Below are 112,940 nucleotides of genomic sequence, written 5' to 3'. Positions count from 1 at the left end.
CCATGCAGAAGGAATCGAGATTTTCTTTGATCCGGCGCGCATCAGCTATCGCCGGTTGCTCGAGTTCTTCTTTCAGATCCATGATCCGACCACGATGAACCGGCAGGGCAATGATATCGGGCTCAGCTATCGGTCTGCTATCTACTATTGCAATGATGCGCAAAAGGCCGAAGCGCTGCGCACGATTGCCGATGTCGAGGCCAGCGGCATTTGGCCCGGCAAAGTGGTGACAGAGGTGGAGCCAGTTGGAGAGTTCTGGGAGGCGGAGCCAGAGCATCAGGATTATCTCAAACGCTTCCCTCAGGGCTATACTTGTCACTTCCCACGCGCGGATTGGGTGCTGCCCCGAAAGGCCGCAGAAACCGACGCTTAACACCGGACAGAGGGTGTTGGAGCCAAGACCATGCGCCCTCTGACGGGAATATCGCTCAAACTCATTTCGGTGATGCTCTTCATCACCATGTCATCGCTGATCAAGGCCACGGCGGCGCATGTGCCGCCGGGCGAAGCCGTGTTTTTTCGCTCGTTCTTTGCCATCCCAGTGATTCTCGTGTGGTTGACGCTGAGAGGGGATCTGCGCACAGGGCTCAAGGCCACTTCGCCACTCAATCATTTTTGGCGGGGCTTTGTAGGCACAGCCGCAATGGGGCTTAGTTTCGCCGCCTTGGGCATGCTGCCGCTACCCGAGGTGACGGCGCTTGGGTATGCCGCGCCGCTTTTGGTTGTGGTTTTTGCAGCGATGTTTCTCAACGAGCAGGTCGGCGTTGTCCGGATTGGCGCGGTAGCGCTTGGTCTTGGGGGGGTGCTGATCGTTTTGGCACCACGCCTGACGGCACTGAGCGGGCCAACAGTAGAGACCGTGCAAGCGGTCGGCGCGATGCTGGCCCTGACGGGGGCAATCTGTGCGGCGCTTGCGCAGATTTATGTGCGCAAACTGGTCCAAACCGAAGAAACCAGCGCGATTGTGTTCTATTTCTCGGTCACGTCGACGGTGCTGTCCTTTCTGACTATTCCGTTCGGCTGGGTCATGCCGACCGGACCGGAGATCGGGCTGCTTGTTCTGGCGGGGTTGCTTGGCGGGTTGGGCCAGATCTTTCTGACCTCCTCGTATCGCTTTGCCGACGCCAGCGTAGTGGCTCCGTTCGACTATGCCTCGATCCTGTTTGCGCTTGGCATTGGCTATTTCATCTTTGACGAAGTGCCAACGCGCGCCATGCTGACAGGCGCATCACTGGTTATTCTGGCGGGAATTCTCATCATCTGGCGCGAGCGGCAATTGGGCATAAGGCGCAACAAAGCGCGCTCTGCCCGTACTCCAGAATAGATCAGCCTCCGGTGAGTGTCGCCAGCGCATAAGGTGGCCACAGCATCGCGCGGCGAAAACGGCCCAAGGGCCATTTGCCCGGCGGTTTGGCCATGATTTCGGGATAGAGGGTGCGGGGGGTGCGGTTCATCGCCAGATCGGCCAGGATCGCGCCAGCATAGCTTGCCATTGCCACACCATTGCCGTGATAGCTCAGGCCGGTGAAGGCACCCGGCATATCCGGAATCGGCCCGGCGTAGGGCGTTAAATCCGGGGCCAATGAGAGCAGCCCATTCCAGCTATATGGTGTCTCGACATGGCGCCACGCCGGAAACATCGCCTCGAAATGCCGCCGGATCGTGCGATGCATGCGGACATCAAATCCCGGCGAACTGAAAAGGCCCCCGCGCATACCAAAGAGCATGCGGTTGTCAGGCATCAGGCGAAAATAATGCAGAAAAAAACGGTCATCATAGCACATTTGCCGCGTGGTCCAGCCTTGGTCAGCCAACTCTGCCTCGGTCAGGGGGCGGGTGACGATGACGTTGGATTGTGTGGGGATATAGCGCCCACGCATCCAACCCGGCAGATCGTCCGATGAATACCCATTGGTAGCGACGATCAGACGGCGGGCGGTGATCTGTGCCTTTGGGGTTGTGAGAGTAAAGCTGTTGGTCTGTCGAATGCCCGTCACAGGTGAGTGGGCGTAAATCCGTGCGCCTGCCCGGCTTGCGGCACCGGCAAGACCGATTGTGTATTTAAACGGGTTGAGGGCCACGCCAAGAGGAGTCGTAAGCGCCGCGTAGAACGGGCCTTTCATCCCCATTTGGGTCAACTCAGAGCCGGGGATCAGCGTGGGTGTAACCCCATAATCGGCTTTGATCCGGGCGGCGCGGTCAGCAAAGCCTGTGGCGGCTTTGGCGGTGTGAGCAAGCACCGTTTCACCGTCGGAATGAACATCCGGCCTGATCCCGTGGGTGTCGATCAAGGAGCGGGTCAAGCGCACCGCTTCAACCTCGCTCTGGCGGTATTCGCGGCGCGCGGATTCGCCGTGCATCTTGCGGAGCATGGCATCCGACGCCGCAGAGCCACCAAGGCAGCAGAAGCCGCCATTTCGCCCAGAAGCACCCCATGCGGGCGTCTGCGCCTCGAACACACGCACATCTTGCCCCGCCTCAGCAAGATGCAAAGCAGCGGAAAGCCCAGTGAACCCTGCGCCAATCACTGCAACATCGCAGGTGATCGTTCCCTCTGCGGTAGGGTAATCAGGCCGGTCTGCCGTGGTTTGCCAATAGCCACGCTCTCTTGGCCCTTCACCATAGGTATGGGCCGGAAATACCCGACTCATGCGCGCACGGCGGCGCGTTCGTCAGCCTGCTGGCGCAGGGAGGCACGTTTGGTAATCAGCGAGGCAGAAATCACGCCGACAGCGACAATGCCAATCATGATGGTCGAGAGCGCATTGATCTCGGGCGACACCCCAAGGCGCACCGCCGACCAAATCTTGATCGGAAGGGTGGTTGCCGAAGGACCAGCAGTAAAGCTGGCGATCACGAGGTCATCAAGCGACAGGGTAAATGCCAAAAGCCAGCCCGAGATAACCGCAGGCGCGATGATCGGCAGCGTGACAAGGCGGAAGGCGTCAAAATGCGAGCAACCCAGATCAAGCGCCGCTTCTTCCAGAGAGCGATCAAAGGTCACAAGCCGCGACGAGACAACGACAGAAACGAAACACATCGAAAAGGTAGTATGCGCGAGGATGATGGTAAAAATTCCGCGATCAAGACCAATCCCGATGAATAGAAGCAGCAACGACAGGCCAGTGATCACCTCTGGCATGACCAAAGGCGCATAGATCATACCGGAAAACAGTGTGCGCCCATAAAAGCGCCCAGCGCGGACCAAAACGAGGGCCGCCATAGTGCCCAAGATCGTTGCGATGGTAGAAGAGGCCACCGCCACCTTGACCGTCACCCAAGCGGCATCAAGGAAAGACTGGTTGCTGAGCAATTCACCGTACCATTTGGTCGAGAACCCGGCCCAGACCGTGACCAACTTGGACTCGTTGAAGCTATAGGTGATCAGGATGATCATCGGCAGGTAGAGAAAGGCAAAACCAAGCGTCAGCGAGGTGGCGTTGAACCATGTGAGCCGTCTCATTCTTCGGCCTCCCGCTGTTTTTGCTCGTTACGTTGAAAGAGCACGATAGGGATGATCAGGATCAGCAAAAGAACAACTGCCACGGCACTGGCCACAGGCCAGTCACGGTTATTAAAGAACTCCTCCCACAGGACCTTGCCGATCATCAGGGTCTGCGATCCGCCCAAGAGGGAGGGAATAACGAACTCGCCAATGACTGGGATGAACACAAGAAAGCAACCCGCGATGATACCGGTCTTCGACAGCGGCACCGTGATCAGCCAAAATGCCTTCATTCTCGAACAGCCAAGATCCTCGGCCGCTTCAAGCAGGGAACCATCCATCCGCTCGAGCGCGGAATAAATCGGAAGGATCATGAACGGCAGGTAGGTGTAGACAATGCCGATGTAAACCGCCGTGGGCGTGTTGAGGATGATCAACGGCTCAGAGATAACGCCAAGTTTCAAGAGCACCTGATTGAGATAACCTTCTGTCGAAAGAATACCCATCCAAGAGTAAACCCGGATGAGAAAACTGGTCCAAAACGGCAGGATCACGAGCATCATCAAGGTCGGGCGCCAGTGATCAGGTGCGTTGGCCATGCCATAGGCTATGGGATACCCAACCAACAGCGTGAGAAGAGTAGCAAAAAAGGCGATCTGGAGTGAAGAAATATACGCCTTCCAATAAAGATCATCGGTCGTCAAAAAGAGGAAATTGTCAAAATCAAGCGCGCTGAAAAACGTCTTGATGCTCTCCCAACCCTGCGAGAACTCCAAGGTTGGGGTATAGGGCGGAATGGCTGTGGCGATATCGCTCAGGCTGATCTTGAATACGATAAGGAACGGCACCAGAAACAGCGCCAGAAGCCAGATATATGGCAGGAATATCAGGGCAAAGCGGCGCATCCCCCTACCCTTTCAAGAGCACGGCGGCGGTGTCGGTCCACGACAGCCAGACGGTGTCTTCCCAAGTAAAGCCACGCCGGGACAGGCGGCGCGTATTGGCGGTTTGCGCCTTGATCATCTGACCATTGGGCAGGGCCACGTGATAGGTCGAGAGATTGCCAAGATAGGCGATGTCGATGATCTTGCCCTGCACGGCATTGCGGCGGTCAGCCGGTTGTTCGGCGCTGATTGCCACTTTTTCAGGGCGAAGTGCGATGTGACAGGTCTCGCCATTGTCAAAGGCGGTCTCTGTTTCGGCATAAAGCGGCGTCATGCCTTCGGCATAGGCGATTTCATACCCTTCCCCAGATTTGCGGGCGGTGCCGGGGATGATCGTGACCTCGCCGATAAAATCGGCCACGTAAACGGAATTCGGCAGCTCATAGATGCGCGCGGGCGTGTCGGCCTGAATGATACGGCCATTGTCCATCACCGCCACGCGGCTAGCTACAGTCATCGCCTCTTCTTGATCGTGGGTCACGATAACGAATGTGGTGCCAGTTTTTTCTTGGATGTCCATCAGCTCGAACTGGGTCGCCTGACGCAGTTTCGCATCAAGGGCACCAAGCGGTTCATCGAGCAAAAGTAGTTTGGGTGCCTTGGCAAGGCTGCGCGCAAGGGCCACGCGCTGGCGCTGGCCGCCAGAAATCTGATGCGGCTTGCGCTTGGCGAATTGTTGCAGGCGCGTCAGCTTGAGCATTTCGTCAACACGGGCGGCGATTTCGTCCTTTGGCTTGCCATCGCGCTTGAGACCAAAGGCGATGTTTTCCCAGACCGACAAATGCGGAAACAGCGCATAGGACTGAAACATCATGTTCACAGAGCGCTTGTTTGGGGGGATCGGCGCAAGGTCTTGACCGGCTAGGATAATCTTGCCTTCGGTCGGCTTTTCAAATCCCGCTAATATGCGCATCATCGTCGTCTTGCCGCAGCCCGAAGGGCCAAGCAATGCAAAGAACTCGCGTTCGTAGATGTCGAATGTCTGGTTATCGATCGCGGTAAAATCACCAAACCGCTTGGTCACGCCCTTGAATTGGATAAGCGGCTTTGCCTTGGGATCATTCCAAGGCTCGAAAACAACTTGTGCCATACCTGCCCCCGACTGTTTGAGAGTGCCCGCGCAGGGCCTAGTCCTGCGCGGGCGATGATCCTGTTCGGGTCAGGTGCCAGACTTGATCTTGGTCCAGAGGCGGGTCACGGTCCGCTGCACGCCGGCGTCATAAGGCGTGGTTGTGAAGAGGTTGTTCAACGCCTCTTCCGACGGATAGATCGCCGGGTCGCCAATCACATCTTCGATCAGAAACTCTTGGCTCGCCTTGTTACCATTCGCGTAATAGACATAGTTCGACGCGGCGGCCATGTTCTGTGCGTCCATGATGAAATTCAGGAACACATGCGCGCCTTCGGGATTGGGGGCATCGACCGGGATCGCCATTTGGTCAAACCACATCTGCGCCCCTTCTTTGGGCGCGTTGTAGACGATCTCGACGCCATTGTCGGCCTCTGCCGCGCGGTCACGCGCCTGAAGAATATCGCCGGACCAACCAACAGCCACACAGATATCGCCATTGGCGAGCGCGTTGATATATTCTGAGCTGTTGAATTTCTGGATATGCGGACGCACAGCCATCAACACGTCCTCGACCTTGCCAATCACATCGGGATCATGGCTGTTGGGGTCTTCACCGATGTATTTCAGGGCCATCGGGATCATCTCGGCGGGCGCATCAAGGAAGTGCACGCCGCATTCTGCCAGCTTGGCCATGTTGTCGGGGTTCAGCACCAGTTCGAGGCTATCGAGCGGTGCATCCTCACCAAGCAATTCCTTGACCTTTCCGACATTCGCGCCGATGCCCGTGGTGCCCCACATGTAGTTGATGGAATAGGCGTTATCAGGGTCGTATTGAGCCGTGCGGCTGCTCACCACGTCCCACATGTTGGCATGGTTCGGAAGCTTGGAGAGGTCCAGTTTCTGGAACGCACCAGCCTGAATCTGACGCTGCAGGAAGGTGCCAGATGGCACAACAACGTCATAGCCCGAACCACCTGCGAGCATTTTGGTTTCCAAAACCTCGTTGCTGTCGAAGACGTCATAGATCAACTTGAGGCCCGTATCTGCCTCGAACTTTGTCAGCAACTCTTCGTCGATGTAATCAGACCAGTTATACACCCTTACTTCTTGGGCCTGCGCGGCAAAAGCGCCAAGCGCGACAGCGGCTGTTGTGGTCAGTATCAGATTTCTCATCATGTTCTCCCGTTGGTCGGCATGTGTCTGCCTTAGTGCGGATTTGATCAAAAATTTCCGCTCATGGCAATATGGTAATGTTTTCATGCACAGGCTAAACTCGCAAGGCCGGACATTGAGATGCCTGATTGGATTGCCTTGCCGATGACCACCGCCGCACAGAAATTCAGCACGATCGACGGGGATTTAACGCGCCTTCCGGCGCATGAGTTGATCTATCGGCAATTGCGCGATCTGGTCTTGTTTGGTGATTTGGCACCGGGAGAGGCCGTAACTATCCAAGGACTCTCGGAACGTTTGGGCGCAGGGATGACCCCCGTGCGCGAGGCCATACGCCGCCTGATTGCGGAGGGCGCGCTAGAATTTCAGGGCAATCGCCGGGTCTCTGTGCCGCTGTTGACGGCCGATAACATCAGCGAATTGATTTATGCGCGACAATGGCTTGATCCCTATCTGACGCTGCGCGCGACCGAGCGGGCAAGCCTAGAGGATCTGGATTGGCTTGCGGGTCTGGACGACGAGCTGGATCGCGCGATTCTACGCGGTGATTTGCGCGCTTACCTTGAACTGAACTATCGCTTCCACAAACGGCTGTATGAAATCGCACAGGCACCTATTTTGGCTGATGTGGCCGATGGGCTCTGGCTTCGATTTGGGCCATCGCTCCGCGTGGTTTGCGGGCGCATGGGCACGCAGAACCTGCCAGACAAGCACAAGGATATGCTCGCCGCGATGCATGCCCGCGATGCAGAGGCCGCCGCCCGCGCCATTCGCGAGGACGTGATCCAAGGAATGGAACAAGTGCGCCATTCCCTGGAGCGATCGGGCGCGCTCTACTGATTCGATTGACACTGGATAATTTGATCATATTTTTGAAGTGAGGGTCGCGCATGCGTGGCCGAACCGATTCGGGAAAGGGAATGCCATGACGATGATCACCAACCATATGCCGACCGCTGAGTTGCAGGCGCTGGACGCCGCACACCACATGCACCCCTTTACCCATGGCAATCAACTGAGCGCCAAAGGCGCGCGGATCATCACCCGAGCCAAAGGCGTGACCCTGACCGACAGCGAGGGGCATGAGATCCTCGACGGTATGGGCGGGCTTTGGTGCGTGAATATCGGCTATGGGCGCAAAGAGCTGGCAGATGTCGCAGCGCGCCAGATGATGGAATTGCCGTTCTACAACACGTTTTTCCAGACGAGCCATGTGCCTGCCATTGCGCTCTCGGCCAAGCTGGCAGAGCTGGCACCGGAGGGGTTCAACCATGTGTTCTATGCTGGGTCCGGATCTGAGGCGAATGATACCAACCTGCGCATGGTCCGTACCTATTGGGCGCAGTTGGGCGAGCCCGAGCGCAACGTGGTCATCAGCCGCAAGAATGCCTATCACGGCTCTAGCGTGGGCAGCGGCAGTCTTGGGGGCATGTCCGGCATTCACGCACAGGGCGGCCTACCTATTCCCAACATTTACCATATCGACCAGCCGCACTGGTATGCCGAGGGCGGCGATAGCGACCCCGAAGCATTCGGCCTGGAACGCGCCCGACAGTTGGAGGCCAAGATCGAGGAATTGGGCGCGCACCGCGTCGCCGCATTCATCGCAGAGCCAGTGCAGGGCGCGGGTGGCGTGATCATTCCGCCCGACAGCTATTGGCCCGAGATTCAGCGGATTTGCGATAAATACGGCATCCTCCTGATTGCCGACGAAGTGATCTGTGGGTTTGGCCGCACCGGCAACTGGTTCGGTAGCCAGACCTATGACATCCGTCCCGATATCATGACCATCGCCAAGGGTCTGAGTTCTGGGTATGCGCCGATTGGCGGCTCTCTTGTGTCGGATCGGGTGGCCAAGGTGATCAACGCCTGCGAATTCAACCACGGCTACACCTATTCGGGGCACCCGGTGTCCTGTGCCGTTGCATTAGAGAACCTGCGCATTCTCGAAGAGGAAAAGATCATCGAGCGCGTGGCGCATGACACCGGGCCGTATCTCCAAGAAAAGTGGAACTCTCTGGCAGAGCACCCGATGGTTGGTGAAACCCGGATTATCGGCATGATGGGGTCGCTGGCGCTGACCCCGCACAAAGCGAGCCGCGCCAAGTTTGCGTCCGAGCCGGGCACCGCAGGCTATATCTGTCGCGAGCGGTGTTTTGCCAATAATCTGGTGATGCGCCATGTAGGCGACCGTATGATCATATCGCCGCCACTTGTGATCTCGAAGTCCGAAATCGACACGCTGATCGAACGGGCGTGGATATCGCTCGATCAAGCGGAAAAGCAAATCCGCGATGAAGGCTTGATGAAGGCCGCCGCCTGAGGCGAAATTACGATGTGGCCGGGCGCAACACGCGCCCGGTCAGCATGAGATGCGTGGCCATTGCACCGATCCACATGCAGGTCACGGCCACCCATGCAGTCAGAGCGAATATCGCCCCACCCGACATGCCCGCACCCACCGCACAGCCGCCCGCAAGCATGCTGCCAAAACCCATCAGCGCAGCCCCGATCAGATAACGCTCCATCGGGGTGTCGGGACCAAACCGCTCGATCTTCCATTCGCGGGTTAGGATGGCCATGGTGGCGGCACCGGTAAACACCCCCGGCACAAGGCCCACACCAAAACCAAGCGGCAGGCTGGTGCTGTTGACCAATCCCATCAGCGTATCTGTGGACGGGCCCGTAAAGGTAACAGAAGAGATTTCGACCACCTCGAACGAGGTCTGGGCAATGGCATAGGTCAGCAGCCAGCCAAGACCCACCGCACAGCCAACCAGAGCGGCGGCAAGGGCGTGGCTGAAACGCACGTCGCGCTGAAACGCTAGAAAACACCCCGCCGCCAGAACCAGTGCCGCGATCAGTGCCGCCATGCCCGGGCTCATACCGAGGAGTGACAGGATATTGCGCGCCTCACCCCCAGGCATCAGCCAAAGGCTTGCCAATGCCTCACGCGAGGGGGCCAGAATACCCCGCAGCGCCGATTGCGCCACGAGCGTCAGAACAAGGCCGGTTATAATGGCGCGCAAGTTGCCGGTGGCAGAGAGAACAAGCAAACGGCTGGCACAGCCGCGCGCAAGGATCATGCCCGCCCCGAACATCAGGCCACCGATAATGGCTCCCGACATACTGCCCGTGGCTGCCAGTGGCCGCGCCTCTGAAACGTCAAGCAGGCCGAGCGCAATTGCCCCTTGCACCGAGGCGACACCAGCCGAAAACGCGATAAGCCAGATCGAGAGGCGTGGCCCGAACCTGCGTTCTGCCACCTCGATTGAGGCGGCACGCAGACAAAACCGGGAATGTTGGGCGGCGGCACCAAAGAGCACGCCGACCAGAGCGCCCGCCATGGCCAGAACCGCCCCGTCGCCAAATCTGTCTATCAAGGATTCAAGCATCTGCCGCCCTGCGATGAAAGATGTGATCAGATATCAAGTCAGGGGTCTACACGCCTTGATATGCGTCAATCGGACCGCCGAAGCAGCCCGATTGCACTCGCTTATTGCAGCGCCTCTTGAACAATATCGTCCAGCATCGCCTGCACCTTTTGCATCTCGCCCTCTGGGTAGTTGCGATAGCCGATCAAGACCTCGCCGCCCTGATCGGCGACAAAGATACCATAGGGGCAGTGGGCGATGTTCATGGGGTCTGCCTCCATCACCTCGCGCGAGAGAGTGGCGGAACAGAACAGAAAGATATCCGCTGCGTCGAAGATTTTGACATCGCTGCCCACATCTGCGCCGGTGCGGTTCAACATGTCACCCACGTGGCTTTGCAGGTCAATGACCAGCCCGCGACCGACAATGGCGCTTTCGACGGCAAAGGTTGCATCGTCAAAGCTGCCGTCAAAGGGATAGGTGGTGGCCTGCTCTGCTGCCGCGACGGGCAGCGAAATCAGGGCCAGAGCACCAGCCAGAACTATGCGTTTCAATGGAAATCTCCTCTTTCAGAGTGGCGATCGCGCGTATTCAGTTGAACATGTCCGTGGTGATCCCGGCATACCAGCCGACAGATTCCTCATAGGTTGCCTTGCGGGTCACAGCATCCTCGCCAGTCTGCGAAACGAAACCGTCGACCTTGGCGATCTTTTCCGGTGTTGCCTCGTATGTAGCGCCAACCTTGACGCCATCATCAGGGGCGATGAGCGACCAGCAGGTGTTGGTGAACTTGGCTGGAAAGACCTTGGAGCCGGTCAGCGCACCGCGCACCGCCATGGCGCAGACCTTGGCCTGAGAATTGGCGGCAAAGCCTGATTTTGGCATATCGCCCTGTTGGGCCGCATCGCCCAGAACATGCACGTCCGGGTCCGCCTTGGAGGACATATCCGCGGCATTGACAGGCGCCCAATTGCCATCGGTGACGCCCGCCATATCGGCAATACGTCCGGCCTTTTGCGCCGGGATGACATTGCAAACGTCCACCTTTTCGACCGATCCGTCGATGTCCACGGTCATCGCCTCGGGATCGACGGTCACGTTTGTTGCGCCGAAATCCGGGCCGACCCGCTCGATCATGCCGCTGTAGTGGCGTTCCCAGCCTTCCTCGAACAGCGCCTGTTTCGAAAATGTCTCTTTTGGATCGACCAGCAGAATCTTGGCGGTTGGGTTGGTTTGCTTGAGCACATGCGCCACCATGGAAATCCGCTCATAGGGCCCCGGAGGGCAGCGGAACGGGTCGGGCGGGGCCACCATGGCAAAGCGTCCGCCCTGCGGCATCGCCATGATCTGCGCCTTGAGAAGTTCGCTCTGCGATCCGGCCTTGTAGGCGTGAGGCATCTTGTTCTGCGCGGCAACGGACCAACCGGGCACGGCGCCCTCGACGAAATCAATGCCGGGGCTGAGGATCAGTTTGTCATAGGACAGAACCGCGCCCCCCGCGAGGCTGACGGTTTTGGCATCCCGGTCCACATCAACGGCCCAGTCATGCACGACGTTGATCCCGTATTTGGCTGCAAGTGTGCCATAGGTGTGGGAAATCTCGTCTAGCTCGGTGAAACCGGCGATATAAAGGTTGGAAAAGTAGCAGGTGAAATAACTGCGCGAGGGCTCGACCAGGGTCACATCAATCGCGCCCTTGCTGTCCTTGGCGATATAGCGCGCGGCGGTGGCCCCGCCTGATCCGCCACCTATCACCACGACACGGGGCTTGCCGTGGGTATCGGCAAGGACATGCGGTGCCGAAAGGGTCGCAGCTGTTGCCGCGCCAACGGCAATAAACTTGCGTCGGTTAAAGGTCATTTTCAGTCCTCCCTGAATGGACCTCGGTTCAGTCGAGGTCCTTGAAATAGGCCGCCAATGCCGCGATCTCCTCGTTCGACAGGCGTCCGGCCATCATCTGCATCACCGGGTGGGGACGCAGTTTGTCTTTGTATGCGTGCATGGCGACCACGAAATCCTCTTCGGGCCAGCGGGTAATGGATGGGATCCCGTCGCTCGAGCCATCGGCCTGATGACAGCTTACGCATTCGCTAGACAGGTATTCGCCATATTCGGGGTCGCCCTGAATCGCCAGAATTGCGGGATCAACGGTATGATCCGTGCCCCGCGCGGTTGGAGCGGCCTCGGGGATATTTGCGGGGCTTGCAGAAAAGCGGCGCAGATAGGCCATAAGATCCGCACGATCCTGCGCGTCCTTCATGCCGCGATAGCTCATGCGGGTTTTAGACACGAGCGCGCGGGGATTTTCGATATAGGCGTCGAGCGTGTCAAAGCCCCATATCAGCCCATCAACCCCAGCGCGCTGCATTGAGGCGGAATAAGCAAAGCCTTCGTGCGACGCGACACGCCGCCCGAAGAGGCCATTGAGATGGGGGCCGATCCGGTCCTCGGCCCCCTTCCCGATTTCATGACAGCCTTTGCACTGTCCATAGAGCGTCTCACCAGCCTCTGCGTCACCCACCAATTCGGCCTGCGCTGCGCCTGCCGCGAAAACAGCGGTCAGGGCAATGAGCAAGAGGCGGCGCGCTATCATGGCCTCAGTCTACTTACTGAAACTTGAAAGATAAGCTGAAATTGCCGTGAGGTCCTCATCCTTCTTGAGGCCTGCAAAGCTCATTTTGGTGCCTTTCATAAAGCCGCGTGGATTGGCGAGAAACGCAGTCAGCGTTTCATCTGTCCAGATCAGGCCATCCGCCGCCATGGTTTGCAGCACGTCAGAGTATTTGAACCCTTCCACCGACCCCGCCGCACGCCCCATAACCCCGTTTAGCATCGGGCCAACGCGGTTGCTGGCACCTTCGCCAACCTGATGACAAGCGCTACATTTCTTGAAGACCTTTTCGCCGGCAGCGATAAGGGCCGGATCAATTTCATCCACCTCGGCAGCGGCCGGGGTCGCCTCCTGCTCCGTGGTGGCCTCGGCCACGTCGACAGGCTCTGCTGCGCTCGCCTCGTCTGGGACGGACTGTTCGTCTGGCGTCACATCCAGAACGGTGGCGTGCATCGTGATTTCTACGCTTTCCTTGCAGTTCTCCATGCAAGGATCGCCGTGCCAGATCGCATATTCAGTCTCGGCGCGGTCATCGACGATGAAGCCGCCCGCGTTGGGCAATTCCACATCCAAGAAATTCTCGTGGCTCAGCTCAAAGTCATCCTCCACGAGGTTGTTGGAGTAGAGGATATAGGCAACGATGGCATAGACCTCATCCGGTGTCAGGCTCTGCGCGTTGCCAAAGGGCATGGAGCGGTTGACATAGTCAAACACGGTCGAGAGATAGGGCCAGTAGGAGCCCACCGTCTTGAGCGGGTCGTCACGGTCAAGCGTATCGGCACCACCAGCCAGTTTGGGCCAGTTGCCAATACCTTCAGCGAAATCGCCATGGCAGACCGCGCAATGCTCGCCAAAAACCTCGTCGCCGGTCCAGACGTCGCCCGATCCTTCGGGAAGACCGCGCCCGTCTGGCATGACCTTAACATCCCACGCCGCGATCTCTTCGGGTAGGGCGGGCCGCCCTAGGCCGTATTCACCCGCCCAGAGGGCAGTTGCCGTGGCGCTGAGAGCAAACCCTGTGACCAACGTAAACTTAAGAAACTTCGACATTTTCTGCCTCCCCATTGGGCCGCACCCACCATGTCTGAATACAGTTGTTGTGATAGACCGAGTTAAGGCCGCGCACCTCGCGCAGTTGCGCCTTGGTCGGCTGGATATATCCGGTCTCGTCCATCGCACGGCTCTGGAGCAGCATTTCTTCGCCGTCCCATGTTGTGTCGAGGTAGAAACGGGTCAGCGCCTTGGCCTCGCCCGGTTTGGCGAGACGGGCGGTTTCCCAGGTCTTGCCACCATCCTTGGACACGTCCACGCGCGTGATCGCACCATGACCGGACCAAGCAAGACCAGTGATCACGAGCGGGCCTTTGCCATGTTTGATCGGCGATTGCGGACTGGGCGAGGTGATGACCGATTTGGCATCCATCACCCAAGTCCACTTGCGGCTTGTGCCATCCTCGAGCGTGTCGGTGTATTTGCTGGTTTCTTCGCGGCTTTCGACAGCGGCGTCGGTCACTTCGATGCGACGCAACCACTTGACCCACATATTGCCTTCCCAACCGGGTACGACAAGGCGAACGGGGTATCCATGTTCTTTGCGCAGCGCCTCGCCATTGGCCTTGAACGCAACAAGGCAGTCGCCAAGCGCTTTGGCCATGGGGATCGAACGGCCATTGGAAGACGCATCCGCGCCCTCGACATAAACCCATTTATCCTTGAGATCACCTGCCGCGTCCAATCCGGCCTCTTCCAGCAAGGTGCGCAGGGAGACGCCGGTGTATTCCATGTTGTGGATCATGCCATGGGTGAACTGAGCGCCGTTCAGTTGGGCGCCCGCCCATTCCATGCCGGTGTTGGCCGCACATTCGCAGAAGTAAACGTGGTTCTCGCGTGGGAACCGCTCAAGATCCTCGTAGGTAAAGACCAGCGGCGTATCAACAAGGCCGTTGATCATCAGGCGATAGTCCTCTTTCTTGAGGTCGATTGCGCCGGAATGGTGCCGCTCGAACGCGCAGCCCTGCGGTGTGATCGTTCCGTCGAGCGCGTGAATGGGGGTAAAATTGATCGAGCTGATCGGATCGGCGGTGAGCCACGGCACATTGCGCCGCACCACGTCCGCCTCATATTCAATGGGCAGGCCATAGGGCGTGGCATCAACCCCATCGCCAAGGCTGATGGCCCAATCCTGCACTTCGGTAATCAGTGGATCTGGGGTGGCGGCCTGTGCCGCACCCGCCGCGACGGCCCCAGCCGCCGCTGCCACGCCACCGCGCAAAAAGGCGCGCCGGGAGGTGGGTTTGCCTTTGAATGTCCCTGACATCTCAAATGCCTCCTTTCAGCAAGTCGTTACGCGCCAATCACTTGGACGCTGTTATTGGGGGCGACACTGACCGTGCCGAGTTTGCGAATGTGATTTTCGACCACGTCCCAGATTTCCGGGCCTTCGGTATTTTCATTGACCGAGGCCCAACCGGCGACGACATAGGATTTCGCTGGATCAATCGCCTCGCCGGTCTTGAGCAAGGTCATATCGCTGATCCGGCTGCCCTGCGGCTGATTGATGTCGATCCGGTATCCCATGCCACCGATGCGCACCATATCGCCGCCCTGCTGGTAATAGGGGTCGGGGTTAAAGATGTTGTCGGCCACGTCTTCGAGAATGACCTTGATGAATTCGCCGGTCATTTCAGAGCGATAGGCTTTGCCATAGGTCATGGAGGTGACGTTGAAGATATCCTCGCGGGTGATGTCCTGACCGGGGATCAGGCTTGGCCCCCAGCGAACACCGGGGGACATGGCGATATCGGCCTCACGCTCGGACAAAAGCGCGTCACAGATCAGATCATCCCACGTGCCGTTGAAATTGCCGCGCCGGTAGAGCAGGCTGTCGGTCTTGCCGATCACCTCGGTCAATTGATCGAGATAGGGCGCGCGTTGTTCCTCGATGAGGGTGGCCACCTCTTTGTCAGGCTCGATCACATCCGAGAAGATCGGGATCAGCTTGTGGCGAAAGCCCATCATCCGGCCATCGCGCACATCAAGATCAACGCGGCTCACGAATTTGCCGTTAGAACCAGAGGCGACGATGATCGTCTCACCAACCAGAACGGGCTCTGGCAGGGCGTCATGGGTATGGCCTGACAGGATCACGTCGATGCCGGTCACACGGCTTGCCATCTTCTTGTCCACGTCAAAACCATTGTGGCTAAGGCAAACAACGAGTTCAGCACCTTGGCCACGCACCTCGTCCACCATGGCCTGCATATTCTCATCGCGGATACCAAAGCTGTATTCCGGGAACATCCAGCCGGGGTTGGCAATGGGCATATAGGGAAAGGCCTGACCGATGACGGCGATCTTGACGCCGCCCCGCTCAAAGAACTTGTAGGGTGGGAAGATCTCGACCGGCTCGTCCCATTCCGCGTCAAAGATGTTCTGTCCAAGCGCAGCAAAAGGCAGGCTTTCGACGATTTCCTGAACGCGGGCGGACCCAAGGGTGAATTCCCAATGAAAGGTCATAGCGTCAGGCTTGAGCGCGTTCATGACATTGACCATGTCTTGGCCTGCTGTGTGGTAGCAGGTGTATGACCCGTGCCATGTGTCGCCACCATCGAGTAGAATGGCATCAGGGCGGTCGGCACGAATGGCATTGATCACGGTCGCCATCCGGTCCAGCCCGCCAACCTTGCCATAGGCCTGCGCAAGCGCGCTGAAATCGCCAGCGGACAGGGCATAATGCGAGGCGCTGCCATCGTCGATGCCATAGAGCTTGCGGAAATCGGCCCCGGTGACATGCGGCACGGCCCCCTTGTTTCCACCCACGCCTATGTTGATCGACGGCTCTCGGAAATAGATCGGTTTGAGTTGGGCGTGAATGTCAGTGATGTGGATCAGGCTGACATTGCCAAAGGTGTCGAATTGCAACAGTTGGTCCTGAGTGAGCGCCTGTTGAGCCGCCAGTTTCGCCCAATTGCCAAAGGAAGACGCCCCAAGAATGGCTGACGCCGCCATGCTTGTCTGAAGAAAATCACGCCGCGAGATCATGGTGGACCTTTCCAACTCCCGCACCTATCACATGCGGATTCTTGAATGTTTTTGGATATAGAAAACCCCGCCGACTGAAAGTCAGGCGGGGTATTCCGGTTAGTTTCGGATCGACGGGCCTTCGACCGACAGACCGTTGCCGCGCGACGCGACATAAAGCTCAAGCGCGATGAACTCGGGGCTGCCAACAGCAAAGGTTTCGCCGCGCGTGTCGCGGATACAGCCACGGAAGCGGTTTTGAACGCCGACCAACGCAGCATCCTTGAGGCGGTAGGCGGGGAAGGCGTTGATCTGACCCTGACTCAGGTGATCGGCCCGGATCATGTTGCCATAATTCTGCTCGTGACAATTTGCGCAAGACAGTTCGAGCTGACCGTAACGGGTATAGTACATTTCCTTGCCCAGCTCCCAAGTCGCCTGAGCCGGCCCATCAATTGCAACGTTAACCGGCAATCCGCGCGAGACAGAGGCAAGCAGCGCGGTCATGTTGATCATCTCGGTCCCGCTGTATTTCCACTCTTCTGCGCCCATACGCTCGGTCCGGCAGCCGTTGACCTGCATTTCAAGCGTGCGCACTTCGCCAGCGGTCTCGTTCCACTTGGGATAGACGGCGCGTACGCCCTTCATGCTCTCGGCGGCATCACCATGACAGCTTGCGCAAGATTTGCCTTCGGTGCCTTCGGCGGTTTCCCACGCGGTCATCGCATTCTCAACAAAGATCATGCCGGGATTGTCGAAATCATCGGCTTGCATGGCGCGGGTTTCCGCTTCGCGGAAATGCCACCCTGACAAGACTTCATCAACGCTGTCTGCAAGATGCGCAGGGGCTGCGGTGCGGGTGATAATCTCGATTTCTTCGTTCACGATCAGCGTGTCATCCACAGCTTCGGCAAAGGCCGCCCCTGCCAAGAGCGCCGTTGCGCCGATCAGACCGGTAATCCGTCCTGTTCTTTTCATTCTCGTCCCTCCCTTGACGATTGACCCTTACTTCAACTCGATTGGCTTGATGTCCTCGTAAACCGAGCCGTCGTCGTCGTACCAAGTGAACTTGAATTCACCGGCTTCGGGCACGATGGCCGCGAATTCGATGTAAGGGTTGGTCGAGATTGCGGGTTCCATCGTCACGTCGACGATGCTCTGTCCGTTGAACTCGCAGGTGAACCGATTGATGATAGAGCGCGGAATGATATTGCCTTCTTTATCCTTGCGCTGACCGGATTCCATCGGGTGGCTGATCAAGGTCTTGATCGCAATCGCTTCGCCAGCGGCTGCGGATTTCGGAACCTTGACGCGGGGTGTGACGTCTTGTGCCATTCTGGTTTCTCCTACCTATGCCTCAGCCGCCGCAGCCGCCGATTGTAACCTTGACGTTGCTCGATGCCTTGGCAAAAGAGCCGTCGCTCATCTTGGCAATCGCCACCACGTCCTGCGTGCCTGCAAGACGAATGCGCGTGGATGCGGTTTGCGATGCGGCCAAGGGGCCGAATTTGAAGGTCGCAACACCGGGGGTCGGGTTGCCCATAGCCAGCACAAGGATTTCAACGGCACCTGGGGCCGCAACCTCGATCGGCACGGTATTGCCATTCTCGGCGATTTCGGGGGCGGTCAAGGTGATCCCGCTATCGGCAATAGCGGCGCCTCCGGTGAATTCGGCGATGCGATCCTCGCCTGCTGCGGTGGCGCGCATGGGCAAGCCAAAGGCGACAAAGGCGCCTGCCCCCATGATCATCACGTTGCGTCGTGTCAGTGTCATGTTTTCAAACTCCTGATCTTGGTCACGCTGTCTGGCGCGATTACTCTTTGAGGGTCACCAGATAAGCGACCACATCTTCAACTTGCTGTGCGGTGAGGAGGGGGCCGAATGTGCTGTCCGCCGCTTCGCCGGTAAAGGCGTTGCCCGGTCGCGTATACCCGTCCGTCCGATAGAAAGACGGCATCAGCGAGTCAGGGAACATCATCTTGGCATTGGCCACGATGCCACGCAGTTCGGCTTCGCTCCACCGGGAACCCGTACCATCCAGCATGGGCCCGATTTCACCATGAAACGGAACGTCACTCATCTCGGTGATCTGATGACAGGCAACGCAATTGCCCAACGCTCGGTTGGCCAACACCTCACGGCCTGCCACCGGGTCACCGACCGTGCCGCTTAATGAGTCTGTTATGGCCCCATCGGTAAACTTGACATCCGTCGGCGCAACTTCGGCCGCTGACGCGCTCATTGTCGCGCATATCAGCGACACCGTGAGAATTGATCGTTTCATGCGTCCTCCCTAACACATTCAGATTTTTGTATATCATAGAACACAATCGCGCGCTCACACAACAATAAATTCGTATTCTTGAATTTAATGTGTTCCCGCGCGTGTTCTCACTGCGATTTCTCAGCCTCCCGTTCGGCGATGCGGCGTGCATGATAGCGTTGGAAATCTTCCTCAGTATCAAGCGCATAGCGCTTTTCTTGCACCCAAGTGAGCAGATCCAACGTGGTGCCCGGACCAAAGGCGCCGGGCATCATTGCCACCGCCGCCTGTGCCGCTGTCTGATCCTCTGCCACCTCTTCTGGCAGGAACAGAATCGACGGCGTAAAGAGCAGGCCCCATTTACGCGCCGCCTGTTTCTCGCTCAGCGACTCGCCATCGAAATCGATCACTTCCAGATCACCATGCAGATTGAGCTGCACGACAAAGAAGTTCTCGCGAAGGAAATCGGCAATCTCGGGGCGGGGAAACACCTCTTCGTGCATCTTGGTGCAGTAAATGCAGCCGCGCTGCTCGATCATCACCATCAGCCTTTTGCCCTCGGCGTTGGCATCCTCCAAATCCTCGCGCAGGTCCTTGAAGGTGTCACGCATCCAGTCGGTCTTGTGCAGGCCATCATCGCCCAATTCCGCCGCAGCGACCGGCAGAGAAAACAGGACGGCGGCCAGCAGGGTCAGAACTCGTTTCATCTTGGTCCTCCTCGATTAGATGTTTTGGAAGGCTGGGAATGTCTCCAGCATCCATTGGGCGATGTAATTGACGCTGTCGGTGGCAATGAGCGCGGCGAAGATGATCAGTAGCAGCCCCATCGCCTTTTCGACCTTGGGCAGGTGGCGGCGGAATTTCGAAGCAAAGCGCAGAAACGGCCCGATAAAAAGCGAGGCCACCATGAAGGGCGTGGTCATGGCCAGACCAAACACCAAGAGCAGCACCAGCCCTTTCATCGCCGTGGCCTCGGTGCTTGCAGTGAAAACCACGGCTGTCAGCACACCGCCCACACATGGCGTCCAACCTGCGGCAAAGGCAAAGCCAACCACATAGGCGCCAAGCACCGACATGTTCCGGGTATCGCCCGCATCCATCTGAAACACCCGGTTGAGAAAGCTGATGCGCAGCACGCCCAAAAAATGCAGCCCGAGGATCAGCACGACGAGCGCAGCAAAGAGGCGAAACTCGGTCTGAAAGCCGCGGAACGCCTGGCTGAGGCCAAAGGCGGCTGCCCCTAGCAAAACAAAGACAGTGATGATTCCCGCCGAGAACATGACCGATGCGGCAAAGGCACGGCGGCGCACGCCCGGGGCAAGACGGCCCTCGGCGCTGATCTCTGACATCGACGCTCCGGCCATGTAGCTGAGGTAAAATGGGACGATGGGCAGCACACAGGGCGAGAAAAAGACGATCAATCCCCCGACAAAGGCGCTGAGCAGAGAGACATCGAACATGGGGAATCCTTAGACGGGTTGATCCGCAAACATATTCAAACTATCATATGTTTTAGTCTGTCCGTCAATCGGAACACCGATGCGTATGCTTGCTACCTTTCTCGTCAGCCTTTTTCTGACATTCGGCCTGATGGGTCCGCTCTTGGCGGCAGAACTGGTCATGGTCGAGCGGCATGGCTGCCATTGGTGCGAGCGGTGGAATGCCGAGATTGGCCCGGCCTATCCCAAAACCATCGAGGGCGCACGCGCGCCCTTGCGTCGGGTACAGATCAACGCGCTGCCCGAAGATATTGCCTTTTCCAGTCGCCCCATTTTTACCCCAACTTTTGTTCTGGTCGAGGACGGTCAGGAACTGGGCCGGATCGAGGGCTATGCGGGCGATGAATTCTTTTGGTTTCTGCTGACGCAGCTTTTGGATGCGCATCCCGACGCAACCAAAGCGCCGTGATTCCGATGCTACGCCGCGCTCCTCCTCCACAACTGGATGTGTCGAACGAAAGCGTCGATGCGATGCTCGATCTGGCGCATACGGCGGCAGAGTTTCTCAAGGCAATCAGCCATGAGGGGCGGTTGATGATCCTCTGTCATCTCGCAACCGGTGAAAAGACAGTAACCGAACTTGAAGATCTGCTCTCGGCGCGACAGGCGGCCGTGTCACAACAGCTCTCACGCTTGCGCTTGGAAGGGTTGGTTACACCACGACGTGAAGGCAAAGCCATCTATTACCGTTTGACAGACCGGCGCGCGATACAGATGCTCGAAACTGTATACGATCTGTTTTGCAAGCAGCCGTGATTCACGCGCCGCGGCCTTGCCAGCGTCAAACGGAGGAGCATCATGCCCGGTGGCATTTCTGAACCCCTGATGATCCTGATATTCGGCTTTGCGGGCGGCATGATACTTGGGCTTGCGGCGCGCATCGGACGATTCTGCACCTTGGGCGCGATTGAGGATCTGCTCTATCAGCAGAGCGATACGCGTCTGCGCATGTGGGGGCTGGCGATTGGGGTGGCGGGGATCACGGCCTTTGGGCTGGCTGGTCTGGGCCTCTTTGATATTTCAGCCAATGCCTATTGGATCACGCCTTGGTCGCCGCTGGCCAGTGTTTTGGGTGGGCTGCTCTTTGGCTATGGTATGTCGCTGGCTGGGAACTGCGGCTTTGGTGCGCTTGCGCGATTTGGCGGGGGTGATCTGCGGGCCTTTGTGATCGTGCTCGTGATGGGCATTTCAGCCTATGTGATGATGTCAGGCCCCTTTGCCCGGCTACGGATCATGGCGACAGAGGCGACAAGCCCTGCGTTTGAAAACCAGTCCTATGCGCAGATTCTGGGCGGGCTCACTGGGCTCCCGATGATCTGGGTCGGATTGGCGATTTCAGCGCTGATATGCCTAGCGGCGCTTGCCTCGCGCGACTTTTTACAGAACCGTCGGGCGCTCTTTTGGGGGGCGATGGTTGGGATTGCGGTCACATCGGGCTGGTTTGGCACCTCTTGGGTGGCCACGCATGGATTCATGCCGCAGCCGGTGCAAACGCATACATTCTCTGCGCCCCTCGGCGAGACTATCATCTTTCTGATGACCGCCAGCGGTGGTGGCCTCAGCTTTGGCGTGGCGTCGGTCTTTGGCGTGCTGGCCGGCGCGTTTTGCGGCAGCCTGATCAAAGGCCATTTCCGGTGGGAAGCCTGTGAGGACCCGAGGGAATTGCGGCGGCAGATGCTGGGCGCGGTCTGCATGGGCTTTGGCGCAGTGCTGGCCTTTGGTTGCACGGTCGGGCAGGGGATTTCCGCCTTTTCGGTGCTGTCCTTTAGCGCGCCGATCACCTTTGCCGCGATATTTGTGGGTGCGGCGATTGGCTTGCGCCAGCTCATCACCGGCTTTGCCTAATCACTCGCCACGGAATAGGGCACACGAGAGTGAAAGGCGCGGCTGGTGCCAAATACCCCACAGGGACGGATCGAGGCATACAGCCTCGCAAGATGCGCCTAGGCCAGAGATTGTGGGATAAGCATGATCCGAGCATAGCGCCCCCTGCCCTGCCTTGGCGTTGGCTTAGAGACGGTTAACAGGGAGCTTCAACATCGGGTTGCCCGCGCTATCACGGGGCAATTCGCCCGCGCGCATGTTGACCTGCAAGGACGGCAATATCAGCCGGGGCATGGCAAGCTGTGCGTCGCGCTCTGTGCGGAACTTCACGAAGTCTTCACGGGTCTTGCCGCCGCCTACATGGATGTTATGCGCCCTTTCCGCCCCGACGGTGGTTTCCCACTGAATATCGCGGCCGTTTGGGCCGTAGTCGTGGCACATGAAAAGACGCATGTCGTCGGGCAGGCGTAGAACCCTTTGGATGCTGTCATAGAGCTCACCCGCATCACCGCCGGGGAAATCCGCCCGCGCAGACCCACCATCAGGCATGAAGAGCGTGTCGCCAACAAAGGCGGCATCGCCCATCACATGCACCATGCAGGCGGGCGTGTGGCCGGGCGTGTGGATCGCAAGGCAGTTCATTTGGCCTACTTTATAGGTATCACCATCTTTGAACAAAGCATCGAACTGGCTGCCATCACGCTGAAACTCGGTGCCTTCGTTGAATATTTTGCCAAAAGTGTCCTGAACCACCAGAATCTTTTCACCAATTCCAATCTTGCCGCCCAGCTTCTGCTGAATATACGGCGCTGCCGAGAGATGATCGGCGTGGACATGGGTCTCGATGATCCATTCAAGCGTCAGGCCGTGATCCATAACATGGGCAATCATTGCATCGGCATGTGCATAGGTGATCCGCCCTGCTGCCATGTCGATATCCATCACGCTATCAATCACGGCACAGGCGCGCGATTCGGGGTCCTTAACCACATAGCTGATCGTATTCGTGGCCTCGTCAAAGAATGCTTTGACCTCTGGCTTGACGCCCATGTTCACGGGATAGTCGGTCATGCCGTTATCCTTTTGTCAGACTGTTTCGTTTGAATCATATTCGCCACCCAGATCCCGGACAAGAGCGCGGCTACAAAGGCCAGCACCTCGTATTTGCCAGAGCCAAGCGCCGGAATAGCCGCGCCGGGGCAAAACCCGGCGATGCCCCAACCAAGGCCAAAGACCGCTGACCCCCCAATCAGACGGGTATCAATGACCGTCTTGGTGGGCAGCTTGAACTTTGGCTCGAGGATCGGCTTGGGGCGTCCGAGCACCACGCGGTAACCGACAAAGGTGGTAAGCAGCGCACCACCCATCACAAAGATCAAGCTTGGGTCCCATGTCCCGGCGATGTCAAAGAAGTTGAGCACCTTAGCCGGATTGATCATGCCAGAGATGGCAATTCCCACGCCAAAAACAAGACCGACAAACAAGGCTGACAGAATGCCCATGGCTCAGGCTCCAATCACGTGACGCAGGACATAGACAGTCGCAAAGGCCACGACCATAAAGGTCAGCGTGGCTACGAATGACCGGGGCGAAAGCCGCGCAAGGCCGCAAACCCCATGACCCGAGGTGCAGCCAGACCCAAAGGTCACGCCGATGCCCACGATGAAGCCCCCAATCAAGATCATCGGCAGGCTAATCGGCACCTCGACTGCGGGCATCTGCCCGGTCAGCCCCAGCACCAAAAGCGGTCCGGCGATCATGCCTACAACCATCGCCGCGCGCCAGATTTTATCGCCCGGCACCCCGCCGGTAATCAATCCCGACAGAATGCCAGTGGCCCCCATGATCCGACCTTGAAAAAACATCAGCAACACGGCTGACAAGCCGATCAACACACCGCCCGCGAATGACATTAGCGGGGTAAATTCAGTTTCGGTGCCTGTCATCTCTTTTCCTCTCTGGTCACGGCAAAACACCCGCCAGGGTGCCTGTGACGATTATATAAGATTTTTTGAATATAATAAAGGAAGTCACGGTTTCGCAGTCCCCAAAGGAGCTGGTCACGAAAATTTCACCTTACTCCGCGCTCAGCCTTTGTCTCGTGCCTTGTCAAGCGTGCCGCGTGCAATCGCCACGACCGCGATCAGGGTCAAAGTCCAGAAGAACCAGGTAATCGGCCCACGCAACAACACATCTGGCGAACCGCCTGACATCAGCATCGCTTTGCGGAAATTATCCTCGAGAAGCGGGCCAAGAATGAAGGCGATCAAGAACGGAGCGGCGGGTATGTGATACCGGGACAAGACAAAGCCAACCCAACCCATCACAAACATAACGCCGACATCGAAGATGTTGTTGTTAACCGCAAAGACCCCGTAGATGCAAAGCACAAGGACGATGGGCATCAGGATACGCTTGGGGATGTCGGCCACGGGTTTGAACCCACGAATTGCCAAACCTCCGACGATCAAAAGCAAGCCTGAGGAAAAGATGAGGCCGATGAAAAGGCCATAGATGATATCCACGTTCATCACGAACATCATGGGCCCCGGCTGCAAGCCATGCACCATAAAGGCACCGATGATGATGGCGGTGATGACATCGCCGGGCACACCCAAGGCCAGAAGCGGAATCAGCGTGGCACCCGCGACACCATTGTTGCCCGCCTCAGAGGCGGCGACACCCTCTATTTCGCCTTTTCCAAAATTGGCCTTGTTGGGGGATTTGCGGCGCGCCTCTGAATAGCTGAGAAAGGCCGCAGGGGCCGCGCCGATACCGGGGATCGCGCCGAGAAACACACCGATAAAACTGCCCCGCACGATAGAGCGGAAACACCGCCGATACTCGGCGAATGTAACCCATTTGCTGCCCAGTGTCTGCACCTTGCCCATATGCCCGGTGGGGTGCCAAACCATGTTGATGACTTCTGGAATGGCGAAGAGACCGATCAGCACGGCGATAAAGTTCAGACCGCCCATGAGGTTGGGATCGCCGAAGGTAAAGCGATTGGTGCCATAAACGAGGTCAAGCCCAATGGTGGCCAAAAGCAGGCCCAAGAGCGCAGAGAGCGCGCCACGCAACAGGCTCTCGCCCGACACGCCCGCGATAATTGTAAGCGAGAAGAGGATGAGTGCAAAGAACTCTGGCGGACCAAAGCTGAGCGCAAAAGACGCAAGCCAACCCGCAAAAAGGATCAAGGCCAGGTTCGAGATCACGTCTGCCGTGCAGGAGGCCCAAAGCGCCATGCCCAGCGCGCGCCCCGCTTCGCCACGTGCCGCCATCGGATGCCCGTCGAGCACCGTGGCCGAAGATGCAGGCGTACCGGGTGTCTTGATCAGGATGGCCGGGATTGAACCGCCAAAGATACCGCCCTTGTAAACACCCAAGAGCAAAAGGATGCCATTGATAGGCTGCATCGGAAAGGTAAAGGGCAAGGTGAGCGCCACCGCCATCGTCGCAGAAATCCCCGGAATTGCCCCACCGATGACCCCGATAACGATCCCGATCGCCAAGGACACAAGCGCGTCTACATTTCCGACCAATGCGAGGCCGGCCATTAAATTGTCGATCACGCTCATGGCAGCCTCACAAATTCACCCTGCGGGATCGCGACACCGGCGACATGGGCGAAGAACCCATAGAGCAGAAGTGGCACCGCCACAGCGCAAATCAACGCCGTTTTCGGATGACGTGTCTTCACCAAAAAGGCGAGCGATGCAAAGGCCAGCATCGACGCCCAGACCATACCGATGCGCGGCAAAAGCCAGAAGGTGACAGCCATCAAAACTGCCATGCCCGCCAACCGCATCAGCCCAGCGCGCGGGTCTTCGATCGGGTCATTGGCCGGCGTGCCGTCAACATCTTCCTTGCGGCCAGCAAAGAGCATGCCCAGCCCAACCAGTCCTGTCAGACCGGCGATGGCGTAGGGCCAAAACCGGGGCGACAGCACGATGTTGCGAATATTGCTCGGGGCAGAGATCCAATAGGGAATTGCATAGAGGATCAGAAAAACACAGGCCACACAGGCACCGATGCCCAGTTGCACCTGAATTGCGCGTTTGTTCACCCTGATCCTCCCCGATCAGTTTGCTAGCACTGAAAGGCCGGGCATCTCTGTGCCCGACCTATGCGTGCGCTATGCTTTAGCCCTCAATCCGCATGCCGAGCTTGTCGACCAGCGCACGAAAGGTTTCATACTGCGCCTGAATGAAAGCGTTGGCTTCTTCGGGACTCATAACATTGATGACCGAACCCATCGCGCTCATCTGGTCCACGAATTTCGCGTCTCCGGCTGCTGCGGCCATCCATTCACCCCATTTTGCGGCAACCTCGTCTGGCAAGTCATCCGGCCCAGCGATACCGGTCCACCCCACAAGCTGTGTCAGATCAGGCTTGCCCAGATCGACAGCCGTCGGCGCATCAAACCCCTCGACAGGTTCGGCCGTGGTCACGAGGATCGGCTTCAGTTGCCCATTGGCCACAAAATTGGCAAGCGCCGATGTGTTGGTGCAGATAAAGGTCACAGTGCCGTTGAGAACAGCCGTGGCCGCCTCACCACCGCCGCCTTGGGGAATGTGAATCGCCTTATCCAGCGGGTTCTCGACACCGAATTCATCCAGCACCATCACCGCCGCGAGATGCAGCATCGAACCGACGCCAGAAGAGCTATAGCTGGTGCCCTCGGATTCCGTCAGAGCAATGAGATCCTCGATGGTTTCGATGCCGGAATCAGGGCGCACGGCACAGGCGACGGGGTTGATTTCATACACCGTCACAAAGCGGAAATCATCGAGCGTGTAGGGCAGCGTGGCCTTCATCGCCGGATTGACCGTGTGCGAGCCGACGCGGGCAAAGAGCATGGTATAGCCGTCCGCCTTGGCGTTTTGCACCGCAACCGATCCGGTGGCACCCCCTGCCCCCGTAATATTCGACATGACCAGCGGCTTGCCGACCACGGTGCCCAAGGGCTCTGCGATGGTGCGGGCCGAAATATCGGTCGCGCCGCCTGCGCCATAGGGAATGACCATGTTGATGGGGCGTTCGGGATATTCGGCCAACGCGGCAGTCGCCGTCAGCCCAAGCCCCATAGCGCACACCGCGCCCAACTGTCTCAGCATCATGTTTTCCTCCTCCTCCTCTGTGGTGTCGGCGGCAGGCTTGTTCGCTGATTGCAACGCCGTCGTCTTTAGGTGTAACTTTAAGACACGCTTAATATAAGCAATATTCCGTTACAGGATGCGTTAACTAAACTTACGAAAGAGGCGGGACATGTCAATCCGGCGCTTGCGCACCCTGATTGCGGTGGATGACCACAAGACCTTTAGCGCTGCTGCCGAAGCGGTTTTTGTGACCCACGCCGCCGTCAGCCAACAAATGCGCAGCCTCGAGGAAGAATGGGGGGTTGTGCTTTTTGACCGCTCACGCCGGTCGCCGGAACTGACCCCGACGGGGCGTGCATTGGTGGCGCGGGCGCGCGATATCGTGCGTGCCTACGATGCCATCGTGCCGTCGGTCTTGGGCGACGAAGGGTTTCGTGGCGAAATCTCGTTGGGGGCCGTTCCTATGACCCTGACGGGCCTGACCCCGCTGTCAGTGCGCTTGCTCAAGGAAAGCTATCCAGACCTGCATGTGCGTATCGTACCCGGGATGACCACCTCGCTCATCGCAGAGGTTGAACGCGGCGCGCTTGATGCGGCGGTGCTGTCACGGCAGGGCCCGTTACCCCCGGAAATCGACCATGCCGACATTGCGCAAGAGCCAATGGAACTGCTTGCCCCACAAGAGGCCAAGGGCGACGATGTGCGAGATCTTTTGCTCCGGTATCCGTTTATTCGGTTTAGCCGCGACGCTGTTGTCGGTGGGCTGATCGACGGTTGGCTGCGCGAGCACGGGATTCCCGTGTCGGTCACGATGGAATTGCAGGGACTCGAAGCGATTTCGAGCATGGTGCTTGCGGGTCTTGGCGTTTCTATCGTTCCTGCGCGATGTGTGCGGGGGGTGCAACCGCTACCGCTGCGCCGCGTGCCACTGCCCGAGGGCGCGCCCGTACGCCAACTGACACTGGCCTATCGGCGCGACAATCCACGTATCCGCATCATTCAGGAAATCCACAAAGCCCTGTTGGGTGCGGTCGAGATCGGCATTTTCACTCCCTCCACAGGCGGACCCACGGGATGAACGCCGACGCCCTGCCCTATGTCATTGCGGGCGCAATGGCAGGCGGCTTCATCAACGGTCTTGCCGGGTTTGGCACAGCCCTGTTTGCGCTTGGCTTCTTTCTCGCCGTTCTGCCGCCCGTTCAAGCGGTGGCCATGTTGGTCGTGTTATCCGTGGTCACGGGCCTGCAAGGGCTTTGGGTCGTGCGCGCGGCCATCGGACAGAACAAGCGGCGGCTGGCGCGTTTTCTCATACCAGGATTGGCGGGCATCCCGATTGGTGTGACGATCCTCAGCGTGATTGACGCCAGCACGCTCAAGACCGTCGTGGCGGCGATGCTGCTGCTTTACGGTGGGTATTTCACTCTGCGTGCAAACCTTCCAACGTTCGAACGGGCCACGCCATTCTGGGATATGCTCGTGGGGTTTTTGGGCGGCATTCTAGGCGGTGCGGCCTCGCTCTCGGGGGCGCTGCCGATGATGTGGTGTACGCTGCGTCCTTGGCCACGGCATGAGACACGCGCCGTTCTTCAACCGTTCAACGTGGGTGTTCTCGCGGTAGCGACAGGGACGCTGGCACTCAAAGGTGCCTACACGCACGAGACCTTGATCTATCTTGCGATTGCAATCCCGGCGGCGCTTTTGGCGGCGCAGATTGGGATAAGCGTGTTCAAACGACTAAGCGATACGGCCTTTCGGCGATTGCTGATCGTCATGACCTTTGTTTCGGGCGTGGTTTTGCTTTTGCGCGAGCTGATCTAGCCAATCACCTCGTCAGAGCGATCATCCGTCTCGCCATAGCGCTTGAGCGTCGCGGGGCGCGTGCCTTCGTAGACCCGTTCGAGGTTTTTGGCGATCTTGGCGTTCTCGCGTTCAAAAAGGCAGTTTCCGTCCAAGTCAGACGCCACGATGAACGGCCCCATCTTGTTGCAGCGAATGACCCACATCGCCTGCGCCAATCCCAATTCATCCTGCCAGTGCACGGCCTCGACCTTTTCGATGCCACGACCTAACAGCGCCCCGGTGCCATAGCCCACGGTTGAAAGGTAAATCGCACCATTGGGTACGAAATAGGATTTGTAATCCTTCGACGACATGCCGCCTTTGCCGATGATCAGCTTGGCCCCTGTCTTGGCCATCCATTCCGGCAACCATTTGGCAAAGCGGAAAGAGGCGGTGGCTGTCACCGCCCCCATGTTGAAAGATCCATCGGGGCGAATGGCGGCGGCAGGAGAGCAGTGGAAATTCGCTGCACTCTGGCTGGGCAGTTCCAGCGGAATATTCGCCTTTTGCTCCAATGCGCGCATGTAGACGCCTTCACGGGCCGTATAGAGCAACCCATCAAGATAAACGATATCGCCGAGGCGCAGTTCGGCCAGCGCCTCGGGCGTTGGGGTGGTGCTCAGGCGGATTTCGCGGGGCTTGGTCATTCTGCCGCCTCCTGTGCACTGCCCGGCCAATCCACGGTTTCGCGGCGCTGATAGGGGGTAAACCATTCGGGATCTGTGCGGTAGTGGACCCGCCCATCAGGATAGAGACGCGCGACGGCCCTGCGGGACGAGAGGCAAAAGGCATGCACCGACATCTGCATGCCACCGGTATGGCAATAGCCCACCTCGATGTTGCAATTGATCACCATGTTCTTGCCGACAAACCCCATCGCGCCCATGCCGATGGAGTTGCCCAAATCCTTGAACTCGCGCTCTAACGCGGCGATCTTCGGGTCCGGGTTCTCACTGCCCACGACGCGCAGGCAGGCGGCGCGCTTGCCCAACACCATGCAGGTATCCTTGGACCCACCCAGCCCGATGCCGATGATCGCAGGCTGACAGGCCAGCCCCCGTTTGCCAAAGGCAACAAGACTGTCGAGATAAAACCGCTTGATCCCTTCGATCCCGTCAGACGGAAAGAGCATGCGGTAATCCGTGCCAAAGAGACCGCCTTTGTGCACCGTTATAAGATCAATCCAGTCGCCATCCGGCTCGTACGCATACTCGATCTCAGGCGCGCCGATGCCAACATTATTGTTGTGATCCGTGCGCCAGAGGGGATGCACGCGATTGGGGCGCAGGGGCACGTCATAGGTGGCCTTGGCTGTCGCGCGGCGCAGCGCGGATTCGAGCGCGACCGGCCCCCCCTCAATCCGAGCCTCGTTGCCCATCTTCACATACCAACGCGGACACCCCGTATCGCCGCACATCGCGCGGCGGTCCTCTTTGGCGGCTTTGTAATTCTCAAGCATCGCTTGAAGGACGAAAGACGACAGATCACCATCCTCGGTCTCGGCTGCTGCTTGAAGGCCGGTCAAGTAATCGTCTGGAATTTCGATCGCAGCCTTGTCCATCAGGCGCTCGGCGGTGTTCTGGATAAGCTCGATTGGGATCATTGCGCGGCCACCAATGTTTCGGGTTCGGTCTCGGGCAGGATTGTTTCGCCGGGGCGAATGATCGTGAATTGCACCGCATCACGGCGGACCGTCAGATCGCTGCCCTTTTGGGTGATCACGGTGAAATAGGACGCATCAAGATCACCCTCGTCCGGGAAATCCTCTCGGTAATGCGCGCCGCGCGAGTTTTCGCGCGCAAGGCCCGCCAGCGTAATCGCCTCGGACACGTCACAGAGTGAGCGCAGGTTTAGCCAATCGTGCCATGTAAGATTGAAGGCAAGATTATCGCCTGCGACGCCCACAGTCATCAGCGCATCGGAAATCTCGGCAACGCGGGTCAAACCACGCTCCATGCCCGCCGCTGTGCGCATCACGCCAACGTCTTCCCACATCGCCTCTTGCAGCGCGTGACGCAGGGGATGAACCGGCGCGGGCTGACGGCTGAGGGGATGCAAGGCGCGGTCAACCTCGGCCTGCAGCGCGTTGGGGCATGGATCGCGTAGCGCGCCCATGGTGCGAATATCCGCGCCCATCACATCACCCGCGACACCGCCATAAACGGTGGAATTGGCCACGCCATTGCCCCCCAAACGGTTCGAGCCATGCGCGCCGCCGGCATCCTCGCCCGCCACATAGAGCCCTTCCATCGCGGTGCGGGTATCGGGATCGACCACCACGCCGCCCATGAAGTAATGCGCGGTTGGCACGACCTCGACCAAACCACCTGCCAGATCAAAGCCGCTGTCAGCGCAGCGTTTGACCATACCGGGGAATTTGGCGCGCACGTTGTCGGGGCCAAGATGCGTCATAGAGATAAAGACGCCACCATTCGCAGACGTATTGTTCTTGCGCATTTCGGCATAGATGGCGCGGCTGACGACATCGCGGGTCGCGCGCTCGCCCTTGGGGTCATAGTCGAACATAAAGCGGTTTTCGGCACCGTTCAGAAGCTGACCGCCCGCGCCGCGCAACCCCTCTTCCAGCACGGTGCCGGTCATCCGCGTGTGATCCCCCGCCAAGAGGCCGGTGGGATGAAACTGCACCATTTCCATATCGCGCAGTTCCAATCCTGCACGCAGCGCCATGGCGAGACCATCCATCGTCTTGTCGCCAGAAGGGGTATTGTACTTGTACATCGTCGGCCCGCCACCCGTGGCCATAAGGACCGTCTTGGCGCGCACCAGACGAAAGCCGCCCGTGCGCATGTCGATAAAGAGCACACCCGCCAAGGCGCTACCGTCGCGCGTAGGGATAAGACCAATGGCGCGGTGTTCCTGCAGCTTTTCCACGGGGCGCGCCAGAACCTGCTCCATCAACCGGCTGATGATCTCGATGCCGGTCAGGTCGCCCTTGTGGACCGTGCGGTCGGCGGTCTGTCCAGCAAAGGCTTTTTGGTGCAGGCTACCATCGGGGTTGCGGTCAAAGAAGCAGCCGATTTCATTTTCCAGCTCGTGGATGCGCACCACCGCCTGTTCGCAAAGTTTCCAGGCCATATCCTGATTGGGCAGCCATTTGCCGCCCTTTACGGTGTCCATGAAATGCCGCTCGACGCTGTCGCCGCCACCCAGCGCCACGTTATAGCCACCCTGCACCATGCGCGTGCAGCCACATTTGCCAATGAGGCCCTTGACGGCAATGGTGATCCGCGTGCCTGCAGGCGCCGATTGCTGCGCATGCAGCGCCGCAAAAAGCCCCGCACCGCCGGTGCCGATGATCAGAATATCGGTATCATGTCGGTCGATATGGGTCATCAGATCGCCCTCAGGAAAAACGTGCCAGACAGAAAGAGTGCCGCGCCAACCGCCCCCGCGGCCAGCGTTTTCTGGCGGTCGGACCATGGCAGGAATTCGAGCGCCATCAGGCGCAAGCCGCCGAACATATGGACGGCAAGCAGAAAGACGAGACCGAATTCGGCGATCTTGACCAAGGGATTTTCGGCAAAGGCGAGAAAGCCATCAAGTCGCGCAGGGGCGGTAATCGCCTGTGACAATAGCCAGAAATGCGCAGGCAGAAAGAGCGCAAGCGCCAGACCAGAGATGCGGTGCAGCACAAAGGCAAACCAGAGCGGGTGCGAGCGGGGCGGTTGCTTCATGGCAGCGTCACCGCAAATACCGCGCTCAGGCCAAGGGCAACAAGGGCCGCACAGATGCTCCATGTCAGCATCCCAAGCGCGATGCCGCGCAAGCGCAGCCATTCGTGCGCAATGACACGCATACCAATGGCGGCATGGACGGAGACCGCAATGACAAAGGTGCCGTAAAACAGGAACCACAGGAGGCTGCCTTGGGTACGGCCCAGAATTTCGGCCGCGCTGAGGCCGCCCTGAATGGCATAGATCATCACGGCGATATGGCCCAGAACCAAGGGGGCCATCACCAAAGCGCTCAGGCGTTGCGCCATGTAGAGCCGCAGATCAAGCATCGCGCTTGCCCCGCAAGGCCGCTTTGACCGTTTCCCGCTTTAACCCCGCAATCGCGCGCATCGGGTTCAGCCCGTTGGGGCAATACTGCGCGCAACTGCCCATCGAGTGGCAGTTATGACAGCCGCCCTTGCCCGAGACCGCCGCCAGAATACCCGGCCGGTCTGCATCACGGCTGTCGTTGAGAAGGGTCCAAGCGCGTTGCAATGCGGCGGGTCCTAGATAATCGGGGTTGCCTGCCACGGTGTCACAGGCGGCATAGCAGATGCCGCAATTGATGCATTCAATGCCAAGATTGGCCTCGGCTCGTTCGGGGGCGTCAGGCTTGATCGGGTCAAACTCTTCCAGTCGTCCGCGTGTCGGGTGATGCCGCGCCTCTGCGGCCACCCATTTGTCAAAGAACGGGTCCATGTCTGTCGCCAAATCCTTGATCACCGGAAGATTGCGCAACGGCGCAATATCCAGCTGCCCGCCGCTGGCAACGCGGCTGACATGGGTGCGGCAGGTCCAACGCGGCACTCCGTTGACCATCATGGCACAAGATCCGCACATTCCAACACGGCAAGCAAAACGATAGCTGAGCGTTGGGTCAGCCTCTTGCTGAATCCAGCTCACCACATCAAGCACAGTCTGATTCTCCCGCGCCGGGACATCAAAGTGCTCTGTTCTGGTGTCGTTTGCCGTGCCGCGCTGAACGGTGACGTGCAACATCTCGGGCGTTCGGGTCACGGTAACCTCTGGCTGATCTTTGGGGCTATGGGTTCTTTTATAATTATGAGTTTTGCTAACAAAAAGGAATAAAATCTAATGTTTGTCGTAACAAAGGCTTACACAGATGATCTCAGGTAATCCTCTGGGCGCGGCGACAACTCTTTGCCAAAGCTTAAAATTTGTGCATGATTGAGGGATAAGCGGGCATGAAACCGCATTGGGACCCGTCTGTCGCAACAATTTCGATTGCACAGGCCCCCAGACAGGGAAAGCATGATCCTATGGATATGTTCGATGAAATGCAGGGGCAGAATGGGCAGATTCGTGGCCCCTATGCCAAGTTTGATGCCTGGCTGAGCGAGGAAGATGCCGCTCGCCTGCGTGCCAAAAGTCGTGAGGCGGAGGATCTTTTTCGCCTTACGGGGATCACGTTCAACGTCTATGGGCGGTCAGAGGCCGAAGAGCGTCTGATCCCCTTCGACATCATTCCACGCATCATTTCGGGGCGGGAATGGCAGCGGCTGGAGCGCGGCATCGAGCAGCGGGTGCGCGCGATCAACGCCTTTTTGCATGACATCTACCACCGACAGGAAATCCTCCGGGCCGGGCGTTTGCCGCAAGAGATGATCTCGAACAACGTGGCGTTTCTTCCCCAAATGATCGGGATGATGCCGCCGGGGGGTGTCTATACCCATATCACCGGCATCGACCTTGTGCGCACCGGACCGGATGAGTTCTTTGTGCTTGAGGACAATGCGCGCACGCCGTCGGGTGTGAGCTATATGCTGGAAAACCGCGAAACCATGTTGCGGATGTTTCCAGAGCTGTTCTCTCGCAATCAGGTGCGCCCGGTATCGGATTATCCGCGCAACCTGCGGCGCTCGCTTGCGGCATCTGCTCCGGCGGCCTGTGAAGGCACACCGACGGTGGCGGTTCTGACCCCCGGCATTTTCAACTCGGCCTATTACGAACATGCCTTTCTGGCCGACAAAATGGGCGTCGAACTGGTCGAGGGGCATGACTTGCGGATCGTCGACGGGCGCGTCGCCATGCGCACAACACGCGGATATCAACCGATTGATGTGCTTTACCGCCGGGTGGATGACGACTTCCTCGACCCTCTCAACTTCAATCCCGAGAGCGCGCTTGGCGTGCCGGGGATCATGGATGTCTACCGCGCGGGCGGGATCACCATCGCAAATGCCCCCGGCACCGGCATTTCCGACGATAAAGCGATCTATAGCTACATGCCCGAGATCGTCGAATTCTATACAGGCGAGCGCCCCATCTTGCAGAACGTGCCAACATGGCGCTGCAACGAAAAAGAGAGCCTTGATTACGTTCTGGCGCATTTGTCAGAACTGGTGGTCAAAGAGGTGCATGGATCGGGCGGCTATGGCATGCTGATCGGCCCCGCAGCGAGCAAGAAGGAATTAAAAGAGTTTGAGCGCAAGCTGCGGGCGAGACCTGGCAATTACATCGCGCAACCTACGCTCAGCCTCTCGACCGTGCCGGTCTTTACCAAATCCGGGTTGGCCCCGAGGCATGTGGATTTACGGCCCTTTGTGCTGATGTCGCCCGAGGGGATAAACGTGACTCCCGGTGGTCTGACGCGGGTTGCGATGAAAAAGGGCTCGCTGGTTGTGAATTCGTCCCAAGGTGGCGGCACCAAGGACACTTGGGTGTTGGAGGACTGAGCCATGTTGGGGAAAACAGCCGGAGGGCTCTTTTGGATGGCGCGTCTGCTGGAGCGCGCCGAAAACACATCACGGATGATCGAGACCGGCCAACGCATCGCGCTGACGCGCGCGGGCAGCGGGGCTGACGATTGGCTGTCAGTTTTGCAAGCTGCGGCAGTGGCCTATGGCTATCAACAGAAACACACCGAAGTGTTGCCGGAATTGGCAATCGACTGGATGTTGCGCGACCCCGATAATCCATCCTCTGTGATGGCGGTCGTCACGCAGGCGCGGCACAATGCACGGCTGGTACGTACGGCGCTGACATATGAAGCATGGGAGGCGGTCAATTCCTTTTGGATGCTGCTCAAAGAGGCGCTTGCCCGCAAAGTTGCAACCCGCGATCTGCCCAAAGTGCTCTCGCTGATCCGCGAACGCAACGCGCTGGTGCGTGGGGCAATCCTTGGGACCATGCTGCGCAATGAAATCTACGATTTCATTCGGATCGGCACCTTCATTGAACGCGCTGACAATACCGCGCGCATTCTCGACGTGAAATACTATGTGCTGCTGCCCTCAGCGGCGGCGGTCGGTTCGCGGCTCGACAATGTGCAATGGGACACGATCCTGCGCTCGGTCAGTGGTGAAGGTGGCTATCGCCTGACCATCGGCCCCGATGTGACGCCAATGGGCATCGCGCAGTTTCTGATTCTTGACAAACGTATGCCACGCAGCCTGAATTTCTGTTGTGGCAAGCTGCGCGATAACCTCAACTATCTGGCAACGGATTACGACCTGCGCCTGTCATGCCACCACCAGGCCGATACACTCTGCCGACGGTTCATGAGCCATGATGTCGCCGCGATCTTTGATTACGGCTTGCATGAATATGTACAGGAGGTGCTTGGCCATCTGGGCAGGCTGAGCAAACAAATCGAAATCGACTACAGGTTTTACGGATAGCCCATGCACCTCGCCATCAAACACCTCACCCACTATTCATATTCCGCGCCAGTCCCATATGGCGTGCAACAGGTGCGGCTCTATCCCAAACCAACGCGCGGACAGCGGCTGGTGAATTGGTCCGTTACCGTAGAGGGCGCCACGCAGCAGGCGGAATTCATTGATCACCACCGCAATCACGTGGTGATGTTCACTTTTGAGTCCGATGTGACCGAGTTGACCATCCGCTCCGAGGGCGTGGTAGAGATGACTGACACCGCGGGAATTGTCGGCCCGCATGAGGGCATGGCACCTCTGTGGCTATTCCAGCGCCCCACTGAACACACCCGCGCCGGCAAAGGTTGTCGGGAAATTCTGCGTCATATCGAGGGTGAGGGAGACTTGGCGCGACTGCATGATCTGTCCACACGGGTGCATTCGGCGATAGCCTATGAAACCGGTAAATCCGAGATTGCCTGGACGGCAGAGGATGCGCTTGCCGCAGGGCACGGCGTCTGTCAGGACCACGCGCATGTGTTCATCGCCTGCGCGCGTGCAATGGGTCTTCCGGCGCGGTATGTTTCAGGGTATCTGCGGATGGACGGTCAAGACGAACAGAGCGCGACCCATGCCTGGGCAGAGGCCCATGTAGAGGGTCTTGGATGGGTCGGGTTTGACGTATCCAACGCCATCTCGCCCGATACACGCTATGTGCGGGTGGCGACTGGGCTAGACTATACCGAGGCCGCGCCGATATCCGGGCATCGTTACGGGGCGGCGACCGAGAATATGGATGTGACGCTGCAGGTGACGCAGCAACAGTGACAGAGGGTTTAAGACGTGACCTATTGCGTGGGCCTATGCCTTGATCGTGGCATCGTCTTTATGTCCGACACGCGCACCAATGCGGGGCTTGATAATATTTCGACCTTCCGCAAGTTGCACACGTGGCAATTGCCAGGTGAACGCGCGATGGTGCTGTTGACAGCTGGCAATCTGGCCACCACCCAAGCGGTTGTCAGCCTGCTGGAAGAACGCACCAAGGCGCATGACGAGCGTGATCCAACCATCCTGTCAGTCCCGTCGATGTTTCAGGCCGCGCGTCTTGTTGCGGGCACGCTGCGCGATGTGATCGAAACCCACGCCAGCACCGGACAGCGCGCTGACAGTACCTTTAACGCGACGATGATCCTTGGCGGTCAGATCAAGGGCGGGCCGCCACGCCTGTTTTTGATATACCCCGAGGGCAATTTTATCGAAGCCAGCCGCGAGACGCCGTTCTTCCAGATCGGTGAAACCAAATATGGCCGCCCAATTCTGGTGCGCGCCTATGAGCCAAGCATGCGCTTTGCCGATGCAATGAAGCTGTTGCTCGTGAGCTTTGACTCGACCATCAAGGCCAATCTATCCGTTGGCTTGCCGCTCGACATGTGCATTTACGAGGCCGATAGCATGCGGCTGCCGTCGATCCATCGGATCGAGGCAGACGATCCTTATTTTCGCACGATCTCTGATGGCTGGGGCGACGCCCTCAAACTCGCGTTCGAGAGCCTGCCAAACCCCGAGATTTGAAGGGCGGCCGGGGTCAAGCCCGGCCAAACCCCCCCGCAGTCGGTGTGATGACGGTCACGGCTTCGCCTGCCTGAAGCACCGTCTGGTCACAGGCGTTCAGCACCTCGATCTTGCCCGATAGACGGCGGACTTCGGTCCGACCGGCCTCGCCCGCGCCGCCGCCCGAGCCGCCTTGCGGTGCGCGGTTACGGTGCGACGACAGGATCGCGCAATCCATCCGGGTGAGAAACCGCAATGTACGGCTTGTGCCATCCCCGGCATTGACAGCCCCTTTGCCGCCAGACCCCGGACGCAGGGCGAAACTCTCTAGCAACACGGGGAAGCGCAATTCGAGAATTTCCGGATCGGTCAGGCGCGAATTGGTCATATGCACATGCACGCCCGAAGTGCCGGGAAACTGCCGCCCGTCGTTGAACTGCCCGGCAGGAGAGCCGGAACAGATGGTTTCATAATACTGGAATTCGTCATTGCCGAAGGTCAGATTATTCATCGTGCCCTGACTATTGGCCATCGCCCCCATCGCGCCAAAGAGCGCGTTGGTCACATGCTGCGATGTTTCGACATTGCCCGCAACCACCGCCGCCGGATAGCGTGGTGAAAGCATAGAGCCTTCGGGTACGATGATCCGAATGGGGCGCAGGCAGCCTGCATTCATGGGAATTGGGGCCTCGACCATGACCCGGAACACATAAAGGACGGCGGCGCGCGTCACCGGCTCTGGCGCGTTGAAGTTGTTTTTGCGGACCTCGGAGGTGCCGGTGAAATCAACCGTCGCTTCGCGTGCGGCGCGGTCTACCGTGATCTTGACCCGGATCACCTGACCGGTGTCGGTCTCGTATTCATACGCGCCATCCGACAATTTCTCCAGCACCCGCGCCACCGCCTCGGCGGCGTTGTCCTGAACGTGGCCCATATAGGCCTGCACCACATCGAGACCAAAATTGCTCACCATCTTGCGCAGCTCGTTGATGCCGCGCGCATTGGCGGCGATCTGCGCCTTGAGGTCGGCCAGATTCATGTCGATGTTGCGGCAGGGGTAGGGGTGGTCACTGAGGATTGAGCGCAAAGCATCCTCGCGGAATTGTCCCCGGTCTACCAGTCGAAGATTGTCGATCAACACACCCTCTTCATCCACGGTGGTCGCAAGCGGTGTCATCGAACCGGGAGCGGTGCCGCCGACATCGGCATGATGACCGCGCGACGCGACCCAGAAGAGGATGCCTTGCCCAGCCTCATCAAAAACCGGCGTGACAACGGTAATGTCGGGCAAATGCGTGCCACCGTTATAGGGCGCGTTGAGCGCGAAGACATCGCCGGGGTGAATGTCGCCTTCATTGAGGCGAATAATCGTCTCGACGCTGCGATCCATAGAACCAAGGTGCACCGGCATATGCGGGGCATTGGCGACCAAGGCACCCGTGGCGTCAAAGACCGCGCAGGAAAAATCCAATCGCTCTTTGATGTTGACCGATTGCGCGGTGTTTTGCAGGGTCACGCCCATCTGTTCCGCGATCGACATGAACAGGTTGTTAAACACCTCGAGAAGAATCGGATCGGCCTCGGTCGTGCCAATCGCCATGTCACGGGCCATCCGCTCGTGGCGGGATAAGAGCACATGGTCATGTGCCGTAATCTCTGCGCGCCAGCCGGGCTCGACCACGATGGTCTGGTTCTCTTCGATGATCAGGGCAGGCCCGGTGATGGTATTGCCGGGTGTCAGGCCCGCGCGGCGGAACACGCTCGCAGGGGTCCAGTCACCATTACAAAACAGCCGTGTGCGCGTGTCGGTCTGCGCCTCAGCCACGTTGCGGGCGGCCTCGCTCTCGGGGGTGTCAGGAAGGACGGTATCTGTGGCCTCAACCTCGGCGCTGTCGATGATCACGCGCTTGTCGGGCGTGGTGAAGCCGAATTGCGCCAGATGCGCCGTCTCGAATTCCGCACGCGCCTGTGCGGGGGTATCATAGGCCACCGGCAGAGCAGTATCGGTGCCGTCATAGCGCAGATAGAGGCGGGGTCGAGTGTCTGCCCCGGTCACGCCCTGCGCCTGCATTTCCTGCATGACCTGCGCAGTCAGATCGTTCAGCACGCATGTGATGACGTTGTCGCTGCCGTCCTCCAGCGGCTCCACCACCATCTGTTGCCGCGACGCGCTAACGCGGGCAAGCCCGATGCCATAGGCTGACAGAAGGCCAGAAAGCGGGTGGATCAGAACCTTTTCCATGCCCAAGGCATCGGCCACAAGGCAGGCATGTTGCCCACCTGCGCCACCAAAGGAATTAAGCAGGTAGCGGGTCACGTCATAGCCGCGCTGTACCGAGATTTTCTTGACCGCGTTGGCCATATTTTCCACCGCGATACGCACAAATCCTTCGGCCACCTCTTCGGGTGATTTGCCGTCGCCTGCCTCTGTGGCGATCTGTGCAAAGCGGGCTGAAACCATATCACGATCGAGCGGTTGATCCTGACCGGGGCCAAAGATGGGCGGAAAGAAATCTGGGTTGAGTTTACCCAGCATGACATTGGCATCAGTCACCGTGAGCGGCCCGCCGTTGCGATAGCAGGCAGGGCCGGGATAGGCGCCGGCGCTGTCGGGGCCAACACGAAACCGCCCCGGTTCGGCATGCAAGATAGAACCGCCACCTGCCGCCACCGTATGCACCCGCATCATGGGCGCACGAATGCGCACGCCCGCCACCTCGGTATCAAAGGCGCGCTCGTATTCGCCCGCAAAATGCGCGACATCGGTCGAGGTGCCGCCCATATCAAAGCCGATCACCTTGTCAAAGCCAGCAATCGCAGCCGTCTGTGCCATGCCAACGACACCACCTGCTGGCCCTGAAAGGATTGCGTCCTTGCCCTGAAACCGCTCTGCGGCGGTCAAGCCCCCCGAGGACATCATGAATTGTAGCGTGGGGCCGGGTTCGCCCGGCGGGGTCGCACCAAGCGCGGAGGCCACCCGCGCCACATAGCGGCGCAGAATGGGCGAAAGATAAGCATCAACCACGGTCGTATCGCCGCGCCCCACCAGCTTGATCAACGGCGACACTTCGTGACTGACCGAGACCTGTGTAAATCCTGCATCGCGCACTGCTTCGGCAAGGGCCAGTTCGTGCGCGGGGTTTTTCCAGGAATGCATAAGGACAATGGCGGCGGCATCTATCCCTGCGGCGCGCGCCTCGGCCAGATCCTTGGCAATGACCGTCAGATCAAGGGGGGCTTCTACTGTTCCATCGGCGCGCAAGCGCTCAGGTACTTCGATCACGCGGGAGTAGAGCTGTTCGGGGAGCAGAATTTCCTTGGCAAAAATATCTGGTCGCGCCTGATAGGCGATGCGCAAAGCGTCGCGAAACCCGCTTGTGATCAAGAGAACCGTGGCATCCCCTTTGCGTTCCAAAAGCGCGTTGGTTGCGACGGTCGTCCCCATACGCACGGTGCCGATGCGGTCTGCATCAATGGCACCGCCCAAAAGACGCCGGATGCCTTCAATGGCGGCATCCTCATAAGCCTCGGGATTTTCGGACAAAAGCTTGAGCGGTTCAATGCTGCCCTCGGGGTTGCGTCCGATCACATCGGTAAAGGTGCCACCACGATCAATCCAGAAATCCCATACTTTGGTCATCTTGTTCATCCCCGCTATGCTTCATTTACATTTTGTTGACAAATTATAAATGATCCGTCAAGCTTTCCTTGAACCGGGGATACAACCGGTCACTTCGCTCAATCAGGGAGACGACCATGAAACACTTCACCACCCTCGCCCTCTCAGGAGCCTTTGCCCTCAGCTTCGGTACTGCACAGGCGCAAACGGCTTGGGATATGCCCACGCCTTATGGAGACTCTGTCTTTCACACACAGAATATCGTGCAGTTTGCCGAGGATGTCGCGGCGGCGACGAATGGCGAGCTCACCATCACCGTGCATTCAGCAGGTTCGCTCTATGCGCATCCTGAAATTCGCGATTCCGTGCGCCGCGGGCTGGCCCCCATTGGGGAAATCCTCATGTCGCAGCTGGCAAATGAGGATGCGGTCTTTGGTGTCGATTCAGTCCCCTTCCTTGCGGCAAGCTATGACGATGCCAAGAAACTTTGGGATGCCTCACGCGATGAGGTTACCGCACGTTTGGCAGAGCAGGGGCTGACCCTGCTCTTTGCTGTGCCATGGCCGGGTCAGAGCCTCTATCTGACAGAGGAAGTGACCGCGCTTGACCAGATGAAAGGCGTCAGTTTCCGCGCCTACAACACTGCAACCGAACGTCTGGCGCAATTGATGGGCGCTGTTCCAACGACGGTCGAGGCCGGGGATATTCCGACCGCTTTCTCGACATCGCGCGTCGCGGCGATGATTACCTCTCCCTCGACGGGTGTCTCGTCGCAGGCGTGGGATTTTGTGAGCCACTATATCGACACGCAGGCTTGGCTGCCCAAGAACATGGTGTTTGTGAATACAAGCGCCTTCGAGGCCCTGAGCGAAGCGCAGCAACAGGCGCTGTTCGAGGCCTCTGTCACGGCAGAGGCGCGCGGCTGGCAAATGTCGATGGCAGAAACCGATGAAAAGATCGCGATCCTCAAAGAGAATGGCATGCAGGTTTCTACCCCTTCTGAGGATTTGGCCAACGGCCTGCGCGAGATTGGCGAGACGATGGCCAACGAATGGAAAGCCAGCGCCGGTGACGTGGGCGTGGCGATCCTGTCCGCCTATACGGCACGCTGACCCCTTTGGCGCGGGGGCAAACCCGCGCCACATTTCTCTGACATAAGGGAGACTGCGGATGCTGCGCGGGCTGCTTGATCGTCTTTATGCAGCGGGGTTTGTTTTGGCCGCCCTCGCGCTTGTTACAATTGCCGGGCTGGTTCTGGTGCAAGTGCTGGGGCGGGTAATCGACAAAACCTTGCTCGCCATTGGCCAAGAACCGGTGGGTATCGCCATCACATCCTTATCGGAATTGGGCGGGTTCCTGTTCGTTGGTGCAGTTTTTCTGGCACTTGCGGGTACGCTTCGGTCGGGTGGCCATGTGCGAGTGACGCTGCTGATCCATTCAGTGCCGCCGTCGGCTGCGCGGATGCTCTCTGGCGTCGCTCTTTTGCTGGCGCTTGGCCTATGCAGCTTTGCGCTCTACAGCGCGGGGGTGCAGGCATGGGATTCATGGGCGTTCAACGCAGTCTCTTTCGGTATGGCGAAGTTTCCCCTCTGGGTGCCGCAAACAGTGATGGTGGTGGGGCTGTGCCTATTCTGGGTGGCCTTGCTCGACGAGTTTGTCACGCTCTTGCGCGGGTCCGTTCCATCATTTCAGCAAGCCGAGGATGGCAAAGGGGTTCAGGATGGGCATTGAAATCCTCTCTCTTCTCTTGATTGTCGTCCTTTTTGGGGTGTTGGCGCTTGGCCTGTGGGTTGGGTTTGGCCTGATCGCAGTCGGGCTGGTGGCAATGATGCTGGCCAGCACCGCACCGGCCGAGCTTGTGTTTGGCACCAAAGTTTGGGGCGCGCTGAACATCTGGGATCTTACGGCGCTGCCGATGTTCATTTGGATGGGTGAGATCCTGTTCCGCTCGCGCCTGTCGTCTGACATGTTTTCGGGCCTTGCCCCCCTGACCGGACGACTGCCGGGGCGCCTGCTCCATGCCAATATATTTGGCTGTGCGCTCTTTGCCGCTGTCTCTGGGTCGTCCGCTGCGACGACGGCAACCGTTGGGCGGATGTCTGTGCCAGAACTCACGAAGCGCGGTTATGACGACCGGATGATCATCGGCACACTGGCCGGATCGGGCACATTTGGGTTTCTCATTCCGCCTTCTATCATCCTGATCGTCTATGGCGCTGCAACAGAACAAAGCATCGCGCGGCTGTTTCTGGCGGGGATCGGGCCGGGGATTCTGCTTGCTGTGCTTTTTTCCGGTTACACGATGATCTGGGCGCTGATGAACCGAGAGCGCATGCCCGAACGGGAACCGGCAACATCATGGGGTGAAAAACTCCGGGCTCTCACGCTCTTGGGGCCGACGATCCTGTTGATCGTCGCGGTAATCGGGTCGATCTATGCTGGATTGGCATCGCCGACAGAGGCCGCTGTTGTGGGCGTGTTAGGTGCGCTGATCCTGTCGGCCATTGGTGGTTCGCTGGATTGGCAGAGCACGTGGGAGGCACTGCGCGGTGCGACGATCACCACCTGCATGATTGCCTTTATTCTGGCAGGCGCGGCCTTTTTGACTGTTGCCATGGGTTATACCGGCATTCCGCGCGCCCTGGCGGCGTGGATCGGAGAGCAGGGGTATTCGCCCAATCTGCTGCTCGCGGCACTTGTGGTGTTTTTTGTCATTCTCGGCATGTTCCTGGACGGAATATCCATCGTTGTGCTGACCACCTCAGTGATCCTGCCCATGGTGCTTGCCGCCGGCATTGATCCGATCTGGTTCGGGATCTTCCTTGTCCTTGTTGTAGAGATGAGCCAGATCACACCCCCTGTGGGGTTCAATCTGTTTGTTCTGCAATCCATCACCGGGCGCAGTATTTTCGAGATTGCGCGCTATGCCTTTCCGTTTTTCCTGCTCTTGGTGCTGGCCACCGCCATTCTGACGCTATTTCCGGAGATTGCCCTATGGATACCCCAAACAATGCTGGCGCGTTAGGGCCTGTCGTCTCGTCGGCGCATCTGGCGAATTCAGGATTGCCAGAGCTGTCGGAGATGGAATTTGCCCTGACAATGGCGAACCACGCGTTTCAACGCTGGATGGTGCGCTGCATGACGGCGGCAGGGATGCCGGGACTGACCCCGCTAGAGGTTTTGATCGTGCATCTGGTGCATCACCGGGAGCGCGCCAAAAGCCTTGCCGATATCTGCCTCGTGCTGAACATCGAGGATACGCATCTGGTCAATTACGCTGTGAAAAAGCTGGAAAAGCAGGGGCTTGTGCGCTCTGGCCGCAGCGGCAAGGAAAAGACGATCACCATCACCGAGGCAGGGCAAGACTATTGCGCGCAATATGGACGGGTGCGCGAGGCGCTACTTGTTCGTTCCGTGCAACAGATGGGGGTTGACCCGGCAGAGGTGTCGCGGCTTGCAGCGCTGCTTAGGGCGCTGTCGGGTGGGTATGACCAAGCGGCACGTGGGGCGGCAGCGATTTGATTGCGCTTCTGCATGGTTTGGCGCGTCACGGGCGCTTGATGCTTGTTCTAGGGTTGGTCGTGGGCATCTTGGCACCCAGGTTAGCCAAGGAATTGGCGCCCTTCATCTTTCCGATGATTGTTTTCCTTTTGTTTCTCAGCACCCTTCGGGTTGACGTTCTGCGCGCCTTTCCTGCTTGGGCCGATGTTCCCGGCTATCTGGGAATTACGCTGATGATGCAGGTCGCTTTGCCGATGGGTGCCATCGGGCTATTGGCGGTGATGGGCGCGCTGACTTCTATCCTTGGGATCGGGATGGTGTTGGTGCTGGCCGCCGCCCCGCTGACGGGCAGCCCTGGCCTTACCCTGATGGTGGGGGGCGATCCGGCACCGGCCTTGCGACAGTTGATCATTGGCACGATGCTTTTGCCGCTCACCGTCTTGCCGGTGTTTTGGGTGATGCCGGTGTTCGGTAGCCCTGCAGTGGTGGCCATTGCAGCGGCAAAGCTGCTTGGTGTGATTGCTGTTGCGGGCGGGCTTGGCCTGATTTTGCGCCGGTGCTTTAGTTTTTTCCAATCATTCCAAGGGGAAAGAGCGGTTGAAGGCCTGATAACCGTGGTAATGGCCGTGGTTGTCGTTGGGTTGATGTCCGCAGTAGGCCCAGCATTGCTGACAGCAAGCCCTGAGCTTTGGCGCACATTGGCAGTTGTTTTTGGTCTGAATTTCGGGGCGCAGATCACCATTTTCTTGGGGGTGACCCGGTTTGGCCGCGCAGAGGCCGCACCAGCACTTGCCGTTATTGGAGGGAACCGCAATTTAGCGCTCTTTCTGGGCGCGCTGCCTGCGAATACGGCCTCTGACTTGTTGCTTTTCATCGGCTGCTATCAGGTGCCGATGTACGTTACCCCATTGGTTATGGCTCCATTGATGCGGCTTTTGAAAAGGCGCATGTCGGATATGCCCTCTTAGATGTCTGATTTAATACAACTCTAGCGTGATTAGACCTTTGGGCTCTTTCAATTGCGCCTTTAACTTGGGCCTATGGTCTGGTATCTTTCAACGGTCGACCAAAGTGCCGGTTTGTTGGTAAATCTACCATTCCCTTGATGAAAACAGATTTCGGGCCGTAAGACGGTCCTGAAAAAAGGACGCTGCATGCCGGTATCGTTTCATCATATGGTTGTGTTCTTCTTTATCTGAGTGAACCCACCGACTGAGAGTACATTGATAAAAACGGATATCAAACCGCGTTTCGACGCGACGCCAGACTTCGGAGCTGCGAAGGGCAATGATCCTTTGCGGACCAATACGCGTGCCAAACCGGGGTTTGCGATCACAACGATCTTGCTGAGTCTCGGGGTTGCGACTGTGGTGTTTGCAACGACGGTTTTTATCCTCCCGTCGCTTTGGTGGGCCGTTCTAGCGGCGTATGCAACGCAGGTCAGTTTTATTCTGGTGATGTTTGGCGCGTATTACATGCGCAACGCCGCGCAAGAACCGCAGAGCCCCTATGATGCAGAGCGGTGGGACGGGATCAACGACAGGCTCATTGATACAGAACCGCCCGTTTGGCTGTCATATCAGCCGAAAATGGAGGGTTTGAACCGTGTGCGGCGGGTCGCGGTAAGCGCGGCAAGCGATCGAAATAGCCGCAAATGTTGTGAATGGCTGGCAGAGTATGATTGCGAGGTGCATTTGTGTTCCGACCATGACACATTGATTGGAGACTTGATTGCAAGGCCGGAGCGGTGGTCCTTGCTTGTGCTCGATGTCGACCACATTGGCGGGTCAGACGCTGTTCCAAGAGAGTTGGAGTATATCCGCAGCGGTCTTGCACAGGTGCCGGTGATCCTGATGAGCAGCCGGGCCGCGAAGGCAAGGTTGGATGTGTTGGTGCCTCGCAAGCAAAATATGGTGTTGGCTAAGCCTTTCTTTCGCAAGTGTTTGTTTTCGGCTGTTGAAAGGCTGAACCCATCCACGGCACAGGATGGGCATTGAGGCAAGGCCCGCGTCCTGCTAAGGGAATGAGAAGATTATCCCTTCAGGAGGTTTTCATGGCCGAACATGAAAATGGCACCGCACAAGCCGGGCCACAAATGAAAATGAACATCCTATCGCAATTCATCCGCGATATGTCCTTTGAGAATGTGCTTGCACAGCGGGGCACTGGGGGTGAGGTGCAGCCGGATGTGCAGGTGTCGGTCAATCTCGATGCCAAGAAGCGCAGCGTGGAGCATCAATATGAAGTGGTGGTCAAACTGACCATCAACTCGCGCAACAAGGCCGCAAATGAAGTTTTGTTCGTTCTGGAGCTGGAATATGTGGGCGTTTTCCACATCGAAGGCGTGCCGGAAGAGCAGCTGCATCCGTTCCTGTTGATCGAATGTCCGCGGATGGTTTTCCCGTTCATCCGGCGTATCGTCAGCGACATTACGCATGATGGTGGCTTCCCGCCGTTGAACCTTGAAAACATTGATTTCGTTCAGCTTTATCGCAACGAAATTGCGCGCCGTCAGGCGCAAGTGTCTGCGCCCAAGGCTGACGCCTAAGAAAATTTCCGCCAGAGTGCGGCGTCGCCCATCTTGGCCACAAAGGCCTGATGGGCGTCATTCTCTGTGGCTGTCAGACGAGAGGCGAGCGGCGTCGGTCTGGGCTGTGGCCGCCAGTGAGCTGTGTCGGTCGAGCCACCAGATTTTGCGGTTGGCCCCGTGGCCAACACGAAATCGGGTTGGCGACCACCGATCAATTCCAGATAAACCTCTGCCAAAATCTCGGAGTCAAGCAGGGCACCATGCAGGGTGCGGGCGGAATTATCTATTTGAAATCTGCGACATAGCGCATCAAGAGAGGCCGGAGAGCCGGGAAATTTCTTGCGTGCGATAGCGAGGGTATCAACCGCCTGATCCCATGGCAGTTGTGGCAGTTTGAGCCAGCCGAGTTCGGCGTTGAGGAATTTCATATCAAACGCCGCGTTGTGGATGACAAGCCGCGCATCCTGCACGAAATCAAGAAATTCCTGAGCAATTTCAGCGAATAAGGGCTTGTCGCGCAGGAAATCATCGCCAAGGCCATGAACCGCAAAGGCGGCCTCGGGCATGGCGCGCTGCGGGTTGATGTATTTGTGAAAGGTTCGGCCTGTGGGCATGTGGTTGTAGAGCTCTACAGCGCCAATCTCGACGATGCGGTCGCCGGATTCTGGTTCAAAACCAGTGGTTTCCGTGTCGAGAACGATTTCACGCATGGCCTGCCCTTTGTCTTATGTCGCGAAGGATAGATTGGACCTGTTGGCGGGCGGATTCAAGGGTTTCGGTCTCGATCACATAATCGGCGCGGGCGCGTTTTTCGGCATCAGGTATCTGTTTTTCAAGAATATTCTCAAACTGCTCTGGGGTCATGGTGCCACGCTCCAGGACGCGGGCGCGCTGCACTTCGGGGGGGGCGCTGACCACGACGGTGTAATCCATGCCACGATCTGCGCCGGTTTCAAAAAGCAGGGGAATATCGAGGACGAGGACGGGCGCGGGATCTGTAAGATCTGTAAGGTTCTTACGGTGATTATGTACAAAATCCGCACGGTCGCGCGCGACCAGCGGATGCACGATGGATTCGATCTGAGCGAGGGCTGAGGGATCGCGGGACATGATCGCCTTGAGCCGCGCGCGGGAGATGGCCCCGTCCTCGATCGCCTCGGGGAAAGTGGCCGCCATGGGTGCCACGGCGGCACCACCGGGGGCATAGAGACGATGCACAGCGGCGTCGGCATCCCAGACAGGACACCCCTCTTCGTTAAAGAGGCGGGCGGTGGTTGATTTGCCCATTCCGATGGAACCGGTCAGGCCAATCAGAATGGTCATCGCAAGACTGCGGCGCGGGTGGCGCTATCCACATTGGGGCGGACGCCAAACCAACGCTCGAATGCGGGAACCGCCTGATGCAGAAGCATGCCCAAACCATCAACGGTGACGCAGCCCATTTTTTCGGCCTCGATCAGGAACTGGGTCTTGAGGGGTGCGTAGACGAGATCTGTGACCAACGCGCCGCGCCGCAAGCCATCAAGCGGCACGCGCAGGGGCGGCTTGCCCAACATACCAAGGGACGTGGTGTTGACGACGGTCGTCGCCTCTTCCAGCATATTGCCGGCCTGCACCCAATCGACCACGATCAGACGCTTGCCAAATTCGGATTGCAACGCTTCGGCGCGGATGCGGGTGCGGTTGGAAATGAAGATTTCCGGCACGCCAACATCGAGAAGTGACGCCACCACCGCACGTGCAGCACCGCCGGCACCGAGGACAGCAGCGGGGCCCAACTCTGGCTGCCACGTGGGGGCGTTTTGGCGGAGGTTTTGAATGAACCCATAGCCATCGGTGTTATCGGCATGCAGTTTGCCATCCTTGCGGAAAATGAGCGTATTGGCTGCGCCAATCAGAGTGGCGCGATCTGTTACAAGATCGGCCAAGGCCAATGCGCGTTCCTTGTGCGGGACGGTGATATTGACGCCAACGAAGCCCATTTTTGGCAAGGTTTGTAAAACTTCAGCCAGATTATCAGCGCTGACATCCATAGGAATATAATGGCCTGCAATACCGTTGGTCTTGAGCCAGTGCCCATGCAATTGCGGCGATTTCGAATGCGCGATAGGCGATCCAATGACGCCCGCCAGTGGGATTCTGGCGAGGGGCTGTTTGTCATCGCTCATTGTTGCAGGTCTCCTCGGAGGGTGAGAAAGGACAAAAGATCGAGCAGCGGCAAGCCGAGCACCGTAAAATAATCACCATCCACGCGAGAGAACAAGCGCACGCCTTCCGCTTCGAGCTTGTAAGCCCCGACGCTCACGGAAATGTCAGGCCAGTTTCGGGCAAGATACCCCTCGAGCCAGTCGTCAGAAAAGGGGCGGACCGTCATGCGCGCCATACCGATATGACGCCAGAGCGGGCGACCCCCCTGACAGATCACCGCCGCTGAGAGAAGATCATGGCGTTTGCCACGCATGGCAAAGAGCTGAGCGCGGGCCTGATCCATGGTTTCCGGCTTGGATAAAAGCTCTCCTTCAAGATCGAGCACTTGATCGCAGCCAATGACAAGCGCTGCGGGATGGCGGGCGCTGATCTTGGTGGCCTTGAGCTCTGCCAAGGCATCGGCGATGTCGCGCGGCTTGGTGCCCTCGGCCAGAAGGGCGGCGCGCACGCTTTCTTCGTCGACGCGGGGTGTGACCGCCTCAAAGGTAAGACCGGCGTTTCGCAAGAGGCTCTGGCGGATAGAAGAGCCGGAGGCGAGAATGATGGGGGCGTTCATGTGGATAACCTGCGGAACAACATGCAGGACTGTTTAGGAATAATCCCGGGAGAAATCCATCCCATGCAGCAGAGCGGGGACAACTCTGAATTTCAGGATTGATCTGAGGTGAGTCATCCTCTGTGGGAAAGAACAACTTTGGTGTGAGGACAATGTTTGATTGGCCGAGTTATCCCAAGGACACAGCGATACCACAACTTGGGGGAGTTTAATGTAACCTATTGTGGTTATGATATATTTTGACGGTCACATCGTGAAAACAACAGAGACTTGAAAAACCGTCAACAGTGTTGTCCCCATGTGGATGATCCTGTGGGTAGCGATTTAATCCACAGTTTCGGCGTGCCCTACTTCACACAACATCCTTTCTTATCTCTTTCTTAATATTTAAGAAGAACAGGGTTAGATCGGAGAAATGCATGAGTGACGTCTTGAGTGTGGCTTATCCTTGGATCAAGGCGCTGCATATTATGTCTGTGATCGCTTGGATGGCGGGGTTGTTCTATCTGCCACGGCTGTTTGTCTATCATACGGAACAGTCCGAGCCGGGGGATAGCCGGGACAGTGTTTTTCAAGTCATGGAATACAAGCTTTTGCGGTATATCATGCAGCCGTCGATGATCGCGACCTGGGGTTTTGGCCTGTTGCTGGTGATGACACCGGGTATTGTCGATTGGGGATCTGCTTGGCCCTATGCGAAATTGGCGGGCGTCGTCGTCATGACGTGGTTTCACATGTGGCTGAGCGCGCGGCGCAAGGAATTTGCCCGAGGGGCCAATACGCGCACCGGCAGACAGCATCGGATTATGAATGAGGTGCCGACACTGGCGATGGTGGTGATCGTGCTTGCTGTCGTGGTCAAGTTCTGAGCCGGATTGACGCGGCGGGCCCTCTTGCTTATGTAAGCGCTGGGCCGCTGTTCTGGTGGCTGTCAAATTCCCGTATCTGACCATAGGCCGCATCCGAAATCGGGTGTCACCAGAGGATGTCCCATGTCCGAAGACCGTTTGAACCTGTCCGACCTCAAAGCGCTGAGCGCCAAGGAGTTGTTGACGATCGCCGAAGAGCTGGAAATCGAGAATGCCTCGACCATGCGCAAGGGCGAGATGATGTTCTCGATCCTCAAGGAGCGGGCCGAGGAGGACTGGACGGTTTACGGCGATGGTGTGCTGGAGGTTCTGCAGGACGGGTTTGGATTCCTGCGGTCACCGGAGGCCAATTATCTGCCGGGCCCGGACGATATTTATGTCTCGCCTGACATGATCCGGCAGTATTCGTTGCGCACTGGCGATACGATCGAAGGGCAGATGAAGCAGCCTGATGAGACGGAGCGGTATTTTGCGCTAACCTCGGTTACACAGATCAACTTTGAGGACCCTGAGCGGGCGCGGCACAAGATTGCGTTTGATAACCTGACGCCGCTCTATCCTGATGAGCGGTTTAAGATGGAAATCGAAGATCCGACCATCAAGGATCGGTCGGCGCGGATCATCGACCTTGTTGCGCCCATCGGGAAGGGGCAGCGGTCTTTGATTGTGGCGCCGCCGCGCACGGGTAAAACGGTGCTGTTGCAGAATATCGCGCATAGTATCGAGAAAAATCATCCGGAATGCTATCTGATCGTCCTCTTAATCGATGAGCGGCCGGAAGAGGTGACGGATATGCAGCGCTCGGTCAAGGGCGAGGTTGTGAGTTCGACCTTTGACGAGCCTGCGACGCGGCATGTGGCGGTGTCGGAGATGGTGATCGAGAAGGCGAAACGGCTGGTGGAGCATAAGCGGGATGTTGTGATCCTGCTTGATTCGATCACGCGGTTGGGGCGGGCCTATAACACGGTGGTGCCGTCCTCGGGGAAGGTGCTGACCGGGGGTGTGGATGCCAATGCGTTGCAGCGGCCCAAGCGGTTCTTTGGGGCGGCGCGGAATATCGAAGAGGGTGGATCGCTGACGATTATCGCGACGGCCTTGATTGATACGGGCAGCCGGATGGACGAGGTGATCTTTGAAGAATTCAAGGGCACCGGCAACTCTGAGATCGTGTTGGATCGCAAGGTTGCGGATAAGCGGGTGTTCCCGGCGATTGATATTCTCAAGTCTGGGACGCGGAAAGAGGATCTGCTGATCGACAAGGGCGATTTGCAGAAGACATTTGTTCTGCGGCGGATCCTGAATCCGATGGGCACGACCGATGCGGTCGAGTTTCTGTTGTCGAAGCTCAAGCAGACCAAGACGAATTCCGAGTTCTTTGACTCGATGAACACCTGAGGCGGAGCGAAAGCGGAGGTGTCCGGATGGACACGGTTTATGCCTTGGCGACAGCACAGGGGAAGGCGGGTGTTGCGGTTGTCCGGGTTAGCGGGCCGCGCGCGTTTGACGCCTGTCTGCACATCTGTGGTGACGTGCCGGAGCCGCGCAACTCTGTCTTGAGGGTGTTGCGGGATGGGCAGGGCGCGCAGTTGGATCAAGCGCTGGTGCTGACGTTTGCTGAAAAGCAGAGTTTTACCGGCGAAGAGACAGTGGAATTTCATCTTCATGGCAGCGTGGCCGTTGTAGCGGCAGTGCTGGACGTGCTTGGGGGAATTGACGGTCTTCGGTTGGCGGAACCGGGCGAGTTTACCCGCCGGGCCTTGGAAAATGGCCGACTTGATCTGGCGCGGGTTGAGGGGCTGGCTGATCTTATCGATGCGGAGACTGAAGCACAGCGCAAGCAGGCGCTGCGGGTGTTTTCTGGAGCATTGGGCGGGAAATGCGAGGCGTGGCGGGGTCTTTTGCTGCGGGCGGTGGCGCTTTTGGAGGCCACGATTGATTTTGCCGATGAGGAAGTGCCGGTAGACGTTTCGTTTGAGGTGACGGCGCTGGTGAGAGAGGTAGCCGAGGCTCTCGAGCGGGAGATCGCTGGCAGCTGGGTTGGGGAGCGGATTCGTAGTGGATTCGAAGTTGCGATCATCGGGGCACCGAACGTGGGAAAATCCACTCTTCTCAACAGTTTGGCAGGTCGGGAGGCGGCGATTACCTCGGAATATGCCGGGACGACGCGGGATGTGATTGAGGTTCGCATGGATCTGGCCGGGTTGCCGGTGACATTGCTCGATACGGCGGGACTGCGTGAGACGGTAGATGCCGTGGAGTCCATTGGGATCGCGCGGGCGCGGGCGCGGGCGGATGCCGCTGACTTGCGGGTGTTTCTTGTTGAGGCCGGGGAGAAGCCGGAGATGGACCCCCGTGAGGATGATATCATCCTTTGGGCTAAGGCAGATTTGTTGGGACGTGTTGAGAACGCCATTTCTGGCAAAACGGGTGCTGGTGTGTCGGAGTTGGTAGCGCGGATTGGGCAGGTGTTAAGTAAACGTGTCGCTGGTGCGGGGATTGCAACGCGGGCTCGGCATCGGCAAGCTATGGAGCGCGGATTGGGTGCGCTACAAGCTGCTTTGGAGCTTCTTCCGTATGGGGAGGCATCGGCGGAGGTTGCGGCGGAGGAGCTACGTGTGGCTATCCGAGCGCTTGATTCTCTGGTAGGACGTATTGATGTTGAGATGGTGCTCGATGAAATTTTCGCCAGCTTCTGCTTGGGTAAATGAGAGGTGTTTCACGTGAAACATTTTGACGTCATTGTTATTGGTGGTGGGCATGCTGGCGCGGAGGCCGCGCATGCGGCCGCGCGCATGGGTGTGAGAACCGCACTGGTGACGTTGAACCGGGCTGGTATCGGGGTGATGTCTTGCAATCCAGCGATTGGGGGGCTTGGCAAGGGCCACCTCGTGCGTGAGATTGATGCGCTGGATGGGGTCATGGGCCGAGTTGCGGACCGTGCGGGCATTCAGTTTCGGTTGTTGAACCGGCGCAAAGGGCCCGCAGTGCAGGGGCCGCGGGCACAGGCCGATCGCAAGATTTATCGCGAAGAGATGCTGCGAGAACTTGAGTCCTGCCCAACCTTGGAAATTGTTGAGGGTGAGGCGGCCGATTTTGTGATGCAAGGCGAGCGCGTCGCTGGTGTGCGTTTGGCGGATGGAGGCGAAATTTCAGCATCCGCAGTGGTGCTAACAACCGGGACCTTTTTGCGTGGTGTGATTCACATTGGGGATGAGTCCTATCCGGGGGGCCGTATGGGAGACCGCCCCGCAGTGATGTTGGCAGAGCGTATGGATGGGTTTGGGCTGCCGATGGGCCGGCTAAAGACTGGCACGCCGCCCCGGTTAGATGGGAAGACGATTGACTGGTCGCGACTGGAGGAGCAGCCAGGGGATAATGACCCGGTGCTGTTTTCGTTTCTGTCCAAGCGCCCAACGGCCCGTCAGGTGTGCTGTGGGATCACGCATACGAACGCACAGACCCATGATATAATTAGGGAAAACCTGGATCGCTCGGCGATGTATGGCGGCCATATAGATGGGATTGGGCCCCGCTATTGCCCGTCGATCGAGGATAAGATCGTACGGTTTTCTGACAAAACCTCGCATCAGGTGTTCTTGGAGCCAGAAAGCTTGTCGGATCACGTGATCTATCCCAACGGGATTTCGACATCGCTACCGGCGGTCGTTCAAGAGGCCTATGTGCGGTCCATTGTTGGGCTGGAGCATGTCGAGATACTTCAGCCTGGTTATGCGATTGAATATGACTATGTCGACCCTCGCGCGCTTGACAGTCGTCTTGCTGTCAAGGCTGTTCCAGGCCTGTTTTTGGCCGGACAAATCAATGGCACAACTGGATATGAGGAGGCCGCTGCGCAAGGCCTGGTTGCAGGGCTGAATGCGGCGTTGGAGGCGAAAGGACGTGAGCCGGTTCAGTTTAGCCGCACTGACAGTTATATCGGCGTGATGATCGATGATCTGACCACACGGGGTGTGAGTGAGCCCTATCGCATGTTCACCTCGCGCGCGGAGTTCCGTCTTTCGTTGCGTGCGGATAATGCGGATCAGCGCCTAACGCCTTTGGGTCTGGACCTTGGCTGTGTTGGAGATGACCGCCGGGCGGTCTTTGGCGACAAGATGGAGCGTTTGGTGCAAGGAAGACAGCGCTTGGAGGCGACAACTTTTACGCCGCGCAAATTGTCTGAGAGCGGTTTCAAAGTGAACCAGGATGGTGCACGGCGCAGCGCATTTCAGATCCTATCCTTTCCCGATGTTGAGTTCTCGGATCTTCTGCGGCTGGATCAGGGCTATTCGGAGATTGATCCGGAGTGTCAGCAGCAGCTTGCGCGTGACGCTCTTTACGCCAGCTATATTGAACGGCAGGCGCGTGATGTGGCGATGATGAAGCGTGATGAAGCGCATGTTATTCCAGAGAATTTTGCTTATGATCGCATTGAGGGCCTATCGAATGAGCTCAAGGGTAAGCTGGCGCAGGTGCAGCCAGAGAATCTTGCTCAGGCGGCACGGATCGAGGGGATGACACCCGCGGCGCTAAGCCTGATTCTTGCAAAACTGCGCCAAGCGGCGCGGGAGAAGATCGCGTGACCGGCTTGCCGGATGTTTCACGTGAAACACAGGCTCGGCTTGAAATTTATGCAGATTTGTTGGTCAAGTGGAACCCGCGCATCAACCTGGTCTCAAGAAAAAGCCTTGATGAGATGTGGACACGGCATTTCGCCGATTCTGCGCAAATACATGCACTTGCTCCGCCGTCGGTGGATCATTGGGTTGATCTGGGATCAGGGGGCGGCTTTCCAGGCTTGGTGGTTGCGATTTTGGCTCAGGATGGCGGTTCGCCCCGACGGGTGACGTTGATTGAATCGGATGCCCGTAAGGCGGCGTTTCTGCGGGTTGTGATTCGAGAGACAGGGCTTAACGCGATGGTTCTCAATGACCGGATTGAAAAGGTCAGACCCCAAGAAGCGGATGTGCTCTCCGCGCGCGCGCTGACGGATTTAAGTGGGCTTTTGGAATTTTCCGAGCGCCATTTAGCACAGGATGGTATTGCACTTTTCCTCAAGGGCGCCCGCTGGGAGAATGAAATGGCGGCAGCCGAAAGGACGTGGTCATTCACCCACCGGCTTGTTAAAAGTGCAACAGAAGATGGATCTGTCATTTTTGCCATCACAGGAGTGTCCCGTGCCTGATCCGACGCGCCCCGAAGGACCAAAAATCATTGCGATTGCCAACCAAAAAGGTGGGGTGGGCAAGACCACGACAACCATTAATCTGGCGGCCGCGCTGGCAGAAACCGGCGTGCGGGTGCTGATCGTTGATCTTGATCCGCAGGGCAACGCCTCGACTGGTCTTGGGCTGGATGTGGCGGCGCGGAAATTTACAGTCTATGACCTTTTGTTGGATGAGGCGCCGCTGGGGGATGTTATTCAGCCGACTGCGCAAGATGGGCTTTCGATCATTCCATCGACGGTCGATCTTTCCTCTGCTGATATCGAGCTGATTGCAAACGAGAAACGCAGTTTTCTGCTGCATGACGCCCTGCGACAGCCTGCGATGGATGCGTATGGGTTTGAGTATGTGTTGATTGATTGCCCGCCGTCGCTCAATCTTTTGACGGTGAATGCAATGGTCGCGGCGCATTCGGTTCTTGTGCCCCTGCAGAGCGAGTTTTTTGCGCTTGAGGGCCTGTCGCAGCTTATGTTGACCATTAGAGAGATTCGTCAGACCGCGAATCCGGCGCTGCGGATCGAGGGAGTTGTGCTGACAATGTTTGATTCGCGCAACAACCTCTCTACCCAGGTTGAGCAGGACGCACGTGACAATCTTGGGGAGCTGGTCTTTCGTACGCGGATTCCCCGAAATGTTCGCGTAAGCGAGGCGCCGTCTTATGCCATGTCCGTGCTAAGCTATGATCCGCTGTCCAAGGGAGCGCAAGCGTATCGCGAGTTGGCGCAGGAACTGATTGAAAACACGGCGCGAATCGCCGCCTGATCAAAGGGGATCGGCAATGACCAGCAAGAAATCTCAACCACGTGGTCTTGGCCGTGGGCTGTCAGCATTGATGGCGGATGTCACGACAGAGAGCCCGGAACGCCCCACTGATGCGCCGCGGCGTCCGGATCTGATGGTGCCGGTGGAAAAGGTCCGGCCTAATCCGAACCAGCCGCGTCGGGATTTTGATGGTGCGCTTCTCGAGGATCTGGCGCGGTCGATTTCTGAAAAGGGAATCTTGCAGCCCCTGATCGTGCGGCCCGCCCCGGACCGGGATGGGGAATATGAAATCGTGGCCGGCGAGCGCCGGTGGCGTGCGGCTCAGATGGCCAAGTTGCATCAGATTCCGGTTTTGGTGCGTGATTTCAACGATACCGAAGTGCTCGAAGTTGCCATCATCGAGAATATTCAACGCGCCGATCTCAATCCGGTGGAAGAGGCCTTTGGCTATCAGCAATTGATGCAAAAGTTTGGTCATACGCAAGAGCGGCTGGCTGACGCGCTGGGTAAAAGCCGGAGCCATATTGCGAATTCAGTGCGCCTTTTGTCTTTGCCCGATGAGGTTTTGACGTTTCTGCGTGAAGGCAAGCTGTCCTCGGGTCATGCGCGAGCGTTGATTACATTGGACGATCCTGCGGCTATCGCGCGTCAGGTTATCCAGAAATCGCTGTCGGTGCGTGAGACAGAGAAATTGGCTAAGGCTGGAATCGGTAACATCTTTAGCGACGCCGGCCGTTCAGCGAAGCCGCGCAAAGAGATCCTCAAGGATGCTGATACTCGGGCGCTGGAGGACGATCTTTCGGCCAGTTTAACCATGAAGGTCGAGATTGAGCATGTTCCCGGTCAGGAGAACGGGAGAATTACGATCCATTACGCCTCGCTTGATCAATTGGATCGCCTGATTGGCATGCTCAGCATTTAATCCGGCAAGAGATCGCGAATCACAGCATTGAGCACCGCCCGTCCTGAACGGGTGGCGCGAAGGCGGGTGTCGTGCGTTTCGATCATCCCGATGGACACCAAATGATCGACAGCGGCGGGGTCAAGAGGTTTGCCTGCGAGCCTTTCGAAACGCGCCGGATCAATTCCATCGGTGATGCGCAGGCCCATTAACAAGTATTCTACGGCCTGATCCGGACCAGACAGGCGCTCGCGTGTCTCAATCACACCGCTGTTTTCCACAGATTCCAGCCATTTGCCCGGTGCCCGATGGGCCTCGGTGGCGTATTTCTGGCCATTGTGCGTGATCCGCCCATGCGCGCCCGGCCCGATGCCGATATAGTCACCATAGCGCCAGTAGATCAGATTGTGCCGCGATTCCGCACCGGCGCGCGCATGGTTCGACACTTCATAGGCTGGCAGGCCAGCAGATGCGCAGATCTCTTGTGTCGTCTCATACATTTCTGCGGCGATATCATCCTCTGGCAACCCGCGCAGCTTGCCCGCTGCGTAGCGATCGCCAAAGGCTGTGCCGGATTCGATGGTAAGCTGGTAGAGCGACAGGTGATCCACCGCCATAGAGAGCGCGCTGCGCAGTTCCGTTTTCCAAGAGTCGAGAGTTTGATCTTGTCGGGCATAGATCAGATCAAAACTGACACGCTCAAAGTTTTCTCGCGCGATATCAAAGGCTTGCCTTGCCTCGGCCGCGCTGTGGATACGGCCCAACCGTTTGAGATCGGTGTCATTCAGGGCCTGAATACCCATAGAAATACGCGAGATGCCCGCCTGTGCGAAGGCGCGAAAGCGCCCGGCCTCGACCGAGCCAGGGTTCGCTTCGAGCGTGATTTCAGGGTCATTCGCCATAGGCCAATGGTGTTTGATCCGCTCAATAATCGCTGCCACCGTTTCCGGAGCCATCAGGCTGGGTGTGCCGCCACCAAAGAACACCGTATTGAGAACGCGTCCGGGTAGGAGTGCGGCGTAGCGATCAATCTCGGTGAGATAGGCCGCGCACCAGCGGCTCTGGTCAATGTGGCGCGCGACATGGCTGTTGAAATCGCAATAGGGGCATTTGGCCTCGCAAAAGGGCCAATGCAGATAGAGACCAAAGCCGCCCTGTTGCCAATCCTCAGCCAAAACAGCCTGCGACCAATTTACCAAACGCATCTGCGCGGTGGCTGATCCTGTTCTTCTTTGCGGGCGACATTTCGGCAAAGGTCAGATCGTGCCCAAGCGGCTGGAACATGGGATCGTAACCGTGCCCTTCTGCGCCACGTATGGGCCAGACCACCCAGCCCTCGACCGTACCTTCAAAGACCTCGTCGTGCCCATCGGGCCAGGCCAAGACCAATGTGCAACAGAATCGTGCTGTCCAGGGCTGTGGTTCTTTGCTGGCCAACAGCGCCTCATGTGCCCGAGACATCGCCTTGCCAAAGTCGCGGCCCGTCTCTGTTTCGGCCCAATCTGCCGTATAGACGCCCGGTGCGCCGTCAAGTGCGTCAATCGCTATCCCGGAGTCGTCCGAGAGTGCGGGCAGGCCTGTCGCCTGCGCCGCGGCATGGGCCTTGATCCGCGCATTGCCGACAAAACTTGTTTCTGTCTCTGCAGGCTCCTGCAACCCCATCGCGGCGGCACCAACCACATCAACGCCGTAGGGCGCCAAAAGCGCCCGAATTTCGTCAAGTTTTCCGGCGTTGTGGGTGGCAACGAGCAACCGGTCGTCGGTGAATTTACGCACCCGTCGCCTCGCGTTGTTTCGCCACCAGCTGGTCAACGCCGAGTTCGGCCAGATCAAGCAGCGCGTTCATCTGATCGCGGCTATAGGTTGCGCCTTCCGCGCTCATCTGCACTTCAATAAGGCGTTTTGTGCCGGTCATGATGAAGTTGCCATCCACTCCGGCCTCGCTGTCCTCGGGATAGTCGAGATCGAGCACGGGTTGACCGGCATAGATGCCACAGGAAACGGCTGCGACAGGGTCGATCAGCGGATCGCTGAGCACATCGCCCGCTTTCATCAGCTTTTGCACCGCCAGTTTCAGGGCAACCCAGCCGCCGGTGATCGAGGCGCAGCGGGTGCCGCCATCGGCCTGAATCACATCGCAATCCACCGTGATCTGGCGTTCGCCAAGAGCCACGCGGTCGACACCGGCGCGCAGGCTGCGGCCGATCAGGCGTTGGATTTCAACGGTGCGCCCGCCCTGTTTGCCTGCCGTCGCCTCGCGGCGCATGCGGCTGCCGGTAGAGCGCGGCAGCATGCCATATTCCGCCGTGACCCAGCCCAGCCCAGAACCTTTGACAAAAGGCGGCACGCGCTCTTCGATAGTGGCGGTGCACAAGACATGCGTATCGCCGATCTTGATCAGGCAAGAGCCCTCTGCATGTTTGAGCACCCCTGTTTCGATTGAAACGGAGCGCATTTCGCTTAGATTTCTACCTGACGGCCGCATGGCATGTCCTTTTCCTTGGTTGCCCCGAGATATATGGGCAAGCCCTCCTATGGCAACCCCGATTGACCTTTGGCCTCTGCGGTCCTTAATAGCCCAAGAGACAGGAAGCACAGCCGATGACAGACGCCGCCTCGATCCTCGAACAGCTCAACGATCGCTCGCGCGAAGTGTTTCGCCGCGTGGTCGAGAGCTATCTGGCCAATGGCGATCCGGTTGGGTCGCGCACCCTGACCCGTGATTTCAGCGAAAAGGTTAGTGCCGCCACGATCCGCAACGTGATGCAGGATCTGGAATATATGGGCCTGTTGGGCAGTCCGCATATCAGCGCGGGGCGCATTCCCACGCAAGAAGGCCTGCGGATGTTTGTCGATGGTCTGCTTGAGGTCAGCAATCTAGAGGCTACGGACCGGCAGGCGATTGATGCGACGGTCGGCAGCAATTCGCAGGATGTGGGCGGTGTGCTTGATCGCATCGGGGCTGCGCTCTCTGGTGTTACGCGGGGCGCATCGCTGGTTCTTGCGCCCAAGCATGAGGCGCCGATCAAACATATCGAATTCGTCAGTCTTGGCCATGACCGCGCTCTTGTGGTGCTGGTGTTTTCCGATGGGCATGTCGAGAACCGGATATTCACCCCGCCACCGGGCCAAACGCCAAGTTCCATGCGCGAGGCCGCGAATTTTCTTAATGCGCTGATCGAGGGCAAGACGCTCTCGGATTTGCAGACTGTGATCTCACGTCAGATTGCCGCGCGGCGGCAGGAGATTGATCAGCTTGCCCGCGACCTGATTGATAGCGGGCTTGCAGTGTGGGAAGGCGAGGGCGACAAATACGAGCGGCTGATTGTGCGAGGTCGCGCCAATCTGCTCAATGCGACCTCTGAGGAAAAGGATCTGGAACGGATTCGCATCCTGTTTGACGATCTCGAACGCAAGCGCGATATCGCCGAATTCCTTGAATTGGCCGATGAGGGGGCCGGAGTACGCATTTTTATTGGCTCCGAGAACAAACTTTTCTCACTTTCGGGTTCCTCTTTGGTGGTCTCTCCATATATGAACGCTGACCGTAAGATCATCGGTGCGGTAGGGGTTATCGGCCCCACGCGCCTCAATTACGGGCGGATTGTGCCGATTGTGGATTACACGGCGCAGCTCGTGGGTAAACTGATCTCCGACCGGAGCTAGAGGTGAAGAATGGCAGAGCCGAAAGAAGACAGCTTTCTCGATGATATCGAAGAGGCCGCCGCGCAAGAGCGCGAGCGTATGGATGACGATATGAGTGATGAAGCGGTGGAGCTTGACGCGCTGCGCGCCGAGCGGGACGCCCTGCGCGACAAGTTCATGCGCGCGCTGGCTGATGCCGAGAATGCGCGCAAGCGGTCCGAGAAGGATCGGCGCGAGGCCGAGAATTATGGCGGATCCAAGCTGGCGCGCGATATGCTGCCGGTGCATGACAATCTGAAGCGGGCGCTTGAAACCGTGAATGAAGAGCAACGTGCTGCGTCAGCGGCCCTGTTTGAGGGGATCGAGCTGACTTTGCGCGAATTGCTCAATGTCTTTACCAAGCATGGCATCACCGTGATTGATCCGCAGGTCGGAGACCGATTCGATCCGCAGCATCACGAGGCGATGTTCGAGGCGCCGTTGCCCGGCACCAAGGCAGGAGAGATCATTCAGGTCTCGACCCAAGGCTTCATGCTGCATGATCGCATTTTGCGCCCGGCGCAGGTGGGCGTATCCTCGAATCGTGGATGATGTGCGATGGGGCGGGGGTTACCCCGCCTTGTCGGCCTGTTCCTGACTAAGCGACTTCAACTCATAAATCAGTTCAAGCGCTTCGCGGGGCGTAAGCGCATCGGGCAGGATCGCGCTCAGGCGCTTTTCCACCACCGACTCGCGGGGTGGTTTGGGGGCTGGGGGCGGCGCGAGTGCCGCAAAGAGCGGTAGATCGTCGATCAGCGTTTTTTGTGCGCGGTGGCCTTCGCGGTCGCCTTTTTCCAGCGCATCGAGCACCACCCGTGCCCGCGCCACCACCGAGGCAGGGAGACCGGCCAATTTGGCGACCTGCACGCCATAGCTACGATCCGCAACGCCCCGCCGCACCTCGTGCAGGAAAATGACATCGCCGTCGTGCTCTTTGACGCTTACGGTGGCGTTCTCGACGCGGTCGAGTTTGTCACTAAGATGGGTCAGTTCATGGTAATGCGTGGCAAAGAGCGCGCGGCAGGCGTTGACATCGTGCAGATGTTCCAGCGTGGCCCATGCGATGCTGAGCCCGTCCCACGTGGCTGTGCCGCGCCCGATTTCATCAAGAATCACCAGCGCATGATCGTCTGCCTGATTCAGGATCGCAGCGGTTTCGACCATTTCGACCATAAAGGTCGAGCGCCCGCGCGCCAAATCGTCTGACGCGCCGACGCGGCTAAAGAGTTGGCTGACCAAGCCGATATGGGCGGATGTCGCAGGCACATAGCTGCCGATTTGGGCCAAAAGGGCAATGAGTGCGTTCTGGCGCAGAAAGGTGGATTTACCCGCCATATTCGGGCCGGTCAGCAGCCAAATATCGCTCTTGCCGCCCAGATCACAATCATTGGCAATGAAGGGTGCGCCGCCCTGGGAGCGCAAGGCGCGTTCCACAACCGGATGCCGCCCACCTATGATGTTGAGCGCGCGGCTCTGGTCTACGTTCGGGCGGCACCAGTTTTCAGCCCGCGCGAGATCGGCGAGAGCGGTGGTCAGGTCTAGTTCGGCCAGCGCGCGGGCGCAGTGTGCAATTTCGGCGGCGCGGTCAAGAATCTCGGTCTTCAGGGCATCATAGAGCCGCTTTTCGATCTCGAGCGCACGACCGCCTGCGTTCAGAATCCGGGTTTCCATCTCGCTCAGGGGCACGGTGGTGAACCGGAGCTGATTGGCCGTGGTTTGGCGGTGTTTGAAGGTTTCGTTCAACGGCACGCTCAGCATGCGGTCGGCATGGGTGCTGGTCACTTCGATGAAATAACCCAGCACGTTGTTATGTTTGATCTTGAGCGAGGGAATGCCGGTTTGGGTGATATAGTCGCCCTGCATTCGGGCGATCACACCGCGCCCTTCGTCGCGCAATTGGCGTGCTTCGTCGAGGTCTCTGTCATAGCCTGGCGCGATAAAGCCGCCATCGCGCGCCAGAAGCGGCGGTTCTGCGACCAGGGCCTGATCGAGGAGGTCAAGAAGGCTGTCATGACCGGTCAGACTCAGAGCTGCTTGGTGCAGAAGCGGGGGAAGGTCCGTATTGGCGAGGCGCTGGGCAATTTCCATGGCCTGTGCCAGCCCGTTGCGCACCGCCGCCAAATCGCGCGGACCGCCACGATCAAGGCCCAGGCGTGACAGAGCACGGTCAAGATCGGGCACCTTGCGCAGGGATTCGCGCAGGTCTGCGCAAATGCGGCTCTGTTCCACCGCGAAATGCACTGATTCAAGGCGGGATTGCACGGTGTCGAGTGCGCGGCTGGGGCTGGAGAGGCGACGTTCGAGGAGCCGTCCGCCGCCCGCTGTCACGGTTCTGTCGATCGTCGCAAGAAGCGAGCCGGCGCGGCCGCCATTTAGACTGTGGGTTAATTCCAGATTGCGCCGGGTGGCGGCGTCGATCTGCATGACGCGCGCCTCGTTTTCGCGGGTCGGGGGCTGTAACAGGGGCAATTTGCCCTTTTGTGTGATGTCGAGCCAGTCCACGATCGCGCCCATCGCGGCGATTTCGGGGCGCGTGAAAGACCCATAGGCGTCGAGCGTGTCAACGCCATAGAGCAGGCAAAGCCGTCGCTCGCCTGCTGTGCTGTCAAACGCGGCCTGCCCCAGCCCGGTGAGAGAAGCGCCAGATTCAGAGACTAATTCGCCGAGATTTGCAATATCCGCCTCGGTCAGCAGCACTTCGCGCGGGGCGAGGCGGGCCAATTCGGGGCCAAGCCGCGCCGGGGTCAAGGGCATGACATGAAAAGCGCCGGTGGAAATATCGACCCAAGCCAGCGCGCCCGCGCCACGCACGGTTGCAAAACTGACAAGGTAATTGTGGCGGCGTGCCTCAAGCAGGCTTTCCTCGGTCAGGGTGCCGGGGGTTACAAGGCGCACCACCTCGCGATGGACCACGGATTTCGCCCCGCGCTTCTTGGCTTCGGCGGGATCCTCCATCTGTTCGCAGACGGCGACGCGAAACCCTTTGCGAATGAGGGTTAAAAGATAGCCTTCGGCGGCATGGACCGGCACGCCGCACATGGGAATATCCTGCTCGAGGTGCTTGCCGCGCTTTGTCAGCGCGATATCGAGCGCCTCGGCGGCGGCGGCGGCATCGTCAAAGAACAGTTCGTAAAAATCGCCCATGCGATAGAAAAGCAGCGCCTCGGGATATTGCGCCTTGATCTCTAGGTATTGTGCCATCATCGGCGTGACGGTTGATCCCGTGGTATTCACCTGCGCCCCCTTGTTGCTTGAGCGACCTTACAAATCCATGCTGCGGGGTGAAAGACCAAAGCGCGATTGCGGGCGGGTGCCTGGCTGTTATCCTTGGAAAAGAAAGTTGAGTATTTGGGCCAAAAAGAAGCGGGTGGTATGATTTTCAATCTCGGGTCGATCAATGCCGATCATGTCTATCGCCTGGCGCAATTGCCGCATGCGGGTGAGACCGTCGCGGCGCAGGGCTATGCGCGGTTGCTGGGTGGGAAAGGGGCGAACCAATCGATTGCCGTGGCTCGGGCCGGGGGGCAAGTGGTGCATATCGGCGCTGTGGGCGCGGATGGCGATTGGATGGTGGAGCTTTTGTCTGCGGATGGCGTGGATGTGCGGCATGTGCGCCGGGACCAAGGGGCGTCGGGCCATGCGGTGGTTACAGTTGAGCAGAGCGGCGAGAATGCGATTTTGATCCATGCCGGGGCCAATCGGGCCTTGCGGATGCAGGATGTTGAGGCCGCGTTGGCGGAAGCGGGGCCGGGCGACTGGCTCATGCTACAGAATGAGACGAATGTGCAGGTTGAGGCGGCGCGCATGGCCCAAGACAGGGGGATGTGTGTCGCCTATTCTGCTGCGCCTTTTGATGAGGCGGCGCTGCGGGCGGTTCTGCCCCATGTCACCCTTTTGATGGTGAACGAGGGGGAGGCGGCGCAGATGACGCAGGCCATGGGTGCGGTTCAGGTGCCGATGCTCTGCGTTACGCGGGGGGCGCGCGGTGTTCTCTGGACAGAGGCAGGGTGCCGAGATGCAGTCACTATTCCGGCGCGAAAGGTTGTTCCGGTGGATACGACTGGCGCCGGAGATACCCTAGCCGGGTATTTGGTGGCTGGGTTGGCTGCGGGGCTGAACCCAGAGCGGGCGTTGCAAGGGGCGGTTGGCGCTGCCGCCCTTGCGGTTACGCGCCCCGGAGCATCAGGAGCGATCCCCCTGGCGGCCGAGGTGGCCGCGTTTCTTGGTCAGGAGTGACCGGCGAAGGGTGCATCCTTGCCCCAAAGCTCTTTGACGCGGGTATCTCTGCCGCAGGCGTCGCGATAGAGCTTGTAGGCGCTGGCTTTGGTTCGGGGGCCAAAGCGCGTGAGGATGATTTCGCTGCTTTTGTAATAATCCTGATGATAGGCTTCGGCGGCATAGAAGGGCTGAGCATTGAGAACGGGGGTCACTATTTTCTGGCCCAAGGCTGATTTTGCCTCAGCGATGGCACCCTCGGCGATCTGTTTTTCTGCGGGATCAGAGACGAAAATCGCGGTGCGATAGTTGTCACCCCGGTCGCAGAACTGACCGCCTGCGTCAGTTGGATCGACCGAGCGAAGGAACAGGTGAAGGAGTTGTGCGCGGGTGACTTGGGCGGGGTCGAAGGTAAGGCGCACGGCCTCGTAATGACCAGTGCCGCCGGATGTGACCTGTTTGTAGCTGGGGTTTTTGACCGTCCCGCCGGTAAAGCCCGACTCGGCCGCGATGACGCCCCGGACCTGTTCAAAATCTGATTCGACACACCAGAAACAGCCGCCTGCGACGATGAGCGTTTCTGTTTCTGCCGCATGGGCACGGCCACCGTGGACGCACAGGCCAACGATGATAAGCCCTGCGAGCAGCGCTGCCTTGAGTTTCCGAACATTGCTCAGCATGGTTTTAACCCTCCTGCTATTGTCAGCAACATGGCGCAATTGCAGGGAGAGGCCAAACAACGACGTCGTGAGGTCACGCGGTGTTGAGCAATGTTTCGCTTTTTATGGGGCCGTTCGGCAATAGATGGCCTAGCGCGGTGTGAGATGCAGCGCCATTTCGCGTGCGGGGCAGACGCCCTTGAGCCCGCCGGGCACGTCGAGATTGGCGAGCGTGGTGATCCGGTACTGAGTGGCGTAGTGGCGGCTCACCTCATCGAAGGTGACGCAAAACGGTGGGCCCGCCATGATCGCGGGGTTGTATTCGAAGGTTATGAGCAATTGTGGGGCTGTGGCCGTAAGGGCCACAATATGCGCGGTGTAGCGGGTGCGCATATCGGGCGGCAGCGCCACGAGCGCGGCGCGGTCATAGATTGCATCGACAGAGCCGAGCAGATCGTGGGTGAGCGCGAAAATGTCGCCCGCAAACACAGTGACGCCGGGGGCGGCATAGGCGCGAAGGGTGCCGTGATCGGTGATTTCCGGCACGGTGCCCAGCTCCTCGAAAAGCTGGCGCACGGCGATGTCACTGAGTTCCGCGCCTGCGACGCGGTAGCCTTGGGCCAAGAGCCAGGCGATATCGCGGGTCTTGCCACAGAGGGGCAGAAAAATCCGCGCGCCTGGCTTGAGACCAAGCGCGCCGATATGGGCCGCAAGCATGCGGTTTACGTCGCCTTCATGAAAGCCGATCTGCATGTTTTCCCAACGGGTATGCCAGAAATCAGCTTCCATGATCTTTAGCCTTTGAGCCTGCGGTCGCGCGCTGCAAGGAGTTTCAGGCGCAGCGCGTTGAGTTGGATGAAGCCGGCCGCGTCTTTTTGATCATAGGCGCCAGCGTCATCTTCAAAGGTGACGTGGGCCTCGGAATAGAGGCTGTGATCGGACCAGCGGCCAACACAGGACACCGAGCCTTTGTAGAGTTTGAGGCGGACGGTGCCTGTGACATGTTCCTGGCTTTTGTCGATGGCGGCCTGAAGCATATAGCGTTCGGGCGAGAACCAGAAGCCGTTGTAGATCAGTTCGGCATAGCGCGGCATGAGCGAATCCTTGAGATGGCCCGCGCCGCTATCAAGGGTGATCTGTTCGATGCCACGATGGGCCTCGAGCAGGATGGTGCCGCCGGGTGTTTCGTAGATGCCGCGCGACTTCATGCCGACAAAGCGGTTTTCGACGAAATCGAGCCGCCCGATGCCGTGTTTGCGGCCAAATTCATTGAGGTCGGTCAGGATGGTTGCAGGGCTGAGGGGGGTGCCGTTGATGGCCACGGCATCGCCGCGCTCGAAGCTGACTTCGATGAACTCGGGCGTATCGGGCGCGTCTTCGGGGCTGACGGTGCGCTGATACACGTAATCGGGGGCCATTTCGGCGGGGTCCTCAAGCACGCGGCCTTCGGAGGAGGTGTGCAGCAGGTTGGCATCCACCGAAAAGGGGGCCTCGCCACGCTTGTTTTTTGCGATCGGGATTTGGTTTTCTTCGGCGAAGGCGATCAGCTTGGTCCGGCTGGTCAGATCCCAGAGACGCCAAGGGGCGATCACCTTGATATCGGGATTGAGCGCGTAAGCGGCCAGCTCGAACCGGACCTGATCGTTGCCCTTGCCGGTGGCGCCATGGGCAACGGCATCAGCGCCGGTCATCGCGGCAATCTCGACCAGACGTTTGGAAATCAGTGGGCGGGCGATGGACGTGCCCAAGAGGTAGAGCCCTTCGTAGAGCGCATTGGCGCGGAACATCGGAAAGACGAAATCGCGCACGAATTCTTCGCGCACATCCTCGATATAGATATTCTCGGGTTTGATCCCCAGTATCTCGGCCTTTTGCCGCGCGGGATCGAGTTCCTCTCCCTGACCGAGATCAGCGGTGAAGGTCACAACCTCGCAGCCATATTCGGTCTGGAGCCATTTCAGGATGATCGAGGTATCGAGGCCCCCGGAATAGGCCAGAACAACTTTCTTGGGCGCGGACATGTCATTCCCCTTGCGTCAAATCTGGCTGGCGGAGTAGCGGCTTTTGCGGTGATGGGCAAGTGGACGCGGTTGACTGCGCCTTTGGTTGTGCTAGCGACAGCGGGCAATTGTCAAAAGGTGCGATTATGGCGGCGTGGCGTATTTTTATCCATTCAGTGCAGATGATTTTCAACAATCTGCCTCAGGTGGTCCGGATTGTGCTGGTGCCCATGGGGATCGGGATTGCAACGTTGGTCCTCTTTGCGGTTCTGGGTGTCTCGATGGACGGGACGGATACGGAGGGTGCGACGGGCGGACAGATCGCGGGGATGATCTTGTTGGCGCTTGTGCTGATCGGTCTGGCGCTCTGGGTCATTGTGGCGTGGCACCGTTTTATCCTCTTGGCGGAATACCCCCAAGGCTGGGTGCCGATGCTGCGCACGGATCGCATGCTGTCTTATATCGGACATTCGCTCTGGCTTGGCCTTGTGATGATGGGCCTGATGCTGCCCCTCTTTCTGGTGGTTGGGGTTGTCGGCGGCGTGGTGCCACTGATTGTCACGATTGTGAGTGTCGTGGTGATCGTCGCGGCCAATGTGGTGTTCTTTCGGCTTTCGACGATGCTGCCTGCGGCGGCGATTGGCAAGCCGCTTGCGTTGAAAGAGGCGTGGACCGCGACCGAAGGCAGCAGCGCCACGATCCTGATCCTTGTTCTTATTCTGGGGGTGGCGCAATTCGCGCTGCAGCTTTTGCTTGGGTTGCTGCTTTTGACGCCGGTGATCGGGGCCGTGTTGATGGTGCTGGGCACGGTGGTGTCGGGTCTGGTCAATATCAGCATTCTGACCACGCTTTACGGCTATTATATCGAAAAGCGCGCGCTCTGAGCCTTGTCAGAGGGGTGTGATTGGGGCACTGAGGCGGGCATGACCGAGTTTCAGGAAAATGCCCGCGCCGCAGAGGCCGCTATGCGCGCCGTGTTCGAGCCGACACCGCTCCAACGCAATGATCACCTGTCCGAGCGCTATGGCGCTGAAATCCTGCTCAAGCGTGAGGATCTGAGCCCGGTGCGGTCCTACAAGCTGCGCGGCGCGTTCAATGCGATGCGCAAGGTGCTGGCGGCGCGGCCAGATACGGCGACATTTGTCTGTGCAAGTGCGGGCAATCACGCGCAGGGCGTGGCCTATATATGCCGGCATTTTGGGGTCAAAGGCGTGATTTTCATGCCGGTGACGACGCCACAGCAAAAGATCGGCAAGACCGAGAAGTTTGGCGGTGACGCCGTGGCGATCCGGCTGACGGGCGATTATTTCGACGACACGCTGGCGGCGGCGCAGGCCTATTGCGCGCAGGTCGGTGGGCATTTCCTGTCGCCGTTTGACGACGAGGATGTGATCGAGGGGCAGGCATCCGTTGCGGTCGAGATCGAGGCGCAGTTGGGTGGCATGCCGGATCGTTTAATCCTGCCGGTGGGCGGTGGCGGGTTATCGGCGGGGGTGCGCAGCTATGTGGGCGCACGTGCCGCGCTGACGCTGGTGGAACCGGCGGGGGGTGCCTGTCTGGGTGCGGCGCTGGCGGCGGGGGAACCTGTGCGCTTGCGGCATGTGAACACCTTTGCCGATGGGGCGGCTGTGGCGCAGATCGGCGCACGCACATTCGCGCGGTTGGCGGATATGGACCCAAGTGCAGCGATGGTGATCGAAGAGGATCGGCTCTGCACCACGATGCTGGAAATGCTGAATATCGAGGGGATCGTGTTGGAACCGGCGGGGGCGCTGGCGGTTGATGCGCTCAAGGATATGGCGGATGTGATCCGGGGCAAGACGGTTGTTTGTGTGACCTCTGGCGGGAATTTCGATTTTGAACGGTTGCCGGAGGTGAAGGAGAGGGCGCAGCGGTTTTCGGGGGTGAAGAAGTATTTTATCCTGCGGATGCCGCAGCGGCCCGGCGCGCTGCGCGAGTTTCTGGAAATTCTGGGACCCGAGGATGATATTGCCCGGTTTGAATACCTCAAGAAATCGGCGCGCAACTTTGGGTCTGTGCTGATCGGGATCGAAACGACGCGGCCCGAGAATTTTGCGCCGATCCTGACGCGGCTGGATGCTGCCGGGTTTGAATATCGCGATATCACGCGCGATGAGGTGCTGGCCGAGTTCCTGATCTGAGCCTCAGGCGGCGATAACCCGATCAAGACCGGCCACGAATTCGGATTTCGAGTGCGCGTAACAATCGAGCACGGCGGTCAGATCAACGCTGGCACCCGCGCCCATGGCGGCGGCGCGTTCGCCGCTGTGACAGAGATCGGCAAAGGCGGTAAAGCCGAGGTTGAGTGCGCTGCCCTTGAGGAAATGCAACAGCGCCTCAAGGTTCTGGCCCGCGTTTGGCAGGCGCAGTTTCCCGATCTCGGTATCCACCTCGTCAAGGAAAAGCTCTACCACCTCGGCAAAGGCGTCTGCCCCGATTTCATCGCGCAGGTCCTGCACGCGACCCCAGTCGATCATCATCTACCCTCCGACACATGGGATCAGACTGGGCGCCAAGGGCTGATAAAGGGTTAAGCTGGGCTGGAAATTCGTGCGAATTTTAACATTCATATCCCGTTAAATCCTGTGAGCCTAGGAAGGGGGTGGACAGTGTAAAAGGTGGCCCCGGTGCGATCACGAGCGGAACAGGTGACAGGGACGGATGCGGGCGGCGGGGTGATCCAGCGCGTGCTGGTGGTGGATGACAGCCGATTGCAACGGCGTATCCTGACCGCCTCTTTGCAGCGCTGGGGATTCGAGGTGCAGGAGGCCGAGTCGGGCGAGGAGGCGCTGCGACTGTGCCGGGATCAACCGCCTGATCTGGTGATGAGCGACTGGATGATGCCGGGATTGAGTGGGCTTGAATTCTGTCGTAAATTCCGAGACTTGCAACAAGAGAGCTATGGGTATTTCATCCTTTTGACCTCTAAGAGTGACAAGGATGAGGTGGCGCTGGGCCTTGATGCGGGGGCGGATGATTTTCTGACCAAGCCGGTCAATGCCGCCGAACTGCGCGCGCGGATTTCGGCGGGGGCGCGTATCCTGCGGATGCAGCGCGAGTTGACCGAGAAGAACCGGCTGATCAAATCGACGCTGGACGAGTTGCAGACGCTTTATGATTCGCTCGATAGCGATTTGGTCGAGGCCAAGAAGCTGCAGCAATCGCTGGTGAGCGAACACTATCGCGATTTCGGCGCGGCCGAGGTGTCCTTGATGCTGCAATCGGCGGGACATGTGGGCGGCGATCTGGTGGGGATGTTCCCGATTGGGGCCACGCGCATCGGGCTATACGGGATCGATGTGTCGGGCCATGGGATCAGTTCGGCGCTCATGACGGCGCGGCTGGCGGGGTATCTGTCGGCCTCTGTGCCGGAGCAGAACCTGGCCCTGCGCAAGACCCGCGATGGAAGGTTCGTGGCACGGCCGCCCGCGCAGGCGATTGCGATGCTGAACCGGCTGATCATGTCAGAGATGGAAACCGAGCATTACTTCACCCTTGTTCTGGCGGATGTCGATCTGGAGAGCGGGCGGGTGATCCTGTCGCAGGCGGGGCACCCGCATCCGGCGTTGCAGCGCGCGGATGGCACAGTGGAATTTGTGGGCGCGGGCGGTTTGCCGGTGGGGTTGATCGACGGGGCCGAGTTTGAGCAATTCGAGGTGCAGATGGGGCCGGGTGATCGCCTTTTGATCCATTCCGATGGGGTGATTGAATGTGCGGGCCAAACCGGGGCGCTGCTGCAAGAAGAGGGGTTGGCGCATATCCTGCGGGATCTGCGGCAGACGCGGGGCATGGCGCTGCTCGAATCATTGATCTGGAAACTGTCGGATTTTGCCGGGGATGCTGATTTTGATGATGATATTTCCGGGGTACTGCTGGAATTCAAAGGCAGTGCGTTTCCCGGCTGACGAAATGCCGGTCGCCAGCGTTCCCGAGGTCACGTGCCGCTTGTTCCGGTGTGATCCAGACCGCGCGATGGCCCGGCTCGGTGGGTGGGCCCAAGCGTCGGACCGGATGGGCGCGGTAGATGATGCAGAGCTTTTCCGCCCAGAATCCGTATTCCGGCATATAGGTGAACCGGCGAAAGGCCCCGAGCCGTCGGGGCCGTGCGATCAGCCAGCCGGTTTCTTCGAACACCTCGCGATAGAGCGCCTGCACGGGTGATTCGCCGGGATCAATGCCGCCGCCGGGCAATTGCAATTCTGGCAGCGGTTCTGCCTGATGGGTCACAAGCAGCCGCCCGCGATGCGGTAGGATGGCATAGGCACCGGGGCGCAGGCGATAGGCCACATCGGGCCGGGGGCTGTCTCCGAATCGTCTGATCACGTGGCACCTCTTTTGGGGTTGGCTTGTCCTGACGGTACAGGCGCGATATGCCAAGTCGAGACCCAAAGGAAAGCCCATGACACTTGGACAGAAAATCGCTTGGGATGATACGATCCTGCCATTCCAACTTGACCGCGCGGATATTCGCGGGCGGGTGGTGCGCCTTGATGGGGTGCTGGATGGGATTCTGAAACAGCATGATTACCCGCCACAGGTTGAAGCGCTGATTGCGGAAATGGCGCTTTTGACGGCGTTGATCGGGCAGACGATCAAGCTGCGGTGGAAGCTGTCGTTGCAGGTGCAGACGCGCGGTGCGGTGCGGATGATTGCCACCGATTACTATGGGCCAAGCGAGCCGGACGAGCCTGCGCGGATGCGCGCCTATGCCAGTTTCGACGCAGAGCGGCTGAGCCATGCGCGCCCGTTCGATCAGTTGGGCGAGGGGTATTTCGCCGTGATGCTGGATCAGGGGCAGGGCACCACGCCCTATCAGGGGATTACGCCCATTGCCGGAGAGGCGCTGCGCCACTGTGCCGAGGCGTATTTTGCCCAGTCCGAGCAGTTGCCCACGCGTTTTGCGCTGAGTTTCGGGAAATCGACAGAGGCGGGCGGTGTGGAGCATTGGCGCGCGGGCGGTGTCATGTTGCAGCACATGCCCAAGGCGTCGCCCTTTGCCAATGACGGCGGATCGGGCGACGGCGGGCTGTTGCAGCCGCAGGATATTCTGGACGGCGACGATGCCGAAAACTGGAACCGCGCCAATGTCTTGCTGGATACGGTCGAGGATCTGGAGTTGATCGGCCCGTCGATTGCGCCAACGGATCTTTTGGTGCGGCTGTTTCACGAAGAGGGGCCGCGAGTTTTCGATATGCAGGCGGTGCGGTTTGGGTGCACCTGTTCGGAAGAGCGGGTGCGCAGCAGCCTGTCGATCTATTCTGCACGTGATATTGCGACCATGACCACCGAAGAGGGGATTGTGACCGCCGATTGCCAGTTTTGCGGGGCGCATTACCGGCTGGACCCGGCCACTGTCGGGTTTGAGGCCAAGGATGACGGGGCGGGGGGCAGTGACTGATCCGCTTGAGCGAGCGCTGCGCGCATTGCGGGCGGCGCGCGCGCCTTCGTCGGATTATGATCTAAATCCCGGTGTTGTTTTGCCCGAAGGGCGCAGATTGCGGGCGGCGGCGGTATTGGTGCCGGTGCGCGAGGGGCGCGTGATTCTGACCAAACGGTCCTCGAAGTTGCGGCATCATCCGGGGCAAATCGCCTTTCCGGGGGGCAAGCAGGATGCGGGCGATCCCGACATCACCACCACGGCGCTGCGGGAGGCGGAGGAAGAGATCGGGCTAGACCGGCGCAGCGTTGAGGTGCTGGGGTTTCTGCCCCGGCACGAGACCGTGACCGGCTTTGACGTGACGCCGGTTCTGGCGCGGGTGCATGGGGCGTTCGAGCCGCGGGCCGAGCAGGGCGAAGTCGATGAGGTGTTCGACGTGCCTTTGGCGCATTTGCTAGAGTTGGGCCGATATAGGGTCGAAAAGCGTCGCTGGCGGGGGGATTGGCGGCGCTATTATGCGGTGCCCTATGGCCCCTATTACATCTGGGGGGCGACGGCGCGCATTCTGCGTAACCTGGCGGATCTGGCGGAGCCGGAATGAAGGTTTCTGGCGCATGGATCGAGGATAAGGCGACGCAGGCGGTCTGTGCCATGCTGACCGAGGCGGGGTATCAGGCGCTGTTTGTCGGCGGCTGTGTGCGCAACGCGCTGTTGGAGATGCCGGTGGGGGATATTGATATCGCCACCGATGCCCGGCCCGAGATGGTGATGGAGCTGGCCCATGCGGCGGGGCTAAGGCCGGTGCCGACGGGCCTTGAACATGGCACGATTACGGTGGTTTCGGGTCACATTGGCCATGAGGTTACGACCTTTCGCGAGGATGTGCAGACCTTTGGTCGTCATGCGGTGGTGGCCTTTGCCAACGATCTGCGCACCGATGCGCGGCGGCGCGATTTTACGATGAATGCGCTTTATGCCCAGACTGACGGTGCCGTGGTCGATCCTTTGGGCGGGTTGGAGGATTTGCGCGCGCGGCGGGTGCGATTTATCGAGGATGCCGATCAACGGATTCGCGAGGACTATCTGCGTATTCTGCGGTTTTTCAGGTTTCATGCCTGGTATGGTGATCCCGAAGGCGGGCTTGACGCCGAGGGGTTGGCGGCCTGTGCTGGCAATGTCGAAGGGATTGTCGGGCTGTCGCGCGAGCGTGTGGGGGCGGAAATGCGCAAGCTGCTCGCCGCACCTGACCCGGCACCGTCTGTGGCCGCGATGCAGGCGACGGGAGTGTTGGCTGTGGTTCTGCCCGGAAGCGATGCGCGCGCCTTGCCGCTGTTGGTGCATCTGGAATCAGAGACAAACACAGCCCCAGACGCGATTCTACGGTTGGCCGCGCTGGGTGGAGAGGCGGTTGCGGAGCGGTTGCGCCTGTCGCGGGCAGAGGCGCGGCGGCTGGATAGTTTGAGGGGCGCGGCGGCAGACATGATGCACGCGGCAGAGTTGGGCTATCGCCACGGGATCGCGGAGGGGCGCGCGATCTTGCTGTTGCGCGCGGCGCTGCTGGAAAACACCTGGCAGGCGCGCGATGCCGAGGATTTGGCGAAAGGGGCCAAGGCAAGGTTTCCAGTGACAGCGGCAGACCTGATGCCAGAGTATACCGGCCCCGCGTTGGGTGAACGGTTGCACGCGTTGGAGCGGCGCTGGATCGAGTCGGGGTTTGCGCTGACACGCGACGATCTGCTGTGAGCGGGCTTTTATAGCGGCGCGGCGCGGGGTAAAGGCGCAGGCATGAGCGAGCATGACATCATACGGTTGGGGCATCAGGGCGACGGCATTGCCGAGGGGCCGGTGTACGCACCTCTGACCCTGCCCGGTGAGCGGATTTCGGGCACTTTGAACGGTCAAACCCTGACCGATGTGCGCATTCTTTTGCCATCCTCGGATCGGGTGAGTGCGCCCTGTCGGCATTTCCGATCCTGTGGCGGATGTCAGGTGCAACATGCGTCTGACGGGTTTGTTGCGTCGTGGAAGCAAGAGGTGGTGCGCGCGGCGCTGGCAGCGCATGGCATCGTGGCTGAATTTCAGCCGATCCATACTTCGCCACCGCGATCCCGTCGGCGGGCAACATTTGCTGCAAAACGCACGAAAAAGGGGGCGATGGCCGGGTTTCATGCCCGTGGCAGCGATGTGATCATTGAGGTCCCTGATTGCCATCTGCTGCATCCCGAGGTGATGCGCGGCCTTAGCGTGGCCTGTGATCTGGCCGAGACAGGCACGAGCCGCAAGGCGGCGCTGGCGGTCAGCGTCACGCGGTCTTTGGTTGGGTTGGATGTGGCGGTTACGGATGGCAAGCCGCTGGATGGACCATTGCGTGTTGCCTTGGCGGCTTTGGCTGAGCGGCATGATCTGGCGCGGCTGGCCTGGGAGGACGAGGTTGTGGTGACGCGGCGCGCGCCGGTGCAGGTGTTTGGCGGGGCACGGGTTGTGCCGCCGCCGGGTGCATTCCTGCAAGCCACGGCAGAGGGTGAAGCGGCGCTTTTGGCGCAAACAGAGACTATTTTGGCGGGGGCGCGGCGGATCGTTGATCTTTTTGCTGGCTGCGGCACCTTTGCCCTGCCTTTGGCGCAGCGGGCGCAAGTACATGCGGTTGAGGGGGAGGCCGAGATGCTGGCGGCGCTGGATGCCGGACGGCGTGGGGCTGCGGGGCTCTATCCGCTGAGCACAGAGGCGCGTGATCTTTTCCGTCGACCGCTCTTGGCGGATGAGTTGGCGCGCTATGACGGGGCGGTGATTGATCCGCCGCGTGCCGGGGCCGAGGCGCAGATTGCCGAGATTGCCCGCGCGCGCCTGCCCCGGCTGGTCTATGTGTCCTGCAATCCGCTGACATTTGCCAGAGATGCCAAGACCCTGATTGCGGCGGGCTATGTGATGGGTCCGGTGCGGGTGGTGGATCAATTCCGTTGGTCGACGCATGTGGAATTGGTGGCCGGATTCACACTGAATAAGGCGTGAACGGAGCAATTTTTCTACCAAGCCCCGCAATTTTTTTGGTATTAGAATCACGAGCAGTGAGCGGATAAAAACAATGAAATCTAACAGACGGTTCGTGTTGCTGGCGGGGCTGAGCGCCTTGGCAGCGTGTGGCAGGCAGGATTCTAAATTTCGCACCTATCGTGGCCCCGATGTGACGCGGGTGATTGTCAACAAGGGTGAGCGAGAGATGTTTCTCTTGCATCACAATCGCACGCTGGAGCGGTACAAGGTTGATCTTGGCTTTTCGCCTTCGGGGCATAAGCAATTCGAGGGGGATGGGCGCACGCCGGAGGGCGAGTACCACATCGACCGGCGCAATCCCAACAGCGCGTTTCATCTGTCGCTTGGGATTTCCTATCCCAATGAGGCGGATATTGCCTATGCCAAGGCCTTGGGCAAATCACCGGGTGGAGATATCTTCATCCATGGCGAGCCGAACGCACTGGCCTTTTTAAGCCCAGATTGGACGGCTGGCTGTATCTCGGTCAAGAATCGCGAGATGGAGGATGTCTATGCCATGGTCCGCGACGGGACGCCGATCACCATCAATGCGTGATCAGGTGCCGAGGATCATTGTCCACCAGATCTTGCCGCCATCCTCTTGAAGCCAGGAAAAGCCCATTTTGCGCGCCTCGGGAGAGAGGATCACGCGGCGCGTGCCCTCTTGTTCCATCCAAGCGGCGAGGGTTTGAAGCTCTGTCTCGTAGGTTTCCGAGATGGTTTCGCCGACGAGGGAGCCAGAATATCCAACGCGACGCACGCGGTCGAGCGGCGAGGAGCCATCTGAGCCAAAGTGCCAAGGGCGATTCTGCACCGACATATCGCGCGAATGGGTTGCGGCGGCGGCGGTGAGGGCAGAATCAAGTGTGAGCGGCGGCTGACCGGCGGCCTGACGCAGAGAATTGACCGAATCGAGCATGCGGAATTGCACCTCGGAGGTCTGGCCCGCTGCGATTCGGTAGACACGCGGCAGCGGTTTGCCATCCGAGCCCAATTGTGGTGGGGGCGGTGCGGCGCAGGCGGAAAGAGCCAAAAGAGCCGAGACCAACAGGATGTAGAGACGCGCCATGATGCAGAACCACCCGAAAATTGTTTAGACCTCTGCTTTAGCCCGGCTTGCGTTGCGATTCAAACCCACATGCGCAGAACATCGCGCGTTGTGACTTTCTTGATTTGCGGCGGAAATCTTGGCACCCTATACCTTACGGATCATCGGCTTGCCTGACTGGAGTTTCTCACATGACCCATGACTCTCGGATTTCGTGGAACCGGCGCACGTTTCTGACCGGAGCAGCGGCGTTGCTGGGTGCCCCGGCACTTGCGCAAGGTGTGGACGGTGCGGATACCGTCGAACTGGAGCGTGGCCTAGAAGAAGAAACGGTGCGGCGCAATATCTCCGGGTTCCGGATGCTGGATTGGCGGCCCTATTTTTCGAACCTGAACAACGGGGCTATTCTGGTCGATATCGACTCGCGCGCGGTGCATTTCTGGAGCGCGGATCAGTCGGTTTATAAACTTTACCCATCCTCGGTGCCGCTGACCGACGATTTGACGCGGCGTGGCCGCACATCGGTGGTACAAAAGGTGGAGGGGCCAAGCTGGCGCCCGACGCCCTCGATGCTCAAGCGCAATCCGGAATGGCCGGCCTTTGTGCCGCCGGGGCCGGATAATCCGCTGGGCACCCACGCGCTTTATCTGAGTTGGACCTATTACCGCATTCACGGCACCCATGACACGCGCAAAATTGGGCGGCGGTCGTCGAATGGCTGTGTCGGACTTTACAACGAGCACATCGCGGAATTGTTCTCTTTGACCAAGGTTGGCACGCAGGTGTTGCTAATTTGACGAAAAAGAGGCGATTTGTTGGGTGGCGGACCCAAGATAGAATTGCAATCGCTCTGGATTGCTGATTAGAAAATCTTACGAGGTTAAGTCTTGGGTGCTTGGCGTTGTATATTGCAACGTCATGCCAAAATCTGGAGGATAATCATGAAGAAACTCGTTCTCGCTGCTGCCCTGAGCGCCGCTGCTTCGACCGCTTTTGCAGGCAACCTGTCGGAGCCCGTTATCGAGGCACCGGTCGTTGTTGAAGAAACTGCTGCAAGCTCGTCCGCAGCTGGCGTTTGGGTTCCGCTGGTTCTGCTGGCAATCGTCGCGGCTGTTATCGCTGCTGACTAAGTCCGGCAACGGCACCAAAAGAAAAGGCAGTGGGAAACCACTGCCTTTTTTTGTGCCTGATTGGGATTGGTTCCAGACACGGGCAATTACTCTGTCCGTCTTTGCGCAGCGCGGTCAAACCACCTAAGTTGCTCAGCCACGCATGGGGTTAGCGGGTGATCTATCGAGGGCAGGTAAGAGCGCAGCGATGCCAGTGATGCGAGTTCGGCCTTGTCCAGCCCCGGTGTCACAAAGGAATGGCGTCGCATGAGCATCGCGGCGCGAAACGCCAACTCAGCCAAAAAAACCTCATCGCTGGTGGGTTTGAATGTCGACATCATCCGCCGCATCCGAACCTCAAGCGCGTGGCAATGTCTCTTCCAAGCGTTCAAACGGTCTTCTACCGTCCAGTCTATGGTGCGGGCCTTTGAGGCAGACATTCGTTCTTGTGGCTGAAAGACCCGTTTGCGATAGAGCGCTTTTGGAACATGAATTACTGGCCCGGCCTCTAGAAGACCGAGGGCGTATTCCGCCTCGACTGCAAATCCGCCCCATAAATCTGTTGGGAAACCTTGGGTCACTGCGATGGCGCTTTGGCGCGTCACGCCGCGCCACGGCATGGCATGGGCCCCCTGCACCATAAAGCGGATCAGATGTGTCATCCGATCCTCGCCCTGCGGCAAGGCCACCGATCTAAATCCGGTTATCCCATTGGCGTCAAACATCGTCATATCGCCATAAGCAACCGATGCCTTTGGGTGTTCAGAGACCAAAGGAAAGAACGTTGCGAGATAGTCGGGCGCCCAAATGTCGTCATGGGGGAGGGGGGCATAGAACGGGGTTTCTACCCGTTGCAGCAGCGCGTTGAAGTTTCCTGCCCATCCCAGACGTCGGGGATTGGTAGAGATATTCACGCGCGGATCTTCGCGAAACGGCTCTAGCGCCACCTCTGTGCTGTCTTTATCCCCTTCTGATGGGTCGATGGCGATCTCGACACGAAAATCATCGAAACTTTGCGCCAAGACGGAGGACACCGTTTCGCCGATGAAGGCACCGGCCTGATAGGCGGGAATACATACGGTGATCACGCATCAAGCCCCATCTCAGACAACACGCGCAAAGCTGCCTCTTCTCCGTATTTCGGTGCCATAACGTATTTGCCGGTGTTGATCGAGTGATACCTTGGCAGGCTTGTCACACCTATTTCTGCCCGGCTGTGCAATCCGCTGTTGGGATCGGTGATGCCAGAGGTGCCCCAGGCTGAAATGTATCCGCCCCGCACCTCGAAATCGTTTGTATACTCCGCAAGCGCGTTACCGTAGCCGGGCATATAGCGCGCGAGGGCCGCGATACTTTGTTCGGTGATGTGCCGAGCTGTGCTGGGCGTTATGCAGACCGGTGCCGGATCAGGTGCCAGCGCGACTTCGCTTTTCAACATACCTGCCGGATACCAGCTTGCGTAAACCCTGTCTCCGTATGCGACCGTGTCGCCGTATTCGCCAATCACAAAGGTCACGTTGGGTGTGCGCTCTGCAAGGTCTTTGCTCTGGAGATGCAAGCCGCATTTGAAGCGATGCAAGGCTTGGCGCGGTGGCGACAGGTTTAGACACCGGTCAAGCCGCAGCCGCTGTTCCCAGCTTGCGTTGATGACTGCGCCGAATTTCTCGCGCAGGCCATCGGCCCCCCATGTTATCACCAAGTGATCATCTTCGCGGGTGATCCCTGTGACTTCGGCCTTTGTCCGCGCTTCCACCAGAGGCTGCGCGCCAAGGGCAGATAACAAAAAGGGCCGTTTCGTCCTTGGAGAGCTTGCAAGCTCGTTGGTTTCCCATGCCGCTGAAATTTCGGTCGTGTCGAAGAGGGCGCCCAATTCGCTTGTGTTAAGAGGGCGCAAGCGCAGGTCGCGTTTGCATATCAGGTCTGCTCCGCAAGAATCGGCTTCCTCCTGAGTCTGCGCAAGATGGGCTGCGACCCCGTCCTTGGGCACCATGCTGTCACGGGGGCAGGCGTAGAGAAACGGTTTTTCTGACAGTCCGAGACCGGCCTCGGGTATCCAGCGTGTCAAGATTGGCCGAAAACGCACCGCCCCTGAGAGAAGCCGCCGCGTTGTCGTATGGCTGGAATCGAGCACATAGGTATATCCTAGGTGGATTTTGCCCTCGCATACGGCACTTGCGCCGGAAAAGAGCGTTTCATTGCGCTCGAACAGCACCACCCGGAGCCCGGCATCCGCAAGGCGCATCGCTGCTGTTATGCCTGCAAGCCCGCTTCCGATCACTGCAACCGGGCCGCCCGTAATCGTCGCGCTGCGATACGACATTTTTACCCTCGCCATAAAAGAGGCAGTTCAGGTGGGACCACCAAGATCACCGCATCCGGGCACTGCCAAGGCGCGGGCTAGCTTTAATCGAGCCAGCCTTTGAGGTTGGTTTCTACAATGGAGGAGAGCGCCTTGATATGGGCGTCATCGTCGTTGAGGCAGGGGATATAGGTGAATTCTTCACCGCCGGCCTCTTCGAAACTTTCGCGGATTTCCTCGTTGATCTCTTCCAATGTCTCGATGCAATCGGCGGAAAAGGCGGGGGCCATCACCGCGATGCGCTTTTTGCCATCTTCGCGGGCCAAGCGGGCCACTTCGTCTACGGTATAGGGCTTGAGCCATTCTTCGGGGCCAAAGACCGACTGAAACGTTGTGGTGATCTCGGTATTTTCCCAACCCAGCCGCTCTTTGAGCAGGCGGGTCGTTTTCTGGCATTGGCAATGATAGGGGTCGCCCTGCATCAGGTAGCGTTTCGGCATGCCGTGATAGGAGACCACAAGGATCTCTGGCCGCTTTTCAACCTCTGCGTAGGCGCGTTCGACTGATTGCGCGAGCGCCTCGATATAGAGCGGGTTCTGAAAATAGGGTTCGACCACGCGGGCGATGGGCTGCCATGTCTCATCCATCAGGGCGCGAAAGAACTGATCATTCGCGGTGGCCGAGGTGGCACCGGCGTAATGCGGATAGAGCGGAAAGAAGAGAATGCGGGTGCAACCCGCCTCGACCATCTGGCGCACTTTGGATTTGGTTGAGGGATTGCCGTAGCGCATACAGAAATCCACCATGACCTGATCGCCATAGCGCTCCTGCATCGCGGCGGCCATTTTGGTGGTCTGGTCGCGGGTGATGGTCATCAGGGGGCTTTCGCCCTTATCCTCGTTCCAGATGGATTTATAGGCATGCCCGCTGGTAAAGGGCCGCTTGGTCAGGATGATGAGCTGCAAGAGCGGCTGCCATTTCCACGGGCTGTAGTCGATCACCCGGCGGTCCGACAGGAACTCGTTGAGATAGCGGCGCATGGGCCAGTAGGTGTAATGATCCGGTGTCCCGAGATTGGCCAAGAGCACACCGGTTTTCGCGCGCGGCACCTTGGGGTGATCGGCGGCGGCGTGTTCTGGGCGGGCGGCATCATGGCTGGCATCAAGCATGGCTTGGTCATTCCTGTGAGTTCCGGGACAGGGGTGACATATAGGCTGTGCCTGAAAGGTCAATCTTTCAACGGGGTTTCCACCGCGCCAAGCGCATCGGCAAGGCGCGCGCTGGCTGATCCGGGGCGCAGCGGCTGGGGCTGGCTGGCGTCAGGGGCCCAGCCGGTGAGGAAGATCATCTCGAATGTGGCGGGGATGCGTCCGTCATCCATACCAAAGGCTTGTGAATATATGTCGCAGGCGCGGTAGAGCATGCGGCGCGGGGTTAGTGCGCGATGGCGCGCGCTCATGGCATTGGATTCGCCCATGGCGCGCAGGTCGTGCATCAGCGCCAGAGGATCGGCATAGCTGGTGCGAAGCGGCAAAGTATCGGCCACCGGCAGGGTAAGGCCCGCGCGTTGCATCAGCGCGCCCAGATCGCGGATTTCGGCCATGGGCAGGACGCGGGGCGAGAGGCCGCCGCTGACCTCTGCCTCGGCCTGAGCCAAGGCGCTGCGCAATTCGTGCAGCGTGCCACCGCCAAAGAGCGCGGCGAGCAGCAGGCCATCGGGGCGCAGCGCGCGGCGGGCCTGAATAAGCTGACCCACAGGATCGTTGGCCCAATGCAGGCAGAGGGCGAGGATGACCAGATCATGCGCGCCGGGTTCCAGCATCAGCACCTCATCATCCGCGACGATGCGCGCCTCTGGCAGCCGGGATTGCCAGAAATGCGGAAAACCCGTCACCACGGCGGGTGCGGTAAAGGATTTGTTAACCAAGGTCAGGCGATCCTCGACCTCATCCGCCGCTATCTCGTGCAGAAAGAGCGCCGGTGCGCGCTGGGCGCGCAGGCGGTTGCGAGTGAGGGCGGCGCGATCTGTCAGGAGCGTTTGGGTCATGGGGCAAGAATAGAGTGCTGAGAGCAGCTTTTCAAACGACGGTTCGCATGGTTTATCCCGCCCGCTGCACGCTTTGCGGCGCGGTGGTGGACAGCGATTTTGGTCTTTGTGGCCCGTGCTGGCGGGATACGCCGTTCATCTCGGGGCTGGTCTGCGAGACCTGCGGCGTGCCTCTGCCCGGTGAGGGGCATGCGGAGGCCGCGCATTGCGATGACTGCCTGCGCATGGCGCGGCCGTGGTCGCAGGGGCGCGCGGCGATTCGCTATCATGAGAATGGGCGCAAGCTCATCCTCATGCTCAAGCATGGCGACCGGCACGATGTGGTGCGCCCGGCCGCAAAGTGGATGGCGCGGGCGGCGCAGCCCCTGTTGCGGCCCGATACGCTGATTGCGCCCATTCCGCTTCATTGGGGGCGGATGCTGTCGCGGCGGTTCAACCAATCGGCGCTTTTGGCGCAGGGATTGGCGCGCGAGACCGGTTTGCCATGCTGCCCTGACCTGCTGACGCGGTTCAAACGCACGCAGAGCCTGAAGGGGCTGAGTGTCGAGGCGCGACACGCCATGCTGACGGATGCGATTCGAGTAACGGCGCGGCATAGGGGATTGATTGCCGGGCGTTCGGTGCTGATTGTTGACGATGTCATGACCTCGGGGGCGACGCTATCGGTGGCGACGCAGGCCTGTTTTTCAGCCGGTAGCGGGGAAGTGAGCGTTGTGACACTGGCGCGCGCCGTCAAGGATGCCTAAGTTCGCGCGACAGCGAACCGGGGATCCCAATCATGAAACCAGTCGAAATCTACACCTCACCGCTCTGCGGGTTTTGCCATTCGGCCAAACGCCTGTTGCAGAAGAAAGGTGTTAATTTTTCAGAAATCAACGTGCTGGCACAGCCCGCGCGAAAGTCTGAGATGATGAAGCGCGCCAATGGCCGCCATACAGTGCCGCAGATTTTCATAGGCACCACCCATGTGGGTGGCTGTGATGATCTTTATGCGCTGGAACAGGCGGGCAAGCTTGACGCGCTGTTGCGCGGGTGACGGCGATGCGCGCGGCGCTTTTGCAGCTGAGTAGCAGCGATGACCCCGAGGCCAATCTGGCGGTCACGCTGTCTATGATTGATGCGGCGATTGCGGATGGGGCCAAGTTTATCCTGACGCCTGAGGTTACCAATTGTGTTTCGGGCAGCCGCACGCATCAAAACGCCGTGCTGCACCCCGAAGAGAGCGACCCGACACTGGCGGGCCTGCGCGCGCGCGCGGCAGAGGCCGGTGTCTGGCTTTTGATCGGGTCGCTCGCGCTGAAAACCGATGATCCCGATGGGCGCTTTGCCAACCGGTCGTTTCTGATCGGCCCGGATGGCGAGATTGTCGCGCGCTATGACAAGATTCATATGTTCGATGTGGATGTCACCCCCGAAGAAACCTATCGCGAATCGGATGGGTTTCGCCCCGGTGATCGGGCGGTTCTGGCCGATATGCCACTGGGCAAGCTGGGGATGACGGTGTGTTACGACGTGCGTTTCCCGCATTTGCACCGGCGTCTGGCGCAGGCGGGGGCCACTGTGCTGACCGTTCCGGCGGCGTTTTCGCATGTGACCGGGGCCGCGCATTGGGAGGTGCTGTTGCGCGCCCGTGCCATTGAAACCGGCTGTTTTGTGCTGGCTCCGGCACAGACCGGCATCCATGCCGCGACAACTGGACGCACCCGTCAAACCCATGGGCACAGTATGGTTGTGGCACCATGGGGAGAGGTTCTTGCCGATGGTGGCGTTGAGCCGGGCATCGTGATGGTTGATCTTGACCCCGATGCGGTGGCACAAGCGCGCAGGCGCGTGCCTTCGCTGCGCCATGATAGAGCGTTTGACGGGCCCTGAATGACCGATACGACCAGCAATTCCCTTGCCGTGGCGCTGTTTAGCGAGATCCTTACGAATGAGCAGTTGATCCGCAGCCGTCTGACACGGGTGTTGCCAAAAGGTATGGAAATCTCGCATTTTTCGGTGCTGAACCATCTAGCGCGGATCGGGGATGAACGCAGCCCGGCCCAATTGGCCAAAAGCTTTCACGTCACACGCGGGGCGATGACCAATACCCTGTCCAAGCTGGAGTGGGCGGGATATGTGCATATCCGCCCCGATTGGGATGATGCGCGGCGCAAGATGGTGGCGATCAGCCCCTCGGGTCGTCAGGCGCGCGATGCCGCAATGGCGGCGATCACGCCGATGGTGTCGGACCTGATCCGTGATCTGGGCGAAGACCGCGTGCGCGCCAGCCTTCCGGTTCTGCGGGAATTACGGGCGCGGCTGGAGCCGGGGACGTGAGTTCGTCTGCTACCCGCGCGGAACAAGGCGCGTAGCGCCGCCGCGCGGATCGCTGGGCCGTCCCGCGGCCTAGCGATTTCGAGAGGGAGCGCTTCACCGTGAAGTCATACGGACTTGACTGGCATTAAGTGGCATCCATGGCCGTTGCTTCGCTAGTCCCCGGCCCAGCAACCCGCGCCTCAGCGCTTCACGCTTGCCGTCACGTAATTTACGCTCAGGTCCCGGTCTGACAGGCGCCAGCCCCATGTGATCGGGTTAAAGACAAAGCCTTTGCGATCCACAGGTTCGAGCGCGGCGTTGCGCAAGAGATCGTATAGCTCGTCTGGCGTGATGAATTTGGCCCAGTCATGCGTACCTTTGGGCAACCAGCGCATGACATATTCCGCGCCCACAATGGCCATCGCATAGCTTTTTGGGTTGCGGTTGATGGTCGAGCAGATGTGGAGCCCGCCCGGTTTCAAAAGCTGCTGGCAGGCCGTGAGATAGGTCAGCGGATCGGCCACATGCTCGACCACTTCCATGTTGAGTACGACGTCGAATTGTTCGCCTGCTGCGGCCAGATCCTCGGCGGTGGTGTGGCGATAGTCGATGTCGAGCCCGGATTGCGCGGCATGGACCTGGGCCACGGGAATGTTGCGGGGGGCGGCATCGGCCCCGACCACGGTTGCACCCAGACGCGCCATCGGTTCGCTTAAAAGACCGCCACCGCAGCCGATATCAAGCAGGCGCAGCCCGGCAAAGGGCGTCTGATCGCGCAAATCACGGTCGAACTCTGCCGCGATCTGGGTTGTGATGTAATCCAGCCGACAGGGGTTGAGCATGTGCAGGGGCTTGAATTTTCCGTTCGGGTCCCACCATTCAGCGGCCATCGCCTCGAACTTGGCGACCTCGGTGGGATCAATCGTGCTCTGAGCGGCTTGCATTCTGCTCTCCATATGCTCTTTTGGTCTCGCGGCTTATATAGGACATTCATGGACAAATTCTCAGGCCAAAAGAGCGCAGTGCAATATCTCCATCCCCCGGTCGAGCCCTTTGACCGGCGTATGCTGGATGTGGGCGATGGGCACAGCGTTTATATGGAGCAATCGGGCCACCCCGATGGCCTGCCGGTGATTGTGCTGCATGGCGGACCGGGGGGTGGATGCAGCCCGGCGATGCGGCGCTATTTTGATCCGGCGGTTTACCGGATCATTCTGTTTGATCAGCGCGGCTGTGGCCGGTCGCGCCCGCATGCCAGTGTCGAGGCGAATACGACATGGCATCTGGTGGCGGATATCGAGTTGATTCGCCAGACCTTGGGCATCGACCGCTGGATCGTGTTCGGCGGCAGTTGGGGGGCGACGCTGGCGCTGATCTATGCGCAGGCGCACCCTGCGCCGGTGCAGCATCTGGTGCTGCGTGGGGTTTTCACCATGACCGAGGCGGAATTGCATTGGTTCTATGGGGGCGGTGCCGGGGCGTTTTGGCCGGAAACATGGGCGCGATTCGTGGAATTGATCCCCGAAGATGAGCGCGACGATCTGATTGCCGCCTATCACCGCCGTCTTTTCTCGGGCAATCTGAGCGAGGAAGTGGCCCATGCCAAGGCATGGTCAGCCTGGGAAAATGCACTGGCCACAGTGCATTCCACCGGTGTGGGTGGTGATAGCCCCGCCGATTACGCCCGCGCCTTTGCCCGGCTTGAGAATCACTATTTCACCCATCGTGGATTTCTGGATCATGATGGCCAGATTCTGGATGACATGCCGCGCATCGCGCATATTCCGGGCACGATCGTGCAGGGGCGCTATGATATGATCTGCCCGCCGGTGACGGCGCATCGGCTGGCCGAGCGGTGGCCGGGTGCCGATCTGCGGATGATCCCCGTGGCGGGGCATGCCCTGTCAGAGCCGGGGATCAGCGCCGAATTGGTGGGCGTCATGCAGAAGCTGGCCCGCGGCGCGCGCTAGGCCGATGGAAACCCTGCCTGATCTTTATGCCCGCCTTGTGGCCGATGGCAAATTGACCCGCGATCCGGCGCAAGAGGCGCTTTTGCCCGAGTTCGAGCGGATTCGTGCAGGCCTGGACGAGGCCCCGCGCAAGGGCTGGTTTCGCCGCGCGCCAGAGCCGCCCAAGGGCCTCTATATCTGGGGCGGGGTCGGGCGCGGCAAATCCATGCTGATGGACCTGTTTGTAAGCACGTTGGCCGTGCCCAGCCGACGGGTGCATTTCCATGCTTTCATGCAGGAAATCCATGCCGGTCTGCATGCCGCACGAGCGCGCAACGAGGCGGATGCGCTGGCACCGGTGGCGGCGGAGGTGGCCAAATCGGTGCGGCTGTTGGCCTTTGATGAGATGCAGATCACCGATATCACGGACGCAATGATCGTGGGGCGGCTATTCGAGGCGCTGTTTGCGGCGGGGGTGGTTGTGGTCACAACCTCGAACCGGGTGCCGGATGACCTGTATAAGAATGGGTTAAACCGGCAGCTGTTTCTGCCCTTCATCGAGCTTTTGAAAGAGCGGATGGTCCTGCATGAAATGGTCAGCCCGACCGATTACCGGCAGGATCGTCTGACGGGCAGCCCGAGCTATTTCACCCCGATCAATGCCGAGAGTCGGGCCGAGATAGAGACGATTTGGCAGAGTTTGACCGAGGGTCGCGGCGGGCCGCATACGATTATCGTGAACAAGCGGGCGGTGGAAATACCGGCGTTTCACAATGGCGTGGCGCGGGCCACGTTTTATGATCTTTGCGGTAATCCCCTTGGACCGGCGGATTATCTGGCCTTGGCCGAAGCGGCGCGGGTGCTGATCCTAGAAAACATCCCACAGATGGGGCGCAGCAATTTCAACGAGGCCAAGCGGTTTGTGACGCTCATTGATGCGCTTTATGAGGCGCGCGTGCGGCTGATTTGTTCGGCGGCGGCGGTGCCGGAATACCTCTATATCGAAGGCGAGGGATCGTTCGAGTTTGAGCGCACCGCCAGCCGCATGCGCGAAATGCAATCCGAAGGCTGGGGCAAAGAGGATTAGAGCGCCTTGAGTCTGATCGGGGTCACATCGCCCCGGGCCCATGTCGCCTTTGCGAGGCCCCGGGTCAGGCCCGGGACGGGTGTGTTTTCCATGGGGCGCAACACGCCCTAGCCCGAAAGGCCTGCCATATCGCAGATGATGCGCCATTCGTCGGCCGTGACGGGCTGCACTGAGAGGCGAGAGTTTTTCACCAGCACCATATCGGCCAGACGCGGATCGGATTTGATCGTGTCGAGCGTGACAGGTGTCTTGGCGGAGGCGACGGCCTTGATATCCACGCATTCCCAGCGTGGATCGTCGGATTTGCTGTCAGGATGGGCGGTGGCGATGACCTCGACGGTGCCAACTACGGCTTTTTCGCTCTGGGAATGGTAGAAAAAGCCACGATCCCCAAGCGCCATCTCGCGCATGAAATTGCGGGCCTGATAGTTGCGCACGCCGTCCCATTCCTCGCCCGCGTCGCCCTTGGCCAGCTGATCCTGCCAGCCCCAGGTTGAGGGTTCGGATTTGAACAGCCAATAGCGCATCAGATGACCTTTTTCCACGGGATCAGCTCGACATTGGCGAAAAGCCCCGCCTTGGCGTAGGGATCAGCGGCGGCCCAATCCTGTGCTGCCTGCATATCGGCCACGTCGAGGATGACGAGTGAGCCGATCATCTGGCCTGCGTCATCGAGCAGCGGACCGGCCTGAGACACGACGCCGGTGTCCTTGAGATAGGCGACATGGGCCTCGCGGGTGTCGAGGCGGGTTTGCAGAGCACCGGGTTTGTCGCGGGCGATCAGGGCAATGAGCATCATTCTTCCTTTAATGGGCGTGAGAGCAGCATATCCATCGCCTGCGCCACGTGCAATTCGCCTGTGACAAGCGCGGTGACGGCATGGGTGATGGGCATATCGAGAGAGAGCGCCCTTGCGCGGGCCAAGACGGCGCGGGCGGTGGCGGATCCTTCGACGGTAAGGGAGGGATCAAACCCTGCGCCTTTGCCGATGCTCAGGCCGTAGCGGTAGTTGCGCGACTGGTCAGAGGTGCAGGTGAGCGCCAGATCGCCAAAGCCCGAGAGGCCCGCAAGCGTCTGGGGGTGCGCGCCCAGCGCATGGGCAAGACGGTTCATTTCGGCAAAGCCACGGGTCATCAGGGCGGCGCGCGCGCTCTCGCCCAGACCGGCCCCGATAACGGCCCCGCAGGCGATGGCAATCACGTTTTTGAGCGCGCCGCCCAGTTCCGCGCCCAGCGTATCGGTGCTGCGATAGAGGCGCAGGGTGGGCGTTGTAAGGCAGCGCTGCAGCATTTGGCCGGTGTGGTCGTCGCCGCAGGCGAGCGTCAGCGCCGTTGGCAGGCCAAGGGCGATGTCACGGGCAAAGCTGGGGCCGGTGAGGATTGCAGGGGTTGCCGAAGGACAGGATTGCGCGATGAGGCCGGTGGGGCCGAGGCCCGTGGTCAGGTCCATGCCCTTGCAACAGGCAACCAGCGGGCGGCGGGCGAGGGATGCGGCATGTTCCAAAAGGAAGCCGCCCAGCGTCTGCATCGGCATGGCAAGCAGGCAGGGGATATCGCCCTTGGGCACGGGGCCGGTGGTTAGGGTCACGCTGTCCGGCAGGGAGATGCCGGGCAAGCGGCGCGTATTCTCGCGTGTCTGCTGCATCTCGGCGGCGTGGGCCGGGTCGCGCGCCCAGAGGGTGACGGGGCCGTTTTGCGCCAATGTCACGGCAAGGGCCGTGCCGAATGCGCCCGCGCCACAGATGACGATCATGCCTTGGCCCCTTTCTTGCCGCTGCCGAGCATGGCAGGGCTGGTGTGATCCAAGGGCCAACGGGGGCGGGCGGCAAGGGTCATGTCATCGCGGTGGCCAAGCGCAAAGAGTTCGGCCCCGGCATAGGCGATCATCGCGGCATTATCAGTGCAGAGCGCCAGCGGGGGCGCGACAAAAGATGCTCCCATCTCGGCGGCAACAGTCTCTAACCCGGCGCGAATGGCGGTATTTGCGGCGACACCGCCAGCGACGGCGATGACCGGGGTGGCGGGTGCCTCTGCCAGATAGGCGGTCAGGGCGCGGCGGGTTTTTTCGGCCAGAACATCACGCACGGCGGCCTGAAACCCGGCACAAAGATCAGCACGATCCTGACGCGTCAGGCCGAATTTCTGGGCCACGATCTCATCACGGGTGCGCAGGAGGGCGGTTTTGAGCCCGGAAAAGGACATATCGCAGCCAGGACGATCGAGCAAAGGCCGGGGAAAGCGAAAGCGGGTGGGATCGCCCTTTAGCGCCTCGCGTTCCACATTGGGGCCGCCGGGCTGTGGTAGGCCCAAAAGGCGCGCGGTTTTGTCAAACGCCTCGCCGGGAGCGTCGTCGATGGTGCCGCCTAGCCGGGTGAAATCATCCGCGCCGCGCACGATCAGGAACTGGCAATGCCCGCCCGAGACCAGCAGCATGAGATAGGGGTAAGCCACATCATGGGTGAGGCGCGGGGTCAGGGCATGGCCCGCAAGATGGTTGACGCCAATAAGCGGGAGGCCTGCGCCCGCAGCGATCCCCTTGGCACACATCACCCCAGCGATCACCCCGCCAATGAGCCCCGGACCAGAGGTGACGGCGACGGCCCCCACATCGCGCAGTGTCAGATGCGCTGCGGTCAGCGCTTCGCGCACGCAGATATCCAGCTTTTCCGCATGGGCGCGCGCCGCGATTTCCGGCACGACCCCGCCGAAATCGGCGTGCAGCGCGGTTTGACCATGCACCACCGAGGAGAGGATTTTGGGACGGCCATCTGCGTCAATGCGCAACACCGCAGCGGCGGTATCATCGCAGCTGCTCTCAAGTCCCAAGAGGATCAAAGGCTCTGTCATCGCGGCCATGCGTTGCGTGAAAGGTCCAAGGCAGGTAACACCGAATGAGACAGGCAACAACTCTGGATGGGCCATGACCGTCACGATCCTGATCACCCGGCCCGAGCCGGAGGCCAGCCGCATGGCCGCAGAGGTGAAAGCGCTCTGCGGTGATGTTGCTGTGGTGGTCTCGCCGGTGATGCAGATCGCTTATGGTGGGGCGCTGCCCGATCTTACCGGGGATGAGACGCTGATTTTCACCTCGCGACACGGGGTGGAGGGATTTTGCCGCCTGAGCGCGCGGCGGGATTCCCCCTGCTATGCGGTGGGCGATGCCACGGCAGAGGCGGCAGAGGCCCAGGGGTTGCGTGCCATTTCCGCCGGGGGTGATGCCGGGGCGTTGTTGGCGCGGATCGCAGAGGATGGCGCATGTGGGCCGTTCCTGCATCTGCGCGGGGCGCATGTAGCGGCGGACGTGGCCGGGGCCTTGCGCGCTGCGGGGCATACGGCGCGCGATGCGGTGGTTTATGATCAGGTTGAGGCAACGCTGAGCGCCGAGGCGCGGGCGCTCTTGCGGGGTGCGGAGCCGGTGATCCTGCCGCTGATGTCCCCCCGCACGGCGCGGATTTTTTTGGCGCAGGCCGAGGGCGTCAGCGCGCCGCTCTTGATCGCGGCCATAAGCCGCAATGCGGCGGATGCGCTGCCAGAGGATGTGGCGGCGTGCGTGCGAATTGCGGAAATGCCGGATTTGCCGGGCGTCTTGGCCGTAGTGCAAGACCTCGTGCAGATGGCCAAGCGGCTTGAGGGTGGAAAACGACCGCAGTAAGGTCAGATTGACAGGGACGTGTGGTGAGATTCGAAAGGATGGCACAAGGTGGCTGACAAGAAGCAAGCTCCGAAGGAACCGGGTGAGGCAGACATCGTGTCGGATGCTGTGGAGCCGGTCGCGGAGACAGCGCCCGAAATGTCAGAGCCAGAGCAGCCCGAGAGCACAGTGCAGGACGCCTCGGATGCGACAGGGCAGAATATGGATACGCCTGCCACGGAGAGCCAAGAGCCTGAAATCAGTCAAGACGGCGCGCCCGGCGCGATTTATGTCGGGGGCGACACGCCCGAGCCTGAGCCGCTTGCCCAAGACAAACCCGAACCGGTGATCGTGCGCCAAGGCGGGTTCTGGCCGATGTTGCTGGGCGGTGTCGTGGCGGCGGGTGTGGGTGTTGCGGCGGCGCCTTATGTGCTGCCGCCTTCGTGGTTTGCCCCCGAAGAGAGCGGCGTTGAGGCGGCGCTTGCGGAACAGGACGCGCGGCTGACCGCCCTGCGCGATGATCTGGATGGGGTACAAAGCCCGCCGGATTTGAGCGGCGAGATGCAGGGCCTGAGCGAGACACTGACCGCGCTTACCGGGCAGATCGCTGATCTTGAGGGGCGTATCGCGGCGCTAGAATCCCGTCCGGCGACGCAGGGCGGCGGCGTACCGGCGGCCGAGATCGAGGATTTGCGCGCATCCCTCGCGGCGCAAGCGGCTGAGGTTGAGGCGCTACGTTCGGCGGCAGATGCGCAGGAGGCGGCGGCACGCGATAGCGCAGTGGCCACGCTGCGCCGCGCTGCGCTGACGCAGGTTTTGACCGCGCTCGACACCGGCAGTGATTTCGCCCCGGCGCTGAGCGATCTGAGGGAGACCGGTGCCGAAGTGCCTGACGTGTTGGCCGATCAGGCCGAAACCGGAGTGCCGACACAGGCCGCTCTGATCGAGAGTTTCCCCGAGGCGGCGCGCGCCGCCCTTGCCGCTGCACGAGCCGAAAGTGGCGATGCTGTGGCCGGCGTGGGCGGCTTTCTCAAGAGTCAGCTTGGTATCCGCTCGCTTAGCCCTCAGGAGGGGGATGATCCCGATGCGGTCCTGTCTCGGGCAGAGGCCGCCTTGGCCGAGGGCCGCCTAAGCGATGCCTTGACCGAGATTGCAACGCTTTCCGAGGCCGCGCGCGCGCCCCTTGATGGGTGGGTCGCCGAGGCCACGCGCCGCCAAGAGGCGCTGGCCGCCGCAGAGGCGCTGGCCGAAACAGTGAATTGAACGAGAAAAGGCGAGCGCCATGCTTTGGTCGATTATCAAGATAGCGGTTTTCATTGCCCTGGTGGCGGGCGTGACGCTGGGCGCGAGTTTCCTGCTCGAACTCGATGGCGGTGTGCGGATTGTCATGGCGGGGGTCGAGATCAACCTGACCCCGATCAAGGCGGTGATTGCGCTGGGCGTGCTGGTGTTCATCATCTGGCTTTTGATGAAGTTGACCGGGCTTTTGGTGGCATCGCTCAAGTTCATCAACGGTGATGAAACCGCGCTGTCGCGCTATTTCGATCGCAGCCGTCAAGACAAGGGCTATCGCGCGCTCTCCGAGGGGATGCTGGCGCTGGCCTCTGGTGAGGGCGAGGTGGCGATGGCACAGGTTGCCAAAGCTGAAAAATACCTGCGCAAACCGGCGCTGACCAATCTCATCACGGCGCAGGCGGCTGAGATGGCAGGCAATCGGCGCAAGGCCGAAGAAGTTTACAAACAGCTTTTGACCAATGAGAAAACCCGCTTTGTTGGCGTGCGTGGAATTCTGCGGCAAAAGCTGGCGGAGGGGGATACCGAAACCGCGCTGAAACTGGCCAAGACAGCCTTTGCCCTTAAACCGCGACATGCCGAGGTTCAGGATACGCTGCTTGATTTGCAGGCCAAAACCTCGGACTGGAAAGGCGCGCGTGAGACGCTGAACGCCAAGCTGAAATATGGCAGCCTGCCGCGCGATGTGCACAAGCGCCGGGATGCGGTGCTGGCGCTGTCAGAGGCGCGTGATGTGCTGGATGAGGGCAAGACCATCGAGGCGCGCGAAGCGGCGATCGAGGCCAATCGCCTGTCGCCCGATCTTATTCCGGCGGCAGTGCTGGCTGCGCGCGGCTATATTGACCAAGGCAATACACGCAATGCGCTGCGCGTGATCAACAAGGCGTGGCTGGTGCGACCGCATCCCGATCTTGCGGCGGCCTTTGCCGCGATTGAGCCGAATGAGTCGCCACGCCAGCGTTTGAAACGATTTGCCAAGCTGCTCAAGGTTCATCCTGAGAACCGTGAAACCCGGCTGTTGGAGGCGGAACTGAATCTGGCCGCAGAGGATTTCCCGGCGGCGCGCCGTGCGCTGGGCACGCTGGCCGAGGTCGAGCCGGATGCGCGCGCGCTAACCATCATGGCGGCGATTGAGCGGGGCGAAGGGGCATCCGACGCGGTGGTCAAGGGCTGGCTGGCGCGGGCGCTGTCGGCACCGCGTGGGCCGCAATGGGTCTGCGATAAATGCCAGCATATTCATGCCGAATGGGCACCTGCCTGCGAGAATTGCAATTCCTTCGACACGCTTAGCTGGCGCGCGCCCCCCAATAGCCCGATTGCCACGCCCACGGGGCTTGAGATGCTGCCGCTTATCGTGGGCGCGCTGGACGAGCCCAATTCCGAACCTGTGAAGACAGAGGATGACACCGTTCCCGACGCTGAAATCGTAGAGGAAGAGCACATGGACAGGGCCGAAAAATAAGGCTTCCCTCCAGTGCCTTACGATGCCGTCGTGCTACTCTTGGCGTTGTAGCACTGATGCTGATCGCGGGTGGTTTTGGCTTGATCTGAGAAGGAGACCCGCACAATGGCCCTGCAGATCAAACGCGCCAAGATGGGCATTTGCGGTGTCGCTTCGAAGGCCATTGGCGGGGCCATGGTATTGATAGGTCTCGGCTCGGCTGCGAAAGCCGAGACTTGGGATGTGATCTTGCCCATCTTCGAGGAGCGGTGTGTCGCCTGCCACAGTGGTGAATTCGCCCCGCTTGCCCTGCGGCTTGAGACCTACGAGTTCCTGATGAGCGGATCCGAAAACGGCCCTGTGGTCCTTCCAAGTGATGCCGCGGGCAGCCCGCTGATCGCTCGCGTGGAAGGCCGTGCAGAACCCCGGATGCCGCTGGACGGGCCGCCTTTTCTTGACGAGGCGCAAATCGCCCTGTTGCGTGGCTGGGTTGATGCCGGGGCACCCGGCCCCTCGAAACCAACGGAACTGCCGCTCACTACAGAAGACCCGCTGGCGGACGGTATCGTAACCTATCCCGAGGTTCGGCGCATCTTTGGCCAGCGCTGTATCGAGTGCCATTCTGACAACGGGAAATACGAGACCCCGCCCGAAGCGCTCCGGCTTGACACGCTTGCGGATATTCTGCGCGGCGGGGACCGGATTGCCGTTATTCCCGGCAATCCGGTCGCCTCAGAACTTATCCGCCGGGTGCGCGGATTGTCTGATCCGCAGATGCCCTTGGATGGGCCGCCATGGTTGGAAGAGACCGATATCGCCTTGCTTGAGGCGTGGATCGAGGGTGGCGCACGGGATGCTGAGGGCACGCCAGCCCCTATCCCGGTGGGCGGGCGCGTGCGGCTGCGCGGCACCCTGAGTGCCCCGAATGCGGTGGACGGCGCAGTATTTGCCACCCATGCCGGAACTGAAATCCGCGACGCGGTGCAGCAAGGAGACCGTGTTGAACTGCGTGCCAGGATTGCAGCCGACGGCACTTTGGTGGCAGAACGCTTGCGAGCGCGTTAGCGCGCGATCCGCCCCAAGGGCTTGGATATTGTGCTGAAAAACCCCGTGCCAATTCCGACTTTTGGACAACATGCTCTAGGGCATCGGGACAACGGCGATTTCTTCGGTGCCGGTCAGTGGAAAATGTGCGTAGTCCAGTCCGATATCTACAAGCACCGTATCCCCAAGCGCCTTGAGCAGCCCCGCCCGGGTGACATCGCGCCCAGCCGCCTTTAGCGCTTCTGCGAGAACGGCGCCCGCCTCTTGTGCATGGATCTGGATCGGATGCGTCTGCGCCGTGATGGCATCCGAGACAATGCGTGGGGTTTCGATGGCGACCATGATCGTTTGGTCGGGTGCGGCTGTGGTGCTTCGCGCTGCAAGGCTTTGCCACGTGATCCAGATCCTTGCTGCGCTGTTCTGTGGCAGCGGGGAGGCATCGAGCACGACGATATCCTCGGCCTCTTTTGCATGATCGGTCTGCGCGCGGTCTGGTGCGGCCAGTGACAGTGCCAGTTCAAAGGCGCTGCGTTGCGCCGGGTCTTGCGATACGACCAAGATCGGCCCTTGCCCCTTTATCGCGACTTCCCCCGCGAGCGCTGCGTGCAGCGCATCCCGCGAGGGCGTGATGCCGCGCAGGATGCTGGAATCCTCGTTACCCGAAAGCGCGCCGACAGGTGCCAGAACAGGCAGGCCAAGCCGTGTGAAGGGGTTCACCGCCGCAACTGGCAGGCCGATCACGGCCAGCAGATCGTGCGCTTCGCCGGGCAGTGTTGCATCAACGGGCACCAATTCTATCTGCCGCCCGTAAACGCGGTCGCCGCCCAGCCGCTCCGACAGCGATTTCGCCAGCGCAGCCCTGTAGCCATCGGAAATTTCAGCGGCACCCGGAATGGTGGCAACCCCGATCCGCAGCCTGTCGGATAGCACGCCGCGTCTCTGGATTTCGTGCAGTCGGCCCAGATAGGCACGCAGGGTGTCTGTCTCGGCGCGGTTGAGCGCGTAACGCGGCATGAGGCGGCTGAGCGGCCTGCCGTCGACTGCGATACCTTCTGTTACCGCACGGTGGAACGTATCGACATCGTATCCCGGCCTGTCAGCGGAGGCCACCGAAAGACGCGACCATTCGATTGGCGGCACGTCGCCCTCGATTCCCCCCTGCCCGTCGCGCCCGTGGCAGGTGTGGCACGGAAAACGGATAAGACTGCGTTCGCCAGCCGGATCGGCGACAGCGGCTTGGCCGGTGAACATTTCGTGCCCGTCTTGCGCCATGCTGGCCGTGCCAAGAAACAGCAGCGCTGCCAGAAAAAGCCCCCTCACCGGATCAGCGATGCGACCAGATCTGCCAATTCTTGCGCCTCGGGTATGGATTGTGACCTGTAAAAGCGTTCCGACTGCAGATCCCCGACAATAAACACCGGGTCATGAAGGACGATATTGGCGAAATCTGCATCGAACGCTGCCAGAAGGCGCGACACCTCGCCCGGCGTGCCGGTCAGCCATGACCAGCGCTCACTTGCGCCAAAGGTGTCTGCCGCTTTGCGCATATGGGCGGGCGTGTCGCGACCCGGGTCGATGGTGATTGACAGCAGCCGCACCGGCGCATCGGTCGGCAGCATATCGTCCAGTTCGGCCATCACGTCATTGCCGATTGGGCAGATCGACTCGCAGGTTGTGTAGTTGAAGTTGATCACAAGCATCTGCCCATCGGTCAACGGGCCGTGGAACGCCTGCTCTCGGGCATATTGGTCAATCAGCGTCACCTGCGGCATCGCCAGACGTTCACGGGCAAAATCCGCCGTTGCAGGCCCATCGGCTAGAGCGGGGGCAGCGGCCAGAAAAAGCGTAACAAGCGCTGTGCGGATCATGGAGTTTCCTTCTCGGAGCGTGCCTTGAGGATGAGAGCAGAGCGTAGCGCCAAGCCTTGCGGCAAGTCGCGGGGCTGTACCACGAATGGCCCTTCATGCGGCAAGGTCAGGCGCGCCCGCAGGAGACCGGCCGCGTCGGCGGTTGCCGTCGCCTCGACCATCGTGCCCGAGAGCATGCTTGGCACCATCAGGTGCAGGCCGGGCAGGGGTAGCGGGCGGTCGTCGGGGCCCGTCACTTGGAATACGAGGTCAAAGGGTTCCCCGGCGACCGGGACTTGGGCACCCTCGCGCACAAGCCGTACCGGGGTTAGGGCATGCTGTTCGACGAAGCCGCGAACATGAAAGGGCACGCAGGTTGAGAGTTGGCCCGCGAAGGTTGTTAGAATCAGTTCGCGCGCGCCCGCATCAAAGGCCCATACTGTTTCGAAGACGCCGGTTTCCACCTCTTGAAAGCTGCGGTCGATCACCTGAAGCGATTGCGGAATACCACCGCGCAAGCGGATCGAGTCCATCGGCGGCATCTCGACGGTCGAGGCCAACTCGCCTACCAACCAGCCGGTCTGAAACCGCGGCTCGACCGCGATGACCTGTGGCGAGGGAAAGAGCGGCACCAGCAGCCCATCTGTGCCTTCGGGCCGCTCGGTCTTGGCCCCAAGGTCGATCTTGCGCAGCACGGCCGCCTTGCCCAGTGCGACAGTGGCGAGATCAATCGCACCAAGAAAGCCGCCATCATGGCTGAGGATGAAGGCGGCGTTATCGGTAAAGGTGACTTCGCTGACGCTGGCATCCGCCAGTTCCACGGATTGCACCACGCGGCCAAGTGCCAGGTCGATCAGCGCCACAATGCTATCGCCGGGGGTATAAGCCAGAGCGATACGCGCATCGGGCCCGGTTTCGATTCGGGCGAATGTCTTGCCAAGTGGGATCGTCAGTGGCGCATCGGGGGCATCGGCATAGCGCATCTCGGCCTGCGGGGCGTCGCGCAGAACGGCCAACAGGCCGGTATCGCCGACGATGCTCAGGTCTGCCACGGGGCTGGAGAAGGTGGTGTTCAGGATGTCTCGCCCGGTTGCCCCGTCAAGCAGAAACGCTGCGCCCGCTGGTGTATAGGCGGCGATACTGTCGGTTTCAGGATCGCGCGGACGGGTCAGCGTAACCGCGTCAACACCCAAGCGCCGCGTCTCGCGCAGGGTGCCGTCTGGTGACAGGCGCATCACCTGGCCTGCACGATCCCCAGCCCAGAGATCACCCGTGCGCGACGTGACCAGCGAGGTAACACCGGGCAACCCCTCGGCCAGCACATGCCGATCCGGGCCGGTCAGGCTGGCGGCGAGAATGATCCCGTCATCGGGATAGGCCACGTAAGCCCGCATTTGTCGTGCGCTGGTGGCGACAGAGGTGGGTGCGCCATCAAGGCGGTGCGCGGCGACCAAGTTCGAGGAATAGAAGTTCAGCTTGGGATCAACCACGCTGAGGCTTGCACCGCTGTTGTAGGTGGCCAGCAGGATTCCGTTCAAGTCTACAGACCCAAGCGGTGTTCGACGGGTCGCGCGGTAGTTTTGTGCAGCCCTTTCGCAGCCGGGATTATCCGCAGCCACGCCGCGCACCCAGCCCAACAAATCCACGCCGCGCGGTGGCAGGCCAGTTACAGGATCCGTAAGTTGGACGCGCAGGCGCACGGGTTTCCTGTCATCTGCGGTGGTGGGCGCGCCGGTGATAGGGTCGTGCAGGGTTAGTGCCGCAGTAAGGCTGGCCTGCGCCCTGCCTTGCCCCGTCGTGGCCAGTACGGCCAGCAGAAGGGCGATCAGCGGCGCGCGCTGCATGATGTCGCCTTGGGGTCGTGGGCCTGCGCCGGTGTCAGCACGTCGAGCAGCCCCCAAACCCCACCTGCACGCAGGTGTAGCGGGCCGTCAAACCACAGGTAGCAGCCCGGCTCGACCACTTTGGTCAGCGACGCCGTGATCGCCTTGCCCGGAGCGAGCAACGCGGCACGGGGGAAACCAAAGCCCGGGAACAGATCGCTGTAATCCTGCGCGATGGTGGCAAAGGCACGCTGGCGCGCGCGGCCGCCCGGATGGACCACGTGCACCACCACCTCTTCGCCCGCCACAGCCCTGAGAACCGGCATCGGTGCCTTGGTCGCGGTTGGGATTTCAGTTGGTGTCAGTTTCCAGAAGGCTGTGCCAAAGTCTTTTTCATTGAGGTTATAGTGGGATTCGACAGGCCCAAGATTGGTATCCCGAAGCCGCACATGGAATGGCTCGCTAAGATAGCTCACGCCCTTGTCGCCCCAATCGTAGCTGTCATCACAGATCGCGCAATCCTTGACCAGCCGCTCATTCGAGCCCCCGAGCGCCCAGATATCGGCGGTGTCACGGTCGCGCTGGTTCAACCCGTCCTGCCAGAACAAGGTGAATTGCCGGATCGGGTGGCTGCCTGCACCATCCGGACCTCGGGCGCGCAGTGTCGCGTGCCACATTGGTGGCCAAGCGCTGCGTGCGCCGGCTGGCGGCACGATCACGTAATTCTCACACAGGAGGCGGATCGTGCGGTTCGGCAGGCGCTCAAGCTCGAGCCAGCGGCGCGCCTGAAGCTCGCCCAGATCATAAAGGCGGAGCTGCGGCGCGATGCTGGTGCCCGGTGCCACGAGCCTGTTTTCACAAGCCTCGAAGCGTATTTTGCGGCCACGGACATCGCCGATAGAGGCGTTTTGTGGCACCACGGTAATGGCCCCGATCAACCCATGCGTCGGATGCCCGATCACATCGCCGAACGATTTGAGCGGCAGTGCGCCATAGGCATAGGGAATGAAATGCGTGACAAGTTGACGCTTGATAATCCCAAGACTGTCCGGGCCGGGCACAAGGCGCTCTCGGTCGATCTCGAACCCGTCGATTATGTCTGCCAAGCGACGGTCAAGGTCAGCTGGTCGCAGATTGGGGATGCGGTTCAACTGCCCGACCGAGTCTCGGAGCAGGGTATCCCCCGGCAGAACCACGCGGGCCTCGCCCGACATTTGCGGGACACGGCCTTCGAGTTGACGCAAGGTTCCCTGCGGGAGACGCCCGATATCGCGGAGTTGCCCGTCGATCGCGGGCACGCGGATTGGGGGGGCAACCTCGGGTGTGGGTTGTTGCGGGACCTCCTCAAGAGTTGTGCGCAGGCGCGAGATGGCCCCGTCGCGCTGGTCACGTAATTGTAGCAACTGATTGCCAAGAAGGGTCGGCGCGCTGCCCGAAGGGGCTGCCAGAGGAAGCGCGGCTATGCCCTCGGGGATCGTGATGCCACGGCCCAGATCACCAAGGAAATCGGCGGTTTGAGGGGCCAATGTTTCGGACAGGCTTGCGACAAGCGGCGTGGGCAGCGTGTAGCGATAATCGGCATAGGCAAGACCAGCGTAGAACTGGAACTGCTCAATCTCGGCAATGCGTGGCCGTTTTAGCCGATCGGTGCGGTCGCGGATCGACAGGGTTGGGTCGCGCTGATCGGCGGGAATACCACTGAGCGCCCAGATCGCATTGTTCCCAAAGGGCCGGCCATAGCTGCTCTGCCGCGTCAGGATCGGCAAGGGCAGCGTCACCGCGAGCCGTGCGGAGGGCACCACGTCTGTGCTGCGGTCGCTGTCGGCGTTCATCTCGTGCGGTGTGTTCTCTTCTTCCGAAGCAGCCTCCCATGGCCGCTCGACGTTGAGCGAGGTAATGCCGGGCATGCGCGCATCGCCTGTTCCGTCCGCAAGACCCGGAATGCGCCCGTCTTGGTAGCGCAGCGCATTGAGCAAGGTCACGAAAACGCAGTCACCGGCGTTCACGTTGATCACCAGCGGCTCTGGCTTGTCATAAAAGCGGCGGACGGCGTCGATCACCCGAGAGAGCGGGATCGCTTCCCAGTTCGTGCGCAGTTCGAGATCAAGGTCGGACACGCTTTGCGGCATATCGGGATTGATCAGAACTCGCGGATCGACAAGCGCAAAGAACAGACCGTCAGGATCGTTCAAGCTTGTGCTGTAGTTGGTGCCCGCCTGCCCCGGAAACACCGTCTCGGATTCGATGGCGACGATGGCAGTATAGACGTTGGGGGCGTTGCGCGGGCACTCGGCGACTGGCTGGTAATCGGGCACCTCGGTCTTGCCACGAAAGAACAGCTCAAGCTGGTTCAACTCGGGCCGCAAAATCGGGCTGCGCTCGGGCACCGGAAGCTGAAGCCGTTTGAGCGCCCGATCTTGGCGCAGCTCTGGCAGCGCTCGCAAGGTGCGTTGCGCCTCATCCTGAAACCGCTCGAGCGGAACGATCAGCGGCTCTGGTGTGGCGGCGGAGTCTTGATCCGGTGCGGCATCAAGGGTGCCGAGATTACGCGGCAGCGCCCGCAGTTGCGGATCAGTCGACAGCTCTGGCAAGCGCTTGACCGCTTCGTCGAGTGGAGCCAAGAGGAGGCGCGTGCTGTCACGCAACAGGGCAGGTGGCGGTGGTGCATCGGGATTGTCGCGTACCAGCGGCTCGGCCTCGGCGATGAACCGGTCGACCTGTTCCAACAGCGTGACATACGCAAGGTAGTTGCGATTGTCCGCCGCAACCCGGATCAGCCCCCAGGCCCCATTCCAAAGCGCGTCCTGCGATCCGAAGTGATACGGGGTGTCGGACACGCGCGTGCGAAGCACCAATTGCTCGCGCCGCTCGCGCAGCAAATCCAGCAGCGTTTGCACCGAGGTAATGCGCCCGGGCGCAAAGCGATTGCGGCTCACCTCTTCGCCCAGACCACCGAAATTGTTATCATAGAGAAAGGCGGCGCGGAACTCGAAATGCTCTGATATGCCGATTTCCTGTGCGGCGATGCGCCCATCGGCGTTGAAGCATTGCGCAAGCTGCGCCTCGATATCCGCCCAAAACTGCCGTTGCGAGGAACCCGCAGGCCAATGGTTGGCCCCATAGGCAGCCCATTGGCGATATTCGTCGGGTCGACCAGCCCGAGCCATGCGCACGCTGCTGGCTGCGCCCTCATTGGTTTCGCAGGTTCGCACCAAGGTCTCGCGCGGGGTGATCGGCTCGCGTTCCGAGGTTGCGCTTGGGAACATCTGGTCGATATTGCGGGGCAGTGTCATGCCCTCAACCGTAAAGGTGTGCTGCACCTCTTGCGCGCCCTGGATCAATCGGAACTGCAAGGGTTCGTTATCGAGCGCCTGAAAGATCGGCGTTGCCGGGTCTTGGTGCAGCGCGCTCAGCATGACATTCGCCGGATCACCGGGCTCACCTGTCTTTTGGCGACTGATCTCGCAGCGGTCTGTGACGCCGTTGAGCAGGGGGGTCACCCAGTCCTCGACACGCGGTGTAAGTGCACAGGATGATCCCGCACGGGAATCCTCGCCCAATCGCAGGGGAAAGGGCTCTCCGCGATAATTCACCAGATATGGATCGTGGTGGTCGACCGAAATGCTCTCGGGCCGGGCGGGTGGCGAGACGGGGCTGGCCAGCAGCGCCTCTGGACCGGGGGCATGGCCCGCCGCCTTGGCGCGGTAATCGGTCATGTAAAGTTGGAGGAAATCCGGTGCCGAATAGTCTGTGCCGTGATAGTTGACAGTAACCTGATCAAGAAGCGCGGGCGCAAGGCCAGCCTGATGCGCCGGATCACCCGGACGGCCCGCCGCAAGCCAGGCCGGTGGCAGATCGCCCATGGCACCAAACCAGCCGGTTCCATCCTTGGCCAAGGCGGAATCGCAGATATCAGACATGTCCTGAAGCCGCGCATCAACCTGCACCGAGGGCGCGCCGCTGGCCTCGAGCGCGGCGGCGCGGGCACCATGGCGCGCCTCACAGGCGAGGGTCAGCATGCCCTTCATCGCCATCGTGTCACCGCCCTGAAGCGCCTTTTCAACAGCCTCGACGGGCACGTTGTTGCGCGGATCGTAGAGCAGCGCGAAATCAGCGATGGATACCGCGAATTCACGGTAGGTCAGCACATCGGTATCGACCGGAAGCAGGTCTACGATCACCTTGCGTGCCCCGACATCCTGCGGCCCCGCTGTAACCAACTCGCGGTCGACGCGTGGAGCGGTGCAAGAGACCTTGCCCGGATCGCAAATCTGGGCGATCTGCGGCTCAATCACCAGCGCGGTGTAAAAGCCGTGTTGCTGGATAGAGGATGGACCGAAATGGTCGTGGCTGAACACCGTGCGAAGGGTGCGATCAGCCTTGCCTATGCCACTGCCGTCATCCGGCGCGCGCGTGTCCGACAGGATCGGATCGGCGAACCACCGTTGCGTCGTGGTCTGAAACAACTCACGATACCCCGACAAGGGGAGTGTCCAGATCTTGTGATCATAGGCCTCGCTTACCTTCCAAAGCCCGGTCTTTGGGTCCTTTGCACATAGGTCGCCCTTGTCGCCGGAATATTCCCGCATCAACAGCTCACCCGGACTACGGCTGAAACTGACATCTGCAACGGACGCGGTGTTTTTGGCCGCACAGATGCGCGCTGCGATTTCGCCCGGCGCAAAAGTACCGTCCTCGTAGTTGAAGCCGTTGCTCGACCCGTCCGAGGCGGTGACGTCAAACTTTACCAGATGGATGTGCTGGCCGATGGTGTCGGTCGGGGTTTTGACCTGAAAATCGTCGAGTTCCAGCTCTTTGGGCAACTCGTTGGTGTGGCGAAATTCGATGCATTCGCCCGAGAGTGCGCGAAAGAAGAATGGCTCTTCACTGGCTGTCACCTTGGGTGAAATGCGACCGCCGCCCTTTTTGTAGCTGTCCGAGCCGGGATAGCCATCCGCCGGATGGGTCAGAACGTTGATCCGCGCCTGCGGGTCATGCCAGCCTGCGCGGTTGGTGATCATATCCACCTGCACCGCCGAGCCCTCGTAGCGGCGGTATCCGATGACCGCTGGATCGGGCGTAAACTCCACAGACTTGAGGCCCTTGAGAAACGGATCACTTTCAAACACATGGGCACCGCGTTCGATCACCCGCGCTGTCGCACCATCCATATAGTAGAGCGTGGGAGGGCCGTTCGGAAAACGGTCGGTGCGTTCGTGCTCGACCCAATTCGAGACTTCGGCGTCGCCTGCATCTGCGCCGCCAACCAGCGGTTGACCTGCCGAAACGGTCAGGATTGGAAAGCTGGCCCCGCCGGAAACAAAGCTGTAGTTGTCCGCGTCAACCCGCGTGATCTGGCCAAAAGCCGAAGGTGCGCCACACGGATCAGCGAATGGCGCGCCAGGTTTGGCGGGCGCGCCGTTGACGGTAAATCGCTTGGCTCCGCCCTGTGTCGGATATCCGCCATCCGAGGGCTCGAACAGCGAGCTGCTGCCGTCCGGTGCCAGCACCGAAAGCGCCGTGCCATCCGGCAGAACACCGTTGTGGTGAAAGGCCATGGCCGAGCGTTCGATCGGCTCGCCATCGTATTCCAGCAGGTCGATCGTGAGGGCCTTGAGCTTCATGGTCATGTCGCCAAGCGATAGCGCTGTGGCAAGGATCTGCGATTGCAGCGCCTCGCGCTGTCGCAGCGCAGGATCTGCCAACGCCGAGGCAAGATTGCTCGTGCCGGGATCAGCCGCAAGACGGTCTGCCACGCTTTGCGGCACGGTAAAGGGCAAGGCGCGGGTGCTGTCATCGGTGACCACATGGCGCGGCATGCCGCCGTCGAGATAGTCACCCGTCACCATATCGCCATCCAAGGCGCGGGCGATGTCCATCGGTGCCTGTGGTGGGCGGTGGCCCGGTTGGCCTGCGATGTAGAACGGATAGCCTGCGAACGTGGTGATCTCGCTTACTGGATCGGCAGATACGCCGCCCTCTTCGTCAAGTTTCGCCACATCCATGGGATAGCTCGGCAGCACTGGCCAGGCCTGTCCCGGCAACGGTACAATCGCTGGCACTGGTGTGCCGACGTTCTGTGGGCCAAGCCCAGCTGACGGCTCTATCCAGCGGCCGGTCGCCTGATCAACCGACCCCGGCCGTTTGCGCGCCTTGATCTTTTCACCCATCTCGGCCAGCGACAGGACCGGTTCCCATTGCCCGTCTGGAAGTTTGCGAGAGCCATCCTCGAGCACGTCATGAACGCGCCAGAGTTCCCACATCCCTTGGGCAAAGTGCGGATAGAGATGGCAATGAAAGATCGAATCCCCCACCGTCCGGTTGCGGTTGCCTGACCCCAGCGTCTCGTACCAACCTTGCTCGCCCTGCGTGCCGCGATGATAGACCTCCATCCCGCCACCGTAGATGTCGTAGGAAAAGCCCTGCTGCGGTGCGACGGTCTGGCTGTCCAGATACGCGCCACGATTGCCGTCATTGCCCGCAAACCATTGATGCGCGTGAAGATGGAAGACATGCGTCTCCTTTGGTCCGGCATGGAAATTGCGGAAAACCACCGGATCGTTGAGATAGGAATGATGCACGTTTGACGGATCGTCGCTGTAATGCTCAAGAAGAGCGGGATCGCCATTGGCCCAAGAGGTCAAGAAGAACTCTTCATAGAGGCATTCCTGGCAATTTGCGGCGGGGCCGATGCCTTTGCGGTTGGCAAGCAGCATGTCCCCCATCCCGCTGGCCCCGTAATTGATGGCGAACCCGTCGCGGACCCCGGAAAGCTGGCCCGCACCAAAGGCGCCCAGTTCCTCGAAGTTGCGCGGATAGAAGGTTTTCAGCTCGTCATGGAAGAAAACCGAGAATTCTCGGAAGGCGAGCGGGCGGCCTGCTTCGCGATCTTCGCGATCTTCGCGATACACGATGGCGTTGAGATCGGAATGGACCACCTCGAACACGCCTTTGGCGAAATACGCATTCGGGTCTTCGTCGCGGAGTGCCGCGTCGGCGCGATCCACACGTGCCAGCATGTTCAACAAAGGCAATGGGCGGCCCGAGATGGGATCGCGCTCCACCACCTCGTAGCGAGATGGATCATCAATATCAGCGGCGCGGATCGCATGGCGCACGGCGTTTTCCGCAGCCCGCCATACTGCCCGGAACGCGCCTTGCGTCACCTGGCTGCGATACCAGCGTGATGCGGATGGTTCGGCCATGACAGCCCCAAAAAGCCCGTGCGTCAAGCTGCCGCCATCGCCCTGTCCGCCCGAAGGCGCGCCGGTGCTTGCCATAAAGAACGGGCCCTCACGCTCGATCATGTAAAAGCAATCGATGGCCGCGCCCGGTTTGATCGCGGCAAGACCCTTGCAGGCATCAGGGGCCTCGATCATCTGGCCGTCCCGTAACCCAAAAGATGTCAGTCCCTGAATGGCCAAATTTGCGCCGCGCGTCATTGGCCAATTGCCATCAGCGCTGGGTCGTGGAGAGCCGTTTGCCGGTCGGCAAGACGCCTCGCCATGATCAAGCTGCCCGGAAACGGTCTCTTCTGACACTGCGGCGCGCAGGCCATGCAGCTCTGCGCCATAGGGCATGCCCGGCTCATCTGCACGGGTCTTGCAGAATGTCTCGGAAAATCCCGGTGCCTCTGCGCGTAGCGCATTGCCTAATCTGATATGAAGAATGTCACCGACATTGGCGCGCAGCGTCAATGGTCTGGGCCGCTTGCAATCGCGCAGGCGGACCTTGCCGGGGGCAAGGTCAGTGCCGTGGCTTTCGATGCCGAGGCCCATGTCGCATTGATCGGCTGTCAGCGCCTTGACCGGGGTTGCACTGCTGACCACGTCCCGGCGGAGCGCATAGATCATCCCGTACGGGTTGAAGCTGCCAAAGCGGTTGTAAACCATCATCTGGTCAAGCGCGACGATATCCGCACAGAGCGTGCGAGCGAATCGAGCAGCGCCTTCCGCTTGATTGACGGTGTCGTGGATATTGCTGCACTCAATAGGTTTTTCTAAATTTCCCTGTTGCGCCAATACTTTACTTGGAAAATTCAGCAGCATCGCAACCGAGAGCGAAATACAAGCGACGCGATTAAAATTACTAAAAATTCGGTCCACCGGAATCTCCTGATAAACTGAAAATATTCTGCAACCTATCACATAAACTTGATTGCAAAAACCCGCATTGCGTGTTTTGCCCCGCCCGGCTTTACTTTGGGCAAGCGCTCTTGCGGCAGAGTGTTGAGAATGTTCCGAAATTCCTGCTTATGTCCTGCGCTGACCTGACCGTAGAACCATGGCCCGGAAAGCAATGCCGAGCGGCTTGTTCAAGAGGCGGCTGCTCTCCTCAGAACCTCTGAACTTTGCGGCGGGTGTGGCGTTTTCATTCTCGTTACGACGCCTGAGGGGCTGCAAGCAGAATCGGTCAACCACCTGTAATCGCGGATGAATCGCCACTTTCCGTGAAGATAACCGAACCAGCCCATCAGTGTCGCGCAGACTGACCACTGACATCTGATTGGCTGACCGCTTTGCGATGGTCGCTAAGCTGTAGTGTCTTGCTCATCCACGACGGTAATCCTGTACTCGCGCAGAGTATCGACGTTCCACGTCAATGGCCCGTGCAACGGGTTGGTCAGGAAAAGCTGAAGTGTCCACCTGCCAGCGATGGCAGGTACGCGGAATTCAAGTAGCTGGCCGCTCGTCGATGTCTTGGCAATGGCGATCACCTCTAAATGCGGCAGCACGCTGGCATCGCATTCCCAAACGGCCAGAACGTCATCGCCGGCCTGAAGTTCGGCGCATTTGATCGAGATCGTGATATGCTGCCTTGTCGCAACCGTCTGCGGGATCGTTTCGGGCGCCAAGGCCGACCGATCTGAAACTGCTGGAGCTTTTGGCAGGGCAAGAGCGTGACGCACCTCGCCTGCAAGCGCGGATATCGTATCTGGACGAAAATAGGTGCCGTGCCCCCCTGGCAATATCCGGCAGGTGGGATTCACAAAAAGCCGATTCCAGGCGGGCCAAGGATCAATATTTCTCAGAAAGGGATTATAGTCCTTGCTCTCGGCACCAAAGAGCAACGTGGCCTGCAGAGGCAAAGCCGGAACCTCTATCCATTCCATTGCTATGAAGCCTTGCACATCTATAGCGTTGAGAACCAAGTTGCGGGCCAATTCCCCTGCGATTGCTGCCCCTTGGCAATTGCCGCCCACTGTGCACGGCCTGTCGCGCAGATAGGAGACCAGGTCGTTGGCATAGGATGCTGCAAGCGTTCGGTTGTGCCAAGTGGTCAGGGATTCTCTCCGGACCACCGTATTCAAAGACCGCATGCCGATCAGGGGCTGATCTGGCCCAAGGGCCTCTGCCAGTGCCGGGAATTCGATCGCGCTATTGAAAACCCACAAAAGTGGCGGTTTGCTGCCAGCCTCGTTTGTGATTGCGATGTGGTTAAAGGCCCCAAACTTTCGGCCCGGCCATGGTTCCACAAAATTGCCAATGACCTTAAGCCAGTGTTCACACCTATGCGTGTCGCTCATTCTATTTCTCGATCAGATAATCATCTATCAGCACAGCATCCAAACCTGACGTCGCAAAAACGGCGAGAGCGTCTTCTACTGAATGAATGATGGGCTTGCCCATGATATTGAAGCTTGTGTTCAGAACGATGGGCACGCCTGTCAGCGCGCCAAAGGCTTGCGTCAAATCATGCATCCACGCTGCGTTTGTTGGTGACACGGTTTGCAATCGTCCGGTTCCATCCTCGTGAACGACGGCAGGAACACGCGCCATTCCAGCGGCACGCCACGGCAATGTCACCGACATATACGGAGAAGGTTGTGGGCGCTCGAACCACTCTGACACCCGGTTCTCTGCAATCACTGGGGCAAAAGGGCGATACGGCTCACGTCCCTTGACGCAGCGATTAATACGATCCTTCATATCTGGTGATCTTGGATCAGCAAGGATGGATCGGTTGCCCAGGGCGCGCGGGCCAAACTCTGCCCGCCCGCGCATCACGCCGATGATCTTGCCTTGAGCCAAATGCTTGGCAATCTGTCCCGCGCTATCGCCCGAGATATCGCTGACATGGCCCAACCCTTGTAAATGAGACAGGCGCCCCACGGCCTTTGGTGCCGAGGAGCTGCCCAAGTAGGCCGAACCGTTCGAGACAGGGATGCGGGTTTCACCCGTTGTTTGCATCCAACTGAGCATTGCCGCACCAATCGCGTTGCCATCATCCGCAGGTGCGGGCGGCACAAAGACACGCTCAAAGCCGGTGCGCCCAACAATGGTTCCGTTGTAAGACGAGTTTAACGCGCATCCACCGCTGAGGATCAGGGTTCCCTCAGACCCCTCAAGGCAAGAAGCCAAGATCTGGTCGGTGAGATCCGCAAAAACCGCCTGACCGCTTGCTGCCAGATCAGCAGCCTGCAACACGGGTGCTGTATCGCTTCGGCCAAACTGAGACAGCGTTTCATGCGCCTTCACAAGAATGGTGTGATCGGCAAATCGCAGACGCCCCTGTTCCACGCTCAAGACCGAGGCCATAACCTGCTGCAGCTCGGCCTTGGGAGTACCAAAAGCTGCCAGCCCCATGACTTTCCATTCTTCGCCCAAGCGCCAGTCAAATCCGCATAGGGTGGTCAGCCACGCGTAAAATGTCCCAAGGCTGCCGGGCCCCCAAGACCGCCACCGGCGCTTGAGCCGTCGGTCGCGCAGATCAAACAAGGAGACTGCCCCCACCTCACCCTCGCCGTCGATCACAAGGCATGCGGCATCGCTGGCCGTGGCGAACACAGTGGCGGATACGGCGTGACACAAATGATGATCAAACCGGCGTATCTTTGGCATCGTAGAGGCAAGGCGCAGACGCAATAGCGTGGCACCGGCCCCACGCTGGGCTGCTGATTGCAGCTCTCGCAGCCATAACCCGTCTGTAGCGGGCAGTAGAACGTTGGATAATGTGACAGGCACGTCAGCCTTGACGTGTTTCCAGCTTGTGGCAACCTGTAAACTGTCGGTTTCTGGGTCAAAGCCGATGGACGACAATGCCGATTGAAGATGCGTCACATGATCCGGGGCGATGCCCCAGGCGCGCTTGTCTTGCATAAATCGCTCGGTCGCTTCGGCAAAAACAACGCGGCCCATTTCATCAACGATTGCAAGGGCAGGATCGTGCCCCGAGGTCGAAAGGCCAAGATGGTACTGTCCCATCAGGCTTCTATGCGCCCCGCGATCTCTCGTACAAAGGCGCCCAACGTGTCATGCGCAAAGATGTCCGCAGGATCAATTTCCACTTGAAACTGATCCTCGATTTCACCGCTGAGCAGAACGGCCTCGATTGATTGCAGGCCAAGATCCGTAAGGACAGAGTCTGCCGTAATTTCCATATCGGCAGCCTTCGTGCGAACCTTTATTTGTTCAACAGCGAATGCAAGCACCTGCTCTTCAATAGACTGAGGCATTCTTCTTACTTTCATGAGGAGAGCACGCAGGGCAACGCCGAGAGTGCTACGGTTTGTGACATCGGGAAATAGCGCTGTCCTTGGTTTACAAGGGATAGGTTGGGAAACCGCTCGAACACGGCGGGAATCGCGCGTCGGATGATCAATCGCGATAAGGCTGCACCAACACATCGGTGCATGCCCTGCCCAAACGACAGATGCAAGGCCCCCGGGTTGCGGTCACGGTTGATAGCCTGAAGTGTGAGGCGCGCTGTATCTCCGGCTTTCATCGCCATGCCGGCCAGCTCAAGATCAGCGCGAGCCATGCGGTAGATATACTTGGGGCTTGCGCACAGGGCTATCAGCTCTTCAAGGCGGGTAGAAATCCAGTCTGGCGTCTCGATGTTGGCGCGCCCTTCGACCGGGCCCGACAAAATCAGATGCAAAATATTTGCAAGGGTGTGGGACAGATTGAAGCTGGCCCCGTAAAGCACCAAGACAACTGCTTTGAGATCATCGGTTGAAAACCCCTCGGGGGGCCCTGCCAAAAGATCGCTGAGAAGTGAGCAGTTTGCGGCAGTGGGCACCGTCATCAGCGCCATCGCTTCGTTGAACTTTTCCTGAACGGCCAAAAGATCCCGCATCGACAGCCATGGCTCGAGAACAGCCTGAAGCTCTGGCGCCAGACGCTCAAACTGCGACGGGTCGGACGGGAACACGCCAAGGATTGGCGCAATCACAGTCTGACGCAATAGATCGGTGAAGCCGGTGACCAGATCCGGATTGGGCATGCGCGTCAGGTTGTCGAGCGCGTCGGCGATGGCCGTGTCCGCTAGATCTGTCCAGTCTTGCAGCCGCGTTGCTCCGAGGCGTCTGCCAATTGCGGTGCGCAGGGCTTCATGGCGCGGGCCATCCATGAAGAACAGGGCATTCTGCGATATCTTAACCGCTATTGTCAGATCGCGCCCACTGTGCCGGGCTAACGTCGATAGGTAATTGGTCATCTGCGGCGGCGAGAAACGATCATTGTCGCGCACCACCTCATGGGCCAGCGCGGTATCACGGATGTCGCACAGCCGCGAGGTGGCCCGATGCGATCCTTGCGCCGTTTCGCAGGGCAGCGCAGTAGGGGCCTGCATCATGGGGGTTTGAACAAAACTGCATTGTTCTTTGTTCAGCACAATTCTCGGGAAACGACGGGCCAATGCAGGGATCGACTGCGCAAAGACCATCTCGCTTAGGAACGATCCGGGGCATTTATGCGCACCGCTGCCAAAGCTCATGTGCCGCACGCCTGATTTGGTGTCACTGCGCAGGCAGCTGTTGGTTTTGACGATGTCCACAACCGCCGCTTGCCCTTTGTGG

112 protein-coding genes (2 of these 112 only partly in view) are annotated in these 112,940 nt (G+C 59.6%); 50 read left to right on the top strand and 62 right to left on the bottom strand.

Annotated elements, in window-relative coordinates; translation table 11 throughout:
• Positions 1–373, top strand: the 3' portion of a protein-coding gene (gene msrA / locus RAK1035_RS05710) for a peptide-methionine (S)-S-oxide reductase MsrA (RefSeq protein WP_008282808.1). It extends 140 nt beyond the left edge of the window; only the last 373 of its 513 coding nucleotides appear in the window; the start codon falls outside the window, past its left edge; it ends in the stop codon at positions 371–373.
• A 30-nt stretch (positions 374–403) separates the two neighbouring features.
• Entirely contained in the window at positions 404–1,324 is a 921-nt protein-coding gene (locus tag RAK1035_RS05705; RefSeq protein WP_037298676.1) for a DMT family transporter, read from the top strand.
• Between the two features lies 1 nt (position 1,325).
• On the opposite strand, the gene RAK1035_RS05700 is transcribed toward RAK1035_RS05705, so the two are convergent.
• The 5 genes from RAK1035_RS05700 to RAK1035_RS05680 all read right to left on the bottom strand — a co-directional run bounded on the left by RAK1035_RS05700 (position 1,326) and on the right by RAK1035_RS05680 (position 6,637).
• On the bottom strand, positions 1,326–2,651 hold the full coding sequence (locus RAK1035_RS05700; RefSeq protein WP_008282806.1) for an NAD(P)/FAD-dependent oxidoreductase: 1,326 nt from the start codon (positions 2,649–2,651) through the stop codon (positions 1,326–1,328).
• Positions 2,648–3,463, bottom strand: coding sequence for an ABC transporter permease (locus tag RAK1035_RS05695; RefSeq protein ID WP_008282805.1), 816 nt, complete (start codon positions 3,461–3,463; stop codon positions 2,648–2,650). The genes RAK1035_RS05700 and RAK1035_RS05695 overlap by 4 nt, the downstream gene beginning before the upstream one ends.
• Positions 3,460–4,350 carry an ABC transporter permease subunit gene (locus RAK1035_RS05690; RefSeq protein ID WP_008282804.1) on the bottom strand — a complete coding sequence of 297 codons (891 nt, stop codon included), beginning with the start codon at positions 4,348–4,350 and terminating at the stop codon, positions 3,460–3,462. Before RAK1035_RS05690 ends, RAK1035_RS05695 begins: the two co-directional genes overlap by 4 nt.
• A 4-nt stretch (positions 4,351–4,354) precedes the next feature.
• Entirely contained in the window at positions 4,355–5,479 is a 1,125-nt protein-coding gene (locus tag RAK1035_RS05685) for an ABC transporter ATP-binding protein (RefSeq protein ID WP_008282803.1), read from the bottom strand.
• Positions 5,480–5,548: 69 nt separating this feature from the next.
• Positions 5,549–6,637 (bottom strand): polyamine ABC transporter substrate-binding protein, encoded by a 1,089-nt coding sequence (locus RAK1035_RS05680; RefSeq protein WP_008282802.1) that lies wholly within the window; start codon positions 6,635–6,637, stop codon positions 5,549–5,551.
• Positions 6,638–6,778: 141 nt separating this feature from the next.
• On the opposite strand from RAK1035_RS05680, the gene RAK1035_RS05675 reads away from it, so the two are divergent.
• Both RAK1035_RS05675 and RAK1035_RS05670 read left to right on the top strand, forming a co-directional pair.
• Positions 6,779–7,474 carry a GntR family transcriptional regulator gene (locus tag RAK1035_RS05675; protein ID WP_037298730.1) on the top strand — a complete coding sequence of 232 codons (696 nt, stop codon included), beginning with the start codon at positions 6,779–6,781 and terminating at the stop codon, positions 7,472–7,474.
• A gap of 85 nt (positions 7,475–7,559) precedes the next feature.
• Complete coding sequence (locus RAK1035_RS05670; protein ID WP_008282800.1) at positions 7,560–8,957, top strand: aspartate aminotransferase family protein; 1,398 nt, start codon at positions 7,560–7,562, stop codon at positions 8,955–8,957.
• A 7-nt stretch (positions 8,958–8,964) separates the two neighbouring features.
• Here RAK1035_RS05670 and RAK1035_RS05665 read toward each other — a convergent pair whose 3' ends face one another.
• From RAK1035_RS05665 to RAK1035_RS05605, 13 genes are all read right to left on the bottom strand, one after another.
• On the bottom strand, positions 8,965–10,029 hold the full coding sequence (locus RAK1035_RS05665) for a YeeE/YedE family protein (RefSeq protein ID WP_008282799.1): 1,065 nt from the start codon (positions 10,027–10,029) through the stop codon (positions 8,965–8,967).
• 101 nt (positions 10,030–10,130) lie between these two features.
• Complete coding sequence (locus RAK1035_RS05660; RefSeq protein ID WP_008282798.1) at positions 10,131–10,562, bottom strand: DUF302 domain-containing protein; 432 nt, start codon at positions 10,560–10,562, stop codon at positions 10,131–10,133.
• Between the two features lie 37 nt (positions 10,563–10,599).
• The gene (locus RAK1035_RS05655) at positions 10,600–11,868 is read right to left on the bottom strand and encodes an NAD(P)/FAD-dependent oxidoreductase (RefSeq protein ID WP_008282797.1); all 1,269 of its coding nucleotides are present in this window, start codon (positions 11,866–11,868) and stop codon (positions 10,600–10,602) included.
• 28 nt (positions 11,869–11,896) lie between these two features.
• A complete protein-coding gene (locus RAK1035_RS05650; protein WP_008282796.1) occupies positions 11,897–12,601 on the bottom strand; it encodes a c-type cytochrome in 705 nt (234 codons plus the stop codon).
• A 9-nt stretch (positions 12,602–12,610) separates the two neighbouring features.
• Positions 12,611–13,669: a c-type cytochrome gene (locus RAK1035_RS05645; RefSeq protein ID WP_008282795.1), complete on the bottom strand. Its 1,059-nt coding sequence runs from the start codon at positions 13,667–13,669 to the stop codon at positions 12,611–12,613.
• Positions 13,653–14,936, bottom strand: a complete 1,284-nt coding sequence (gene soxC / locus RAK1035_RS05640; protein ID WP_008282794.1) for a sulfite dehydrogenase — start codon at positions 14,934–14,936, stop codon at positions 13,653–13,655. Before soxC ends, RAK1035_RS05645 begins: the two co-directional genes overlap by 17 nt.
• A 26-nt stretch (positions 14,937–14,962) precedes the next feature.
• Positions 14,963–16,660, bottom strand: coding sequence for a thiosulfohydrolase SoxB (gene soxB / locus RAK1035_RS05635; RefSeq protein ID WP_008282793.1), 1,698 nt, complete (start codon positions 16,658–16,660; stop codon positions 14,963–14,965).
• A 99-nt stretch (positions 16,661–16,759) separates the two neighbouring features.
• Positions 16,760–17,617, bottom strand: a complete 858-nt coding sequence (gene soxA / locus RAK1035_RS05630) for a sulfur oxidation c-type cytochrome SoxA (protein ID WP_008282792.1) — start codon at positions 17,615–17,617, stop codon at positions 16,760–16,762.
• A 27-nt stretch (positions 17,618–17,644) separates the two neighbouring features.
• Positions 17,645–17,974 (bottom strand): thiosulfate oxidation carrier complex protein SoxZ, encoded by a 330-nt coding sequence (soxZ, locus tag RAK1035_RS05625; protein WP_008282791.1) that lies wholly within the window; start codon positions 17,972–17,974, stop codon positions 17,645–17,647.
• A 22-nt stretch (positions 17,975–17,996) separates the two neighbouring features.
• On the bottom strand, positions 17,997–18,413 hold the full coding sequence (gene soxY / locus RAK1035_RS05620) for a thiosulfate oxidation carrier protein SoxY (RefSeq protein WP_008282790.1): 417 nt from the start codon (positions 18,411–18,413) through the stop codon (positions 17,997–17,999).
• A gap of 40 nt (positions 18,414–18,453) precedes the next feature.
• Complete coding sequence (soxX, locus tag RAK1035_RS05615) at positions 18,454–18,924, bottom strand: sulfur oxidation c-type cytochrome SoxX (protein ID WP_037298674.1); 471 nt, start codon at positions 18,922–18,924, stop codon at positions 18,454–18,456.
• A gap of 107 nt (positions 18,925–19,031) precedes the next feature.
• Positions 19,032–19,610, bottom strand: a complete 579-nt coding sequence (locus RAK1035_RS05610) for a thioredoxin family protein (RefSeq protein WP_008282788.1) — start codon at positions 19,608–19,610, stop codon at positions 19,032–19,034.
• Positions 19,611–19,625: 15 nt separating this feature from the next.
• Positions 19,626–20,363 (bottom strand): cytochrome c biogenesis CcdA family protein, encoded by a 738-nt coding sequence (locus RAK1035_RS05605; protein ID WP_008282787.1) that lies wholly within the window; start codon positions 20,361–20,363, stop codon positions 19,626–19,628.
• Between the two features lie 79 nt (positions 20,364–20,442).
• On the opposite strand from RAK1035_RS05605, the gene RAK1035_RS05600 reads away from it, so the two are divergent.
• The 3 genes from RAK1035_RS05600 (at position 20,443) to RAK1035_RS05590 (ending at position 22,247) form a co-directional block, all read left to right on the top strand.
• The gene (locus tag RAK1035_RS05600; RefSeq protein WP_008282786.1) at positions 20,443–20,811 is read left to right on the top strand and encodes a regulatory protein; all 369 of its coding nucleotides are present in this window, start codon (positions 20,443–20,445) and stop codon (positions 20,809–20,811) included.
• 62 nt (positions 20,812–20,873) lie between these two features.
• Positions 20,874–21,158 carry an ArsR/SmtB family transcription factor gene (locus RAK1035_RS05595; RefSeq protein WP_375554764.1) on the top strand — a complete coding sequence of 95 codons (285 nt, stop codon included), beginning with the start codon at positions 20,874–20,876 and terminating at the stop codon, positions 21,156–21,158.
• 42 nt (positions 21,159–21,200) lie between these two features.
• The gene (locus RAK1035_RS05590; protein WP_008282784.1) at positions 21,201–22,247 is read left to right on the top strand and encodes a YeeE/YedE family protein; all 1,047 of its coding nucleotides are present in this window, start codon (positions 21,201–21,203) and stop codon (positions 22,245–22,247) included.
• Between the two features lie 165 nt (positions 22,248–22,412).
• Here the strand turns inward: RAK1035_RS05590 and RAK1035_RS05585 are convergent, their stop codons facing one another.
• The 6 genes from RAK1035_RS05585 to RAK1035_RS05560 all read right to left on the bottom strand — a co-directional run bounded on the left by RAK1035_RS05585 (position 22,413) and on the right by RAK1035_RS05560 (position 27,346).
• Positions 22,413–23,297 (bottom strand): MBL fold metallo-hydrolase, encoded by an 885-nt coding sequence (locus RAK1035_RS05585; protein WP_008282783.1) that lies wholly within the window; start codon positions 23,295–23,297, stop codon positions 22,413–22,415.
• Positions 23,294–23,728 (bottom strand): DUF6691 family protein, encoded by a 435-nt coding sequence (locus RAK1035_RS05580; RefSeq protein ID WP_008282782.1) that lies wholly within the window; start codon positions 23,726–23,728, stop codon positions 23,294–23,296. The genes RAK1035_RS05585 and RAK1035_RS05580 overlap by 4 nt, the downstream gene beginning before the upstream one ends.
• A 3-nt stretch (positions 23,729–23,731) precedes the next feature.
• Complete coding sequence (locus RAK1035_RS05575; RefSeq protein WP_008282781.1) at positions 23,732–24,172, bottom strand: YeeE/YedE family protein; 441 nt, start codon at positions 24,170–24,172, stop codon at positions 23,732–23,734.
• A 141-nt stretch (positions 24,173–24,313) separates the two neighbouring features.
• Positions 24,314–25,804: a tripartite tricarboxylate transporter permease gene (locus tag RAK1035_RS05570; protein ID WP_008282780.1), complete on the bottom strand. Its 1,491-nt coding sequence runs from the start codon at positions 25,802–25,804 to the stop codon at positions 24,314–24,316.
• Complete coding sequence (locus tag RAK1035_RS05565; protein WP_008282779.1) at positions 25,801–26,292, bottom strand: tripartite tricarboxylate transporter TctB family protein; 492 nt, start codon at positions 26,290–26,292, stop codon at positions 25,801–25,803. The genes RAK1035_RS05570 and RAK1035_RS05565 overlap by 4 nt, the downstream gene beginning before the upstream one ends.
• Before the next feature lie 76 nt (positions 26,293–26,368).
• Entirely contained in the window at positions 26,369–27,346 is a 978-nt protein-coding gene (locus RAK1035_RS05560) for a Bug family tripartite tricarboxylate transporter substrate binding protein (protein ID WP_037298727.1), read from the bottom strand.
• A 148-nt stretch (positions 27,347–27,494) separates the two neighbouring features.
• Between RAK1035_RS05560 and RAK1035_RS05555 the strand changes: the two genes are divergently transcribed.
• Both RAK1035_RS05555 and RAK1035_RS05550 read left to right on the top strand, forming a co-directional pair.
• A complete protein-coding gene (locus RAK1035_RS05555) occupies positions 27,495–28,403 on the top strand; it encodes a LysR family transcriptional regulator (protein WP_008282777.1) in 909 nt (302 codons plus the stop codon).
• Complete coding sequence (locus RAK1035_RS05550; RefSeq protein ID WP_008282776.1) at positions 28,400–29,143, top strand: sulfite exporter TauE/SafE family protein; 744 nt, start codon at positions 28,400–28,402, stop codon at positions 29,141–29,143. Before RAK1035_RS05555 ends, RAK1035_RS05550 begins: the two co-directional genes overlap by 4 nt.
• Here the strand turns inward: RAK1035_RS05550 and RAK1035_RS05545 are convergent.
• Genes RAK1035_RS05545 through RAK1035_RS05520 form a run of 6 tightly spaced genes read right to left on the bottom strand, consistent with a single transcriptional unit; the run spans position 29,140 to position 33,897 of the window.
• Positions 29,140–29,811 carry a fumarate hydratase C-terminal domain-containing protein gene (locus RAK1035_RS05545; protein ID WP_008282775.1) on the bottom strand — a complete coding sequence of 224 codons (672 nt, stop codon included), beginning with the start codon at positions 29,809–29,811 and terminating at the stop codon, positions 29,140–29,142. The genes RAK1035_RS05550 and RAK1035_RS05545 overlap by 4 nt on opposite strands.
• On the bottom strand, positions 29,808–30,767 hold the full coding sequence (locus tag RAK1035_RS05540) for a fumarate hydratase (RefSeq protein ID WP_008282774.1): 960 nt from the start codon (positions 30,765–30,767) through the stop codon (positions 29,808–29,810). Before RAK1035_RS05540 ends, RAK1035_RS05545 begins: the two co-directional genes overlap by 4 nt.
• A complete protein-coding gene (locus RAK1035_RS05535; RefSeq protein ID WP_008282773.1) occupies positions 30,764–32,518 on the bottom strand; it encodes an L-aspartate oxidase in 1,755 nt (584 codons plus the stop codon). Before RAK1035_RS05535 ends, RAK1035_RS05540 begins: the two co-directional genes overlap by 4 nt.
• Positions 32,518–32,859, bottom strand: coding sequence for a succinate dehydrogenase, cytochrome b556 subunit (gene sdhC, locus RAK1035_RS05530; RefSeq protein ID WP_008282772.1), 342 nt, complete (start codon positions 32,857–32,859; stop codon positions 32,518–32,520). The genes RAK1035_RS05535 and sdhC overlap by 1 nt, the downstream gene beginning before the upstream one ends.
• Positions 32,856–33,188 (bottom strand): succinate dehydrogenase, encoded by a 333-nt coding sequence (locus RAK1035_RS05525; RefSeq protein WP_008282771.1) that lies wholly within the window; start codon positions 33,186–33,188, stop codon positions 32,856–32,858. The genes sdhC and RAK1035_RS05525 overlap by 4 nt, the downstream gene beginning before the upstream one ends.
• Positions 33,181–33,897: a 2Fe-2S iron-sulfur cluster-binding protein gene (locus RAK1035_RS05520; protein WP_037298671.1), complete on the bottom strand. Its 717-nt coding sequence runs from the start codon at positions 33,895–33,897 to the stop codon at positions 33,181–33,183. The genes RAK1035_RS05525 and RAK1035_RS05520 overlap by 8 nt, the downstream gene beginning before the upstream one ends.
• 281 nt (positions 33,898–34,178) lie before the next feature.
• Here RAK1035_RS05520 and RAK1035_RS05515 point away from each other — a divergent pair, with 281 nt between their 5' ends.
• The 4 genes from RAK1035_RS05515 to RAK1035_RS05500 are packed head-to-tail and all read left to right on the top strand — an operon-like array spanning position 34,179 to position 38,090.
• On the top strand, positions 34,179–35,594 hold the full coding sequence (locus RAK1035_RS05515; RefSeq protein WP_008282769.1) for a circularly permuted type 2 ATP-grasp protein: 1,416 nt from the start codon (positions 34,179–34,181) through the stop codon (positions 35,592–35,594).
• Between the two features lie 3 nt (positions 35,595–35,597).
• Positions 35,598–36,539, top strand: a complete 942-nt coding sequence (locus tag RAK1035_RS05510; protein ID WP_037298668.1) for an alpha-E domain-containing protein — start codon at positions 35,598–35,600, stop codon at positions 36,537–36,539.
• A 3-nt stretch (positions 36,540–36,542) separates the two neighbouring features.
• Positions 36,543–37,343: a transglutaminase family protein gene (locus RAK1035_RS05505; protein WP_008282767.1), complete on the top strand. Its 801-nt coding sequence runs from the start codon at positions 36,543–36,545 to the stop codon at positions 37,341–37,343.
• A 15-nt stretch (positions 37,344–37,358) separates the two neighbouring features.
• On the top strand, positions 37,359–38,090 hold the full coding sequence (locus tag RAK1035_RS05500) for a proteasome-type protease (protein WP_037298666.1): 732 nt from the start codon (positions 37,359–37,361) through the stop codon (positions 38,088–38,090).
• Between the two features lie 13 nt (positions 38,091–38,103).
• Here the strand turns inward: RAK1035_RS05500 and RAK1035_RS05495 are convergent, their stop codons facing one another.
• A complete protein-coding gene (locus RAK1035_RS05495) occupies positions 38,104–41,709 on the bottom strand; it encodes a hydantoinase B/oxoprolinase family protein (RefSeq protein ID WP_008282765.1) in 3,606 nt (1,201 codons plus the stop codon).
• Between the two features lie 116 nt (positions 41,710–41,825).
• On the opposite strand from RAK1035_RS05495, the gene RAK1035_RS05490 reads away from it, so the two are divergent.
• The 7 genes from RAK1035_RS05490 (at position 41,826) to secB (ending at position 47,737) form a co-directional block, all read left to right on the top strand.
• Entirely contained in the window at positions 41,826–42,800 is a 975-nt protein-coding gene (locus RAK1035_RS05490) for a TRAP transporter substrate-binding protein (RefSeq protein ID WP_037298664.1), read from the top strand.
• A gap of 58 nt (positions 42,801–42,858) precedes the next feature.
• Positions 42,859–43,419, top strand: coding sequence for a TRAP transporter small permease (locus tag RAK1035_RS05485; RefSeq protein WP_008282762.1), 561 nt, complete (start codon positions 42,859–42,861; stop codon positions 43,417–43,419).
• The gene (locus RAK1035_RS05480) at positions 43,409–44,713 is read left to right on the top strand and encodes a TRAP transporter large permease (RefSeq protein ID WP_008282761.1); all 1,305 of its coding nucleotides are present in this window, start codon (positions 43,409–43,411) and stop codon (positions 44,711–44,713) included. Before RAK1035_RS05485 ends, RAK1035_RS05480 begins: the two co-directional genes overlap by 11 nt.
• Before the next feature lie 56 nt (positions 44,714–44,769).
• A complete protein-coding gene (locus RAK1035_RS05475; RefSeq protein ID WP_008282760.1) occupies positions 44,770–45,210 on the top strand; it encodes a winged helix DNA-binding protein in 441 nt (146 codons plus the stop codon).
• Positions 45,211–45,248: 38 nt separating this feature from the next.
• A complete protein-coding gene (locus RAK1035_RS05470; RefSeq protein ID WP_050775787.1) occupies positions 45,249–46,157 on the top strand; it encodes a hypothetical protein in 909 nt (302 codons plus the stop codon).
• Between the two features lie 255 nt (positions 46,158–46,412).
• Positions 46,413–47,186 (top strand): hypothetical protein, encoded by a 774-nt coding sequence (locus RAK1035_RS05465; protein ID WP_008282758.1) that lies wholly within the window; start codon positions 46,413–46,415, stop codon positions 47,184–47,186.
• Positions 47,187–47,242: 56 nt separating this feature from the next.
• Positions 47,243–47,737, top strand: coding sequence for a protein-export chaperone SecB (gene secB / locus RAK1035_RS05460; protein WP_008282757.1), 495 nt, complete (start codon positions 47,243–47,245; stop codon positions 47,735–47,737).
• On the opposite strand, the gene dnaQ is transcribed toward secB, so the two are convergent.
• Genes dnaQ through RAK1035_RS05440 form a run of 4 tightly spaced genes read right to left on the bottom strand, consistent with a single transcriptional unit; the run spans position 47,734 to position 50,483 of the window.
• On the bottom strand, positions 47,734–48,429 hold the full coding sequence (dnaQ, locus tag RAK1035_RS05455) for a DNA polymerase III subunit epsilon (RefSeq protein ID WP_008282756.1): 696 nt from the start codon (positions 48,427–48,429) through the stop codon (positions 47,734–47,736). The two genes, secB and dnaQ, sit on opposite strands and share 4 nt — an antisense overlap.
• Positions 48,422–49,042 (bottom strand): dephospho-CoA kinase, encoded by a 621-nt coding sequence (coaE, locus tag RAK1035_RS05450; protein ID WP_008282755.1) that lies wholly within the window; start codon positions 49,040–49,042, stop codon positions 48,422–48,424. Before coaE ends, dnaQ begins: the two co-directional genes overlap by 8 nt.
• On the bottom strand, positions 49,039–49,887 hold the full coding sequence (locus tag RAK1035_RS05445) for a shikimate dehydrogenase (RefSeq protein WP_008282754.1): 849 nt from the start codon (positions 49,885–49,887) through the stop codon (positions 49,039–49,041). Before RAK1035_RS05445 ends, coaE begins: the two co-directional genes overlap by 4 nt.
• Complete coding sequence (locus RAK1035_RS05440; protein WP_008282753.1) at positions 49,884–50,483, bottom strand: Maf family protein; 600 nt, start codon at positions 50,481–50,483, stop codon at positions 49,884–49,886. The genes RAK1035_RS05445 and RAK1035_RS05440 overlap by 4 nt, the downstream gene beginning before the upstream one ends.
• A gap of 419 nt (positions 50,484–50,902) precedes the next feature.
• On the opposite strand from RAK1035_RS05440, the gene hemJ reads away from it, so the two are divergent.
• The 7 genes from hemJ to RAK1035_RS05405 all read left to right on the top strand — a co-directional run bounded on the left by hemJ (position 50,903) and on the right by RAK1035_RS05405 (position 58,261).
• Complete coding sequence (gene hemJ, locus RAK1035_RS05435; protein WP_008282752.1) at positions 50,903–51,352, top strand: protoporphyrinogen oxidase HemJ; 450 nt, start codon at positions 50,903–50,905, stop codon at positions 51,350–51,352.
• 123 nt (positions 51,353–51,475) lie between these two features.
• Positions 51,476–52,747 (top strand): transcription termination factor Rho, encoded by a 1,272-nt coding sequence (rho, locus tag RAK1035_RS05430; protein WP_037298660.1) that lies wholly within the window; start codon positions 51,476–51,478, stop codon positions 52,745–52,747.
• A gap of 26 nt (positions 52,748–52,773) precedes the next feature.
• Entirely contained in the window at positions 52,774–54,060 is a 1,287-nt protein-coding gene (gene mnmE / locus RAK1035_RS05425) for a tRNA uridine-5-carboxymethylaminomethyl(34) synthesis GTPase MnmE (RefSeq protein ID WP_008282750.1), read from the top strand.
• Between the two features lie 12 nt (positions 54,061–54,072).
• Entirely contained in the window at positions 54,073–55,935 is a 1,863-nt protein-coding gene (gene mnmG / locus RAK1035_RS05420; protein ID WP_037298657.1) for a tRNA uridine-5-carboxymethylaminomethyl(34) synthesis enzyme MnmG, read from the top strand.
• Entirely contained in the window at positions 55,932–56,537 is a 606-nt protein-coding gene (gene rsmG / locus RAK1035_RS05415) for a 16S rRNA (guanine(527)-N(7))-methyltransferase RsmG (RefSeq protein WP_008282748.1), read from the top strand. The genes mnmG and rsmG overlap by 4 nt, the downstream gene beginning before the upstream one ends.
• A complete protein-coding gene (locus RAK1035_RS05410) occupies positions 56,530–57,339 on the top strand; it encodes a ParA family protein (protein WP_008282747.1) in 810 nt (269 codons plus the stop codon). Before rsmG ends, RAK1035_RS05410 begins: the two co-directional genes overlap by 8 nt.
• A 16-nt stretch (positions 57,340–57,355) precedes the next feature.
• Complete coding sequence (locus RAK1035_RS05405) at positions 57,356–58,261, top strand: ParB/RepB/Spo0J family partition protein (RefSeq protein ID WP_037298654.1); 906 nt, start codon at positions 57,356–57,358, stop codon at positions 58,259–58,261.
• Here the strand turns inward: RAK1035_RS05405 and hemW are convergent.
• The 3 genes from hemW to rph are packed head-to-tail and all read right to left on the bottom strand — an operon-like array spanning position 58,258 to position 60,725.
• Positions 58,258–59,445, bottom strand: coding sequence for a radical SAM family heme chaperone HemW (hemW, locus tag RAK1035_RS05400; protein WP_008282745.1), 1,188 nt, complete (start codon positions 59,443–59,445; stop codon positions 58,258–58,260). The two genes, RAK1035_RS05405 and hemW, sit on opposite strands and share 4 nt — an antisense overlap.
• Positions 59,408–60,016: an RdgB/HAM1 family non-canonical purine NTP pyrophosphatase gene (gene rdgB, locus RAK1035_RS05395; RefSeq protein WP_008282744.1), complete on the bottom strand. Its 609-nt coding sequence runs from the start codon at positions 60,014–60,016 to the stop codon at positions 59,408–59,410. Before rdgB ends, hemW begins: the two co-directional genes overlap by 38 nt.
• Positions 60,009–60,725, bottom strand: a complete 717-nt coding sequence (gene rph, locus RAK1035_RS05390; protein ID WP_008282743.1) for a ribonuclease PH — start codon at positions 60,723–60,725, stop codon at positions 60,009–60,011. The genes rdgB and rph overlap by 8 nt, the downstream gene beginning before the upstream one ends.
• Before the next feature lie 116 nt (positions 60,726–60,841).
• On the opposite strand from rph, the gene hrcA reads away from it, so the two are divergent.
• Both hrcA and RAK1035_RS05380 read left to right on the top strand, forming a co-directional pair.
• The gene (hrcA, locus tag RAK1035_RS05385) at positions 60,842–61,906 is read left to right on the top strand and encodes a heat-inducible transcriptional repressor HrcA (protein ID WP_008282742.1); all 1,065 of its coding nucleotides are present in this window, start codon (positions 60,842–60,844) and stop codon (positions 61,904–61,906) included.
• A 9-nt stretch (positions 61,907–61,915) separates the two neighbouring features.
• Positions 61,916–62,476 (top strand): nucleotide exchange factor GrpE, encoded by a 561-nt coding sequence (locus tag RAK1035_RS05380; RefSeq protein WP_008282741.1) that lies wholly within the window; start codon positions 61,916–61,918, stop codon positions 62,474–62,476.
• 18 nt (positions 62,477–62,494) lie between these two features.
• Here RAK1035_RS05380 and mutS read toward each other — a convergent pair whose 3' ends face one another.
• Positions 62,495–65,128: a DNA mismatch repair protein MutS gene (mutS, locus tag RAK1035_RS05375; protein ID WP_037298719.1), complete on the bottom strand. Its 2,634-nt coding sequence runs from the start codon at positions 65,126–65,128 to the stop codon at positions 62,495–62,497.
• Between the two features lie 168 nt (positions 65,129–65,296).
• Between mutS and RAK1035_RS05370 the strand changes: the two genes are divergently transcribed.
• Positions 65,297–66,160, top strand: coding sequence for a ribokinase (locus RAK1035_RS05370; protein WP_008282739.1), 864 nt, complete (start codon positions 65,297–65,299; stop codon positions 66,158–66,160).
• Here the strand turns inward: RAK1035_RS05370 and msrA (RAK1035_RS05365) are convergent.
• From msrA (RAK1035_RS05365) to RAK1035_RS05355, 3 genes are all read right to left on the bottom strand, one after another.
• A complete protein-coding gene (msrA, locus tag RAK1035_RS05365; protein ID WP_008282738.1) occupies positions 66,151–66,819 on the bottom strand; it encodes a peptide-methionine (S)-S-oxide reductase MsrA in 669 nt (222 codons plus the stop codon). The two genes, RAK1035_RS05370 and msrA (RAK1035_RS05365), sit on opposite strands and share 10 nt — an antisense overlap.
• Before the next feature lie 129 nt (positions 66,820–66,948).
• Complete coding sequence (gene tmpT, locus RAK1035_RS05360; protein ID WP_008282737.1) at positions 66,949–67,587, bottom strand: thiopurine S-methyltransferase; 639 nt, start codon at positions 67,585–67,587, stop codon at positions 66,949–66,951.
• Between the two features lie 5 nt (positions 67,588–67,592).
• Complete coding sequence (locus RAK1035_RS05355; RefSeq protein ID WP_008282736.1) at positions 67,593–68,819, bottom strand: argininosuccinate synthase; 1,227 nt, start codon at positions 68,817–68,819, stop codon at positions 67,593–67,595.
• A 125-nt stretch (positions 68,820–68,944) separates the two neighbouring features.
• Here RAK1035_RS05355 and RAK1035_RS05350 point away from each other — a divergent pair, with 125 nt between their 5' ends.
• Both RAK1035_RS05350 and ilvA read left to right on the top strand, forming a co-directional pair.
• The gene (locus RAK1035_RS05350) at positions 68,945–69,682 is read left to right on the top strand and encodes a hypothetical protein (protein WP_008282735.1); all 738 of its coding nucleotides are present in this window, start codon (positions 68,945–68,947) and stop codon (positions 69,680–69,682) included.
• Between the two features lie 39 nt (positions 69,683–69,721).
• On the top strand, positions 69,722–70,960 hold the full coding sequence (gene ilvA, locus RAK1035_RS05345) for a threonine ammonia-lyase IlvA (protein ID WP_008282734.1): 1,239 nt from the start codon (positions 69,722–69,724) through the stop codon (positions 70,958–70,960).
• A gap of 3 nt (positions 70,961–70,963) precedes the next feature.
• Here ilvA and RAK1035_RS05340 read toward each other — a convergent pair whose 3' ends face one another.
• A complete protein-coding gene (locus tag RAK1035_RS05340) occupies positions 70,964–71,299 on the bottom strand; it encodes an Hpt domain-containing protein (protein WP_008282733.1) in 336 nt (111 codons plus the stop codon).
• Positions 71,300–71,467: 168 nt separating this feature from the next.
• Here RAK1035_RS05340 and RAK1035_RS05335 point away from each other — a divergent pair, with 168 nt between their 5' ends.
• Positions 71,468–72,724, top strand: coding sequence for a PP2C family protein-serine/threonine phosphatase (locus RAK1035_RS05335; RefSeq protein WP_037298653.1), 1,257 nt, complete (start codon positions 71,468–71,470; stop codon positions 72,722–72,724).
• Here the strand turns inward: RAK1035_RS05335 and RAK1035_RS05330 are convergent.
• Positions 72,699–73,142, bottom strand: coding sequence for an NUDIX hydrolase (locus tag RAK1035_RS05330; protein WP_037298651.1), 444 nt, complete (start codon positions 73,140–73,142; stop codon positions 72,699–72,701). The genes RAK1035_RS05335 and RAK1035_RS05330 overlap by 26 nt on opposite strands.
• Positions 73,143–73,218: 76 nt before the next feature.
• Here RAK1035_RS05330 and hslO point away from each other — a divergent pair, with 76 nt between their 5' ends.
• From hslO to RAK1035_RS05305, 5 genes are all read left to right on the top strand, one after another.
• The gene (gene hslO / locus RAK1035_RS05325; RefSeq protein WP_008282730.1) at positions 73,219–74,217 is read left to right on the top strand and encodes an Hsp33 family molecular chaperone HslO; all 999 of its coding nucleotides are present in this window, start codon (positions 73,219–73,221) and stop codon (positions 74,215–74,217) included.
• Positions 74,192–74,797 carry a CoA pyrophosphatase gene (locus RAK1035_RS05320; RefSeq protein WP_008282729.1) on the top strand — a complete coding sequence of 202 codons (606 nt, stop codon included), beginning with the start codon at positions 74,192–74,194 and terminating at the stop codon, positions 74,795–74,797. The genes hslO and RAK1035_RS05320 overlap by 26 nt, the downstream gene beginning before the upstream one ends.
• On the top strand, positions 74,794–75,939 hold the full coding sequence (locus tag RAK1035_RS05315) for a CCA tRNA nucleotidyltransferase (protein WP_008282728.1): 1,146 nt from the start codon (positions 74,794–74,796) through the stop codon (positions 75,937–75,939). Before RAK1035_RS05320 ends, RAK1035_RS05315 begins: the two co-directional genes overlap by 4 nt.
• Before the next feature lie 42 nt (positions 75,940–75,981).
• Entirely contained in the window at positions 75,982–77,205 is a 1,224-nt protein-coding gene (locus RAK1035_RS05310; protein WP_008282727.1) for a class I SAM-dependent RNA methyltransferase, read from the top strand.
• Between the two features lie 73 nt (positions 77,206–77,278).
• The gene (locus RAK1035_RS05305; RefSeq protein WP_008282726.1) at positions 77,279–77,782 is read left to right on the top strand and encodes a L,D-transpeptidase family protein; all 504 of its coding nucleotides are present in this window, start codon (positions 77,279–77,281) and stop codon (positions 77,780–77,782) included.
• Here the strand turns inward: RAK1035_RS05305 and RAK1035_RS05300 are convergent, their stop codons facing one another.
• On the bottom strand, positions 77,783–78,295 hold the full coding sequence (locus RAK1035_RS05300) for a CAP domain-containing protein (protein WP_008282725.1): 513 nt from the start codon (positions 78,293–78,295) through the stop codon (positions 77,783–77,785). It abuts the gene before it with no gap.
• 170 nt (positions 78,296–78,465) lie between these two features.
• Between RAK1035_RS05300 and RAK1035_RS05295 the strand changes: the two genes are divergently transcribed.
• Together RAK1035_RS05295 and RAK1035_RS05290 are read left to right on the top strand one after the other, a co-directional pair.
• Positions 78,466–79,071: a L,D-transpeptidase gene (locus RAK1035_RS05295; protein WP_008282724.1), complete on the top strand. Its 606-nt coding sequence runs from the start codon at positions 78,466–78,468 to the stop codon at positions 79,069–79,071.
• 144 nt (positions 79,072–79,215) lie between these two features.
• Positions 79,216–79,404 carry a hypothetical protein gene (locus RAK1035_RS05290; protein WP_008282723.1) on the top strand — a complete coding sequence of 63 codons (189 nt, stop codon included), beginning with the start codon at positions 79,216–79,218 and terminating at the stop codon, positions 79,402–79,404.
• Between the two features lie 86 nt (positions 79,405–79,490).
• On the opposite strand, the gene RAK1035_RS05285 is transcribed toward RAK1035_RS05290, so the two are convergent.
• The 4 genes from RAK1035_RS05285 to RAK1035_RS05270 all read right to left on the bottom strand — a co-directional run bounded on the left by RAK1035_RS05285 (position 79,491) and on the right by RAK1035_RS05270 (position 83,729).
• On the bottom strand, positions 79,491–80,471 hold the full coding sequence (locus RAK1035_RS05285) for a glycosyltransferase (RefSeq protein WP_008282722.1): 981 nt from the start codon (positions 80,469–80,471) through the stop codon (positions 79,491–79,493).
• Complete coding sequence (locus tag RAK1035_RS05280; RefSeq protein WP_008282721.1) at positions 80,468–81,703, bottom strand: FAD-dependent oxidoreductase; 1,236 nt, start codon at positions 81,701–81,703, stop codon at positions 80,468–80,470. Before RAK1035_RS05280 ends, RAK1035_RS05285 begins: the two co-directional genes overlap by 4 nt.
• 83 nt (positions 81,704–81,786) lie before the next feature.
• Positions 81,787–82,851 (bottom strand): ferrochelatase, encoded by a 1,065-nt coding sequence (gene hemH / locus RAK1035_RS05275; protein WP_008282720.1) that lies wholly within the window; start codon positions 82,849–82,851, stop codon positions 81,787–81,789.
• A 59-nt stretch (positions 82,852–82,910) separates the two neighbouring features.
• Entirely contained in the window at positions 82,911–83,729 is an 819-nt protein-coding gene (locus RAK1035_RS05270; RefSeq protein ID WP_008282719.1) for a methyltransferase domain-containing protein, read from the bottom strand.
• A gap of 47 nt (positions 83,730–83,776) precedes the next feature.
• Here RAK1035_RS05270 and RAK1035_RS05265 point away from each other — a divergent pair, with 47 nt between their 5' ends.
• Genes RAK1035_RS05265 through RAK1035_RS05250 form a run of 4 tightly spaced genes read left to right on the top strand, consistent with a single transcriptional unit; the run spans position 83,777 to position 86,048 of the window.
• Positions 83,777–84,475, top strand: coding sequence for a ComF family protein (locus RAK1035_RS05265; RefSeq protein WP_008282718.1), 699 nt, complete (start codon positions 83,777–83,779; stop codon positions 84,473–84,475).
• Positions 84,476–84,507: 32 nt separating this feature from the next.
• A complete protein-coding gene (gene grxC / locus RAK1035_RS05260) occupies positions 84,508–84,765 on the top strand; it encodes a glutaredoxin 3 (RefSeq protein WP_008282716.1) in 258 nt (85 codons plus the stop codon).
• A gap of 5 nt (positions 84,766–84,770) precedes the next feature.
• Positions 84,771–85,601, top strand: a complete 831-nt coding sequence (locus RAK1035_RS05255; protein ID WP_037298712.1) for a carbon-nitrogen hydrolase family protein — start codon at positions 84,771–84,773, stop codon at positions 85,599–85,601.
• Positions 85,602–86,048 (top strand): MarR family winged helix-turn-helix transcriptional regulator, encoded by a 447-nt coding sequence (locus tag RAK1035_RS05250; RefSeq protein ID WP_008282714.1) that lies wholly within the window; start codon positions 85,602–85,604, stop codon positions 86,046–86,048. It abuts the gene before it with no gap.
• A gap of 179 nt (positions 86,049–86,227) precedes the next feature.
• Here RAK1035_RS05250 and ubiG read toward each other — a convergent pair whose 3' ends face one another.
• Positions 86,228–86,971 (bottom strand): bifunctional 2-polyprenyl-6-hydroxyphenol methylase/3-demethylubiquinol 3-O-methyltransferase UbiG, encoded by a 744-nt coding sequence (gene ubiG, locus RAK1035_RS05245; RefSeq protein ID WP_037298647.1) that lies wholly within the window; start codon positions 86,969–86,971, stop codon positions 86,228–86,230.
• Positions 86,972–87,019: 48 nt separating this feature from the next.
• On the opposite strand from ubiG, the gene pip reads away from it, so the two are divergent.
• Complete coding sequence (gene pip, locus RAK1035_RS05240) at positions 87,020–87,997, top strand: prolyl aminopeptidase (RefSeq protein ID WP_008282712.1); 978 nt, start codon at positions 87,020–87,022, stop codon at positions 87,995–87,997.
• Positions 87,998–88,001: 4 nt separating this feature from the next.
• Positions 88,002–89,063 (top strand): cell division protein ZapE, encoded by a 1,062-nt coding sequence (gene zapE / locus RAK1035_RS05235; protein ID WP_008282711.1) that lies wholly within the window; start codon positions 88,002–88,004, stop codon positions 89,061–89,063.
• A gap of 107 nt (positions 89,064–89,170) precedes the next feature.
• Here zapE and RAK1035_RS05230 read toward each other — a convergent pair whose 3' ends face one another.
• From RAK1035_RS05230 to tsaD, 4 genes are read right to left on the bottom strand one after another with little or no spacing between them, the layout of a single operon-like run.
• A complete protein-coding gene (locus tag RAK1035_RS05230) occupies positions 89,171–89,590 on the bottom strand; it encodes an EVE domain-containing protein (RefSeq protein ID WP_008282710.1) in 420 nt (139 codons plus the stop codon).
• Entirely contained in the window at positions 89,590–89,859 is a 270-nt protein-coding gene (locus tag RAK1035_RS05225) for a YciI family protein (protein WP_037298645.1), read from the bottom strand. The genes RAK1035_RS05230 and RAK1035_RS05225 overlap by 1 nt, the downstream gene beginning before the upstream one ends.
• Entirely contained in the window at positions 89,859–90,815 is a 957-nt protein-coding gene (locus RAK1035_RS05220) for an NAD(P)H-dependent glycerol-3-phosphate dehydrogenase (RefSeq protein WP_008282708.1), read from the bottom strand. Before RAK1035_RS05220 ends, RAK1035_RS05225 begins: the two co-directional genes overlap by 1 nt.
• Positions 90,812–91,909 carry a tRNA (adenosine(37)-N6)-threonylcarbamoyltransferase complex transferase subunit TsaD gene (gene tsaD, locus RAK1035_RS05215; RefSeq protein ID WP_037298708.1) on the bottom strand — a complete coding sequence of 366 codons (1,098 nt, stop codon included), beginning with the start codon at positions 91,907–91,909 and terminating at the stop codon, positions 90,812–90,814. Before tsaD ends, RAK1035_RS05220 begins: the two co-directional genes overlap by 4 nt.
• Positions 91,910–91,982: 73 nt before the next feature.
• Here tsaD and RAK1035_RS05210 point away from each other — a divergent pair, with 73 nt between their 5' ends.
• The 4 genes from RAK1035_RS05210 (at position 91,983) to RAK1035_RS05195 (ending at position 96,492) form a co-directional block, all read left to right on the top strand.
• Positions 91,983–92,714 (top strand): uroporphyrinogen-III synthase, encoded by a 732-nt coding sequence (locus RAK1035_RS05210; RefSeq protein ID WP_008282706.1) that lies wholly within the window; start codon positions 91,983–91,985, stop codon positions 92,712–92,714.
• Between the two features lie 48 nt (positions 92,715–92,762).
• On the top strand, positions 92,763–93,956 hold the full coding sequence (locus RAK1035_RS05205) for a COG4223 family protein (protein WP_008282705.1): 1,194 nt from the start codon (positions 92,763–92,765) through the stop codon (positions 93,954–93,956).
• Positions 93,957–93,975: 19 nt separating this feature from the next.
• Entirely contained in the window at positions 93,976–95,448 is a 1,473-nt protein-coding gene (locus tag RAK1035_RS05200) for a heme biosynthesis protein HemY (RefSeq protein WP_008282704.1), read from the top strand.
• A 105-nt stretch (positions 95,449–95,553) separates the two neighbouring features.
• Positions 95,554–96,492 (top strand): c-type cytochrome domain-containing protein, encoded by a 939-nt coding sequence (locus RAK1035_RS05195; RefSeq protein ID WP_008282703.1) that lies wholly within the window; start codon positions 95,554–95,556, stop codon positions 96,490–96,492.
• 75 nt (positions 96,493–96,567) lie between these two features.
• Here RAK1035_RS05195 and RAK1035_RS05190 read toward each other — a convergent pair whose 3' ends face one another.
• The 8 genes from RAK1035_RS05190 to RAK1035_RS20130 all read right to left on the bottom strand — a co-directional run.
• On the bottom strand, positions 96,568–97,791 hold the full coding sequence (locus RAK1035_RS05190; protein ID WP_008282702.1) for a hypothetical protein: 1,224 nt from the start codon (positions 97,789–97,791) through the stop codon (positions 96,568–96,570).
• Positions 97,788–98,339: an SCO family protein gene (locus RAK1035_RS05185; protein WP_008282701.1), complete on the bottom strand. Its 552-nt coding sequence runs from the start codon at positions 98,337–98,339 to the stop codon at positions 97,788–97,790. Before RAK1035_RS05185 ends, RAK1035_RS05190 begins: the two co-directional genes overlap by 4 nt.
• Complete coding sequence (locus RAK1035_RS05180) at positions 98,336–100,162, bottom strand: hypothetical protein (RefSeq protein ID WP_008282700.1); 1,827 nt, start codon at positions 100,160–100,162, stop codon at positions 98,336–98,338. The genes RAK1035_RS05185 and RAK1035_RS05180 overlap by 4 nt, the downstream gene beginning before the upstream one ends.
• Positions 100,144–108,036, bottom strand: coding sequence for a hypothetical protein (locus RAK1035_RS05175; RefSeq protein ID WP_162655201.1), 7,893 nt, complete (start codon positions 108,034–108,036; stop codon positions 100,144–100,146). Before RAK1035_RS05175 ends, RAK1035_RS05180 begins: the two co-directional genes overlap by 19 nt.
• A 635-nt stretch (positions 108,037–108,671) precedes the next feature.
• Positions 108,672–109,667, bottom strand: coding sequence for a hypothetical protein (locus tag RAK1035_RS05170; protein ID WP_008282698.1), 996 nt, complete (start codon positions 109,665–109,667; stop codon positions 108,672–108,674).
• A 1-nt stretch (position 109,668) separates the two neighbouring features.
• Complete coding sequence (locus RAK1035_RS05165; RefSeq protein WP_008282697.1) at positions 109,669–111,345, bottom strand: carbamoyltransferase family protein; 1,677 nt, start codon at positions 111,343–111,345, stop codon at positions 109,669–109,671.
• The gene (locus tag RAK1035_RS20135) at positions 111,345–111,521 is read right to left on the bottom strand and encodes an acyl carrier protein (RefSeq protein WP_219434894.1); all 177 of its coding nucleotides are present in this window, start codon (positions 111,519–111,521) and stop codon (positions 111,345–111,347) included. The genes RAK1035_RS05165 and RAK1035_RS20135 overlap by 1 nt, the downstream gene beginning before the upstream one ends.
• An 86-nt stretch (positions 111,522–111,607) precedes the next feature.
• Positions 111,608–112,940, bottom strand: the 3' portion of a protein-coding gene (locus tag RAK1035_RS20130) for a cytochrome P450 (RefSeq protein WP_008282695.1). 821 nt of this gene lie beyond the right edge of the window; the window shows 1,333 of its 2,154 coding nt (coding positions 822–2,154); its start codon lies beyond the right edge, outside the window — the gene reads right to left on this strand; its stop codon occupies positions 111,608–111,610.

This window comes from Roseovarius sp. AK1035 (genome assembly GCF_003288315.1).
Classification (GTDB): Bacteria; Pseudomonadota; Alphaproteobacteria; order Rhodobacterales; family Rhodobacteraceae; genus Roseovarius; species Roseovarius mucosus_A.
This window is presented reverse-complemented; position numbering and strand designations above follow the sequence as displayed.

Bases quoted from the DNA above. Each gene is read 5' to 3' on its own strand.
- RAK1035_RS05605 (WP_008282787.1), bottom strand. From the start codon at position 20,363: ATGTTCGATGTCTCTCTGCTCAGCGCCTTTGTCGGGGGATTGATCGTC.
- RAK1035_RS05575 (WP_008282781.1), bottom strand. From the start codon at position 24,172: ATGACAGGCACCGAAACTGAATTTACCCCGCTAATGTCATTCGCGGGC.
- dnaQ (WP_008282756.1), bottom strand. From the start codon at position 48,429: ATGCGTGAAATCGTTCTCGACACGGAAACCACTGGTTTTGAACCAGAA.
- hemJ (WP_008282752.1), top strand. From the start codon at position 50,903: ATGAGTGACGTCTTGAGTGTGGCTTATCCTTGGATCAAGGCGCTGCAT.
- RAK1035_RS05480 (WP_008282761.1), top strand. From the start codon at position 43,409: ATGGGCATTGAAATCCTCTCTCTTCTCTTGATTGTCGTCCTTTTTGGG.
- RAK1035_RS05655 (WP_008282797.1), bottom strand. From the start codon at position 11,868: ATGACCTTTAACCGACGCAAGTTTATTGCCGTTGGCGCGGCAACAGCT.
- RAK1035_RS05610 (WP_008282788.1), bottom strand. From the start codon at position 19,610: ATGAAACGAGTTCTGACCCTGCTGGCCGCCGTCCTGTTTTCTCTGCCG.
- RAK1035_RS05185 (WP_008282701.1), bottom strand. From the start codon at position 98,339: ATGATCCGCACAGCGCTTGTTACGCTTTTTCTGGCCGCTGCCCCCGCT.
- hemH (WP_008282720.1), bottom strand. From the start codon at position 82,851: ATGCTTGATGCCAGCCATGATGCCGCCCGCCCAGAACACGCCGCCGCC.
- RAK1035_RS20135 (WP_219434894.1), bottom strand. From the start codon at position 111,521: ATGGAAATTACGGCAGACTCTGTCCTTACGGATCTTGGCCTGCAATCA.
- RAK1035_RS05300 (WP_008282725.1), bottom strand. From the start codon at position 78,295: ATGGCGCGTCTCTACATCCTGTTGGTCTCGGCTCTTTTGGCTCTTTCC.
- RAK1035_RS05230 (WP_008282710.1), bottom strand. From the start codon at position 89,590: ATGCGCTATTGGCTGTTCAAATCCGAACCCTCAACCTGGGGCTGGCAG.
- RAK1035_RS05380 (WP_008282741.1), top strand. From the start codon at position 61,916: ATGGCAGAGCCGAAAGAAGACAGCTTTCTCGATGATATCGAAGAGGCC.
- RAK1035_RS05355 (WP_008282736.1), bottom strand. From the start codon at position 68,819: ATGTCCGCGCCCAAGAAAGTTGTTCTGGCCTATTCCGGGGGCCTCGAT.
- grxC (WP_008282716.1), top strand. From the start codon at position 84,508: ATGAAACCAGTCGAAATCTACACCTCACCGCTCTGCGGGTTTTGCCAT.
- RAK1035_RS05680 (WP_008282802.1), bottom strand. From the start codon at position 6,637: ATGATGAGAAATCTGATACTGACCACAACAGCCGCTGTCGCGCTTGGC.
- RAK1035_RS05705 (WP_037298676.1), top strand. From the start codon at position 404: ATGCGCCCTCTGACGGGAATATCGCTCAAACTCATTTCGGTGATGCTC.
- RAK1035_RS05545 (WP_008282775.1), bottom strand. From the start codon at position 29,811: ATGACCAAGCCCCGCGAAATCCGCCTGAGCACCACCCCAACGCCCGAG.
- RAK1035_RS05600 (WP_008282786.1), top strand. From the start codon at position 20,443: ATGCGTATGCTTGCTACCTTTCTCGTCAGCCTTTTTCTGACATTCGGC.
- RAK1035_RS05200 (WP_008282704.1), top strand. From the start codon at position 93,976: ATGCTTTGGTCGATTATCAAGATAGCGGTTTTCATTGCCCTGGTGGCG.
- RAK1035_RS05370 (WP_008282739.1), top strand. From the start codon at position 65,297: ATGATTTTCAATCTCGGGTCGATCAATGCCGATCATGTCTATCGCCTG.
- RAK1035_RS05170 (WP_008282698.1), bottom strand. From the start codon at position 109,667: ATGAGCGACACGCATAGGTGTGAACACTGGCTTAAGGTCATTGGCAAT.
- RAK1035_RS05490 (WP_037298664.1), top strand. From the start codon at position 41,826: ATGAAACACTTCACCACCCTCGCCCTCTCAGGAGCCTTTGCCCTCAGC.
- RAK1035_RS05210 (WP_008282706.1), top strand. From the start codon at position 91,983: ATGACCGTCACGATCCTGATCACCCGGCCCGAGCCGGAGGCCAGCCGC.
- RAK1035_RS05560 (WP_037298727.1), bottom strand. From the start codon at position 27,346: ATGATGCTGAGACAGTTGGGCGCGGTGTGCGCTATGGGGCTTGGGCTG.
- RAK1035_RS05290 (WP_008282723.1), top strand. From the start codon at position 79,216: ATGAAGAAACTCGTTCTCGCTGCTGCCCTGAGCGCCGCTGCTTCGACC.
- sdhC (WP_008282772.1), bottom strand. From the start codon at position 32,859: ATGAAGCAACCGCCCCGCTCGCACCCGCTCTGGTTTGCCTTTGTGCTG.
- RAK1035_RS05690 (WP_008282804.1), bottom strand. From the start codon at position 4,350: ATGCGCCGCTTTGCCCTGATATTCCTGCCATATATCTGGCTTCTGGCG.
- mnmE (WP_008282750.1), top strand. From the start codon at position 52,774: ATGGACACGGTTTATGCCTTGGCGACAGCACAGGGGAAGGCGGGTGTT.
- RAK1035_RS05220 (WP_008282708.1), bottom strand. From the start codon at position 90,815: ATGATCGTCATCTGTGGCGCGGGCGCATTCGGCACGGCCCTTGCCGTG.
- RAK1035_RS05505 (WP_008282767.1), top strand. From the start codon at position 36,543: ATGCACCTCGCCATCAAACACCTCACCCACTATTCATATTCCGCGCCA.
- RAK1035_RS05535 (WP_008282773.1), bottom strand. From the start codon at position 32,518: ATGACCCATATCGACCGACATGATACCGATATTCTGATCATCGGCACC.
- ubiG (WP_037298647.1), bottom strand. From the start codon at position 86,971: ATGCAAGCCGCTCAGAGCACGATTGATCCCACCGAGGTCGCCAAGTTC.
- ilvA (WP_008282734.1), top strand. From the start codon at position 69,722: ATGACCGAGTTTCAGGAAAATGCCCGCGCCGCAGAGGCCGCTATGCGC.
- RAK1035_RS05590 (WP_008282784.1), top strand. From the start codon at position 21,201: ATGCCCGGTGGCATTTCTGAACCCCTGATGATCCTGATATTCGGCTTT.
- RAK1035_RS05165 (WP_008282697.1), bottom strand. From the start codon at position 111,345: ATGGGACAGTACCATCTTGGCCTTTCGACCTCGGGGCACGATCCTGCC.
- RAK1035_RS05320 (WP_008282729.1), top strand. From the start codon at position 74,192: ATGACGGGGCGGGGGGCAGTGACTGATCCGCTTGAGCGAGCGCTGCGC.
- soxC (WP_008282794.1), bottom strand. From the start codon at position 14,936: ATGTCAGGGACATTCAAAGGCAAACCCACCTCCCGGCGCGCCTTTTTG.
- RAK1035_RS05195 (WP_008282703.1), top strand. From the start codon at position 95,554: ATGGCCCTGCAGATCAAACGCGCCAAGATGGGCATTTGCGGTGTCGCT.
- RAK1035_RS05580 (WP_008282782.1), bottom strand. From the start codon at position 23,728: ATGGGCATTCTGTCAGCCTTGTTTGTCGGTCTTGTTTTTGGCGTGGGA.
- RAK1035_RS05280 (WP_008282721.1), bottom strand. From the start codon at position 81,703: ATGTCGTATCGCAGCGCGACGATTACGGGCGGCCCGGTTGCAGTGATC.
- RAK1035_RS05670 (WP_008282800.1), top strand. From the start codon at position 7,560: ATGACGATGATCACCAACCATATGCCGACCGCTGAGTTGCAGGCGCTG.
- RAK1035_RS05645 (WP_008282795.1), bottom strand. From the start codon at position 13,669: ATGTCGAAGTTTCTTAAGTTTACGTTGGTCACAGGGTTTGCTCTCAGC.
- RAK1035_RS05340 (WP_008282733.1), bottom strand. From the start codon at position 71,299: ATGATGATCGACTGGGGTCGCGTGCAGGACCTGCGCGATGAAATCGGG.
- RAK1035_RS05405 (WP_037298654.1), top strand. From the start codon at position 57,356: ATGACCAGCAAGAAATCTCAACCACGTGGTCTTGGCCGTGGGCTGTCA.
- RAK1035_RS05555 (WP_008282777.1), top strand. From the start codon at position 27,495: ATGTCAATCCGGCGCTTGCGCACCCTGATTGCGGTGGATGACCACAAG.
- tsaD (WP_037298708.1), bottom strand. From the start codon at position 91,909: ATGACAGAGCCTTTGATCCTCTTGGGACTTGAGAGCAGCTGCGATGAT.
- hemW (WP_008282745.1), bottom strand. From the start codon at position 59,445: ATGCGTTTGGTAAATTGGTCGCAGGCTGTTTTGGCTGAGGATTGGCAA.
- msrA (WP_008282738.1), bottom strand. From the start codon at position 66,819: ATGCTGAGCAATGTTCGGAAACTCAAGGCAGCGCTGCTCGCAGGGCTT.
- secB (WP_008282757.1), top strand. From the start codon at position 47,243: ATGGCCGAACATGAAAATGGCACCGCACAAGCCGGGCCACAAATGAAA.
- RAK1035_RS05515 (WP_008282769.1), top strand. From the start codon at position 34,179: ATGGATATGTTCGATGAAATGCAGGGGCAGAATGGGCAGATTCGTGGC.
- RAK1035_RS05270 (WP_008282719.1), bottom strand. From the start codon at position 83,729: ATGACCCAAACGCTCCTGACAGATCGCGCCGCCCTCACTCGCAACCGC.
- pip (WP_008282712.1), top strand. From the start codon at position 87,020: ATGGACAAATTCTCAGGCCAAAAGAGCGCAGTGCAATATCTCCATCCC.
- RAK1035_RS05695 (WP_008282805.1), bottom strand. From the start codon at position 3,463: ATGAGACGGCTCACATGGTTCAACGCCACCTCGCTGACGCTTGGTTTT.
- RAK1035_RS05540 (WP_008282774.1), bottom strand. From the start codon at position 30,767: ATGATCCCAATCGAGCTTATCCAGAACACCGCCGAGCGCCTGATGGAC.
- soxZ (WP_008282791.1), bottom strand. From the start codon at position 17,974: ATGGCACAAGACGTCACACCCCGCGTCAAGGTTCCGAAATCCGCAGCC.
- RAK1035_RS05350 (WP_008282735.1), top strand. From the start codon at position 68,945: ATGGCGGCGTGGCGTATTTTTATCCATTCAGTGCAGATGATTTTCAAC.
- RAK1035_RS05225 (WP_037298645.1), bottom strand. From the start codon at position 89,859: ATGCTCATTGCCCTGATCGCCCGCGACAAACCCGGTGCTCTGCAAACC.
- zapE (WP_008282711.1), top strand. From the start codon at position 88,002: ATGGAAACCCTGCCTGATCTTTATGCCCGCCTTGTGGCCGATGGCAAA.
- RAK1035_RS05685 (WP_008282803.1), bottom strand. From the start codon at position 5,479: ATGGCACAAGTTGTTTTCGAGCCTTGGAATGATCCCAAGGCAAAGCCG.
- RAK1035_RS05310 (WP_008282727.1), top strand. From the start codon at position 75,982: ATGAGCGAGCATGACATCATACGGTTGGGGCATCAGGGCGACGGCATT.
- RAK1035_RS05470 (WP_050775787.1), top strand. From the start codon at position 45,249: ATGCTTGTTCTAGGGTTGGTCGTGGGCATCTTGGCACCCAGGTTAGCC.
- RAK1035_RS05255 (WP_037298712.1), top strand. From the start codon at position 84,771: ATGCGCGCGGCGCTTTTGCAGCTGAGTAGCAGCGATGACCCCGAGGCC.
- RAK1035_RS05665 (WP_008282799.1), bottom strand. From the start codon at position 10,029: ATGCTTGAATCCTTGATAGACAGATTTGGCGACGGGGCGGTTCTGGCC.
- hrcA (WP_008282742.1), top strand. From the start codon at position 60,842: ATGACAGACGCCGCCTCGATCCTCGAACAGCTCAACGATCGCTCGCGC.
- RAK1035_RS05295 (WP_008282724.1), top strand. From the start codon at position 78,466: ATGACCCATGACTCTCGGATTTCGTGGAACCGGCGCACGTTTCTGACC.
- RAK1035_RS05570 (WP_008282780.1), bottom strand. From the start codon at position 25,804: ATGAGCGTGATCGACAATTTAATGGCCGGCCTCGCATTGGTCGGAAAT.
- RAK1035_RS05595 (WP_375554764.1), top strand. From the start codon at position 20,874: ATGCTCGATCTGGCGCATACGGCGGCAGAGTTTCTCAAGGCAATCAGC.
- RAK1035_RS05175 (WP_162655201.1), bottom strand. From the start codon at position 108,036: ATGATGGTTTACAACCGCTTTGGCAGCTTCAACCCGTACGGGATGATC.
- soxX (WP_037298674.1), bottom strand. From the start codon at position 18,924: ATGAAACGATCAATTCTCACGGTGTCGCTGATATGCGCGACAATGAGC.
- RAK1035_RS05495 (WP_008282765.1), bottom strand. From the start codon at position 41,709: ATGACCAAAGTATGGGATTTCTGGATTGATCGTGGTGGCACCTTTACC.
- RAK1035_RS05485 (WP_008282762.1), top strand. From the start codon at position 42,859: ATGCTGCGCGGGCTGCTTGATCGTCTTTATGCAGCGGGGTTTGTTTTG.
- RAK1035_RS05510 (WP_037298668.1), top strand. From the start codon at position 35,598: ATGTTGGGGAAAACAGCCGGAGGGCTCTTTTGGATGGCGCGTCTGCTG.
- tmpT (WP_008282737.1), bottom strand. From the start codon at position 67,587: ATGGAAGCTGATTTCTGGCATACCCGTTGGGAAAACATGCAGATCGGC.
- RAK1035_RS05675 (WP_037298730.1), top strand. From the start codon at position 6,779: ATGACCACCGCCGCACAGAAATTCAGCACGATCGACGGGGATTTAACG.
- mutS (WP_037298719.1), bottom strand. From the start codon at position 65,128: ATGATGGCACAATACCTAGAGATCAAGGCGCAATATCCCGAGGCGCTG.
- RAK1035_RS05520 (WP_037298671.1), bottom strand. From the start codon at position 33,897: ATGTTGCACGTCACCGTTCAGCGCGGCACGGCAAACGACACCAGAACA.
- hslO (WP_008282730.1), top strand. From the start codon at position 73,219: ATGACACTTGGACAGAAAATCGCTTGGGATGATACGATCCTGCCATTC.
- RAK1035_RS05250 (WP_008282714.1), top strand. From the start codon at position 85,602: ATGACCGATACGACCAGCAATTCCCTTGCCGTGGCGCTGTTTAGCGAG.
- RAK1035_RS05525 (WP_008282771.1), bottom strand. From the start codon at position 33,188: ATGCTTGATCTGCGGCTCTACATGGCGCAACGCCTGAGCGCTTTGGTG.
- RAK1035_RS05700 (WP_008282806.1), bottom strand. From the start codon at position 2,651: ATGAGTCGGGTATTTCCGGCCCATACCTATGGTGAAGGGCCAAGAGAG.
- coaE (WP_008282755.1), bottom strand. From the start codon at position 49,042: ATGACCATTCTGATTGGCCTGACCGGTTCCATCGGAATGGGCAAATCA.
- RAK1035_RS05650 (WP_008282796.1), bottom strand. From the start codon at position 12,601: ATGATAGCGCGCCGCCTCTTGCTCATTGCCCTGACCGCTGTTTTCGCG.
- RAK1035_RS05585 (WP_008282783.1), bottom strand. From the start codon at position 23,297: ATGACCGACTATCCCGTGAACATGGGCGTCAAGCCAGAGGTCAAAGCA.
- RAK1035_RS05180 (WP_008282700.1), bottom strand. From the start codon at position 100,162: ATGCAGCGCGCGCCGCTGATCGCCCTTCTGCTGGCCGTACTGGCCACG.
- soxB (WP_008282793.1), bottom strand. From the start codon at position 16,660: ATGATCTCGCGGCGTGATTTTCTTCAGACAAGCATGGCGGCGTCAGCC.
- soxY (WP_008282790.1), bottom strand. From the start codon at position 18,413: ATGACACTGACACGACGCAACGTGATGATCATGGGGGCAGGCGCCTTT.
- RAK1035_RS05550 (WP_008282776.1), top strand. From the start codon at position 28,400: ATGAACGCCGACGCCCTGCCCTATGTCATTGCGGGCGCAATGGCAGGC.
- RAK1035_RS05445 (WP_008282754.1), bottom strand. From the start codon at position 49,887: ATGAGCGATGACAAACAGCCCCTCGCCAGAATCCCACTGGCGGGCGTC.
- rph (WP_008282743.1), bottom strand. From the start codon at position 60,725: ATGCGGCCGTCAGGTAGAAATCTAAGCGAAATGCGCTCCGTTTCAATC.
- RAK1035_RS05440 (WP_008282753.1), bottom strand. From the start codon at position 50,483: ATGAACGCCCCCATCATTCTCGCCTCCGGCTCTTCTATCCGCCAGAGC.
- soxA (WP_008282792.1), bottom strand. From the start codon at position 17,617: ATGAAAAGAACAGGACGGATTACCGGTCTGATCGGCGCAACGGCGCTC.
- RAK1035_RS05265 (WP_008282718.1), top strand. From the start codon at position 83,777: ATGGTTTATCCCGCCCGCTGCACGCTTTGCGGCGCGGTGGTGGACAGC.
- rho (WP_037298660.1), top strand. From the start codon at position 51,476: ATGTCCGAAGACCGTTTGAACCTGTCCGACCTCAAAGCGCTGAGCGCC.
- RAK1035_RS05315 (WP_008282728.1), top strand. From the start codon at position 74,794: ATGAAGGTTTCTGGCGCATGGATCGAGGATAAGGCGACGCAGGCGGTC.
- RAK1035_RS05305 (WP_008282726.1), top strand. From the start codon at position 77,279: ATGAAATCTAACAGACGGTTCGTGTTGCTGGCGGGGCTGAGCGCCTTG.
- RAK1035_RS05475 (WP_008282760.1), top strand. From the start codon at position 44,770: ATGGAATTTGCCCTGACAATGGCGAACCACGCGTTTCAACGCTGGATG.